This is a genomic window from Sporosarcina beigongshangi (assembly GCF_033485195.1).
GTDB lineage: Bacteria > Bacillota > Bacilli > Bacillales_A > Planococcaceae > Sporosarcina > Sporosarcina beigongshangi.
This window is the reverse complement of record NZ_JAWLIR010000016.1, coordinates 1-115,343: the sequence shown is the minus strand read 5'-3', so window position 1 is coordinate 115,343 and position 115,343 is coordinate 1. Positions and strand designations below refer to the sequence as shown.

Below are 115,343 nucleotides of genomic sequence, written 5' to 3'. Positions count from 1 at the left end.
ATTGGAATTGGCTTAACTAATCTTATCCATATTATTAATCCGGAAAAAATTGTACTTGGCGGTGGGGTTACGAAATCGGGGCCGCTTATTTTACCCGAAATAATTAAAACGATTGAAGAACGTGCCTTGACGCCGCAAGCGAAGCGAACTGAAGTAGTCATCACGAAACTTGGCGATGATGCAACCTTAATGGGAGCCGTGTCCTTGCAGTTAACTGATTTATTTGAACCGATGTGAAAATGAGTTGTCGAAAAACAGCTTATTTTTTACCTATCTTTTAAGGAGGTCATTCATATGACTTGGCAAGTAGAAGCCGAAAAATGGCTAAATCAAGAGAATTTAGAAGCTACTCTTAAGCAACAATTATTGAAAGAAGAACATAATCAAGCTTTATTGGAAGATAGTTTTTATAAAAACCTATCATTTGGCACGGCAGGTCTTCGTGGTGAACTTGGATTCGGTACGAATCGAATGAATATTTACACAGTAAGAAAGGCAGCGCAAGGGCTTGCTTTATATATTGAGAATTTTGGTGAAGCAGCAAAAAGTAGGGGAGTCGTCATTGCATATGATTCAAGACATCAGTCAGCAGAATTTGGCCTTGAAGTAGCAAAAGTTCTTGGATGGCACGGTATTCGTTCTTTTTTGTTCGATGAACTGCAATCAACACCATTGTTATCCTTCGCAATACGAGAGCTGAGCACATTCTCAGGAGTTGTTATTACGGCAAGTCATAACCCTGCGGAATATAATGGACTGAAAGTGTATGGAGAAGATGGTGGACAAGTTACATTAGAGGCGGCAACTGCCATTACAGCTTATACGGAGGGTATTGAAGATCTCTTTTCAGTAGAGGTCATGGAAGAAGCTAGTCTTTTAGCAGAAGGATTATTGATATATTTGGATCAGGACATGAGCAATAGATATCTAAAGAAATTAGATGAAATTTTATTAGATGGCGAGCTGGATAAGCGCTTATCAATTGTTTTCTCACCACTACATGGGGCAGGCGGGAAATTGGTTTCTAAAGGGCTAGAGGTAGCTGGGTTTTCCAATGTAACGCTGGTGAATGAGCAATCCATTCCCGATCCCGATTTTGCAACCGTTAAGTTTCCGAACCCAGAAGAGGCACAGGCCTTTGACTTAGCGTTGGAATATGGTCAGAAGGTGACAGCAGATTTACTGATTGCTACAGATCCAGATGCAGACCGTATGGGTGTGGCCGTTCGGGATGAAGAAAATAATTATGTGTTTCTAACAGGCAATCAAATTGGTGCACTGCTTGTACATACATTGCTGGAGGATAAATCGAACCGTGGTAAACTCCCTGTCAACGGTGTTGTATTAAAAACGATTGTAACTTCTGAACTTGGTCGGGCCATTGCAGATAACTATGGCATTCAAACAATTGATGTGCTTACAGGGTTTAAATTTATTAGTGAAAAAGTGTTGGAGTTTGAAAGAAGTGCAGCGTCAACTTTCCTAATTGGTTACGAAGAAAGCTATGGCTACTTGATTGGTGATTTCGTGCGGGATAAAGATGCAGTACAAGCTTCAGTTTTAATAGCTTCAGTTGCTGCTCGGTATAAAGCAGACGGTCAAACTCTACTGGAAGGGCTACACGCTATATATAAGCAGTATGGTTTTTACCAGGAAGGATTGGAGTCGATTCAGCTAAAAGGTAAAACTGGAATGGGGAAAATTGACACAATCATGAACCATTTCCGTTCTGCATCATTTGGGGGGGAGTTTGCTCAACCACTGGATCTTATTGAAGATTACTCAAACGGTTATGCTATCTATATAAAGACAGGAATACAGCAAACACTCGATTTACCTATAGCAAATGTGTTAAAATTCAAACTAGCGGATGGGACATGGTTTGCCATTCGTCCATCTGGAACTGAACCCAAAATCAAATTTTATTTTGGTGTAAAGGCAAACACACAAGCAGAAAGTGACAAACGTCTATTGGCAATAAAAACGGATGTCATGACGATTGTAGAAAAAATTTTAGCTGGATCATTATGAAAAGAAATGAGGAATGTTGAAATGGTATCACCAGTAACACTCAACCAGTCGCTAATGGCGATAAGTGAGTTGGAAAAAGTATTTGGAGAACGAGTGAAAAATATTCATGATGCAATGGCAAATGGGACATCTCAAGGTGCTGACTTTTTGGGGTGGCGTAATCTTCCAGATGAGGCACTAGCAAATGATTTGGAGAGTGTGCTAGCAGTAGCAGAGAAGTTACGAAAAGCTGCTGAAGTAGTAGTTGTCATTGGTGTGGGTGGTTCGTATTTAGGTGCAAAAGCGGTACAAGATGCACTTTCGTCTTATTTTGAAAAAAGTACAGATGATCCTGAAGTCATTTTCGCTGGTCAGAATTTAAGTGGTACGTATATGAAACAATTGCTACAGTACATCAGCGACAAAGAAGTTGCGGTAATCGTTATTTCAAAATCAGGAACAACGACAGAACCAGCAATTGCTTTCCGTATCCTATTGGAGTATATGGAAGGTCGTTACGGGGCTTCCTCTAGTGAAAGAATCGTTGCGATTACGGATAAATCAGTGGGAGCATTGAGAGAATTGACGAATCGTTCAGGATTTGCATCTTTCGTTGTACCAGATGATGTAGGCGGCCGTTTTTCAGTGTTTACTCCTGTAGGACTGCTTCCACTAGCAGTCGCTGGAATCGATATTAAGCAATTGTTAAGCGGTGCAAAAGATGCGGTGCAAGAGTTTTCGAGTTCAGATATTGCATCGAATAGTGCCTATCAGTACGCAGCATTACGCAATAATTTGTTAAATGAAGGCTATAATATCGAAATTTTAGCAAGCTTTGTACCACGTTTTGCAACATTCCATGAATGGTGGAAACAGTTATTTGGTGAAAGTGAAGGGAAGGATGGAAAGGGAATTTACCCAGCGTCCGTAGCGTACCCAACTGATTTACATTCAATGGGACAGTATGTGCAGGATGGAAGACGTGAAATTTTTGAAACGTTTGTCCAGTTTGTGGAGTCTATGGAGGACAGTGCAATCCCAACTTCTGCTGAAAATTTAGATGGACTAAACTATCTTGCTGATAAAACAATGAATGAAATTAATGAAGTGACACTAAAAGCGACGATGCAAGCACATGAAGTGGGCGGCGTACCCCTTATTTTACTGAACGTTGGTAAGCATGATGCTTATCATATCGGTTATCTAATTTATTTCTTTGAAACGGCATGTGCAATGAGTGCATATTTACTAGGCGTCAATCCTTTTGATCAGCCAGGAGTAGAAGAGTATAAGAAAAATATCTTTAGAATGTTGAAGAAACCAGGTTTTGTTGATGAGCAACAATAATAAGTAATAGAGAACGCCTGTATACAAACGTATACAAGCGTTCTTTTTTTGTATATCGAAAAATGAAAATATGATTGACAACTATAAAATCATCGTCTATACTACAATGTAAGCGTAACCAAAATGCACCTATTATTTTTTAACCCAAAACTAAAACGTTTTCGTAATTAATTTTGAAAATTTTTACAAGTAAAATAGATTTTTTTGCTCCGAAACTAAAACGTTTTCGGAAAATGGAGGTAGCTATATCATGATGGATTATTCAAGGGGGAAAGAAGAATTCAAAAACTGGATTGTTTCTGAAATAGCCTTTTCTCCAGACACGCTTGGCAAAAATGAAGCAGTCATGTATCTTGGCAATGGCTATATGGGGCTAAGATCTGCAATGGAAGAATCCTATAATAAAGAACATAGAAATTTGTTTGTTAGTGGTACATTCAATAAAGCTCAGGTGAATGAAGTAACCGAGTTACCTAACTTAGCAGATGTCACAGCCATTGACCTACGAGTAGATGGTGAACGATTCAGCCTTGAATTCGGAGAAACAAAGAAATACATACGCCAACTAAATTTAAAAATGGCCGAGTTGTCCAGAAGCTTTGAATGGACATCGCCAGCAGGAAAAAAATTACGTTTTCTTTTCAAACGCTTTGTCTCACTGGATCATTTGCATGTAATCGGAATGACAATGGAGATTGAAAGCCTAACACACCCAGTTCATATTGCCTTCGACTCAGGCATCAATGCACAAATGGCTAATTCTGGCTCACAGCATTGTCTTGAAGGTGAGCGAAGAATTTTTGACAATCGATTTATACAGTTAATCCAAACGACGAGTGAGTCGAACATTGATATTGTCATGAATACGGCACATAACATCCGTATTAACGGTGTAGGAAGCTCCGATATTCCTGCTGATATGAACATGAGCCGGCGTAAAGTGTGGCTAACGTATGATTTTAATCTTCAGCCTACTGATACGCTTAACGTGGAAAAGATAACGACAGTCTATACAAGTAGGGATAAGGAAATTGACAATACACAGTACAATCTTCAGCAACTACGGGAGCTTTCTTTACAAGAATTAAAAAAATGTGTTGATAAAGGCTATGATTCACTGTTCCTTTCGCATCAGAGGACATGGCGGAACAAAATCTGGAACGCTTATAATATCGAAATTATGAGTGACGATGGGTTTGATGAACTAGCTATGCGTTTTTCACTTTATCATTTAACGATTATGACCCCCGCACATGATGACCGTATGGGCATCGCTGCGAAAGCATTGAGTGGCGAAGGCTATAAAGGGCATTCGTTTTGGGATACAGAATTATTCATCCTACCGTTTTTTACTTTTTCAAATCCAGAAGTGGCAAAATCTCTCTTACTCTATCGCTATCATGGCCTCGTGGGGGCCCGAAAAAAAGCTGCTGACAATGGGTATGCGGGTGCGATGTATCCGTGGGAAATGGCTTGGCCAACAGATGGGGAAGTAACGCCTATCTGGGGGGATATTGATATTGTAACAGGGGAACAAACGAAAATTTGGTCGGGCTTTATAGAACAGCATATTTCAGCAGATATCGCTTTTGCCGTCTATCAATACGCTAGTGTGACAGGTGATCAGGCATTTATGGAACGCTATGGTTATGAAATGGTGTTTGACACGGCAAGGTTTTGGGCGAGTCGTCTTGAATGGAACGAAGAAAAAAGGCACTACGAGATTACGAATGTCATCGGTCCTGATGAGTACAAGGAGCATGTTAATAATAACGCGTTTACGAATTATATGGCGTATTTTAATATGAAACTTGCCATTCGCTACTATGAGGAGATAGAACGTGAAAATCCAGCGTTCCTTCAACAATTAGTCGAATCAATGGATATAACGAATGCCTACGAACAGTGGCAATCAAAAACAGAAAAAATTTACTTGCCAAATCCACGTGTAGAGGACTTAGTCATACCGCAGGATGACACGTATTTGCAGTTAAAGGAAATTGATCTTACGAAATATAAAAATCAACAACAGGTGAGAACCATCTATCGAGATTATAACCCTGAGCAAATAAATACGTTACAAGTAACTAAACAGGCGGATACATTAATTCTATTCTATTTATTGCAACAAACATTTTTACATGATGATAAACGTCTTTCAAAGGCTGTAAAACAGGCCAATTTCGATTACTATGAACCACGAACATTGCATGATTCATCACTTAGCTTAGTAACACATGCCATACTCGCAAACGATCTTGGCAAGACAGATCTGGCTTACGAACTATTTAAAAAATCTTGCGAAATTGATCTCGGCCCACTGATGGATACATCAGATGATGGTATTCATGCAGCCTCAATCGGCGGGATTTGGAAATCGGCTATTTTTGGTTTTGCAGGCATCAGGCTTGTTGATGGGAAATTGCATATAAACCCAAGAATACCAAAATATTGGCAGAAGATGGTGTTTACGATTCAGTGGTATGGTCAACCCGTCACAATAGTCATCACACCTTCTTTATTAACTGTCACCGTAAGGAATAACGAACAAATCGGGTTTGAAACAGATGGAACAGCGTATATATGTAATGACTCTGTTGAAATACCTATACAAAGCTAGATATTTGGTAGTTATAAAATGACTTGCTCATTTTATTCACTATAGCAGTACAAAATAGAAGGGGAGGAATTGACATGAAATTACAAAAAAGAACATTTGGTAGTCTGTTACTCATCGCATTACTACTTCTTTTAGCTGCATGTGGTGGCGCGAAAGATGGTGGGACGACACCGGACAAAGAAAGTACTGGAGGCGCTGATAAGGTTGATGAAGTAACTGATCAAAAAATTACAATTTTCCAAAGTAAAGTTGAAATTTCTGATCAGCTAGAGGCGCTTGCAAAGGAATACACAGCAGAAACAGGTGTTGAAGTAGAGGTTTGGGGAACGACAGGTGATGACTACTTCCAACAGCTACAAATTCGTTTGAACAGTAATCAAGGACCATCTATTTTTAGCCTTCAACATGTATTGGAAGCTGAAAAATTGAAGTCTTATGTACATGATTTATCGTCTGAAGAATATGTGGGCTACATTGCTCCTGGTATGGAATTAAAGCTTGACGATAAAATTGTGGGAGTTCCATATGGCGTTGAAGGATTTGGCTTAGTATACAACAAAGATTTAGTGAAACCAGAAGATGTTGCTGACTATGCATCATTTGTGAAAACAATGGAAAAATTTAATGCTGAAGGTATTAATGGACTTGGTCTTGCAAAAGACGCTTATTTCTTAATTGGTCATATTAGTAACTATCCGTTCTCTATCCAACCTGATCACTACGCGTTTATCGACAAATTGACGAGTGGTGAAGTAACAATGGCAGATACAAAGGAATTCCAAGAGTTTGGAGATTTCATGGAAACAATTAAAAACAATACACCTAGTCCACTAGATGTAACGTATGATAAAGAAATCGGTGATTTTGCGGCAGGTAAAACGGCAATGATTCACCAAGGAAACTGGGCTTACGGAATGCTTTCAGAATTCGATTTCGATTTTGAAGTTGGAATGCTACCATTCCCATTATTGGGCAATGACAAAATGGCTGTAGGTGTAGGGAATAACTGGGCAATCAATGGTACAAAAGATGAGGCAGAAGTAAAAGCAGCCAATGACTTCTTAAATTGGATGTCAACAAGTGAAATTGGTCACCGTTATATTGTAGAAGAGTTCGGGTTTGTACCGGCTCTAACGAATATTGATGCTGGCGACCTAGATCCACTATCACAAGATGTGTTAGATGCTTCGAATAATGGTCAAACGATTCCTTGGGCACAAAACTACTTCCCAGCGAATATTGTGCCAAATGATTTTACACCTGTTGCACAAGAATTTTTCTTATCTAAAGATATGACAGGGAAAGAATTGATCGACAAGTTAGATGATGCTTGGAAAAATGCAGTAAAATAATGATAAAAATACGGTGAATAGCTGGGCATACTTGGAGAAGTATGCCCAGTAATTCTTTACAGATGAAGTTGATCTTCCCTGTAAAGCACCTTCGTTTGAATAGAATTTCCACTCACAAGCTCAACTAGTATATCTACGAGAAAGCGGTGATTTTCGTGATGAAAAAAGGAAATACAGGCTGGTATTTATTATTTACTGCTCCATTAGTAATCATTTTTACGACAGTAGTCATTATTCCTTTTATAATAGGGATCTATTATTCTTTTTTCCAATGGGATGGAATTGCGGCAAATCCGAAAGTCTTTGTAGGGCTAGATAATTTCCTACGGTTATTCGATGATGCACGTTTTCTTAAATCTACATGGATAACAATCGTTTTTACAGTATTGGCTGTTATTTCGGTGAATATCGTAGGCCTTACAGCGGCAGTCCTCGTTACATCTAAACTTCGAGTAGCGAACGCAGCGCGAACGATGATATTCATGCCTTATTTAATCGGCGGGTTAATACTTGGGTATATTTGGCAATTTATCTTTTTAGATGTCTTTACGCTAATCGGTACTGTCACAGGGTTAGACGGACTATTTTTCAACTGGTTGATGGACATGGATTATGCGTTATACGCAATGGTATTTGTCTTTACATGGCAGATGGCGGGATATGTCATGATCATCTACATTGCAGGGATTCAAGGCATTCCGAATGATGTCATTGAAGCAGCAAAAATTGACGGGGCAACTGGCTGGCAACGTTTCAAAAAAATTACGGTACCTTTGCTAATGCCTGCGTTTACAATTAGTCTATTTTTAACACTATCCTCTGCTTTTAAAATTTACGATGTCAACTTGTCATTAACAGGTGGCGGTCCAGCTAACGCTACAGAAATGTTCGCGATGAATATTTATAATGAAATTTTCGGCTATGGTAATTATGGATTTGGTCAAGCGAAAGCAATTATTTTCTTCTTTGTTGTTGCAGCTATTACGTTGACTCAAGTATATATTACGAAGAAGAGGGAGGTAGAAATGTGATGAAAATATTTAGTAAGTACTCAAGGGAAGTATTACTTTTTCTTGCAGCTCTTGTCTTCTTATCTCCTATTTATATCATCATTGTGAACTCCTTTAAAAACCGTCAAGAACTCTACGACAATGCGCTAGCGTTGCCTGAAAAATTTAGTTTTCAGTATTATACAGAAGCGATGGAGAAGATGGGTTTTTTAAGCGCACTCGGGAACTCTTTGTATATTACTATACTTTCAGTTCTTATTATCGTTGTGCTTTCTTCCATGACAGCATGGATGTTAGCTAGAACGGATAATAAGCTGAGTAAAATTATTTTTATGACGTTTATCGCTACAATGCTCATTCCGTTTCAAACACTAATGATGCCTTTAATGCAATTAATGGGGACAATTACGAATGAACTACATATTCCGATGTTTAATACGCGTGAAGGATTAATTTTCATGCATGTGGGATTCAGTTCAAGTATTTCTGTCTTTTTATATCACGGTTTCATTAAGTCGATTCCGATTACGCTAGAGGAAGCGGCAACGATAGACGGCGCTTCAAAGTTCGGTGTATTTTGGCGAATTATTTTCCCGATGTTAAAGCCGATCACAGTAACTGTGATGATCTTAAACGTGATTAACATTTGGAATGATTATCTATTACCATCGTTAACGTTGACTGATAAAGGCTTACGAACGATTCCGCTATCTACTTTTTACTTCTTTGGTGAGTTTACGATTAAGTGGAATTTAGCAATGGCAGGTTTGATGTTAACGATTATTCCCGTTGTTATTTTCTATGTGCTGGCACAAAAGCATATTATTAAAGGAATTGGAGAAGGGGCGGTCAAGTGACGACGATAAAAGATGTTGCGAAGCAAGCAGGCGTATCCATTGGTGTTGTGTCAAAAGCATTTAATAATTACCCAGATGTCAGTGAGAAAACGAAAAAACGGATTTTTGAAATTGCAAAAGAATTAAATTATACACCAAATGTCATCGCTAAAAATCTATCGTCAAAAAAACAAATGACCATTGGACTAATCTCATCGGGTGTTTTTAATGATAATGAGAAGGATAATAATGCATTTGATATATTCAAAGGAGTTTATTCTGCGGTTTCTGCGGGTCCGTTTGAACTGTCAATTTACTTAATTGATTCACAAGAGCAAAAGCAAAAAAGCTATGTCCAATATTGCCGAGAACGTAATATTGGGGGAGCATTGTTGCAGGGCATTCGGATAGATGATTCTTATTATAAGGAATTGATCACTACGAATATACCGTGTGTTGTGCTGGATATTATGACCGAAACGAATAATGGCTTGATTGGTAGTGTGTCGATTGATAATGCGGTGGCTGGCAAGGAAATAGCTGCTCATTTATTGGCAAATAATCATCGTGACATTGTCGTTATGGCTGGAACAAAGGAAACGTATGTCAATGCAGAGCGTATGAAAGGTGTACAACAGGCCTTTGAAACAAATGGTTTAGAGTTAAGTGAGGATAAAGTGCTGTACGCACAATTTTCTGAGCAGGATGCGTATGAATTGGCGAAGGAATATTTGCGAACGAAAGAGCCAACAGCCTTTTTATGCTTTAGCGATTTGATGGCATTCGGTGTCATGAAAGCAGTCAATGAAGCTGGTTTAAGGATTCCGGAAGATATTTCGGTGACGGGGTTTGATGATTTGGTCATTAGCGCGTACACGCAACCGCAGTTAACAACTATTCGACAGAACTTTATGGAGGTTGGCAAGGTGGCCGCCTTATTACTGCAAGATTTGATGGAAAATAAGCTGGAACGACAGCATGTCTACGTGGAACATCAGTTAATGGAACGACAAAGCGTTCGAATGATCTGATTGGAAAGGAAGAGAATAATGTCACAATACCCAAAGGCCTTTATTTATGATTTGGATGGAGTCATTACAGATACGGCAGAGTTTCACTTTTTAGCCTGGCAGAAGTTGGCGGATGAACTTGGGATAGCGATTGACCGTCAGTTTAATGAACAGCTGAAAGGAATTAGCCGCATGGAGTCTTTGGAGAAAATCTTAGCTTTGAAGCCAGCTCTGTTGGCGCTGGAAAATGATGAAAAGAACAGGCTAGCTAATCAAAAAAATAGTCATTATTTAGAGCTGGTAGAAACCGTTAATACGGATGATATTTTACCAGGCATTGAGCAGTTATTACAGAAAAATAAAGAACATCACATAAAAATCGCGCTTGGTTCAGCAAGTAACAATGCGAAAAATATAGTAGATAAGCTAGGACTTGCACATTATTTTGACTATATCGTCGACGCATCACAGGTGAAAAAAGGGAAACCAGATCCTGAAACCTTTACAACGGCTGCAGATTTCTTAGGGATATCCTATGAAGAATGCATTGGAATTGAAGATGCAGAGGCAGGAGTAGCGGCGATTAACGGTGCCAAGATGTTTTCAGTAGGTGTTGGATCTGTTGAACAACTGGGACAAGCAGATTATTTAGTAGCAGACACTTCACAATTGATTTTTGAAGAAATTATTAACTGTTATTTAGAAAAAAAGAGTAAGTAAGCAGGGAGAGAGAAACATGAGCTGGACATTAAAAAAGTCAGGGCTAGATAATGACAACCTTTTGCAAAATGAAAGCCTATTATCTTTAGGAAATGGCTATTTGGGTGTAAGAGGGAATTTTGAAGAAGGCTATCCACAGACATATAAATCGATTCGAGGGACATACATAAATGCCTTTCACGATGAAATAGAGTTGCAATACGGGGAAAAGTTATTTGGATTCCCTGATATTCAGCAAAAAATAGTCAATATTATTGATGGGCAAACGGTTCAAATTTGGCTAGATGATGAAGCCTTTTCTTTGTTTGAAGGGGAGGTTATTCACTTCGAACGGAATTTGCATATGGATAAAGGATTTGCAGAACGTATCATTCATTGGAGGTCGCCGAAAGGGCGTGAAGTTCAGCTCCATTTCAAACGGCTCGTTTCTTTTATCACCAAAGAATTACTTGCGATTGATATTAAAATTGTTCCTGTAAGTCCGATTCAACAAATTAAAGTGATTTCAACTGTGAATGGTGACGTATCTAATTTTGTCGATAAAACGGACCCGCGAATTGCTTCAGGTCATGCAAAGCGGCTTCACGTAATAGAAGCTCATCAGCAGGAACAATGGAGTATTGTTAAAAATCGAACATACGCAACGGAACTGGAAGTAGCTTGTGTTGCTTCATCGCAGGTGACACAAGGGAACTATCAGTATGAATGTAATTCAACGGATAATAGCGTGGAGCAGACTTATCTATTTGAAGGCAATGAGGCGATTCATTTTACCAAGTATAGTGTGTACACCGATACACTACGACATGGCGAGGCAGTTGTCGAAAAAGCGATTGCCGTTCAACAGCAGCTTTCAGCAACAACCTTTGAGGATCTTCTGCTAGAGCAAAAAGACTATTTAGATCATTTTTGGAGCAAATCCGATGTAGCAATAGATGGAGACACACGATTGCAAGAAGGTATTCGCTTTAACCTGTACCAATTATTACAATCTGTTGGGAAAGACCCTGTCAGCAATATCGCGGCAAAAGGCTTATCGGGTGAAGGCTATGAAGGTCATTATTTCTGGGATACCGAGATTTATATGTTCCCCGTATTTTTAATGACCAATCCAGAAATTGCAAAAAATCTATTGCTACATCGTTATTCTATTTTAGATAGTGCAAGAGCAAGGGCCAAGGAGCTCGGCCATACAAAAGGAGCACTATTCCCATGGCGGACGATCACAGGACCAGAAAGCTCGGCATTTTTCCCAGCTGGAACAGCCCAGTATCATATTAGTGCAGATGTGGCGTATAGCTATATTCAATATTATTTAGTCACACAGGACGAAGCCTTCTTAAAGGATTATATGGCAGAGGTTCTTTTTGAAACAGCACGCTTATGGGCAGATGCAGGTCATATGCATGAAGAACAATTTAGAATTGATAGCGTAACAGGTCCGGATGAATATACATGTATCGTGAATAATAATTACTATACAAATGTCATGGCCAAGCATAATTTACTGTGGGCAGCGAAGGTGTATCGTCTTCTGAAAGAAAAGGATAGCAAACATCTTCAACAATTAATTAACCAGTTAGAACTAACCGAACAAGAAGTTCAGGAATGGGTAGATGCAGGAGAAAAGATGTATCTTCCCTATGATGAAACATACAAAATAAACGCACAAGATGATAGCTTTTTACAAAAGGCTCGTTGGGATTTAGAAAATACGCCGAAAGATAAATTCCCACTCCTGTTGAATTATCATCCACTAACACTCTATAGGTATCAAGTATGTAAACAAGCAGATACTGTATTGGGGCATTTCCTATTAGAGGACGAACAAGATTTTGAAACGATGAAAAATTCCTATGATTACTATGAGGAAATTACAACCCATGATTCATCATTATCTAGCTGCGTATATAGTATAATGGCTTCTAAATTGGGCTATAAAGAAAAAGCTTATAATTACTTTATTGAAACGGCTCGATTGGATTTGGACAATACACATGGCAATACAAAAGATGGTTTGCATATGGCTAATATGGGCGGTACATGGCTAGCCATTGTCTATGGATTTGCCGGGTTACGAGTGAAAGAAAGTGGGCTATCCTTCGCACCTACATTGCCTGATGGGTGGAATTCCCTCGAATTTCATGTGCAGTACCAGGGCAGATTGCTAAAGGTTCACCTAGAAAGTAATGCGGTCAGTTATGCAGTTGTAGAGGGAGAAGCACTGAGTATTTTGCATAATGGAACTGCGGTTTATCTTGAAAAAGGGCAGAAAGTTAGGCTTAATAGTGCAAAATTAAGTTTTTGAAAAGCCATATAAAAAAACGCTGAGTGGAGAAATCCCTTGGCGTTTTTTTACTTCTCATAATGATTGAAATCCGACGTTTTTTTTGAATTAATAGGTTCCATTACAATAAGTACACTTTGTTATCTTGAAAGTGCTTGAGGAAAATAAGAAAGTGAAAAAGAAAAAATTCCATACGCCATTGTAAAGAATTTCGAACGAATAGATTTTTGAAAACCGACGATTCCTATGTTCATTTGAGCCCTACTTGAAAAGAAATTATATCGAGTATCCTGTAAAGGAGTACATGGAATTGGGGGACAAACTTTCCATTATATGTTAAACAAAGAAAGACCGGGCGATGTTTACCCGGTCTTTCATAATTAGATTCGTTTTTTTGTTGAGTTTCGAATAACCAGTTTGGGTTCATATATGATTTGATCTTGTTTTCCGCTATCATTTTTTTCGATGGAATCAATAATCCATTTAGCAGCATCAACCCCCATTTGCGCTTTTGGGTGTGTTAAAGTTGTCAATTTCACATCGGATGCCTCAGATAAATTCGAATCATCATAACCTACTACAGAAATATCGTCAGGTACATTATAGCCGCTTGTACGCAAAATATTGATAACAGCTAAAGCGTTAGCATCGTTATAGCAAACAATACCGGTAGGTTCATTATTTGACTGTGTAAATAATTTTTTTAACTGATTAGCTAAACGTTCATGCATATTTTCTGTTGTGTAAGAAAGGATTGTATCATTTAAAAAAGGAATATTATTTTCACGGAATGCTCGGATAAATCCTTTCATTCGGTATACACCTTGCATATCATCAGTTTTAAAAACCCCAATAATTTTTTCATGCCCTAGATCAATTAGATGTTGTGTAGCCAAAAAACCACCTTTTTCATCATCAATAACAATATGAGGGGAATTTAGTTGTGAGTAGTATTGATTAATCATTAGGTATGGTATACCCTTCCTCTCAAGTTCCATATAGTAATGAATATTTGGATTGTAGCTACTACTTTTTGTAGGTTCAACAATTAGCCCATCAATATTTCGACTTAGCATGGCTTCAAGACATTGTTTTTCTTTTTCTTGATCATTATCTGTGGATGTAATGATAAGTGAATAACCTTTCGAAGTCAGGTATGATTCCATCCCCCTAATAATTGTTGGGAAAATGTAATCGGATATATAGGTTGTAATTAAACCGATATTTTTACCTGAAATCTGTGTAGGTGGCTCACTTGTCAAAAAGTTATCCGATTGTGCAGGTAGTGATGTTGAGCAAAATGTGCCAGATCCCTGTTCCCTGTAAAGAAGTCCCTCATGAACAAGCTGGCCAATCGCTTGACGAATTGTATGCCGGCTAACGTTAAACATTTTTGCTAATTCATTTTCAGAGTAAATTTTATCGCCTGGATTTATTTTTCCAAGGGTGATCCATTCTTTGATTGCATCGATTACAACCATGTATTTTGCGGGTTTATCCATAAAATCCCTGCTTTCGACATATTCATTGTGAGAGTTGTAAGTACAACTTTATTTTTATTATACATGAAATTTGGTACAAGTGTATAAAATTTTATGTTTGTTCTTAAATAGGATGGGGGAAATCAACAGCTTTATAAGAACAGACTCTTGAAAATAGAACTTATTTTAAGTGTAGAAGATTTTATCTTTCGTAAAGTTCGCAAGTTTAATATAAATCAAATATCTGTAAAACCGCAATGAAATAACCTTTTTCTAGTGACGATTGTCATAATTCAGGCTAGAAGGTATTACGTCTTCATTGAGGAAATCTATCTGAATGTCATCCGATTTGCTGGTCGTTTTTATTTGAATTGGATCAAAATAAAATCGAGAAAGAAGCGCCTATTACATAATAGGGTTGTCGCATCAACCATTCATGCATTCAAAATCTTTACAGGACTATAAATGAAAGCGCTATTAAAATAGCTTGCCAAAATATAGTCTCGTAGTATATAATCAAAATAATTCGACTTATACGTACAAGTTGGAGCTGAGGGGTGATAAGTTGTAAGTAAGTTGTTGCGAAGCGAGGAGAACGAAGGAAATTAAAAAATGATGCGAAGGAGACAATACCATGTTAAGAAAAAAAATAACAATCTATCTGTCACTGATTACGCTTGCATTATCTATATTCCTGATTGGTTGTTCTAGTAAAGATGAAAGCACTGGGAAAGAAAATAATGGAGAAAAAGTTACAATTCGATTTAGTATGTGGGATACATTAAAAGAAAGTGAAACTGAATTTATTCGAGCTTTTGAGAAGAAATATCCAAATATAAAAATTGAATTAGTAAATATTCCAGATGATTACTCACAAAAGATTAATTCAATGATTATCGGTGGAACTGCTCCGGACGTTATTTTAGCGTGGGAAGCTGATATTCCAAGGTTCTCGGAAAATGGAGCAATTGAAGCGTTAGACCAATACCTTGAAAATACTGATGAATTCACAATGGATGATTTTATTCCGGCCATGGGTGAGTTAAATAAAACAGGAGATAAAGTATTTGGATTACCGTGGGTGTATGCGACAGAGTTTTTATATTACAACAAAGATATGTTTGATGCAGCCGCTATTGGATACCCAAATGCTGATTGGACATGGGATGATTACGCAGATGCAGCAAAGAAATTAACGATTAAAGATGGAAACAAAACAACTCAATGGGGGACGGATGCGATTTCATTTCCGGGTATCTGGTATTCGATGATTGGTGCTGCTGGTGATGACGTTGTAGATGCCGATGGGAACTTTTCTTTAGGTGAAGGTTTGCGAAAAACACTTGAATTTCAAAACAAGCTAACAAATATTGATAAGGTTTCGCCAGAACCATCTGGTTCAGGTGAAGTAGCTGATTTATTTAGTGCTGGAAAAGCGGCAATGACTCGCCAAGGTAACTGGTATATAAGGAGTTATCAAGATGCTGAATTCAATTGGGATATTGCACCTCTTCCTAAAGAGGAAAGATCTTACGCTTCTCTTCATACAGGTTTCTTCTCAATCAATAGTAAGAGTAAGCATAAAGACGAGGCTTGGAAATTTATTGAGTTTATGATGGGTGATGAAGGACAACCACTTTTAAGCAAGATGTCGAATAACCCGTCGGCACGTCCAAGTATTGCAGCAAATGAAGATTACCGTGTTGAAGGAAAAAATGGTCCAACGAGTTGGGAAGTGTTTAATCAATCAGCGGAGTTCTCGAGGTTTGGTTATGTTTTACTCAATCCAACAATTACAGATGATCTTGTAAAACAATTTAATGCTGTTTTATTGGGACAAAAAACAATTGATGACGTAATTAATATTGAAGTTCCAAATGCCCAAAAGCAATTAGAGGCACAGTGAAAGCAATAAGAAATATTTAAGGTGCCACTTTGCTTTTTGGTCCAGTCGGAATAGTGTGGAAATTTTAGAGAAACAAACTTTTAAACATTAATCGGTAGGGGGGATGCTCCCCCCGCTGATTGAAAGTTTACTTATGTCTAGTCTTTAGACACCATTCGAATTTGTTCTTGTAAGTACTTGAAGAGAAAGTTTCATGATTGTTTTTGTTGCTAAGACGAAACTTTTATGGTTTTTTATTTAGCTAAAGATGAATGGATTGCAATTATTTCTTTGAAAAACCTACCTATCAAGGAGATAGAATGGACGTGAGCATATGAAAAAGAAAGTAAACGGATTTAAGGAAAGCTTGTCTGCGTATGGATTTTTGTCGCCATGGTTTATTGGTTTGATCGTTTTTACTGGGGGACCAATCATTGCTTCTTTTGTTTTAAGTTTAATGAAATGGAATTTGATTAGCTCACCGGAATTTGTTGGCCTTGATAACTTCAAGGCACTATTTGATGGAAGTACAGATTTTCTAAATTCGTTAAGAGTAACGTTGATATTCACAGTTATTAGTGTAGTAGTCACTTTGTTTTCATCGTTGTTTTTAGCAACATTATTGAACTTTAAAATAAGGTTTATGGGAATATTTCAGTTTTTTTACTTTATTCCCGCTGTTATGCCCAGCGTTGTTATGGCCTTTGTTTTTAAATTAATGTTTAACAAAGAGTTAGGGATTGTGAACTATGTGCTTTCATTTTTCGGAATTGATAGCCCACCTAACTGGTTAAATGATACATTTTATGTTTGGCCAACATTAGCAATAACATGCATATTCACTTATGCAACAGGTCAAATGATGTTAATTTTTAGTTCTGCATTAAAAGAGGTCCCTCAAGAGTTATATGAAGCATCAGATATTGATGGAGCTAGTTTTTCTCAGAGATTTTTCCATGTGACGCTGCCGGCGATTTCTCCAATTATTCTGTTTAACCTAGTCGTGGCAACGGTTAACTCATTCAATAGTTCTTTTACGCTTCTTTATCCACTTACAAATGGAGGACCTGGTGCTGAAACTGAAGTGCTTAGTTTAAATATTTATAAATATGCATTTAAGCTCTTTGATATGGGGTATGCTTCGGCACTAGCCATTGTATTATTTGCTATTGTCGGTGTAATTGCATTCCTGCAGTTTTATCTGTCAAGGAAATCGGTTCACTATAATTAAAAGGGGGCGGGAGTACAATGAAAAAACAACACAAGGTAAGCAAGATGAAGAAAAGTACGAAAATAAAAATAATTCAATACGCAGTTTTAGTTACAACCGCTCTTTTTATGGCATTTCCGATTTACTGGATATTTTCAAACTCTTTAAAAACACTAAATGGTATCAGTCAATATCCACCAGAACTTTTTCCAAGCAATCCGCAGTTCCAAAACTATTTAACAGTATTAAAGGATAGCAATACGCTAATTTATTTCCGAAACACAATTATTTTAATTATTGGGAATACGGTCGGAACGCTCGTTTCTAGTTCATTGGTAGCCTATCCATTATCAAGAATGAATTTTAAGGGTAAAAAATTAATATTCGCCATTATTCTTGCTACTATGATGGTCCCAACTGTAACTACAGTTATCCCTCAATTCATTATCTTTCGCCAATTAGGTTGGTTGGATAGCTTTTTGCCATTGATTGTACCAAGTTTTTTCGCATTTCCATATAACGTCTTTTTGTTTAGACAATTCTTTATGACGATACCGAAAAGCATTGATGAATCAGCAATGATTGATGGTTGTAACCGTTGGCAAATATTTATTAAAGTGTTAGTGCCAATCGCTAAACCAATCTTCATTACTGTGGGTGTATTATCAGCAGTGTATTGGTGGAATGAACTCTTTACACCATTAATCTTTATTGACTCAGATAACTTAAAGCCGTTAACAATAGGTGCATTGTCATCGTTTAAAGTAGCGGGTGCGACAAACGTTACGGCTTGGAATTTGCAAATGGCTATGGCGATGATTATGGCTATTCCTCCGATGATTTTATATCTATTTGCCTCACGTTATTTAGTAGAAGGAATTAAAACATCCGGATTAAAAGACTAAAATATCTATATAAATTATGGAGGGTAACTATGAGCAATCTTACAAGTATTTCTTTAGATAATATTAAAATTAATGATGATTTTTGGAATAACTATCGATCATTACTAAAGTCTACAGTCATTCCATATCAATATGAGGCATTGAATGATCAGATTCCTGATGCAGAGCCAAGTTATTCAATTCAAAACTTTAGAGTGGCAGCAGGAGAAATTAGTGGAAAATTCCAAGGAGCAATTTTTCAAGATAGTGATGTTGCTAAATGGCTGGAAGCTGTCGGCTATTTATTGGCAAATCAAAGGGATTTGGAACTTGAGAAAAAGGCTGACGACTTAATCGATTTAGTTGCACGTGCACAAGCTCCAGATGGATATTTACATACGTATTATATCATCGAAGCACCTGATCAGCGCTGGACAAATCTGTATGATTGTCATGAATTATATTGTGCTGGTCATATGATTGAAGCCGGTGTTTCTTATTATAAGGCTACTGGGAAAAGTCAGTTGCTCGATGTTGTATGCAAGTTAGCTGATCACATCGATTCAGTGTTTGGTGTAACAGAAGGGAAATTAAAAGGCTATGATAGTCATCCAGAAATTGAATTAGCTTTAGTAAAACTATATGAAGTAACTAATAATGACAAGTACCTCTGTTTAAGCAAATATTTTATTGACCAACGCGGACAGGAGCCTAATTTTTTCTATGAAGAATGGGAGAAACGCGGTAGAACGCTTCATGAAAGTAGTGTATTTAAAGAACCAAATTTGTATTATAATCAGAGTTTTTCTCCAGTAAGAGAGCAGGAACATGCAACAGGTCATGCCGTCAGAGCGGTCTATTTATATACAGCAATGGCAGATTTAGCACGTTTAACGAATGACTCGGAGTTACATGTAGCGTGTCAAAAGTTATGGAATAATATCACACAAAAACAGATGTACATTACCGGTGGTATCGGTTCAACTGAAATTGGAGAGGCATTTACTTTTGATTATGATTTGCCTAATGACTCAATGTATGCTGAAACGTGTGCCTCGATTGGCTTAATATTTTTTGCGAAACGAATGTTGCTGATGGAGACGGATTCCAAGTATGCAGATATTATTGAGAAGGCACTTTATAACATTGTATTAGAAAGCATGGCACTTGATGGAAAGCATTATTTCTATGTAAATCCGTTGGAGGTATCACCTGATGCAAGTGAAAAGAATCCTGGTAAAACACATGTAAAGAGTACGCGTCAAAAGTGGTTCGGTGTTTCATGTTGCCCGCCAAATGTCGCGAGATTGTTAGGTTCACTTGGAGATTATTTATATACAGTGACGGAAGATGAAGTTTATAGCCATTTATATATTGGTAGTCACGCGAATTTAACAATGAAACAGACTGATGTGGAATTAATCCAAGTATCTAATTTACCATGGGATGGAAATGTGAGTCTTGAGGTAAGGGTCGAAAAACCTATTAACTTTACAATCGGTTTGAGAATTCCACGTTGGACAAAAGGTGAATTTGAATTAATGGTCAATGGAACTGCGGGAAGTTACACGATGAAGAATGGTTATGCAATGATTAGAAATGATTGGGAAACCGGAGATATAATTGAAATTATTTTCCCAATGGGAGTCAAGCTGATGCAAGCCCATGCAAGTGTTAAAGCTAATTCAGGTAAAATTACAATTGAACGTGGTCCATTGATTTATTGCTTGGAAGAAGAGGATAATGGAAAAAACTTAAACACAATTATCGTAAATCCGGATCGGAACTGGAATGTTATTGAAGAATATATGGATGGGATTGGAAAGATTATCGCTTTAGAAACAGATGCGGATATAGATGCACCAGTTCAAGTGAAAGAACTTTATAGTGAATTCCAACATCATCGGACGAATAAAAGAATAAAAGCGATTCCTTATTTAGTTTGGGGAAATCGAGGAGCAGGAGAAATGTGTATTTGGTGTCGACATCATTGAAATTTACCTTTGATTGATAGAAGTTTTTAATATCTTTTGGTGCTAAAAAGAAGTTTAATCCCTTAGTCCAGATGAATACAAAAGGTATCTTAAGTAATCTTGATGGAAATCTGACCAACACGCTAGGGTGTGTTTGGTCAGAGATTGATAAAAGCAAGCTTTATATCGAGGATGAGGTGAGTTTTGTGGCGAAATATACAATTGGTGTGGATTATGGAAGTTTATCTGGTAGAGCGGTGCTTGTTGAAATTGCCACTGGAAAAGAAGTAGCGACAGCGGTGAAAGAATATACCCACAAGGTGATGGATGAATATTTACCTGATCAGACAACTAAGTTAGCGCCGGACTGGGCATTACAGCATCCGAGTGATTATTTAGAAGTACTAGAACTGACAATCCCGCAAGTATTAAAGCAATCAGGTGTGTCTGCCGATGATGTCGTTGGTATTGGGATAGATTTTACTGCTTGTACGGTCATGCCGATTAAAACAGATGGTACACCATTGTGTATGACTAATGAATGGAGTAAGAACCCACATAGTTATGTGAAGCTCTGGAAACATCATGCTGCACAAAATGAAGCAAATCGCTTAAATGAAATTGCTGAAGCGCGAGGCGAGGAATTCCTACAGCGTTATGGTGGGAAGATTTCTTCGGAGTGGATGATCCCGAAGATATGGCAAATTTTAAATGAAGCACCAGAGATTTACGAAGCAGCAGATCAAATACTTGAAGCAACAGATTGGATTGTTTCGCAATTGACTGGTGAAATTAGTAGAAATAGTTGTACAGCTGGGTATAAGGCCATTTGGCATAAACAAGATGGTTATCCCACAAAAGAATTCTTCAAAGCATTAGATCCACGATTGGAGAATGTCGTAGAAGAGAAGTTATCAAATGAAATCTTTTCAATTGGCTCAAAAGCGGGTGAGATTACGATTGAAGCGGCTAAACTAACAGGTCTAAACCCAGGTACAGCCGTTGCTGTGGCGAATGTGGATGCACATGTGTCAATCCCGGCAGTGGGAATTACTGAACCTGGGAAATTACTAATGATTATGGGAACATCTACTTGTCACATTCTACTAGGCGCGGAGGAAAAGATTGTCCCTGGCATGTGTGGTGTTGTTGAAGATGGTGTCATTCCAGGTCTTATGGGTTATGAAGCAGGTCAGTCTTGTGTCGGTGATCATTTTGAGTGGTTTATCGAAAACTGTGTGCCGGAAAGTTATGAACAAGAAGCAGTAGATAAGGGAATGAATATTCACGAACTTTTAACCGAAAAGGCAAATGCGCTTCAAGTAGGTGAAAGTGGTCTTTTGGCACTAGACTGGTGGAATGGTAACAGATCAACACTTGTCGACGCCGACCTTACCGGGGTGTTGATCGGGGCGACATTATTAACCAAGCCGGAGGAAATATATCGGGCACTTATAGAAGCCACAGCCTTTGGAACAAGGATGATCGTTGAAGCGTTTCGCAATAATGGTGTTCCTGTTGACGAAGTATATGCATGTGGGGGAATTGCAGAAAAAAATAAGCTGATGATGCAAATTTATTCGGATGTTTTAAATATGGAAGTTAAAATTTCTGCGTCGTCCCAAACACCGGCACTTGGTTCGGCGATGTTTGGTGCGGTAGCAGCTGGTGCTGAGCGGGGAGGGTATACAACCATTACTGAAGCGGCGAAAGTGATGGGAAGGGTAAAAGCTGAAACATACAAACCGATTGTGAAAAACACGAGTATCTATGAAAAGTTATTCGCGGAATATGGAAAGTTATATGATTATTTCGGTCGTGGCGAAAATAATATAATGAAAATATTGAAGGAAATTAAAATGAATAGTCTCTAATTTTGGTGAGGAGGAATCATCATGCTTGAATCGCTAAAGTACGAAGTATTACAAGCGAATTTGCAATTGCCTAAGCATGGGCTTGTCACTTTCACTTGGGGAAATGTAAGTGGAATTGATCGTGAGAAAGGTCTTGTTGTCATTAAGCCTAGTGGAGTTATCTATGAGGAATTACAACTTGAAGATCTTGTCGTGATTGACATGGAAGGGAATATTGTCGAAGGTGATTTACGTCCATCTTCTGATACAGCAACGCATCTTGCGCTTTATAAAGCATTTACTGAAATAGGTGGGATTGTGCATACTCATTCGCCTTGGGCGACAAGTTGGTCGCAGGCTGGTAAAGCGATTCCAGCGCTTGGTACGACACATGCGGATTATTACTACGGTGAAATACCAGTTACTCGCCCACTGACACATAAAGAAATTGACGGTGCTTACGAATTGGAAACAGGCAATGTCATTATTGAAACGTTCCATCAACAAGCGCTTAATCCTATGGTAATGCCAGGTGTACTAGTCGCAGGTCATGCACCATTTTGTTGGGGGGAAAGCCCTAATGAAGCTGTTCACAACGCAGTCGTTTTGGATGAAGTCGCAAAAATGGCATTCTATACGCTTCAGCTAAATCCACAGATAGATGAAATCGATCACTTCCTTTTAGACAAGCATTATCTGCGTAAACATGGAGCGAAGGCCTATTATGGGCAAAATAACGTAGTAGGGAATGATTGATAAAAATCAGCTAGGGGGAATTTCTTTGTTAAAAATAAAAGCATACGAATTTTGGTTTATAACGGGCAGTCAAATGCTGTATGGAGAAGATGTACTTAGTCAAGTAGAAAAACATTCGAAGGATATAGTTGCTGGAATAAATAGCGCAGGTTCTGTTTCTTACAAGCTTGTTTTCAAGTCGGTAGTCAAAGATTCTGATTCGATTCGTAAGTTAATGCTTGAAGCGAATGCAGACGGAAATTGCGCAGGGGTCATCACATGGATGCATACATTTTCCCCATCTAAAATGTGGATTTTAGGTTTAAAAGCTTTAACGAAACCGATGTTGCATTTACATACTCAGTATAATCGTGATATTCCTTGGGGAAATATTGATATGGATTTCATGAACTTAAATCAATCCGCACATGGTGATCGAGAATTTGGATTTATAAATAGCAGAATGAATATTACTCGAAAAGTCATTGCAGGTCATTGGCAAAGTGATGAAGTGAGAGAACGAATCGGCGGCTGGATGAGAACTTCGGTTGCATTCAATGAAAGTCAAAACCTGAAAGTAGCTAGATTTGGTGATAATATGCGTCATGTTGCGGTTACGGAAGGTGATAAAGTAGAAGCGCAAATTCAATTAGGTTGGACTGTGAACGGTTATGGTATAGGGGATCTTGTTGAACGGCTGAATCTCATCTCTGATCAAGAAGTAGATAACCTCATGGATGAGTATCATGAAAGGTATAACATAACCGGTGGAGAGGAAACAATTCAATCGATTCGTTACCAAGCGAAGATTGAAATTGGCCTAAAATCCTTTTTAGAAGAGGGTAACTACACTGCTTTTACCACTACGTTTGAAGATTTGCATGGGATGAGACAACTTCCTGGGCTGGCTGTTCAGCGATTGATGGAGCAAGGTTATGGTTTTGCAGGTGAGGGTGACTGGAAAACGGCCGCGCTTGTTCGATTGATGAAAGTTGTTGCTGATGGTAAGGGTACTTCGTTTATGGAAGATTATACGTACCACTTTGAACCTGGTAATGAGCTCGTTCTTGGTTCGCATATGCTTGAAGTTTGTCCGACAATTGCTACCTCGAAGCCTACAATCGAGGTACATCCGCTAGGAATCGGTGATAAGGAGGATCCGGCGAGAATGGTATTTAACGGGGCAAGTGGGCATGCACTAAATGCAACAATTATTGATATGGGCCACAGATTCCGCCTCGTTATTAATGAAGTAGAAGCGGTGGAAGTAGAGAAGGATCTGCCGAATTTACCAGTTGCGCGAGTACTTTGGAAACCGCAACCATCATTGAATAAGGCGGCTGAAAATTGGATTATCGCTGGTGGTGCGCATCATTCCTGCTTCTCTTATGTTGTAACGCCAGAACAGCTTATGGATTTTGCAGAGCTTGTTGGAATAGAGTCTGTCCTCATTAATAATGATACGAACTCAAAGGAATTCAAAAATGAATTACGTTGGAATAGTCTTCTATATAGGTAAGAGTCTCATAATAAGTATTGTATATATGAAGTATATTCTCTACCGGGGTTTCTTACTTTTAGGCAACCTTTAATTATAAGGGGGCGTAATCTCGAAAGGATGGATTACATGAGTAGCAAAACAGCAACGATGATTGTTGAAAAGGATTTTAAGGTAGCGGATATTGATGATCGGATTTACGGTTCATTTGTGGAACATCTTGGTCGTGCTGTATACGGTGGGATTTATGAACCAAGTCATCCGAATGCTACTGAAAATGGTTTCCGGAAAGATGTAATTGAGCTTGTTCGAGAATTAAATGTCCCGCTCATTCGTTATCCAGGAGGAAACTTTGTTTCGGGATATAACTGGGAAGATGGTGTGGGACCTAAGGAGGGGCGTCCCTGTCGACTTGACCTTGCTTGGCGTGCAGTTGAGACCAATGAATTGGGTACGAATGAATTTATGGATTGGGCTAAACTTGTGAATGCCAAAGTAAATATGGCAGTCAATCTTGGAACTCGAGGTGTTGATGCCGCCAGAAATCTCGTCGAATACTGTAATCATCCATCAGGTACGTATTACAGCGATTTACGTGTGTCTCATGGTTACAAAGAACCTCATAAAATTAAAACATGGTGTTTAGGAAATGAGATGGACGGGCCATGGCAAATTGGTCAGAAAACCGCTGTTGAATATGGTCGAATTGCTAATGAGGCAGCTAAGGTGATGAAGTTGGTCGATCCGACGATTGAACTGGTTGCCTGTGGAAGTTCATATCGTGATATGCCGACGTTTGCAGAGTGGGAAGCGACAGTATTAGATCATACTTATGAGAATGTCGAGTTTATTTCGCTACACCAATATTATGGAAACCCCGATAATGATCTTGCAAACTATTTAGCAAGATCATTAGAAATGGATGACTTTATAAAATCAGTTATTTCGATTGCAGATTATATAAAATCGAAGAAACGTAGTAAGAAAACTATAAATTTGGCTTTTGATGAATGGAATGTTTGGTATCATACACTTGATACTGATAAAAATATTGAGCCATGGGGTATTGCACCTCAGCAACTGGAGGATATCTACAATTTTGAAGATGCACTACTTGTCGGTTCAATGTTGATTACATTGTTAAGAAATGCTGATCGTGTAAAAATTGCTTGTCTTGCCCAATTAGTCAATGTGATTGCTCCAATCATGACAGAAAAAAATGGAGCAGCGTGGAAGCAAACGATATTCTATCCTTTTATGCATGCATCAGCATACGGGAGAGGCGCAGTGTTAAATCCAATTGTATCAAGTCCAAAATATGATAGCAAAGATTTTACTGATGTACCGGTGCTTGATACAACAGCCGTATATAATGAGGAAAAAGAAGAATTGACGATTTTCGCAGTTAACCGTGATCTTGAAGATAAATTATTACTAACATGTGATATTCGAAACTTTGATGGTTATAGGGTAGTTGAGCATATTGTACTAGAAAATAATGATATGAAAAAAGTTAATACTGTTCATGTACAAGAGGTGGTACCTAATCAGAATGGAGATGCGGTGAATAAAGAAGGTCTTGTGACAGCAACATTACCAAGGCTATCATGGAATGTTATTCGTTTAAAGAAATAATTTATGTGTAGCTTCCACTAGAGTTGTGTGAAGTGAAAAAAATTATAGGGTCCCCAATTCTTCAAAATTTAATGATTACAAAAGAAAAAGTCCTTTATAATGGTTTGTACAGGAAGTACCTGTCAAAATCCAATTACAGAAGAAATGAAAAGGTTAGTACTGTTTTATACGAATGAAGTCCACCAGGAGATTAATTGGGTTATCAAGTAGCAATTTATCATAAAGATACCAAAGGGGAAAATCCTCTTCGGTATCTTTTTACATTCTATCATTAATGACCAAAGGAATTAGTGTGGTAAAATTATTATAGAAACAATAATCCAGATAAATTGAACAGTTGAATATCTAAATTAACTGAGCGAAGGTGCCTTAACGGGTTTAGCCGAAGCTTTAAGGCTGACGGGAAAATCTGGCTTGTGGTGGGAGGCGTCCCTTAGCGCTGCGGCGGATTCAGTGATATTCTTTAATCAATTACAAGAGTTCTTTTTAAAGAAAGAGGTATTTCAATGATCAATCAACTGCGTAAAATCTATCCTTCCCTCATTGTGTATACCGAAGGTCAGGATTATGTAAATCTTACATATAAGTGGTTTGTTATGAATGATGACATTATTGGCATTCATGAAGATGAGCTGACTGCAAAAGATGCATCCTTATTAGCCACTTTTATAGTCCCTTACAACATCAATTTCCCAATACCTACGGATGAAGAACAAAAGTGGAGTGCGGTCATCCATGCGACTAATGCAAGTGCTAGCGCTAGCCTGAAATGGCTAAACCCTTATCGTTTTGTTTACTTTTCAATAAAGAAAAATGAAGTTGATCCGATTGTCTTTAAAAGTGCGGTACAGGAACTTTTTACTAAACCGGTCCCTATTTTATGGGCTAATGGCTATGAAGGCATTATTATTGAGGAACAAGTAACAACTGAGGAAAGTACTTCCTATGAACAAATCATAGATTTATTAATGAGTGATTTATATGTCAAAATCAACTTCTTTGTGGGCCCTTATCGACAAGGGGAAGAGGGGATTGCACAACATTATCAATCTTTATTCAATGCTGCTAAAAGCGTATTTGTCTATTCGAATAAGGCAGTTGTTACCTATATAGATGCTGTCCCTTATTTACTGCTCCATCAAACAGATCAAAACTTCCGGTCCGATATGAGTCAAACCATTTTACAAGTATATAGGGATGACGAAGAAACGCTAAAAATGATTGAAACGTTTGTACATTGTAATTTGAATCTATCGGAAACGGCAAAAGCCTTACATATGCATCGCAACAGTTTACAATATCGATTGGATCGTTTTTTGGAGAAGACGGGCATAGATATTCGCCAATTTCACCAAGCAATGACCGTATATTTGGCCTTATTAGCGAGAAAGTAACCTTAAAACATATCCATTTACTTGTATAAATCGCAAGTAAGCAAAGACTTGAAACTAGCTTGTTAACTGAATCATTTCCGGTTCGCTTTCGGCTAACTATTCAAGACATAATTACCAAGGAGGAATGGAGGTTCATTCCTCCTTTAGGAGCAAGCGTGGCTAGAAACGCCTTCGTCATTTCTAGCCACATCTTTTTCGGTCATCTTGCTATGAATAGTTGTCTGTCGCAAACCTACAATGTTTAAGTGATAAATGTAACTGCTTGGAAAGAAAAGAATAAATGTCTTTCTTTAAAGAGTGTAAGTGCCCGAAGATGCAATTTCGGGCACGCTTGCACTTTGTACAAGGTGTTTCTACTTTACTTTTAGCAAGCTTTATAGAAAGCGACACTTCCTAAAATAAAAATGGAAAAGACCATGGGCAAGGCTTCGGCCGCCAAAATTTCATCTTTGGCGGCCCTCTCCAGTTAAGAAGCCCTCTATTTGCTCGTCCCCAAAAGCATTAGTACTTCATGTATCTGCGTTTTTGGAGAGCGACGGATGAACGACTACCATATGATTACCGAACAGAATGTATAGGGATGCGGCGAAGTCGCATCCCTATACATGAAAATAGTACGGTTATTGTATAGAAGTCGTTCAATCTAAAGCGAATCCAAAGTGATTGAACATAGAGTAGATCTAGTATTTTATTAGGTTGTTTTTTTTGTTAATCAACAGACGTAACCCTATATGTAAATATGCACGAAGATGATACAAATCTTTGTGCATATTCACCATTACTCAAATAGTTAAACTATTGTATGCTGTTAATAGTTAATGAAAGCACTTACATATTGAGGGGGAAAGAAAATGGCAGATTTACAATTAAAGAATATACGAAAAGTTTATGACAAAGATGTTGTCTCTGTAAAAGATTTCAGTTTGGAAATTAGGGATAAAGAATTTCTAGTATTGGTAGGTCCATCGGGTTGTGGGAAATCAACGACACTTCGAATGATTGCTGGTTTGGAGGAAATAACAGATGGAGATCTTTTCATCGGCGGCAAACGCGTAAACGATGTACCACCAAAAGATCGTGATATCGCGATGGTGTTCCAAAACTATGCACTTTACCCGCATATGAACGTTTACGATAATATGGCATTTGGTCTAAAGCTTCGTAAATTGAAAAAAGATGAAATTAAAAAACGCGTAGACAATGCGGCTAAAATTTTAGGATTAGAAGATATGTTAACACGTAAACCGAAAGCGTTATCAGGTGGACAACGTCAGCGTGTAGCTTTAGGACGTGCGATTGTTCGGGATGCTGAAGTATTCCTAATGGATGAGCCATTATCGAACTTGGATGCGAAATTACGTGTACAAATGCGTGCAGAGATTCAAAAATTGCACAAGCGTTTACAAACAACAACTGTCTATGTAACGCATGACCAAACGGAAGCGATGACAATGGCAACGCGCCTTGTAGTTATGAAAGATGGTATTATTCAACAAGTAGGGGCTCCTAAAGAAGTGTATGATGAGCCGAATAATGTGTTTGTTGGTGGGTTTATCGGTTCACCAGCTATGAACTTCTTAAATGGTAAGCTGGAAGGCGAACATTTTGTTATGGGAGAAGTAAAAGTTCAAGTCCCTGGTGGGAAATTGAAAGTGCTTCGTGAGCAAGGCTATGTTGGAAAAGAAGTTATTCTTGGGATTCGTCCAGAGGATATTCATGATGAGCCACTATTCATAGAATCTTCTCCTGAAACAAAATTCCGAGCATCCATAGAAGTTGCGGAATTGATGGGGGCAGAAATTATTCTTTATTCTAAAGTTGACGGGCAGGATTTTGTTGCGCGCGTCGATGCTCGTTTCAACGTTAAAGCTGGAGAATCAGTGGACTTAGCATTTAACTTAAGCAACGCACACTTCTTCGATTGCGATACAGAAGAACGTATTAAATAAGGGTTGGGTAAAACCGCTAGGGGAATGGACTTTCCTTTGGCGGTTTTATATGTGAAACGTTTGTATGATAGAATGTAAGACAATTGAATGGATGAAATAAGGGTGGAGATTGTGTGGAAGAATTAAAGCGACAGTTAACGAAAGAGCTACAACAGGATTTGAATGTGAAGATTTTGGACTCCTTATCATGGGGCTTGCCTGTCCATTCTATTGAGATTGCATTTCAAACGGTAAAGCGTACACAAATGGATATTTTAATGAAGATGATGTTGATGGCTTTCCAAACGGAAGCCATTGCTGATGCAGAAGAATTAAGTGACATATTGCTAGTTGAACAGTTGTTTATCAATGATTTGATTGACAAGATGTCAAGAACTGGTGTCCTAGCCAACAAGGGAAGTTCTTTTGCATTGACCGAGGCGGGGATTCAGCAACTGGAAAGCGGTATTTTTGTCCATGAACCGGAGGATGATTCTAAAAAAGCGCTGTATAGTCCGTGTCATGAAGCTTTTCTGACAGGAAATGTTGAGGAGCTTTCATCAGATGAAGAACAAGAAACATACCGTCATCATAAGGAATTTGTTGATTGGACGGTTAAGTCTCTCGCAAAAATAGATGCAATTACTGCGTTACAATCACTTGGGGTAGAGTCGAGCGAAGGAAATGTTCAAATTGTGATTTCTAAAATAGTATCGGCTACGAATGTTCAAACAGATGCAGTGCCTTGTCTTGAATTTCGACTGTACAATAAGAATGAGGACGTGCTGTATACAAGGGTTTGGAATACGCTGTTAGGGCATTGGGATAAAGTGCTCGAAGCACAGTTAAATGAACGAGAACGGATGGAATGGCGTGAGAAATATTTATCTGAATCCAGATAAAGCTTCCGGACGCAATCACGCCTCGGCGTGATTGATGAAAGTGAACAAGAGACTACTCGTTGTGAGAAGTCTCTTGTTTATTCATCCACCTGCTGGTCATAATATGCGTCAATTGGTACAAAAAGCCCAACTTTCCCGTATGTTTCATGCTCTAACGTAGCAAACACAACTCCGATTACTTGACCATCATGATTGAGGACAGGACTCCCGCTATTTCCACGGTAGACGGGTGCTTTCATCATTATGACGGGCTCATCCCAATCGCTTAATTGATGATAATCAATAATGGTTCCTTCATTAGCAATGCCCGTAAATTTTAAAGGATTACCAATGAAGTAAATAGGCTCGTCAGTTGAAAACGTCGTTTGGCTAGCTAGCTCCAAATAGGGCAAGTTTTCTCCGTCTATTTCCAATACAGCCAGATCGATGGAAGGGTATGTATGGACAACATCGGCGGTGAACACACCTTCCCCTGGGAAAGAAACCGTCACCTTCTTATTGCCTTCAACTACATGATTATTCGTTAAAAGGGTGCCGTCACTGGAGATGGAGAATCCCGTACCTTTGCTATCAGCTGTTGTAATGACGACTACGGATTTTTTATAGCTAGCAATATCATCTTGTGCCGATAATCTCGCGGAAGTTTTGACGAATTCAATCGCCGGAATTGAAAAGACCTCAAAAATTACTGCAAATGTATTGAAGGTCATCATCACTGCAATTAGCCAAAACAACCATTTAGGGAACGGCTGTTTCGGCTTGTGCTGCTCTTGCCCAACGTTAGCGAGTGCCTGTCGCTGTGCCTCCAACACGAGCTCTTGCAGCTCATCATCATCTATTTCTTCCTGTTCGTTGTCGTTCAAGGAAATCACACCCCACATGTCAATGAAATCGATTGTACGATTTTATTATACATGAGGATACCTTAACTTTTTTGAAAAAGATTTAGCGTGATATAATGAGAGAAAGATTTTACTGAAATGGAGGCCTTCGAGATGAGTAGATGTACAGTGGATCATTCACTTGAGGATGTAAAAAACAAGTTAAATGAACAGAGCACATTTTTGCCACAAGAATTATACAAACACTGCAAGCTATTTTTAGAAAAATCACTGGATCAAGTGACATTAAATGAAGTTTTTCATTTGTTGAAGAAGTATGATTTAGCTTCTGATGAAGTAAAGGAACAAAAAAATGTAGGTTTGCGAAAGCTTATTTGAAAATTGTATATAGAAAAGAAGGCGTTTGAATGGCAACAAGCACTGCAAAAAAAGCTCCCGTAAAGCAGCTGAATTTATTTCATCTGACATGGCCGATTTTTTTTGAAGTTTTTCTTTTTATGTTAATGGGTATCGCGGATACATTCATGTTAAGCGCTGTATCTGATGATGCTGTATCAGGCGTTGGAGCGGCAAATCAGTATGTACATATTGCAATTCTCATTCTTGAAGTTGTCGGCAACGGGGCTGCCATTGTTGTATCACAGTATCTAGGTTCGAAAAGATATCTCGAGGCCTCTAAAATTTCAGCATTAGCTGTGACGTTGAATTTAGTAGTTGGCGTTATGATGAGTCTAATTTTCATCGTCTTTTCTAGACATATGATGGTTGCTATGAATTTGCAGGGTGAGGTACTAGAGCACGCTTCGAAATATTTAGTCATTGTGGGCGGAGCAATTTTCTTACAGGCTATTATCAATTCATTGTCAGCTATTATTCGTGTGCATGGTTTTACCAAGCAGACAATGTACGTGTCGCTTGGTATGAATATTATTCACGTAGTCGGCAATTATGCATTAATTTTTGGGAAATTTGGTTTCCCAGAACTAGGTGTGCAAGGGGCTGCGATTTCGTCAGTTGTCAGCCGTTTCTTGGCGTTACTTGTGTTCTTCTGGTTGCTGTACCGGGTGATGGAGTATCGTGTGGAGTGGCGCTATTATATTACTTTGTCGAAAGAATACATTCGTAAAATATTACAAATTGGTATTCCATCTGCGTTTGAGCAAGTGATGTACCAAGGCTGTCAAATTGTCTTTTTGTATTATGTGACGTATTTAGGCACAGAATCTTTAGCAGCCAGGCAATACGCCGTGAATATTTCGATGTTTACGTACTTATTTGCCATTGCGATTGGCATGGGGACAGCGATTATCGTTGGACGGTTTGTGGGGGGGAATGAAAAAGACAACGCCTATACAAGTGTTTGGTCCAGTGTAAAATGGGCTCTTCTATTTACGGTCACAATGGTAACACTCGTCATTCTATTCCGCTATCCATTAATGGGGTTATTTACGAATAATGAGGACGTTATTAAAATAGGTGCATCCGTATTAGTGCTCAGTATTTTACTGGAAACGGGACGGACGATTAATATTATCGTTATTTCCTCATTACGTGCAGCTGGAGATGCGAAGTATCCAGTCATTATCGGAGCCTTTTCAATGGTTGCGATGAGTTTGCCGTTAGGTTATTTCTTAGTGTTCGAATTAAATATGGGACTCGTTGGCGTCTGGCTAGCTATTGCAGCCGATGAGTGGGCACGTGCGGTTATCATGTATTTCCGCTGGAAAAGCAGAAGATGGGAAAGATATGCCCTGGTGTCTCCAAATAAAAATCGAGGGTAATACTTTTGTACTGAAAGGATAATCAATTTAACCGATATTGTATATAAGGATGTAAATGCGACTTTATATGCGAGAGGGTGAAAATATGAAAATCAATGGAAGTCCAGCTTATGTGAAAATGGTTAAAGGGTTAATTGATCATCAGAAAAAGTCTTTTGAAGGTACGTTAAAGCCTAACAATAAGTTCTTTAAAGAGTCATCTGTTGAACTACCTCCTGAAATCCAACAAATGCGCAGATTATTGGAGGATAAGAAAAAAGCACTAGAAAAGTTAGATGTCGATCAAACTGCTAAGAAAATTGCGCGTGGTGAAATGATAACTGAAGATGAACGGGAAAAATTGCGTGCAACTGATCCTGAAAAGCTAAGAAAGGCAGAAGAGGCAAATGAAAAGCGTGCATCTGTTAGTAGGCGACTGGCAAATGCTAAAACTAAAACGGAAGTACAGTCGATTCTTGCCGGTGAAAAATCAATGGCGCTTATGATTTATGATAAAGGTGATCAGGTACTCGGTGAATTATATTTAGAGGCAGTTGGAAAAGCAGAAATCGATTATTACCAGGGAAAAAAATCTAATTCCGCTGCATTTCGAACTGATAATGTTACTAAACGAGCCTATTTATTTGATATGCGCTTGTAACAGATGAACAACTTAGATGCCCTTTCCATATGTATAGAAAGGAAAGGGGCGGGTAAGATGATTACATCAGCATCCATCGATATTGAAGGTCACTCATTTACAGCGGTAACAGTGTATTTACCAAAAACGACCTTGTTAACAGTATCTAATGACAACGGCTATATTATGTGTGGCGCATTAGATGTTGGGCTTCTCAACACGCAGTTACAGGATCGGAAAATAATTGCGGGGCGTGCAGTTGGCGTCAAGACGATTGAGCAATTGCTGCAAGCACCACTGGAGTCAGTTACACTGGAAGCAGAGCGACTTGGTATTCATGCAGGAATGACTGGGGAGAAGGCTTTGCTGAAAATGGCATAAACAATGAAGAAGATACTTTCCCGAAAAATTAGTATTTGGGAAGATATCTTCTTTATTTTGATAAATATCCATATATTCAGTATAATTAGTATTTAACGTCAGTAATTTATTGTTAATTAGGTTCACGGGAGGTTTCTTATGTTTTTCATCGAGGCAAAACGGATTATTGTTGTTATTTTTGGTTCATTATTAGTGGCTATCTCATTGAACTTTTTTTTGATCAATGCCAATGTGTACGCAAGTGGCTTTGCAGGTGCGGCACAGTTGACATCCAGCGTATTTATGGATTTTCTAAACATCAATGTCAGCACGGGAATTCTATTGCTGTTATTCAATATTCCAGTTTTTATATTGGGATGGTTTAAAGTAGGGAAAGGCTTCACCATTTATAGTATCGTTTCTGTTATTTTTGCTACATTGTTTATGGAAATCTTGCCCGTACTGTCTGTGTCGAATGATATTATTTTAAATGCAGTATTTGGTGGTGTGATTGCTGGAGTTGGTGTTGGAGTATCCTTGAAATTAGGTGCCTCAACTGGTGGGATGGATATTGTTGCGATGGTTTTATCGCGTTTACAGGATAAGCCGATTGGCACGTATTTTTTACTTCTAAATGGTGTGATTATCGTGTTAGCTGGCATTGTTTATGAGCCAGAAAATGCTTTATATACGATGCTTGCTTTATACGTAACGACAGCAGTCATCGATATGATCCACACCCGCCATGAAAAAGTAACAGCCATGATTGTGACAGGTAAAGTTGATGAATTGCAGCTGGCCATTCATCAAAAAATGGTACGTGGTATAACAATTCTTCCGGCAAAAGGTGCTTATTCAAAGGAAGATAAAAGTATGCTGTACCTTGTGATTACACGCTATGAGTTATATGATTTGGAGACAATTATAAAGGACGTTGATCCGAATGCTTTTACAAACATTGTTCAAACAGTAGGGATTTTTGGCTTCTTTCGTCGCGAAGGAGAAGTCGTCGTCAAGTAACAAACCCGAGTCACAATAAAGTATCATTCTCTCCGAATTTGCTCATCCTATCTACAAGGAGGTGTGATACGATGGCTCAAGAAATCCTTTGCGAAGTGAATAATTGTAAGTTTTGGAGTGCTGGGGACAAATGCAGTGCAAAATCTATTTATGTCGTCAGCCAAAAAGGTAAAAAGGCAACAAGTAGTGAAGAAACGGATTGTAAAACATTTGTACCGAGGGACTAAGGGTCACCATTCATGCCCCAACAATGCTCCTTCTACGAAAGCTAGTCGTAGAAGGAGTTTTTTGTTGAATTATTTTTTAATAAAGTAGAATGATGAATATTGTGACTGTTTAAGATGACTTAAAAATATGTCTAACCCCTTATGAATCATGTATAATCATAAAGAATGTACTAATTAAAGGACGTGTTTTTGTGGTAGGACGTAACGAGCCATGCCCGTGTGGCAGTGGCAAGAAGTATAAAAAATGCTGTGAATCGAAAGCGGCATTGTCAATAGAAGAAGTGAAGGTAGAAGAGTTGGAGCGTATTTTGCAAGTTTTCTATGAAGAGTATCCTGAAAGACGTGACGTAGGAGAGTACTTGCAAGTAGCGAACAAGTGGAAAGAGTCGCTACAGACCTATTTATTAGAAGAAATGATTGAAGCGATTGCAGTAGATGAATTCTTTTTCCATCATAGACCAGAGATTTGGACGGGCTATTTAGAAAAGCAACGTAAAAAAGCACTTCGTCCCTCAGTTGTAAATATTTTAGAAACTTGGAGCCATCCACGTGCTTTCATCGGAGAAGTCGTTGCAGTAGATGAGGTCTATCTAACTGTAAAAAGTATTTTCGAGGATGAAACTATCCAGTTAAGACGTGAAAGTGAGAAACCAGTCCCAGTAGGGGTGCATCTCTATTGCTTCATCTTGCCAGATGGAACGGCAAAGGAAAATCATTATTTAGCAATATCGAGTTTACTATTCTTCCCAACAGACCATCAACAAGTATTTAAACAGTTTGCGAAGCAGTTTGAAGTACAACAAAACCCCGTTTCAATATTTTTAAAAGAAAACGGTATTGCATTTTGGCAACTGCTTGGTGAAGATGGCTATGGTGGAGGAGAATTTACCAATTTTGAGGCAGGTGTCCTACTCGAAGTCATCGATTTTTTAGAGAAGAATGAGCGGAAGTCTGAAAAGTTAGTAGAAGTATTGGAAGATTATTTGGTGGAGCAACAGCCGAGTGCTCGTAAAGAAGTAGCGATTGCAGCTGGAGCGATTCGTTTTGGTCAGGAAAATGGATTATTTGAGCCGCTACCATTGACTATTAAAGAAATTGCAGAGTGGTTTGAAGTTTCTACCTCTACTTTGAATAAATACTATAATGATCTAAATGGGTATTACGCAAGCAAGGAATAAATAGAAAACATCTCACTTACTGGAGCAATTCAGTTGAGTGGGATTTTTATTATATCGAAAAGGAACTTCGAAATCCTTTTTTTATAAATGTATTTCAAGATTAATCCGATAATTGCTGATATAATAATATGAAAAACCTTTTGAAAGGATAAAAGGATATGAAACTACATTTTTATCAGCCAGAGTTTGATAAACATATCGAAACATATCTATTAACGGATGAACAGCTTCAGTTCACAGGCATACCGAAGGAATCAATTGAGTTTTCAAAGGCGGAAGATAATCACTACCCCATCTTAGTACTAGAAAACGACCAGCTAGTTACATTTTTTGCTTTACATACATGCGAGGGCGTAGAGCCTTACTCAGAGAATGCGAATGCAATACTAATCAGAACTTTTTCAACCGATTTTCATCACCAGCGTAAGGGGTATGCGCAGCAAGCATTATCGCTTGTGCCGGAATTTGTCACTGAACATTTTGCAGGGATTAATGAAATTATTCTAGCTGTCAATGTAAGAAATAAGCCAGCGCAAGCTTTGTATGCGAAATGTGGGTTTGTCGACAAAGGTGTTCGAGCGATGGGGCGAAGAGGAGAATTAATTGTATTGAGCTATTATTTGTAGGGTTCATATAGTGTTTTTAATTCATAGGAGGTAAATAAAATGATGTTAGAAATTATTGCAACGAGTGTAGCAGATGCGATTGCTGCGGAGCGAAGTGGTGCAGATCGGTTGGAGCTTTGCGCAGCCTTGTCTGAAGGCGGGCTAACGCCGAGTTTAGGTTTGGTGGAAGCTGTTGTGGAAGCGGTTAGTATTCCGGTCCATGTTATTGTTCGACCACATAGCAGAACTTTTCAATATGACGAAAGTGATTTAACTGTCATGCTCGCAGATATTAGGTATATTAAGCAGGCGGGAGCTGCGGGTATTGTAATTGGTGTATTGAATGAGGATAACGAAGTCAATACGAGAGCTTTATCACGTTTATTGACAGAGGCAGGGGGAATGAAAGTCACCTTCCATCGCGCATTTGACGATATCGCTAATCAGCTGGAGGCGTTAGAAGTTATTGCTAGTTTCCCGCAAATTCAACGGATTTTAACTTCTGGTGGGCAAGCGCCCGCGCCAGAAGCAGCTGAACAGTTGAAAAAATTGGTGGATAAGTCCCGTAATACTTCAGTTCGTATTTTGGCGGGTAATGGCATGAGCCCTGAAACGTTATCTACATTGGTGAGGGTAACAGGGTTGGAAGAGGTTCATTTTGGCTCGGCTGTTCGCGTGAATCGAAGCTTCATGTATCCGATTGATGAGGCGGTTATTGCTGGGGTGAAAAGTGAGCTTATGCAGTTGGGTGAATCGTAAGGAAAAGACACATAGGCGGTTTAACAATACCAGATCATAGCAAATTGCTGTTGATCTGGTATTTTTGTGTTGTAAAGGATGTGCGGTAAGAAATGTCCTCCACTATTGTCATGTTATTTTGATGCTGCATATTGTAATAAGTGTGGCAAAAATTCGAAGGGAATCCTCTTGTGTTCTTTTTTTCTTGTTATTTATTGACAAGGAAATAACAAGTTCAGTAAGATAATAAAGTTGATCCGTAACTGCTTTGAATGAAAAGCCTAATGATCACCGCGTGGAAGGGAGTGAACAATACGCGTTACACATAAATCGGAAAACAGTTAAAGCGCCAGTGCTGAAAAAATCGGAAGCTATCTATTTTCAGCAGACGAGGTGGAGGAGTATCGAATCTTCGGCGGAAGCCTCCCGATCGCAATTGCCCGGTTGTAATTTTTGCTAGCAAATCGTTTGAGTAATCGAACGGACAAAGAAGCAAAAAGGCAAAGTTCTTAAGTAATATGCAAGTACACTTCGCTCATGTAGCTGGGGTGTAGTTAAGTGTTGCTAATTTTGCAAACATCGGAGGAAACGACATGTGTGGAATTGTTGGTTATATTGGATCAGTAGATGCAAAGGAAATCTTGTTAAAGGGACTTGAAAAATTAGAGTACCGTGGCTATGATTCAGCTGGCATCGCGCTTCGCAATGAACAAGGCATCACGGTTATAAAGGAAAAGGGACGCATTGCAGACCTACGTGCAGCCGTAGATACAGCTATTTTAGCGTCAACGGGCATTGGTCACACACGTTGGGCAACCCACGGCGTTCCCAATCAAACAAATGCACATCCTCATCAAAGTGCATCAAGCCGATTTACCCTTGTGCATAATGGTGTGATTGAGAATTATAGTTCTTTACAAAAGCAATATTTGCAAGATGTTTCAATGAGCTCTGATACAGATACAGAAGTTATCGTGCAGCTGATAGAAACATTCGTCGCAGGCGGAATGACAACGGAAGTGGCTTTCCGCCATACGTTAGCCTTACTGCATGGTTCCTATGCGATTGCCATGTTGGATGCTGAAGCAGCAAACACTATATTTGTTGCAAAAAATAGAAGTCCGTTGCTAATTGGCCTGGGCGAAAACTTCAATGTTGTGGCCTCTGACGCAATGGCGATGCTGCAAGTGACAGACCGCTATGTAGAACTACATGATCAGGAAGTCGTCATTGTTCGCCAAGACACGATTGATATTATGACATTGGATGGTGCGAAAATAGCACGCGATCCATATGTAGCCGAGCTTGATATGAGCGACATTGAAAAGGGGACCTATCCTCATTTCATGCTGAAGGAAATAGACGAACAGCCAGGTGTTATTCGGAAGATTATTCAAATGTATGAAAATGAGCAAGGCGAACTGTCAGTGGACGCCGCTATTGTCAATGCGTGTAAGGAAGCAGACCGTTTATATATTATTGCGGCAGGTACTAGCTATCATGCGGGTTTGATTGGCAAGCATTATTTTGAAAAAATAGCTGGCATTCCAGTAGAAGTGCATATTTCAAGCGAGTTTGGCTATAACATGCCTTTGCTGTCGGAAAAACCTTTGTTTTTATTCATTACTCAATCAGGCGAAACTGCAGACAGCCGCCAAGTATTAGTGAAAATGAAAGCACTAGGCCATCCGACAATCACGCTAACTAACGTTCCAGGGTCGACACTTTCTCGTGAAGCAGACCATACATTACTGCTACACGCAGGTCCAGAAATTGCGGTAGCGTCGACAAAAGCCTATACTGCCCAAGTAGCTGTTCTAGCGATAGTCGCTGATGTGGTTGCACAAGGACGTGGAAAAGCGGTAGATTTTGAGTTGAAAAAAGAGCTAGCCATTGTCGCAAATGCCATTCAAACACTTGTAGATTCAAAAGAAGAGCTGGCACAAATCGCACATGAATTTTTAGCTGTGTCACGAAATGCGTTCTTCATCGGCAGAAGTCTCGATTTCTACGTAAGCTTGGAAGGCGCACTAAAGGTCAAAGAAATTTCCTATATTCAAGCAGAAGGCTTTGCTGGTGGAGAATTAAAGCATGGGACGATTGCCCTGATCGAACAAGGCACCCCTGTTGTTGCATTAGCTACACAACAAGCCGTAAGCCCCAATATCCGTGGAAATGTCAAAGAAGTCGTTGCCAGAGGAGCTATTCCATGCATTCTATCAATGGAAGGGCTGGAAGAGGAGGGCGATCGCTTTGTACTACCAAGAGTCCATGAGTTGCTTGCACCACTTGTAGCAGTAATTCCTATGCAACTTATTAGTTACTACGCAGCACTTCAAAAGGGCTGTGACGTTGATAAGCCGAGGAATTTGGCGAAGTCAGTTACGGTGGAATGAGGTTTGGTGCAGGAGGACTATAGCTGTTAAGTTACAAAAAAGATGTATACTGGACAAAAAAGATGTATACCGGACAAAAAAGATGTATACTGGACAAAAAAGATGTATACTGGGCGAAAAAGATATATAGTAACTAAAAAAAGTGTAAAATCGTATTTAAAAGGGTATCCTTTTAAATACGATTTTTTTATATGGGGTAAAGGGGGGATTTTGTTATGGCAAAACGGAGGAACAGTTGGACAGAGGAAAAAATTGCACGGTATATAAAAGAAGGAAGAGGAAAAGGAGAGTTGTCAGAATATATCCCGTGGCTGAAAATACAAGATTTTTCAACGAATGGAAATGCGTCACGTTTTGTAGGATGGAAAACGAAAAGGCAACATGAATTTCTCTCGAATTTGGAAAGGGATCTTTTCCTCTTATTAGAATGGGAACCCAGTGTAATCGATATTAGGGAACAATTTCCCTTAAATCGGGAAGAAACAATTTCTATTGCCGAAGCGAAAGGGATCAAACATTCAATAAATAATATTACGGATACTTTTATCGTAATGACGACAGATTTTTTTGTTACGGTAAACCAAGGTGATCATATAGAATATATTGCGCGAACTGTGAAACCTAGTGAATCTTTGGAAGATAAAAGGGTCGTTGAAAAATTTGAAATTGAAAGAGAGTATTGGATGTCAAAAGGTATAAATTGGGGGATTGTAACCGAAAAAGAGTTACCTAAAAATTTTTCGAGAAATATCTTATGGGCCCATAAGTACTTTTATTTAGATGATAAAGAGGATGAAAAATACGCGTTGATTTTTCTGAATATATTGACAAATAAACGCGGGAATGATGAAAATTTATTAGATGTTTGTAATCAATTTGATGCAGATTATAACATAGAAATTGGTTCAGCATTATCCTATATAAGACACTTTGTAGCTAGGAAATTGATTTCAGTCGATATGGAAGAAATAATTACTGCAAGTAATTTAACTATTAAAGAACTGAAGATGAATGTTAGTGGGGTGGATTATTTTGATTATATTGGCAGTTAATGAACTAATTAAGGATATGGATTCTGATAAAACCTTTAGATTACTTTGGATTGATGAAAATAATTTTTTTTCATATGCAATTGATATAGAGGATAAAAAAGCGTTACCCTTTGTACTTGGTGTAAAAGAAATTAGTCAGGGATTGATAGATAAAACATATACCAAACTAGATTACGATAATTCTGCTACCGCGTTATACAATTTAGATTTAACTGATAAGGAGTTAATGTATAGGGATAATTCATGGAACATTATTAAAGATTTGGTACAAGATGAACCATCTATATATAGACAAAAGGAGCGTGGGCAATATATTAAAAAACTTGTTGAGGAGAATGTTTGTACCAAAAGTACTGCATATAAGTATTTAAGAAGATATTGGCAAAAAGGAAAGACTATTAATTGTCTTATACCAGACTACAGTAACTCCGGAGGTAGGAATATAAATAAAAAAAGTAGTGATTTAAAGAGGGGGGTCCCACGAAAAAGTAATAGTATTGGAATTAATGTTACAGAAGAGACCAGGGAAATCTTCAAAAAGGCAATAAAAAAATATTACTTTAGTGATAAAAAAAACTCCATGGCATACGCATATAAAATGATGATTAAAGAATTTTATGCTTACCAAGTTCGTTATGAAAATGGTGTAAAACATGTTGTAATAGAAGATGAAAACAAAATACCTACAATTCGCCAATTTAGATATTGGTATAACAAGGAATTTGGTATTAAGCAAACAATAGTTAATCGCCAGGGGAAAAAGAAGTTTGAACGTGATCACAGACAAGTGCTCGGTTCATCTACATACGAGACCATTGGACCGGGATCAAGATACCAAATTGATGCAACAATTGGTAATCTGTATCTTATTTCTAGCTATAAATCGGATTGGATAATTGGTAGACCCATTATTTACTTTGTTGTTGATGTTTTTACGCATATGATCACTGGAACATATATTGGACTAGAAGGACCCTCATGGGCGGGGATGATGATGGCAATTGAAAACGCAACAACCGATAAGGTCGAGTTTTGTAGTAAATATGGTATCGAAATAACTAATGAATGGTGGCCATCAGCACATTTGCCGGAAATTATAGTAGGTGATAGGGGTGAATTAGAGGGCTATCAGGTTAACAATATAATAAATGGACTGAATGTTTCAATTGAAAACAACCCATCATTTCGTCCCGATTGGAAAGGTATAGTCGAAAAGTTATTTGATACCTCACAAGAAAAGATTAAACCATTTTTGCCTGGATATATACAAACTGATTTTGGGGAAAGGGGTGCCGAAGATTATAGGTTACAAGCAAAATTAACACTGGAGCAATATACAAAAATTATCATCAATTTCATTCTGCATTACAACAAAAATTACTATATGAAAGATTATCCAAGGGATGTATCCATGATTGAAGCTGACGTTAAACCAACACCAAATGAGATTTGGAAATGGGGAATTAGAAATAGGGCTGGAAAGTTAAGAAAAGCGGATACCGATACGGTTAGATTTTACCTGATGCCAAGGGATAAGGCAACCGTCACCCCTAAAGGGATTAGATTTAAAGGAATGCTATATAGTTGCGAGACTGCCATAAAAGAATCATGGTTTATAGTTGCTAGAAATAAGAGGAGTTGGAAAGTCGATATATCTTATGATCCGCGGAATGTGAATAATATCTATATTCATACCCAAAATGAGAATCTGTTTGAACTGTGTTCGCTTTTAGAACACCAAGATAGATATAAAGACAAGATAATCGAAGAAGTTGAACAACTAATAGATACTGAAGGAAATAATTTTAAAAACGAGGCACATAATCTGCTTCAAGAGGAAATTAACTTATATAGCAGCATTGAATCAATAGTTGAGAATTCAATAAAAAGTGCGAATGAAACCCAAACTAGAATGTTAACTAAAGCGCAAAAAACCAAAAGTATTCGCGAGAATAGACAAATTGAAAAAACACTTCAACGGAGTAAAGAAGCCTTTCATCTGACAATGGCCAATGAAAATTACGAAGAAGAAACAATTGAATTTAATGATGTTAGTGAAAATAATAGTGAACTCAAAAATCAGTCGATTATGGATTTATTTAATAAAAAAAGAGGGGAAAAAAATGAATAAATCTAAAACCGTGGTATTAGACAGTGGAATAGAAGTTCCAGTAGCTATGTATCAGGAACAAGGGTTAATTGACTATAAAGGAAATCCGCTTATAGAAGCATTACCATTCATTTTATCCAGGGAAGAGGCATTTGACCAACTAAGTTTTTTACCCCCGTATCATAAGAATGAAAGAAATTTATCTATACAACATCGTTATCACGCTTTATTGCGTTTGACCCAATTTTTTCAGCCAATAGGGCAAACTTTGGAGTTAGAGCAGAGGTTTTCCCGACTTATTCGATATGGCTATGTGAATAGGAATCCATTACAAAAGCAGCATATTCAAGTTCTGAATGAACTACACGATAAATTGATAAATAAGGATGAACTTGTATTATCTCCAGATATTCGTACATCGGCTTCAAGTTTTACACTAATAGGATTTCCAGGAATCGGTAAAACGTCTGCAATTGAAAGGATAGTCTCTCTGTATCCTCAAGTGATATTACATCAGCATCCAATAAATATTATTCAAATTGTTTGGCTTAAGTTAAATTGTCCTCATGATGGTTCGTTGAAAACACTATGCATGAACTTCTTTCAAAAAATAGATATGTTGATTGGGACAAATTATTATGAGCGGTACGGTAGGAAAATTAACTCAATAAGTTCTATGGTAATAAGAATGGGGCAAATTGCACGTTTACATTCAATTGGAGTCTTAATTATCGATGAAATTCAGCATTTATTATCTGCAAAAGGGAGTGCATCTGAGCCGATGATGAACTTCTTTGTAACGTTGGTTAATGAAATTGGTATTCCAGTTATGTTTATAGGAACAATGAAGGCAAAGGCTTTATTGCAAAAGGATTTTAGGCAAGCCCGCAGAAGTAGTGGACAAGGTGATATGGTTTGGCAACAAATGAATAAAGATGACAATTGGAATGTTCTTATCACTAGTATGTGGGACTATCTATGGACTAAGGAATCAGTGGAGCTTAACGAAGAAATGAACGAAATCATATACAAAGAAAGTCAGGCAATTATAGATGTCGCAATTAAACTATTTATACTGGCACAATCAAGGGCTATTGAAAGTGGTATGGAAAAAGTAACACCTCAATTAATTAGAAAGGTTGCAAAAGAGGATTTAATGATTATGCGACCCTTGTTGGATGCCCTTGAATCGGGGAATGTAAGTGAAATCGCTAAATATGAAGATATTATTCCCATGGATATCGAAGAATATATAGAAAATCGAATTCCGATTATAGATATTAAACAACAAGCACAAATCAAGAAAGAAAAAATTAAACAAACTGGGTTAATGAAAGAAGTTACAAATCAAGAAAAACTAATTATATCTTTAGTTAGTATGGGGATAGATGCGGAAATTGCGGAAAATGCAACTAAGTATGTAATGAAAAAATCTCCCGATTTAACAATCAAGGAATTAATGATAGAAGTAATTCAGTATATAGATAGGATGGACGAAAAAAAACAAAGTAAAAGAAATATCAAAAACAAACCAGCAAATAATAAATTACAAATAATAATTGAAAATGGGAAAAAGAATAAAAAGTCCGCTTATGAGGCATTAATGGATAAGGGGTATATAAAGAATCCTTTCAATGACTTTATAAGTTAGGAGCGATTTAAAATATGTTAGCTTATTTTCCAACTATATATAAAGATGAACTCATATATAGCATGCTGAGTAGATATCACCATCGTTCGGGGAACGGAACCCTTAAGGAATCTACAATGGATTTATTTGGAGAAAGTAATGCGTATATTATTCCCGACTTAACAACTAAGTTAAGGGCGTTAGTATGCAGGGTTGGTCAATTTCATAAAGTAAACATCGACGATTGGATTAATAATCACACTTTATATAATTATTATACAAATTTTAACACTAAAAATATTAAACAGGCTGTTAGGTTTTATATGGTAAATGGTGATGGAGAAAATAAATTACATTATTTAACTGGTCAAATGGCGACTACTATAAAAGAACCCCTATTTTTTCGATATTGTCCTGAATGTCTAAAAATAGATATACAAAAAAATGGGGAAACTTATTGGCGAACATATCATCAATTACCCAGTGTATTTGTTTGTCTTGAACATGAAGTTCCATTAGCGGATAGTAAAGTAAAGATTAGACCAGATAATTCAATACTTTCCCATCCTAGTATTGAAAATTGCCAAACTAAGTATGAACATGATTTCATAAAGCTCAAAAGTTTATGGTTTTACATAATTGGTGAGGAAAGTTATAAAGTAACAATCAAAAATTATGACTTCGACCAGATAAAATTATTTGGAATTTACCATTATCTTTTGCGGAAAAAGGGATATATGAAATCTAAAGGAACAACTAATCAAATTAAATTAAGAGAAGATTTTATTAACTTTTTTGGAATAGAATTTTTAGAAATGATGCAATCATTACCATGCGGTGTTGATGGAAAGTGTTGGTTGAAAGCTATAACCAGAAAACACAGAAAATCATTTCATCCAGTAAGGCACTTATTATTAATCCACTTTTTAGGTGAATCAGTAGATACAATTTATCAAAATGCAAATAAGTTATATCATCCATTTGGTGAAGGTCCATATTTATGTTTAAATCCCGCGGCAAATCACTATCTTATGCCTGTTCTATTAAATTTAAAGGTGACATGGTGCAAAGATACTAAAAGACCAGTTGGCACCTTTTCCTGTACATGTGGCTTTGTTTATTCCCGTAGAGGACCTGATGAAATGCCAGGTGACAAAACAAAAATAGGACGTATTAAAGAATTCGGCGAAATATGGTTGGAAGAACTACAACAATTAGTTGAAAAAGAAAAGTTGAGTTATCGTGCATGTTCAAAAATACTAAAGGTTGATATCAACACAATCATTAAGTATTCTAAGCCTCGAAAAAATAAACCTATTGGTGTGAAAATTATCACGACATGTAATTCAAAGCAACAATGGCTAGACTTAATAAAACATTATCCATCATTATCAAAAACTGAACTCAGAAAAAAGAATCCAGCAATTTACATGCGGATTTATAGGAATGATAAGGAATGGTTGAAAAATAATTCGCCAGTTACTAATGTAAATGTTATTACTACCAACAGAGGAGATTGGATAAATAGGGATCTCCAAGTACTGGATGAAGTAAAAAAAGCATTAAAAGATTTATACTCTAAAGAAAAGCCTGTTAGAATAACTGTAAGTAGTATTGGAAAAGCGATTAATCAGAAATCCCTTTTGGAGAAAAAAGCAGATAGGCTGCCATTGACAATGGAATTCATTGATACCGTCAAAGAAACCGTAGAGGATTTTCAAAAAAGACGAATTAAATGGGCGGTGAACCAGTTAGCGGATGAGAAACTTGAAGTATGGAAAATAATGCGTAGAGCCGGTCTGAAGAGTGAATTTTATCCCAGTTTGGCAGATGAAATATTACATTACTTAAAATAATGCAATGTCTAATCCGTAAAGTTGCATACACTGTAGATTCAATTAAGGACAGTACTGTTGTAATCATATTTACTTTAACCCAAAAGGGAATTTTTCAGTGTTGGGCTCCCTATTCAGTATCGTAGATTTGCACTGTACAAGGCAAGGAAGGAGCGCGAAAATCATATTTGCTGTATTCAATAAGTTCCAGTTCTAAATTTGGGTAACAGCGTTTAGATCTTTAACTGCTGTCTAGTTACATTATAATTGGTAATTTGACATTATAGTTGGTCCCAATTGCACCTTCAAAAGGAGTAAAAAAATTTTAAAAGCCTAACAAAATCAGTTAGATGGTTAGTAAATCACAAATTTAAGCTAGAAACTGACTACCGATATTATTGTCGGTTATTTTACTATAAAGCTGCGTATAAAAAAATCGTTTTCAAGGGGTTCATTTCTCCTGAAAACGATTTTTTTATTTCTAACTGTTTTGAAAATCGAGAAATAAAGAAAATAAATCCCCTTTTGTTATTATTTACTAGTCTTTAACTGACAATACCGAAATAAAGGTAGTTAACCGGGTTTAATCTGCTCCATATAACCTTTAATATCGTTTTCCGACATTTCCCCTGTTATTATTTTTTCAATCTTACCTTCCGGGTTGATAAGTAAGGTGGTAGGCAAAGGTTTGACATTATACGCCTGCATTACACTTTTTGTTGTATCAATTAAGGTCGGAAACGTCATGCCATATTGTTCGACGAATGCCTGGACTTTCAAATCAGATTCAGCAATATTTACAGCTAATATTTGAACTCCTTGATCTTTATATACCTCATACTGACGCCCCATGGCAGGCATTTCCTTTTTACAAGGAGCACACCAAGTACCCCAAAAGTTTAAAAAGACCCCTTGTCCCTTATACTCTGATAACTGATGTTCTATCCCATCCAAATCAACAAGCGCAAAGTCTGGAGCATAATCACCGACCTCTAAAACATCATATTTCTCTTTTGTCACACTTGTGTATATTGTAAAGACAATGGCTGCCGCCAGAACGGACAATATTATGATACGGGTAATAAAACGGTTCCTTTTTTTGTCATTCATTATTATATGCCCCTTTCGAGACCCTTCAGGACACCAATCGCACGCCTGGGATGTCTTCGTTATGATTATAACCACTACTATACCGAAGATTTATGAAAAAAGTATGCAGACACAAAGAAGTCATGAATTCAAGTGAACTCCTTGATTTGACTTACGTCTGCATACATTTTCCACAATTTTTTTCTATACTAATTGCATGAGGAGAGGAGTACGAACTGGTATGAATAAGATTTCGAAAAAACTGGCTGCTTACTTTATCGTTTCTTTCCTCGTACTGGAAACAGTGCTGATGATGTATTTACACCAAAATATCATTCATACAAGAGTGGATGAAGAATATGCCCGCTTATTAGCGAGTGGTTCGAACCACCGAAATGTTCTAATAGACCATTATTCAGCTGAAACAATCACGCACATTGTTTTAATGGAAGCTGAAGGGGACAGAGGCGTTATCATTACTGGAAAGAACGGTGAGGTTATCCAGAGTTCGGATAAAAAATTAGAAAATCTAATGCCTTCCTTGTCTTTCCTACAAAACTCCACTATTCAAAATGATCGAGTTGTCATGACGGATTGGGAAGATTCGCCATATATCGTAAGCGCCCATCCATATGAGATAGATGAGGATAGAACAGGATTTGTTTTGATGTTCCAAAGCAGCGCCCCAATTGAACGGTTGGTTGGGAAACTGAACTTTCACTTCAGTTTGGCGGGGGGAGCAATTATCATCATCCTTTTTGTCATCTATTCGATTCTATCCAAATTTCTTACACGACCATTGATACGCATGAAAGAAGCGACGGAGAAATTAAGTGAAGGGAAATTCAATGTAAGCCTTCCGGCAGGGGGGAATGACGAGCTTGGCGAATTATCAGTCGCAATTCGGAAGTTGGCAACCGATTTGGAAAGGATGAAAAAGGAGCGTAATGAGTTTCTTGCATCCATCTCCCATGAATTAAGTACTCCGATCACTTATTTAATAGGGTATTTAAAAGTCGCGATGAGACCTGAGCTGACTGAAAAGGAAAGAAATAGTTATCTAACGATTATTGAAGAAGAATCAAATCGGATGAAAGATCTCGTGAAAAACTTAATGGACTTGGCGAAAATGGATGAAATGACGTTCACTGTATCTAAGATGCATTTCTCAGCCCAACAATTTATTGAAGATATTTATCGTCTTGTCGTTCCTTCTTTTGATTTGAAAAATGTAAAGTTGAATGTGATATGTACAGAGAATTTTCAAATCGATGCAGATCCACTACGACTGGAACAGATTGTACTGAATCTATTGGATAATGCTTTAAAGTATTCAGAGCAAAATACAACGGTAAAGGTGGAAATTTCCATGGAAAACCAACGAACTCTCATTTCTGTCAAAGATGAAGGGATTGGAATTCCAGCAGAACAAATCGATCTGATTTTTGAAAAGCTTTTTAGAGTTGAAAAATCCCGTTCCAGAACCTATGGCGGATCTGGTCTTGGTCTAGCGATTGTAAAAGAATTGGTGGAAGCACATGGAGGAACGATAAAAGTAAAAAGTGAGTCGGGAAAAGGGAGCCTATTCACGATAAAGATATAAATCGGTAAGGAGTTGAGAAAATGCGAACGATTTTGCTTGTAGATGACGAACACAGGATGCTCGATTTGCTGGAGCTGTTTTTGGAGCCTCATGGATTCAATTGTACAAAAGCGGATAACGGAAAAAAAGGACTAGAAATAGTAGAACAAGAAAAGGTCAATCTCGTTTTATTAGATGTGATGATGCCGGATATGGATGGTTGGGAAGTGTGTAAGAAAATACGTGAAATTTCGACTATCCCGGTGATTATGCTAACTGCGAGGTCGGACAAGGCAGACCTAGTAAAAGGGCTTGAATTTGGGGCGGATGATTATATCACGAAACCGTTTGATGAGAGGGAACTTGTGGCGCGGGTAAACGCATTGCTACGCCGCACTACAAGTAATAAAGAAGATACTAGCAACCCAGTGTATGGCGACTTCTTATTGAATCGGGATTCTTATTCGTTGCATTACAAAACCCTAGATGTGCAACTTACTTTGAAAGAATTTTATATTATAGAGGCGTTAATTACCAGTCCGAAAAGGACATTTACACGGGAACAGCTATTACGCACAGCATGGGATTTTAACACATTCACAGATATTCGAACAGTGGACTCACATATACGAAATTTAAGGGAGAAGTTGAAAAATGCGGGATTCCCGATGGATGACTTTTTAAAGACAGTGTGGGGAATCGGCTATAAATGGAGCTAAAGGAGATATGAATAGGATGAAGAAGTTCAAAGTTATTGTGGGATTGCTATCACTGGTCGCCATCATGTCGGCCTGTAATAAAGAAAGTGAACCGTATGCGTTTGACAAAGTGAAGAATGGTACTTTTGAGCACTTACATGGTTTGGGATATATCAATGGAGGCCCAGAAATTGTGATTTCAACGCATGATGGGCTTTATGAATATGGCAAAGACGGTTGGAAAGAAGCAAACAGTGAAAAGCATGATTATATGGGTTTTCAAGCCATACGTGACGGTTTTTTCTCAAGTGGTCACCCAGAACCGGGATCCGACTATAAAAATCCACTCGGTTTAGTTAAAAGTACGAATCGGGGAGCTAGTTTGAATAAATTGGCGTTCTATGGAGAAATTGATTTTCATTACCTAGCCGCAGGATATGATTCAAACGCGATTTATGTACTCAATGAAATGCCGACCAAAGAGATGTCAGATGGTTTCCATTATACGCTAGATGAAGGGACGACTTGGGAAAAGGCTTCGATGTCTGGATTCAAATCTGATTTTATTTCGAACTTGGCTGCACATCCTTCCGCTAAGGAGCTGATTGCCATCGGGAGTAAAGATGGGATATTCCTTTCGAAAGATTACGGTGAAAGTTTCAATTTGTTTAGTAATGCAAAAATGGTCATTTATGTGACGTTGACTGAAATCGGAGGATACTATTCGAGTTATGAAAATGAAATAGCTCAGCTCAAGTCATTTACATTTAGTGACGATGAAGAAACGACTATTCAACTACCTAATGAAAATATAAGTCCTATCGTTTTTATCGCGGTTAATCCGGATGATGAGAAAGAAATTGTTATCGGAACCTATACGAACGATATTTATGTGACGAAAGATGAAGGAGTCAATTGGGATATGCTCGCGGTAAATGGTGAATTAGCGAAATAAGATAATGGATGGTGCTTCATAGATGTATGGATTGATGTCGAAAATCAGTCAAACGATAAGTGAACCGCTTACGATACTTGTACATTCTTTTGCAGATGTTCCACTAATTTATGCACTTCTATTGGGATTAATAGGTGCAGTTGCGCCTTGTCAGTTGACTGGAAATATGAGTGCGATCACTTTTTATGGGAATCGTACGGTTCAAATAAAGGCAGATTGGGTAGAAATTCTTTTCTTTATTGCCGGGAAAGTTGCAGTCTTTAGCTCTCTTGGACTTCTGGCATGGCTATTTGGCCAATCGTTTGAAACAAAAATGACAGAGTACTTTCCAATGTTCCGAAAAGCGATTGGTCCACTTATTATTATGACAGGACTTGTTTTGATAGGGGTTCTAAAACTAGGATTTCTTCAACGCATAACAATGCGGATCCCGATGAAGTTGCGTGAGGGAAAGTTTGGTTCCTTTTTGTTGGGAGCTAGTTTTTCGCTTGCCTTCTGTCCGACTATGTTTGTCATATTTTTTCTTTGGCTTATGCCCGTCGTTGTAACGACATCGTATGGTTTAGTTCTGCCAGCCGTTTTTGGTATTGCAACTTCACTCCCTCTCCTATTACTGTTCTTTTTAATATGGTTTTTTGATGCGAAGCGCTTAATTATGAAGCGAAGCATGAAAATAGGAAGAGTTATACAACGTTCTGCTGGCTTTGTATTAATCGTAATTGGAGTTTTGGATACAATTACTTATTGGGCGATTTGATTCGCCAGATTAGTGCACCAATCGTGCGTAAAATAGTCTACGCTGTTCTTTGGTATTTTGAAAAAAGGAGCCTAAATAGATGTTTGCGGATTTGAACCTATTTCTTGCGTTTGGTGCAGGATTTTTGAATTTTATATCTCCTTGCACATTACCGTTATATCCAGCTTTTATATCTTACATAACGGGAATGTCGCTTGATGAACTTAAATCAGATAAAAAGAGATTTAGGAAAAGCGGGATCTTACATACAATTTTTTTTCTAATCGGATTTTCAGTAATTTTCATCTTTCTCGGTTATAGCTCATCACTTGTCGGTACATTCTTTTATCAGTACCAGGACCTTTTACGACAGATAGGTGCGATTTTCATTGTTATCTTCGGTTTGATGATTTTAGGTTTCTTCACACCTAAGTTTCTTATGCAGGAGAAAAAATTACAATTTAAAAATCGTCCAGCCGGTTATTTTGGTACGTTCCTCATAGGACTTGCATTTGCAGCGGGATGGACCCCATGTACAGGGCCTATCACGGGGGCTGTTTTCATGATGGCGTCTCAAAACCCAGGCTCGGGTGTATGGTATATGGGTGCGTACGTTCTTGGATTCGCAATTCCATTTTTCCTTATGTCCCTATTTATAACCCGAGTTTCATGGATACAAAAACACAACCGGGTAATTACGAAAGTTGGGGGATATATCATGATTGCGATGGGCGTACTGCTCTTCTTTGATGGTTTGACGTATATTATTATTTGGCTAAGTCCTTTTTTTGGCGGTTTTATGGGGTTTTGATGTTATTGGAGAAATATAGTGCGAAGTTTTGAAAGGGAAATATCTCGTGGATACTTTTTAGGTGGCTAATCAAACGATAGATTTGTAATCGTGTGGGATATGGAAAGGGGATAGATCTATGTTTAATATTCTTGCAATAAATCCGTTTGCATTTTCGCTTGGGTCATTCGGAGTCCGTTGGTACGGGATTTTGATAGCACTCGGCATCGTTCTAGCATTTATTGTCGTTCAGAAGGAAATGAAGAAACGTGGCATGCATCCGGATTTTTTGACGGATTTACTTGTGTGGGCGATTCCAATTTCCATCATCAGTGCACGGATCTATTACGTCATTTTCTCTTGGGATTACTATAAAGAAAATCCAGGGCAAATCATTCAAATTTGGGAGGGTGGCATCGCCATCCACGGTGCGTTGTTTGGTGCTTTTATTACGACATATATTTACACGAAGCGTCGCGGTGTTTCGTTTTGGAAAACGGCGGACATAGCAGCTGCTGGACTTCTGATAGGTCAAATAATTGGACGATGGGGCAATTTCATGAACCAAGAAGCGCATGGCGGTCCTGTATCGGAAAAGTTTCTTGAAACGACAATCATTCCGGATTGGATCATGAAACAAATGACGATTGAAGGCGTGACATATCATCCTACATTTCTTTACGAATCGCTGTGGAACATTGTGGGGCTTATCATCATAATTTTGCTGCGCAGAGGAAACTTGAAGCGTGGCGAAATGTTCTTGTTTTACCTCGTTTGGTATTCCACTGGACGGCTCTTCATCGAAGGGATGCGGACGGATAGTTTGTATATCATTGGTGAACTTCGGGCGGCACAACTTGTATCCGTTACGGCTATTGTCGCTTCAATCGTTCTATTTATTATCAGACGTTATGTTCGGAAAGTGAATGTGAATTATCGGGATGAATACTAGGGGACTATTGCCAGGTAAATAGAATTTGGAGGCAGATATTTATGTTTCGCTTATTAGATAATTGGTCGATAAGGCTGAAGCTTTTTATCAGCACGACAATCATTTTAATAGTTTCATTCGCTATATTAGGTTATCAACAAGCGAATAATGTGATATCCATTATCGAGGGAGAAGCGCTGGAAAAGGCTCAATCTGATTTGCAAATGGGATTAGCAGTTATTGATTATAAATATCCTGGTGAGTGGAAATTGGAAGGAGAGAATTTATTTAAGGGATCAGTAGTAATGAATAATAATTTCGAGATTGTTGATTTAATTGAAGAATTAACGAACGGAGATACAGCGACATTATTCGCAGGTAATACGAGTATCACATCTAGCGAGATGTCCGCGGGCGAACGAGGAATTGGGACTAAAGCTATAAAAAAAGTTGCAGATCAAGTATTGACTAAAGGCGAAATATTCCACATAAAGGCCGAAGTACTTGGTCATACTCACCAAACGGTATATGCACCATTAAAAAATGGAAGTGGTGAAATTGTTGGAATTTGGGCTGTTGGTGCCCCTGATGCATCAATCCGTATTCAAGAAATAAAGAATGCAACTGCTTTAAGTGTCTTCATTTCAACAGTGCTTATTTTAATTGTTTCACTCATTATTTATTATTTATTGACGAGGCCAATTATAAATCGAATTAAGCTTGCGTCTACTTCACTTGTAAGAGTGGCAGATGGGGATTTATCTTATAAATTACAGGAATCTACGAGCAATGATGAGACTGCTGTTTTATTGAACGCGGTGAATCGAATGATTGCTCAATTAAAGTTTTTGCTGGATCAAACAAAAAAGGTGTCTATGCAAGTGGCTAGTTCTTCAGAACAATTAACGGCCAGTACATATGAAAATACGAGGGCTGTGGAACAAATAACCGCAACTTCAGAAGCAGTAGTGAAAGGAGAGCAAGAGCAACTGAGGAATGTTGAAGAAGCCATTTCCATTGTCGCGACTATGTCGGATGGGATTGACCAATCGATTACGAAGAGTGAAGAAGTGGCGACATTGGCTCAAGAAGTTTCAGTTGCTTCATCAAAGGGGATGGAGGCAATCGGAATTGTGCTCAATCATATGGAGGGAATCGACAGCAACGTTGCAGAAACATCTATTATTATTAAAAACTTGAACGAGCGATCCCAAGAAATCAACGATATTATTTCAATTATTACAGGTATTGCGAGCCAAACGAATTTGCTTGCACTAAATGCAGCTATCGAGTCAGCACGCGCGGGCGAAATGGGGAAAGGTTTTGCAGTCGTGGCTGATGAAGTGCGTAAACTTGCTGAACAATCATCGCAATCATCAGAGAGGATTGCCCATCTAATTATTGAGATTCAAAGGGAAACAGAAGAGGCAGTGAACTCAATGGCAATCGGAACGAACAAGACAAAAGCCGGAATGATTGAAACCGAGCAGGCGAATAACATGTTTATCCAGGTGAATGCATCCATTGCAGATGTAACACCGAAAACAGCGGAAGTTTCACGCTATATTCAAGAGATGGCTAGGCAAAGTAAACAATTGGTGCAGTTAATCGAAATGATTGGTGCCAAGGCGAATGATGGAATTATAATCAGTCAACAAAACAACACTGCGACAGAAGAACAATTTGCTGTGATGAAAGAAATTGCTTCCTCTGCAACAAACTTATCTCAGCTGTCAGAAATGATGACGCAAACGTTTGAGAATTTTAAGACAGAGTAGGTAAGAGCGACAGACACATTTGTAATCACGGAATTTTTACCCAACATTATTGTTGCAGTGTTGGTATTAAATATGAATTGAATCCATTTATGCAACACAATTGTTTATAAAGCATACAAAAACTCCATGGAGAATTTTCCTTGGAGTTTTTGTGCCTGAAAAAGTTATTCAATTATCATCACTACATCAAAGTTTCAATAACCGTGCATTAATCGCAAAATAACGTTTAAAATAACTCCTTAAGTGACAATGGATGTATGGACACAAGTAGAATTAGTTTGTAATTTATTAATACTTAGAACGCATTAATCGAAGAGAATTCAGTACAACAATGACAGTAGCACCCATATCCGCAAAAATCGCCATCCATAACGTTAACCAACCTGGAATAATCAGCAGTAGGGCTATTAATTTAAGACCTAATGCGAATGAAACATTCTGCAAAATAATGTTTAGCGTTTTGCGGCTTAGACTGATGGTATAAGGCAACTTTTCTAAGTCGTCAGCCATTAGAGCAATGTCAGCGGTTTCCAGTGCAGTATCAGTACCAGCGCCACCCATCGCAATCCCTACAGTTGCACTGGCTAAGGCAGGTGCATCATTGACACCGTCACCGACCATGGCAACATTTCCGTATTGGTTGCGGAGAGACTTGATTGTATCCAATTTATCTTGTGGCATCAATTCAGCTTTAACTTCAGAAAGGCTAAGTTGGCTACCAATGGCAGTTGCCGTAGCCAGATTATCTCCAGTGAGCATAATCGTTTTTTGTATACCTAATTGATATAACTTCTGTATAATCGTCAAGCTACTTTGTCGAACCTGATCTGCGACTGCGATCAAGCCTTTCACATCATTACCGATGCCTAACAACATCACTGTTTTACCTTCTTTTTGAAGTGTTTCAATCTGGTGTTCGTATTGTTCGGGCAGGGATAACAATTCCCTGAACATATTAGGGCTCCCGATATGGACAAGATCATTGTTAATAGTTGCTTTTGCACCTTTACCCGTTATTGATTGAAAATCATCAATAGGAACTAATTTCAAATTTTGTTTTTCGGCATCTCTGATGATAGCAGAAGCTAATGGATGCTGCGAGAATTTTTCAATAGATGCTGAGATACGAAGAATTTCATCGGTACTCATATCTGTCAATTGAACGATATCCGTTACTTCTGGCGTACCTTGTGTCAATGTTCCTGTCTTATCAAACGCCACCACTTTTAAACGTCCCGTTTCTTCCAAATGGATACCGCCTTTTATGAGAACGCCATTTCGTGCAGCATTTCCAATTGCCGTCACAATTGCAACAGGGGTTGAAATTACTAACGCACAAGGACAACCGACAACCAGAACCGCAAGACCTCTATAAATCCATTCGTTCCAGACACCACCGAAAAATAGAGGTGGCACTACAACAATCAAGAGGGAAATGATCAATATGGCAGGTGTATAGTACTTCGCAAATTTATCCACAAATTGTTGGGAAGGTGCCTTTTCTGCTTGAGCTTCTTCGACTAAGTGGATAATCTTGGCGATTGTAGTATCTTCTACTCGTTTTGTTACTCGTACTTCTAGGGAACCTTCTTCGTTAATTGTTCCCGCAAATACCTCGTTACCGAGAGTTTTATGGACGGGAACAGATTCACCTGTAATGGCTGCCTGGTTGATGGAAGAATCACCTTTTACAACCTCTCCATCCATCGCAATCTTTTGACCAGGCTTAATGATCATAATGTCATTAATTAGAATATCATTTACGTCAATTTCGAACTCATTGTTACCGCGTCGAATGGTAGCTGTGCTTGGGGCGATATCCATTAGAGAACGAATTGAATTACGCGCTTTGTCCATCGAATAACCTTCGAGAGCTTCACTTATAGCAAAAAGGAAGACAACAAGGGCACCTTCGCCCCACTCGCCGATAATAGCAGCTCCAATAACAGCAATTGTCATAAGGGTATTCATATCGAACTGCAATTTAGTTAGATTTACCAATCCAACCTTGAATAGACTATACCCTCCAACGAGAATGGCTGAAGCAAAGAGAACGATAGCTAGTATACTTTCTTCTCCCTTATAAAATGAAGCTATATAGCCAAGAATTAGCAGGAATAGGGATACAACGGTCGTCTGATTCTCCCGTTTTTTCCAGAATGGCTCTTTCACTTCAACAATTCGTTGCTTTTCAGGATAAACCTTGATTCCATCAAAGGCTCCAGCCTTTTCTAATTGTTCTACGGATGCATCTCCTAACACAGTTATTTTTGACGCACCGAAATTCAATTGTACATCGTCAACTGTCTTTATCTCACGAATGTTTTTTTCAAACTTTGCAGCACAATTGGTACAAGATAGGCCTTGCAGTCTATAAACATTTTTGTCTGAACTCATTTGTGCCATCCTTCTTTCGAATGCGCGAGCGCAATATTCACCAATTGATGGACGTGTTCGTCAACCAAGGAATAAAAGACAAGCTTTCCTTTTTTCTTGGAAGCAGCAATTCCCATATCGCGTAAATAACGCAAATGGTGGGAGGCGTTTGCATTGGATGTCTTCAAGACATTGGCAACATCACAGACACACATTTCCTCTTCTAGTGTAAGCGCATAGGCGACTTTCAAGCGATTGGCATCTGCAAGGGCTTTAAATAGTAATTCGACACCACTGATTTCGTCTATCCGCTCGTTGACGCGTTTAACGACTGCTTCGTTGTAACAAAATGTTTCACATGTATCTGTTGCAGTAGAGCCAATTATTTCTTTGATTTTTTCCATTATCCCTTCACCTCATTCAAATATTCATTTGATTATACTTATCATATTCAACAGTTGAAAAATTGTCAATTATAATATTCAAATGGCTGTTTTAATGAGTGGCTTTTCTGTTACAATAAATTTGAATTAAAAAGTATCGCCATCGCTTTAGAGAGGAAGAGAAGAAATGAAGAGGATTATTAGTGCAACACTTATTTTGTTGTTCGCATATACAAGCACTGTCTCTGCACATACCGGTTTAACGAGTTCATCACCGGCTAATGGGGAAGAAGTGGCTGAAGAAGTCTATGAAATTGTAATGGAATTTAATTCGAAAATCGAATCGACAAGTACAGTGAAAGTCTTTAATGAAATCAAAGAGGAAATCATCATCGGTAATACGCAAGTGACTGATAACGTGATGACAGGTGGTTTCATGTCGCCGTTAGAGAATGGTACATACACAGTGGAATGGAAGATTATTGGTGCGGATGGCCACCCAATCGAGGGAACTTATTCATTCATAGTAAATCAAGAAGAATTAGAGGATCCGTCAAAATCCGAAGAATCTCGAGAAACACCTGCTGAGCCTATTGAAGACCCAGTAGAGCAGCTAGTTGAAGTTCCATCAAAAGTAGCTTCAAATGATGTCCTTGTTGTCATCCTTGTCGCTTTGTTTACGATAGCTGGCGGATTTTTTGGCTGGATCATAGGAAGAAGGCACAAGTAAATGATTTGGGTTTATATTTCTGAAAGTTTATTGTATCTATGTTTTTCACTATTGATGGGCGCATTCATCATTCAATTCATTCCGGAACGGTTGAAACCTGAAATTCGTATTTCTAAACGGTTAATTCAGTTGGCGGTGTTAGGTGTTGTGTTCTTTTCGGTTGCACCTGTGATCAGGATTATCCTATTTCTTTATGAAGATATCGGTCTGATGTTGACTATACAAAATGTTTTAACGGGCTTTGAAGTAGGAAAGGCATGGAATTTCACGGTCATACTTGCAATTTTCTTTTACTTGTTTGTATCGTTGTTCCCGGTATTGAAAAGCAAAGTACTTTCTGGCATTTCATTGGCTTTCACCATCGTTCTGCTCCTTGCTTTAGGATGGGCGAGTCACGCAGCATCGCTTACCGAATGGAGTGGATTCATCTATCACTCATTGCACTTTTTAGCTGTTACCATATGGATCGGTATACTCCTTGTCGTCGGTTGGTGTTCAAAAAACCAAGAGAATTGGCTTTCTTATTTAAGATGGTTTACCCCTCTGGCAATCATGTGTTTTCTTACGATTGCGGGAACTGGATTATTTCTTATGACATTGGTAATTGATGTAAACGAATATGCGGACGCATGGATGATACCCTATGGCCAAGCCTTATTAGTGAAGCATCTGACCATCATACCTGTTTTATTTTTTGCTTTTATAAATGGGTTCTGGATTAAACACAAATTGAAAAAACAAGAGCAAATCAATCCATTACCGTGGCTGAAGTTCGAAAGCGTTCTTCTATTCTTTACGTTCGTTTCGACAGGGGTACTGGGACAACAGGAACCTCCTCATAGTATCGAGATAACTCTCGCAGGCAACGGTCCTTCAGCTATATTTGATTACTTTTATTCAGGGGTCATTGAACCTTCAATGAGTTTGCAATTTGGATTCAATACAATAAATACATTATTTTTCGTAGTGGCGATCATCTTCATGTGGCTGATCGTGTACAGCTTTAGGAAAAAGACGCCCGCAGTTGTTCCATTTTTCATGGGGATGTTCAGTTTCCTTTCGCTCTATTTTGGATTAATGGCTAGCATTTAATAATAAATATTAGAGAAGAGGTATTTTATGAAGCAGAATAAGAATTCAAAGATGAAAATGGCGGTAGTTTTGACACTCGTGGTCGTAGTTATATTGGCAGCAGTCGTCGTATTTAGCAATAAACAGGAAGCCTTACCAACTGACATAAAGCAAATCGATATCACTGGGCAGCCCTTACTTGGGGAGAAAGATGCACCTGTCACAGTAGTTGAATTCGGTGATTTTAAATGTCCTGCATGTAAAGCGTGGGGTGAAATGATTTATCCGAAATTAGTTAATGATTATATCGAAACAGGTACAGTTAAATTTGCATTTGTAAACGTATTATTCCACGGTAAAGAATCTACGTTAGGATCGATTGCCGCTGAATCGGTCTTTAAGCGGAATCCAGGTGTGTATTGGGATTTTCATCAAGCATTGTTTGATGCACAGCCAACTGAAAATCATGATGCACAATGGATAACTCCAGAAAGAATTCTTGAAATTGCAGTCGGATTGCCTGAGATTGATCAAACACATTTAAAAGAAGACATGGAACAAGAAGCGACTATGGATAGCGTTAAGCTTGACGAAGATTTAGTAAGAGAAGTTGGCGTATCTTTGACTCCGACCATTGTTATAAACGGAAAAATGATGGAGGACCCATTTGATTATGAAGCCATTAAGACGGCAATAGAGCAAGCGACGAAGGATGCAGAATGATGGAGAATAAAGAAAATAAATCCAAGCCGCAGGGATTCTTATTATATATTGCATGGGTTGTCTCTTTAATCGCCATGTTCGGAAGCCTGTACTTCAGTGAAATCAAAGGATATATTCCATGTGAATTATGTTGGTATCAACGTATTCTTATGTACCCACTTACTTTGATATTGGGGATTGGGACTTTCCAGAATGACATTTCCGTTAAAAAGTTCGTACTCCCGTTATCCATAATTGGGGGAAGCATATCGTTCTTGCATTATTTAGAGCAGAAGATACCCGGTTTTGGGGGCATCAAGCCATGCGTAAGCGGTGTGCCTTGTAGTGCACAGTATATTAATTGGTTCGGGTTCGTTACGATACCATTTTTGGCATTAGTGGCATTTGTGATTATTGCTACCTGTATGTTTTTTATAAAATCGAAAAAGTCAGTTGAGTAAAGAATAGTATTAAAGAAGCCAAAAGAAGCCGCAGTTGTCACTCCTCTGGCTTCTTTGCGTTTGAAAATACTCTTGTTAGGGGGATAAATTTATGCAGTATGAGGCAATTGTTATAGGGGCTGGTCAAGCTGGACTGGCGATGGGTTATTATTTAAAACAAAGTAATAAGAGGTTTTTAATTATTGATAAAGGGCAGGCTTTGGGTGAGGTGTGGAAAAACAGGTATGACTCCTTAAAGTTATTTACACCTAGGATGTATAGTTCATTGCCTGGTCTTATCCTAGATGGAGAACAACAGGGGTTTCCCTCAAAAGATGAAATCGCAAATTACATAAAGCACTATACGGAAATATTTGCATTACCTGTTGAATTGAATACTGAGGTTATTTCCGTAACAAAAAATGAAGAAGGTTTTTGTGTAGAAACAACAAAAGGAATATTTAACACATCGAATGTTGTGGTTGCCACAGGTCCATTTCAAAAGAAGCTGATTCCCGCATTTTCGGATTCCTTTAGTAAAAATATCTTACAGCTACATTCATCTGAGTATAAGAATCCTAGTCAACTTAAACAGGGAAATGTGCTTATTGTTGGAGGTGGTAATAGTGGCGCTCAAATAGCGGTTGAGTTGTCGGAAGATAAAGATACATATTTGGCTATAAGTAAAAGGCCAAGCTATTTCCCATTAACGATTGGTGGAATGAGTGTGTTTTGGTGGTTAGATAAATTGGGAATACTAAAAGTGACGAACAAGTCATTCATCGGGAATTTATTGCAAAAAAAGGGCGATCCTATCTTCGGTAGTGAATTAAAAAAAGCCATAAAAGATTGGGAAGTTACGTTAAAAGGGAGGGTCGTAAATGGGGGGTACGATCATGTTGTATTTGAAGATTCAACTACCCTTGAAGTGAAAAATATTATTTGGGCAACTGGATTCCAACAAGATTATGAATGGCTAAATGTGGATGGTGTAGTTGGTCAGCAGAAAAAGATTAATCACAACAGGGGGATAAGCCCGGTAAAAGGCTTATACTTTTTAGGTTTACCATGGCAATCACGTAGAGGATCTTCATTGCTTCAGGGAGTAGGGTTTGATGCTAGGTATATAATGAAACATATGAAAAATACAACTACATGAAGGGGGCCCTTGAATGGGGAGCCATGAGCATAATCATTTTGCGGAAAAACGAGAAGGGAATAAGCGGGGGCTCATCATTGCCTTATCCATTACAACACTCATTATGCTATTGGAGTTTTTCGGGGGGCTGTTCACAAATAGTTTAGCACTGTTATCAGATAGTGGTCATATGCTATCGGATGCAAGCTCGATGGCTCTAAGCCTCGTGGCAATTTGGTTTGCAAGTAGACCGCCATCTCCGAATAAGACGTATGGGTATTATCGATTTGAAATCCTCGCCGCTTTATTTAATGGCGTTACGTTATTTGTAGTTGCCGGGTTTATCGTCAATGAAGCAATACAACGGTTAAATGAACCGCCAACAGTCGCAAGTGGAACGATGATGATCATTGCATTCATCGGATTAGCGGCAAATCTTCTTAGTGCTATGGCTCTTCTAAAAAAAGCAGATGTAAAAGGGAATATTAACTTAAAGAGCGCGTATATACACATAATCGGTGACGCTTTAGGTTCGGTTGGTGCAATATTAGCTGGTCTGCTCATGCTCCTATTTGACTGGTATATTGCAGATCCGATCATTTCAGTGATAGTCGCTTTATTGATATTGAAAAGTGCATGGGGAGTGCTTAAGCAGAGTATTCATGTCTTAATGGAAGGCTCACCCTTGATGATTAATAAAGCAGAAGTTTTAGCTGAATTTGAAAATATTGAAGGTGTGAAAAATGTCCATGATCTTCATATTTGGACGATTACATCGGGGCTGGATATGTTAAGCTGTCACATTCTAATTGAAGAGGAGAAGGATGAACAAGAAGTACTTCAACAGGCAATCAATCTGATACGTGAAACTTACAAAATTGAACACACTACGATTCAAATTGAAAAATCGGATCTTCAGCATCAAGAATTAAATATATAGGAAATGAAATTCAATGTAGATTGAACTTACATTGAACTTACATACAAAATTCAATATCATAATTGATAGTCAACGACCATATAAACATATAGACAAACAACTGAAGGATGGTTTATTGACGCATGTCTGGTTTATCGGTTTTTTATCAACTTTTGCTGGAATTGGCGTAGGTGGAGTTATTGCAAGTTTTATAAATGGTTTTAAGAAGAGTATTGGTACCATCTATGCTGTATGTACTGGGCTAATCTTAGGGTTAATAAGTTTTGAAATCGTACCCGAAGCCATACAACTAGGTAATTGGGTTGTTTTTTTCTTAGGTTTCTTTGCAGGAGTTATTTTATTCAAGCTTATTCATTCAGGGTTTCGTAATACCCCTGAAGGTTCAACATCACGTAAACAACAGAATGTAAGAATAGGTTTATTCTTAGCTGTAATTATTTCTATTCACAATTTTCCTGTAGGGGTGGTTCTAGGAACTAGTGAACACTCTCAATTTAGCACTGCCTTATTACAAGCGTTAATATTGCACAATATTCCCGAGGGAATGATATTATTTACTCCATTATTTATTGCAGGAATTAGATTTCATATATTGTTTCTCCTTTCTATAATCGTTGCTATTCCCGTTGCACTTGGGGCATTAATTGGAGAGATGATAGGTCAGCAAAACAATCTAATATGGGCATTCCTAATAAGTTTGACAGTCGGAACAATTTATATGGTTACGATAAAGGAAATCCTAATTGAATCAATTAGGCAATCATCCAATAATTATAGCTTACTGGTTGCTTTAATTGGTTTTTGTCTTATGGGTGTGTATCTAATTTATTTATAAAGGGATTCAAAGTTGTTATTATCTTTGTAACAGCGTTTCTGTGTAGTGTAATTTTCGGTAGTAATCTTCGGATTGCTCATAAAAGTCGTCCTTTCTTTGATGGTAGTTTCGTCATCTCCATCTTACTAGATTGGGCTATTTTTTTGTACTCGGATCATCTCAGTTATTGGAGTGGAAGAAGAGGTGAATCCCGTCGCCCCGCGGAAAGCAACGGATAGAAGAAGGAACCTCTAGATGAGTTCTAAACAAGAAAAGAGCTGTCGCAGAAAAACAATTTTCATGGATTTGTTATTATGTAAAAGTAAAGTAAAACCGTTAAATTATTTCTTATAATAAGTAAATACTAATACCATCTTAAGAAGTGGGTATTAGTATTTACTTTGCTTAAGTTAGAATGAGATATGCCTATTCATTTCTACAGAATTGCATGAAATACCTTTAGTCATCATAATTTCAGAAGTTTTGCATTGATTGCTACAATTACGGTACTTAAAGACATTAATATTGCTCCAACGGCTGGACTTAGAACAATGCCGATTGGATATAGAACACCAGCTGCCAATGGAATTGCGGCGATATTATATCCAGCAGCCCACCACAAGTTTTGTGTCATTTTTCGATAGGTAGCTTTCGAAAGCTTAATAATATTTACAACATCAAGCGGATTGCTTTTGACAAGAACGACATCAGCTGTTTCAATGGCTACATCAGTTCCAGCACCTATAGCAATGCCGAGATCTGCTTTTGCAAGGGCAGGAGCATCGTTTACACCATCTCCAGTCATCGCAGTTCGAAGACGATCAACTTTTTGGATATGCTCAATCTTTTCGGACTTCTCGTGTGGAAGGACTTCAGCAAAAATTTCTTCCATTCCGAGTTGCACACCTACATAATGTGCCACTTTTACATTATCGCCCGTCAGCATGATTGATTTGACATTCATTTCTTTTAGCTCGTTAATGGCATCTACAGCTGTTTCACGGACGATATCGGCTAGAGCAATCATTCCGGCAAGTTTTTTGTCGATTAATGTGAATACTACTGTTTTCCCTTCCGATGACCACTTATCGAATTGAACGTTATCATATTTAAGATTCAGCTCTTTCACATAGCCTGGACTGACGACCAATACCTGCTTTCCATCTACTGTTCCTTCGAGACCTTTACCGGTCAGTGATTGGAAATTCTCCGTCCGTTGAAGAGGGATACCCATCTCTTTCGCTTTCATCGTTACACCTTTCGCAAGAGGGTGTTGGGATTGAGCTTCGACTGCGGCTGCATAGGAAATGACTTCTTCCTCACTGAAATCTTCTGATGTTGCAATGTTTGTTACACCGAACTCCCCTTTTGTAAGTGTACCGGTTTTATCGAAAACGACTGCTTCAATATTTCGCGCCCCTTCAAATGCTGCCCGATTTCGTATGAGAAGCCCATTTTTTGCCGCGATGGATGTAGAAACGGCTACAACCAATGGAGCTGCCAATCCTAAAGCATGTGGACATGCAATGATTAGAACTGTCACCATTCTTTCCATGGCGAATGAAACTGGATAACCAAGCGAAATCCAGATTATGAACGTTATCAAACCTGCTGCCAACGCACCATAAAACAACCACTTTGCAGCTCTGTTGGCAAGATCTTGGGCACGTGATTTGGATTCTTGTGCTTCTTTAACCAAGGTGATGACTTGCGATAGATATGTTTCACTACCAGTCTTCATAACAGAAATGACAAGAGATCCTTCCCCGTTTATCGAGCCACCAATAGCTTCTAAGCCGACATCTTTTTCTACCGGAACCGATTCACCTGTCAGCATCGATTCGTCAATTGTCGATTTCCCTTCAAGTATTTGACCATCCACTGGTACTTTCTCACCAGGCTTGACGAGTACATGATCTCCTTGTTTCAACTCCGTTACGTCCACTTCTGTAATATTTCCACCATCGTCGATGAGATGAGCTTCAGAAGGCATCAACTTGGCTAGTTCTTCTAAAGCTTTTGACGCACCCATTACAGAACGCATTTCAATCCAGTGACCAAGTAGCATGATATCAACTAGTGTGGCCAATTCCCAATAGAAATCATTTTCTGCAAAACCGAATACTGCGGCTGTGCTGTACACATATGCAACGGTAATTGCCAATGAAATCAGCGTCATCATGCCGGGGGCTTTATCTTTCAGCTCATCCTTAGTCCCTGCAAGGAAAGGCCAACCCCCGTAAAAGAATACAAAGGTAGAAAGTGCAAATAGGATATATATATCCCCGTTAAAACGCCAATCAACGCTAAGAAACATTTGAATCATCGGTGATAGGATCAAAATGGGAATTGTGATAAGTAACGAAATGTAAAATCGTTTTTTGAAATCCTCTACCATGTGCGTATGATGATCATGATGTCCGCCATGAGAATCATGTGCTTTCTGATGTTGGTGCTCATCTGTTGTCATATGTTTTTCCGGTTCGGGGTGATGATGTGAATGATTTGACATAAAAATAACTCCTTTCTCTCATTTATCCAATATTAGTACATCTCAAGTATACCCGTTAAATATGCAGAATTAATGCAAAATATCCATCAAAGGAACACATGATTATTTTCGCGTATCAGTCATTTAGACTGTTCATAGTACATACCCTTATAAGGTATATAGCCTATTGTTACAATATCGAAACATAAGTATTTTCAGTTAAAGAAGGACGGGGATTAATGGGGAACTATCAATTATTTGTGTTAGGTTCACTTGGTTTGATAGCATTTGTAATTGTTATTTTGTCGGTATTTTGGAGAAAAAAGTTTCGAACGATGCAAGGAATGATGATTTCAATGTTCTTTGGGATGAATGTGGGATTGACTGCCGGCGTTCTATTAGGTGCAACTTATCAAGGTAACCTATTTCTCTCAACGACCCTTTCGATGGTTATTGGCGTGGTTGCGGGCACATTATGTGGAGTATGTTTTGGGATTCTTCCAGTATTAGAAGGAGTAATGGCTGGGTTAATGGGCGGTATGATGGGGGCAATGCTTGGCGAGATGATTCGTGTAGAACAGTCGCTTCAATTGATACGGCTATTTTTATTTCTATCCATTGGTACAATTTTTATCATGGTTATTTTGAAAACATCTAAAAATTCGAAAATACCTAGTAAAAAGTGGTTATTAAAACCTATATTACTCTCGAGTGTTATTGCTGTTTATCTGATTGGGGGTAATACATTTGTCGAAAGTTCTGAAAACCTAATGGAATTAGAGTCGTTAAATCGTCATCATTCAGTGACAACTACGCCAACTGAAAATCCTGATCGTGAAAGCCAACTGATTGTTCTAGAAACCGCAGATATGAAGTACTCTGCAAATGAAATTATCGTTGAGAAAGATAGGGAAGTCAGTTTGACTCTTACGAATCTAGATCAGTTCGAGCATGACATTGAAATCAAGGTTCCATCCCTTTCACTTGACAATAGATCCCAACATAATCATGGGAAAGAAAATAATGTGATACATCTCCATGCCGCGGCCAAAAGTACGGAGACATTAACATTTACTCCGGTTGAATCAGGAATTTATGAATTCATTTGCACAGTACCTGGACATAAGGAATCTGGTATGGTAGGTAAATTTATAGTAGATTAAATGAGATAGAAATTTGCAAGTTCCAGGACACTAGAGCATAGAAGAAGTCGCTTAGATTATGAATCTAGGCGATTTCTTCTGTTTTCCAAGTCAAAATATAAGATGCATTACAAAACTTCGCACCAATTCTCCATAATTAATCCTTAGTTTTGTCATACGAATGTATTGGAATTGTAAAGCGATAATCATGGTTATTATGCTAAGGTTATACATGAATTGATAAATAATGATGTTGCACAAAGAAAAAATAAAAATAAATATAGTTGGGGTGGAGAATGAAAAATCGGTTTATGCAAATAATAATGGCTGTTTTTTTGATTAGTGCGCTACCACTTTTGTCGTCAACAAAGGTAAGTGCGGCAACTTCGAATGATATTGCAAACTATGCGGAAAAGTTTTATGGAACGTCATATAAGTTCGGTGGGACAACTCCTGCTGGATTTGACTGTTCAGGGTATATTAGATATGTATTTAATAAATTTAATATTAGCTTACCTAGAACTTCAGCGGATCAGTTCAAAGTGGGAACTAAGGTAAGTAAAGACAATTTGCAACCTGGAGACCTTGTATTTTTTGCGAATACATATAAAAAAGGTATTTCACATACTGGAATCTATCTTGGGAACAACGAGTTCATCTCAGCTAAGAGCCGTGGTGTTTTAAAGGCAAACCTTAAGACTGACCCTTATTGGGCTCCTAAATATGCTGGAGCAAAACGTATGACAAACGTCCAGGTCTCTATTGAACCTATACAGATAAAACCCGCAGAGCCGATGAGTGAAGCATTTAAAGATCTAACAATAAAACATCCTGCTTTTGAGGCAATCATTGCACTAAACGAGATTGGTGTTATAACTGGCTACGAAGACTCCACATTCAGACCGGAGAAATCAATTACCCGTGGACAAGCAGCTGCAATGATAAATCGAGAGCTTAAATTAGAAGCATCAACTGGAGTAACATTTAAGGATGTCGCGCCAAATCACAAATTTGCAGCTGATATTGCAGCTTTGACTGAAGCGGGGATCATTCAAGGTTTTGCAACGGGTGAATTTGGTATTAACGACAAACTTACACTTGCACAACTTGCAGCCATCGTCGATCGGGCCTTTGACCTTCAAGGACAAATGGATGGAAAAGTACAAATCGCATCAAGTTATAATGATATCCCAACTAGTCACTGGGCCTATGATGCGATTCACGCATTGAAAACACTTGACCAAACAGAAATATTCAAAACATCAAACTTTAATCTTGGAAAAGAAGCATCACGTGCAGAATTTTCCGCAGCTCTGTTCACTGCGATTTCGGAAAACTAAATTTGCTAACTTAAAGTGATGGTATTTAGTTCGGTATCGGTAGCGTTGAATGAATAATGTTTACAAAAAGTGAATCTAAAGAATCGACAAGAGATAAGTAAAAAAAGTCAATGCCAACATTTAATGTTGACATTGACTTTTTTATATGGATATTTGTTAGAACACTTCATGGCATCTCAAAATTATCTTGATTGTCATCTAAACTACATACTATTCCTTTATTCTTCGCAATCGATTGTGTTCAAGTTCTGTTCATAAAAAGATGCTACTATATGAATTGAACCAAAGAATAGCTTTATGGACTGAGCGAAGACGCCTTACAAGGGGATGTCCCTCGCTGGATCGGATTCAATGGAATTATTTATTTTATATATATCAGACGTAAAAGAATGGGGAGGCCAATGAATGAACAAGCAAATTAAAGTTCTCGTCATTGAAGATGATCCTTACATTTGTGATTTGATCATTTTATACGCTGAAAAAAGTGGCTATTTAGTTAGTATTGCAAACGATGGAATGGAGGGGTTAGAGATGTTTTATGATAGTCCCCCTGATCTTGTCATTCTGGATATTATGATGCCCGAAATGGACGGTTGGGAAGTTTGTAAGGAAATAAGGAGACATGATAAAACACCCATTATCATGTTGACTGGGAAAGGTGAAAGTTACGACAAACTAAAAGGTTTCGACCTAGGAGCTGATGATTATCTAGTGAAACCTTTTGATCCGAATGAATTGATGGCACGGATAAAAGCGGTACTGCGACGAACCAATCCGATATTAGGAACAAATGAGATTATTGAACTTCCCTTGTTAAAGATTAATCTGCAGCAATACAAGGTAATCTATGATGAAAATGAGATTGTGTTACCACCTAAAGAAATGGAATTGCTACATTTTCTCGCTATACACCCGAATCAAGTATTTACACGTCAGCAGCTGTTGGAACAAATATGGGGGTTAGATTTTGAGGGGGATCAGAGAACGGTCGATGTGCATATTAAAAGGATACGAGACAAAATGGGAGATTCCAACTCTTATTGGAGGGTGAAAACCATAAGAGGAGTTGGCTATAAATTTGAGGTGGGCATCTAATGATTCGAATAAAAAGCATTTTTTTGAAGCTGTTTCTCACATATATCGTCATATTAATTGTGTCACATTTCGTTTTTGCTGTTGCTTCCTATTTGTTATTTCAGAACAATCTAACTGATATGCACTTAAATCCTGAAGGTTTTATCCAATTGAAATATTTGTTTATATCATCCTCTATTATTTCGATAACCATTACAGGCTTATTTACCTATTACCTTACTAAAAGAATTACCGCTCCACTTCGGGAAATGAATCGGGTTGCTCTTCTTATCGCAAAGGGACAATTTAATCAGAAAGTCAACATCAGGACCCATGACGAGCTTGAAGAATTGGGTGAGACGTTCAATTATATGACGCATGAGTTGGCCAGCCTAGACCAGATGAGAAAGGATTTTGTTGCTAATGTTTCCCATGATTTACGCTCCCCTCTTACTTCGATTCACGGGTTTACCAGGGCGTTTTTGGATGATAAAATCCCCAGTGACCGAAAGCGCCATTATTTTACTATCATGAAAGAACAAACTGAGCGAATGATTAAGCTAGTCAATGATCTTCTCGATATGTCCCAAATCGAATCTGGACAGTTGGAAATTCGCGCAGTGCTCTTTAATCTGTCAGAGCTGGTTCGTCAAGTTATGGCACGTATGGAACCTGAGTTTGTAAATAAAAAACTAAATGTGGAATTGATAACTGAAGAAGTACAAGACATCCACGTATATGCTGATTCGGATCGGATTGATCAGGTGATCGTTAATTTGATTCAAAATGCAGCCCAAATTTCCTCAAATGGTAGTTCCATAGAAGTTATTTTGAAAAAAGAACAACAAGCGGTGGTTTCTATTCGGGATTATGGGCAGGGAATCAGTCAAGAGGATATTCAATCCATTTGGAAAAGATTTTATAAAACAGATAGATCGCGTACTAAAATGGTGGGCACAGGCATCGGACTGTCCATTGTTAAGCATTTATTAGTCCTTCATCAAACCGATATCCAAGTGGAAAGCGAAGTAGGAAGAGGAACTACTTTTACTTTTACGCTCCCAATCACTCAAAGCAAATCGTAAACACATGAATAAAGGAAACGCTCTGTTCATCATCCGTTCATAATACATTGCTATACTGATTTTGGATACTAAGAGATTTTGAAAAAAGGGAGGATCTCTCAATGGGAAAATTAAAATCAGGACGCGATACGGATAAGGATATGGACAAGTCAGGCAGCGAATCGACCAGCAACACACCAAGTTGGGTGAAAATGTTCGGACTCATCGCAATCGTCCTGATTGTGCTCGTTGTCATCATAATGTTCTTTAGTGATGGTGAACATGGTCCAGGTCGCCATCTAAATTCTAATGGCACCGGTATTCAGACACCGCCTATAGAACAAGGGATGCGACAGTTATGATTATGACACCCGGTCTACGCAAGTTTGCACTTACCGCACATATCACTTCCTCTGTTGGCTGGCTGGGTGCGGTCGTTGGCTTCCTAGTTCTCGTTGTTTCAGCTTTGACGATGCAAGATGCTCAGACTGTGCATTCTGTTTGGATTGCGATGGAGTTGATTGGCTGGTTCGCCATCGTCCCCTTAGCCTTTGCCTCACTGCTAACTGGGCTTGTTTTGTCACTGGGTACCAAGTGGGGCTTGTTTCGGCATTATTGGGTCCTTTTTAAACTTCTGCTAACCAGCATTGCTACCCTCGTCTTATTGCTGAACATGCAGACAGTGAGCTACCTAGTAGGTGTAGCGGCAGAGGATGGAAGTGTCGATCTTGTCGGGATGCGGGGTGAACTTCTTCACGCCGGAGTTGGCCTGCTGGTGTTAATTATGATAATAATACTGTCGGTGTACAAGCCACGGGGCATGACTCGATATGGGATGCGTAAGCAAGAACAAGAGCGTAAGGCCTTGCGACCATAGATACAGCGACGCGCCCAGTTTAGTATCTGTGGTGTTGAATGCATTGCGTCTATAAGAAAGCAAATTTAATAAATTGAAAAGAAAAGAACACCAAATAGAGCCAATTCTAACTCCTTCAAGAGTAGGAATTGGCTTTCTTATATTAATGGCCCGGTCATCGCAAGTACCTCAATAATTTCTTCCTTTCAGAATTCCCATAAAGTATGCGAACTCTATGGGTTTATTATGTCGATTTTCATACACACCGTGGTGATGAGGGTTCTTGCTGTTACATTGATGGCACCACCTCTCCCGTTTGCTTTGAGTTTTTCGGTAGGAGCGATGATTTCTGTAGTAGTGGAGAAGGTTATTCCGGGTTCTCAGGAAAATGGAAACAAAGATTTGCTTCAGTGTACTTGGTGATTGGATTTGCAGCAATGATGATATTGGATATGGCATTCGGATAAAAAGTATGTAAAAGATAAAATGGTTGTATTCAAAAAAAAAAAACAAGGTGAAGGATTTTACGCTTCCCCCTTGTAGAAAAATACACTTCGATGACTTATTCTCTTATTGTCTGCTTTTCATATAAGTTAGTGAAATTATTTAATAGGAATCTGTAGTTTATTTATCGGCTATCAGTTTATGTGACAATCAGTGTTGACTTCATATCGGCATGTCCCGTCCCACATGGAATATTACAATAGATTGTATATTCTCCTAGCTTTGTAGGTGTGAAAGTAGCCTCTCCATCACCTTTAATGTCGACATCATGGCCATCGATAGCAATCCCGTGCATTCCTTCTTCGTTTGCAAAAGATATTTTCACCTTTTCGCCAGCTTTTACAGTGTATTCTTCCAGATCGAATTCAAAGTTGATTGCTGAAATATTTATGTCATTGTTTACAATTGCTTCATCCGAAGAACTTGTATTTTTGACCTGCCCAGTATCATTACTTGTATCCTTCCCGCCACACGCGGCAAGAACAAACAAAACACTTAAGAAAACCGCTGACAATAACCATTTTTTCAAAATGAATACCTCCTGTATGTTTGGGGATTGATTTCTTTTGTATCCCTCTTACACATAATGATATCTTTCATATATCCATTTTCCATGGAGAAGATAAGACAAAATTATGAACGATTATTATCGGGCAGTAAATCCCGCCTTCATTCAATGTTACATCAGATGAAACAAAGTGCCCATAATGCCCCACGAGAAGTATTTAAGGAGTTGATCTGCCTTTTAGTGTTCCTATAAAGTATGCAAATATTATGCATTTATTATGACGATTTTTATACACTCCATTCGTATGCATATTTTTTTCATATTATTTTGATACACTGCAAAGGAAATGAACAATAGGAGAGGAGTAATCAGTAATGGAAATAAAAATGAAGATTACCGCATTGGCGATAAGTATATTGGTTATCAGCGGTTGTAGTAATTCTAATTCACAACCAGATGAGGAAATGGATCATTCCATGATGACTGATGAAGAGATGGATCATTCAGCTATGGATATGAATGACGACATGATGGAAGGACATATGAGTCATGACGAGGTTGTCAGTTTAAACGACTCAACCGGGGAAAATGAATTGAAAATCCCTTCCATGCTTGAACGCGATGATGAAGAAGGAGTCTACATCGTTAGAGCACAAAAAGGGAAAACTGAGATATTCGATGGGATTGAAACAACTACCTATGGCTACAACGGAGCGTTTCTAGGACCGATGCTTCGTCTTGAAAAAGGCGAAACTGTAAAAATTAAAACGATCAATGAGCTTGACGAGGATACTACTTTCCATTGGCATGGACTGGAAGTGCCAGCGGATGCAGATGGTGGACCGCATGATGTGATTAAACCGGGAGAAGAAAAGATCATTGAATTTAAAGTAGTGCAAGAAGCGGCAACATTATGGTTCCATCCTCATCCTAAGGGCAAAACGGCTGAACAGGTATATAATGGACTTGCAGGACTGCTTTATATCGAGGATGATAATTCGACAAGTCTTGGATTGCCAACTGATTATGGGAAGAATGATATTCCTCTAATTTTTCAAGATAAAATATTTGACGATAAAAAACAATTGAATTTTAGTTCTGCAAAAAATGAAGACGGGACAATCGGTGATACTTTACTAATCAACGGGACGTTGAATCCCAAGTTGACTGTAAATAAGGAGAAAATACGTCTTCGTCTATTAAATGGATCGAATGCGAGGAATTTCACATTTAAATTGAATACAGGGAATTTTTTCATTCAAATCGCAACGGATGGCGGTTACTTGAATGAACCGGTTAATTTAAAAGAGGTTACGTTGACGCCTTCTGAGAGGGCAGAAATTGTTATTGATTTTTCACAGCTTAATACAGAAAATGACCTGGCGTTAATAAATGAGGATGGATCTGTCCTGTTACCATTTGAGGTTTCTGAACAAAGCGGAGCGATTAGCAGAATTCCGGGAGAAATGAATGATTTTTCATTGACAGAAAAAGAGAAAGGTTTGCCAGTCACAAAGAAGATAGAACTCTTTGGGATGATGGATATGGTAGCGATAAATGGAAAGAAGTTTGATCCGGAAAGAATTGACTTCACACAACAGCAAGGGGTCACAGAAGTGTGGGAAATTTACAATAAACCCGACATGATGGGTGGTATGATCCATCCATTCCACATTCATGGTACGCAATTTAAAATAATCTCCAGAGACGGAGAAGAGCCACCAGAAAATGAACGGGGCTGGAAGGACACTATCTCCATAAAACCAGATGAGCGAGTAAAAATAGCGATACAATTTAAGCATAAGGGTGTTTATATGTTCCATTGCCATATTCTTGAACATGAAGACAATGGCATGATGGGACAAATATTGGTAGAATAAATTTCAATCCAATTCTGTACAAAAATCGGGGAAATTAAAACCTAAGGTATAATAGTGATGTGCAAACCATTTGTAAAGCAGCCAATGTGTATTATTTCGCATTGGCTGTTTTAAAAGTTACAATGATAATTATATGAGAAAATATTTTATTTTATCTAAAGGTAGGCCACATAATGTCACCAAAAATCAAAAATTACTCAAAGAAAAGGAATAGACCTCTATTAATCATTCTTTTATATTTGGCAATTTTTCTATTTATCATTTGGTTAGTAGTTGTTTTATGGCTGGAATTCTACTTCTGGCGTAATGAAATTGAAGAAAACTCTTTACTGGGAAGAGTAAGTTCTTTTTACAGTAACGACTTGGAGAAGTTGAAGGCTTCCCCTTATTATTTCGGTTCTTTAGGTAAACCAAACGAATCTATTAACGGGATTTCCAACGAAAAAGAAAAGATGAAGATTCAGTTGAAACAGCCAGATAGGGATGAATTTGAACCCGAAATGAAGGAACTTTTAAAAGATAGAGATCTTACTTTCAAGAATATTGATGCTATCTTTGAAAATATGAAATCACCTAAAAGAATTACAAATGATCCAATCCATTCGACATTTGGAAAAGATGTTGTTTATATTTATCATACCCATAACAGGGAATCATTTTTACCGTATTTAAAGGGCATTGATAAACCGGAAGATGCCTATCACTCAAAAGCAAATATTACGTTGGTCGGTGAAATGCTGGGTAGGGCATTGGAGCGAAGAGGGGTGGGAACGAAAGTAGATTCAACTGATATCGTTCAAGAATTAAGTTTGAGAGGGGTGGACTATGGCGGTTCTTATAAGCTATCGGGAGATATAGTACGGTCTGCACTTGTTGAAAATAAAAATTTGGAGATTTTCCTGGACTTACATCGTGATTCATTGCGCAAAGATTCTACCACACTAGAAATGAATGGGGAAAATTATGCGCGTCTGTTATTTGTTATTGGAACTGGACATGAAGATTTTGCAAGGAATCTTTCGTTTGCTGAAGGAGTGGATAATCTCCTCGCTATCCAGTATCCCGGTTTGTCAAAAGGTATCCTGAAAAAAGACAGTAGCCAGGGCAATGGAGTCTATAATCAAGATATTTCCCCAAACTCGGTTATTGTAGAAATTGGTGGCGTCGATAATACGGTAGAAGAGCTATATCGGACTACCGAGGTGCTGGCGGATGTACTAAGCGATTATTACTGGCACGGAGAAAAGTAATTAGTTTGTCTCGATTTGAATGGGTGGTGATGGTTAAAGACTATCTAACTCCTAATTCCAGACATATAGTAAACACTTTCTGAAGCAAGGTGAAAGGTGAAATAGTAAACCTGAAATTTCAACGTCTATACATCGTGGATTTCCCCTCCAAATACAATTCTATTCCGTTGATTAGATACATAGAATTGTATTCGGAGGGGAATAAAATGCGGAGAGAAGCACAAAAATATTTATTTTTCATATTTTTATTATTTTTGGTTCCAATTATTGTCGCGAATTATCCGTCTATCCCTGAACAAGTAACCAAGGCGGAGCCACAAAGAAAAAGTCTAATGGTATATGCGGAGAATTTGGGAGAATCTGAGTTTCCCCATTTACAACCAAAGTCTACAAAAGCCTTAGTTTATTTCACGCATTCACATGAAGCCTTCCAACCTATCGTACAAAGTAAGGAAAATTTGACAGCTGTTTATCATCCTAATTCAAATATTATGGCGTTCGAAGATACGATAAAAAGTCATTTTGAATTAAACGGCATTCAAACGGAATTTCTTGCTGTTGATACAATGGACGAAATGAAAAAGAAGAATAAAGTTTTCCGCGAGGCTTATAATGTGGTACGTCCTTTTATTGATCAACAAATTAAGGAAAATGAGTATGATATAATCATTGACCTACACAGAGATTCTGCTAAAAGAAAGACCTCGACACTTACTTACGAAAATCTAACGTATGGAAAAATTTATTTTGTTTTAGGAGAAAATAACCCGAATTATCCCGAAAATAAAGAATACGCTGAGCGTTTGTCTATTCAGCTAAATAATTTGGTGCCAGGTATTTCACGGGGCATATTTGGGAAAAAGGGGGAACATGTAGACGGAGTCTATAATCAAGACTTGGCTCAAAATATGGTTCTTATTGAACTTGGGGGTATAGATAATACAGAAGAAGAAATTAATCGCACGATTTCTGTATTGGCGAAGGCAATTTCTACCGCACTACAAGATCAATCATCTATATGACAATTTGGTGTTTTGTTGGATGTTATTCCTTAAACCACCTTCAGAATTTATCTGAAGGTGGTTTAATATGTTTATGGAATAAAAATATGTATAGCTCGACAAAGTAACTATTCCGAAATCTAAAAAGGGAATTTAGGACTTTTTAAGGAGATTCACTCTTTCAGTTTAAATTTGAACCTGGAGGGAAAAATAACACCGAATGCAAAATAGCAGGAGGTGAGTCCATGAATACAAAATACGAAGAATGTCTAAAAGTATGTTTAGAATGTCTAGAGGCATGCAATACCTGCTTCGATGCATGCTTGAGAGAAGATGATGTTAAAATGATGGCAGAGTGCATTCGATTGGACCGTGAATGTGCTGACTTATGTGCATACACAGCACAAGCGATAACTCGTAATAGTCTTTTTACTAATCAGATTTTAGAACTTTGTGCAACAGTTTGCGAACATTGCGGCGAAGAGTGCGCTAAACATGACCACAATCATTGCCAGCACTGTGCTGAATCTTGCCGGAAATGTGCTGAAGCATGCCGACAAATGGTAGCTTAAGCTCTTTGTAGAAGATGCAATCATCAATGAAGTTATTCCGAGAAATGAAAACTATTTCTTGGAGTAACTTCATTGCTATCTATGATTTACAAAGGTCAGAATTCTAATTTTTTCCTGTTCGATCAATAAAATTTTCGAAATCAGAGGTGTGTTATTGAAATGAAGAAACAACTATTTTTTCTAGGTCTTGCTATGATGATTGGTTTAAGTGGATGTGGAAGTAAAACGAGCACTGAGAAAACTCCAAACGTCAATAATGAACCGGAACAGGAAGATGTGGAACACAAAGACATGGAAATGGAGATGAATCATTCCGGGTCAGGTGAAGTCCCTGCAAACTTAAAAGTGGCAGAAAATCCAACCTTCAAAGCCGGAAGTAAAGCAATTATTAAAACAGACCACATGAAGGGGATGGAAGGTGCAGTGGCAACAATTGTGGGTGCTTATGACACAACTGCTTATGCTATCTCTTATACGCCGGTAACCGGTGGAGAAAGAGTGGAAAATCATAAATGGGTTATCCAAGAAGAGATTAAAGATGCTGATGACAAAACTTTGGAACAAGGAACTGAAGCCACTATAGAGGCAGAACATATGGAAGGGATGAAGGGGGCATTAGCTGAAATTGATTCAGCTGAACAAACTACAGTGTATATGATTGATTACACACCTACTACAGGCGGAGAAAAAGTTACAAACCATAAATGGGTAACGGAAAGTGAACTTTCTACTCAGTAAGATTGAACAAGGATGCAATAGTGAATTGAGAAATCTTTTTCGATTACCTTGTCGCTATTGTGGTAGATCCTTTTGGTGATGTCAAATCTGTAATTGTGTAAATTAATAATGACCTTCCATTATCAGTAACACATTATCTTCAGATGTATTAAACTCGAATTAACAAGCCGAATAATGTCAAAATAAAATTCGATTTAGCATCACCGATAGGTGGTGCTAATTTTATTAGAAAGCTAAATATTTTGACCCTGTACTTAGGTACAGGGTTTATACTACATATGAGGTGAAGCAAATGGAGTTTCATATAGGAGAACTGGCCGAGAAATGTAATGTTAATAAAGAAACCATTCGATATTATGAACGATTAGGATTAATTCCGAAACCATCTCGTACAGAATCGGGATATCGAATATACACGGAACAAACAGTTGACAGATTAAATTTTATTAAGCGCGTTCAGGAATTAGATTTTTCTTTAAACGAAATTGATAAGCTTTTAGGCGTGGTAGATCGAGATGAAGAAAAGTGCCGTGATATGTATGATTTCACTGTTCATAAGATAGAGGATGTTCAACGAAAAATTCAAAATCTCAAGAGAATCGAACAAATGCTTATCGACCTAAAAGGAAGATGTCCCGAAAACAAAGACATTTATGAATGTCCCATTATTGAAACATTACTAGAAATTTAAGGACGGAGGAATAGTATTGAAAAGATATCGAATTAACATTCAAGGAATGACTTGTACAGGTTGTGAACACCATGTTTCAGTTGCCTTGGAAAATACAGGTGCAAAATGTATCGAAGTTGATTTTCGTCGTGGAGAAGCAGTATTTCAGCTACCGAATGACCTAAAGGTTGAAATAGCGAAAAAAGCGATTGCTGAAGCGAAATATCTACCAGGAAACGCAGAAGAAGTACAATCGCAAGAAATGGTGCAATTAGGTGATAAAAGTGATTACGATTACATCATCATCGGTTCGGGTGGGGCTGCTTTTTCATCTGCCATCGAAGCCGTGAAATACGGAGCAAAAAAAGTGGCAATCATCGAACGTGGTGCGGTGGGTGGAACATGCGTAAACATTGGCTGTATCCCTTCAAAGACTTTGCTGCGGGCTGGAGAAATCAATCATCTGGCAAAAAATAATCCATTCATCGGATTGCACACATCAGCCGGGGACGTTGATTTGTCATCATTGGTTCAGCAGAAAAATGAGTTAGTGACGGACCTTCGAAACTCAAAATATGTGGATTTACTTGATGACTATGGCTTTGAATTAATCAAAGGAGAAGCGAAATTCGTGGACGAAAAAACAATTGAAGTGAATGGCATGAAGTTATCAGCAAAACGATTCTTAATCGCGACAGGAGCTTCACTATCAGTGCCAAATATTCCTGGACTAGATGAGGTTGATTATTTAACAAGCACGACGTTGCTTGAACTAAAGAAGGTGCCTAAACGTCTTACGGTTATCGGTTCGGGGTATATAGGTATGGAATTAGGACAACTTTTTCATAACCTGGGCTCAGAAGTTACACTGATGCAAAGAAGCCCACATCTGTTAAAGGAATACGAACCTGATATTTCAGAAGCGATCACACAAGCTTTGACAGAACAAGGCGTCAACTTAGTGACGGGAGCATACTTCGAACGAATCGAACAAGATGGAGACATTAAAAAGGTCTATGTTGAGGTTAATGGCAAGAAGCGAATCATTGAGGCAGAACAATTGCTGGTCGCTACAGGAAGAACAGCAAATACGACATCTTTGAATTTACAGGCAGCAGGAGTCGAAGTAGGCTCCCGTGGTGAAATTATTATCGATGATTATTCGAAAACAGCGAATTCACTCATCTATGCAGCAGGAGATGTCACGCTTGGTCCACAATTTGTGTATGTAGCTGCTTATCAAGGTGGAATTGCGGCAGGAAATGCTATCGGGGGACTGAACAAAAAACTGAATTTCGAAGTAGTTCCTGGGGTAACGTTCACAGCCCCGGCGATTGCAACGGTTGGTTTAACAGAGCAACAGGCAAAAGAGAAAGGCTATGAAGTGAAAACATCCGTATTACCATTAGATGCTGTTCCAAGAGCCTTGGTGAATCGGGAAAAGACAGGTGTGTTTAAACTGGTGGCGGACGCGAATACACTGAAAATTCTAGGGGCTCATGTGGTGGCAGAAAACGCAGGAGACGTAATTTATGCGGCGACATTGGCTGTCAAATTCGGTTTAACCGTAGAGGATCTCCGTGAAACCCTTGCTCCTTATTTAACAATGTCAGAAGGGTTAAAATTAGCTGCCCTTACGTTTGATAAAGATGTATCAAAATTATCTTGTTGTGCAGGATAATGATTTTTTTTAATCTGAGCTTTAACTGGACTGAAAGTAAAAAATAATGATACTGGCGAAAAAGAGATAGTTGAGGCAGATGTGATTTTTGTCGCAATCGGACATACACCAAATACGGCTTATCTCTTGATTGGCCGCGGGAGACAGATTCTGTTTCTACGATCAATGATATCTAAGTTGCGGTTTCCATGATAGCTTTAAGGTTTTTGAGCGATTTAACTTTGGACTTTGAATCTAAAGGTGAACAATCCGGTTTAGTCATGATTGGTTCGCCAAATAATTGTAAAACAAAAAGTCTGTGTTGTTTTATATACAAACAGACGAGGACTCCCTTTAAAGAGACCTCGTCTGTTTTCGTGATTTATAAAATAAACGAGCTACAAATTATGTACTCAGTAATTAAAATACTTACAACTACTTACTTAACAGGTTTTGATGTCGTATAACGGGTATAGGTATAGGTATAGGTATAGGTATAGGTATAGGTATAGGTATATCACTCCGATATCTTTCATTGTTGAAAAGTCTTGGCCAAATGGATTCGTGATTCTGTAATTGATTTCAATCTATTGTGATTTTCCAAGTACAACACTTTGATATAACTAGTGAGGTGGACATAATTTGTTAGCTTATTTTCCTCGACCATATGAAAATGAAACTATGTACAGTATAGCAGCAAGGTATGCTAGTCATATGAGTATTTTATCCAAAAATGCTGTTTTAGAAGACCTGTTTGACATTAAAAAATCATTTGCAAATGAGGACTACATATCGCAAATAGATATACTTGTACCTAAAATCAAGAACTTTTCAAATGAGTATACAGTGGAATACTTTTTAAATAAACACACTGTCTTCCCGCTTTTTTCTCCATTTACTAATACAAATCACTATAGCCTGAGTTCTATAGATAATTTAATAAAAGGAAGGAAACGGTTTTTAAATGACATTCCAATAAAAGAAAGTTTGTTTTATTGTAGCGAGTGTGTAAAAGAAGATATAGAAAAATACGGGGAATGTTATTGGAATAGGATTTTTCAATTACCTGGTGTAATGATTTGCGGTAAGCATGGAAAACTATTAAGCAAGTCGCAGTTGAATATTCTGAAAAACCCTTTGAATAAATTTATTATGCCAGATAAAGAGTATGACATATCGGAAAAAAATAAATTTGACAATGGCACTTTTGAACAATTGTTAGAAATCCAAATAAATGCTGAATATTTCTTTGTTAATAAAGTAAACACATTTACTTACCAGGGACTTTATGAAAAGTATTTTGAGTTTATTAAGGTAGCAGGCATCGCAATTCCATTGGCACGTTTTAAGATAGAATTGGGAGAATTAATATTATCAAAATTTAATGAGAAAACTTTAGAATTTCTTAACTCCAATCCGCTTCAGAATGATTGGTTATCATATTTAAGTGTGGAAAGGATGAAACATATACATCCAATTAGACATGTTTTATTAATGATGGCCTTAGCCCAATCTGTTGAAGGATTTATGAATACCATCCCCCAATACCAACCTTTTGGCAGTGGTCCGTGGATATGTATGAATCCTCTTGCTGAACATTACTTAGAAAAAGTTATAACAAATGTTAATATTACTTTCTATAAGGACAAAGGTGATTTTCAAGGAGAATTTAAGTGTTGTTGTGGGTTTACTTATGTATTATATGCCGGGGAGACTAATCCACGTGAAATAAATATGTTCAGTTTTAGAATAAAAGAAAAAGGAGATGTTTGGAAAAAGGAATTTGATGATTTAGTCAGCAGTGGAGTATCTATTAAAGAGATAGCTTTAAAAACAAATCACAGTAGAAGTACTGTTAGCAAGATTATAAAGGGAGGGCATAACTATATTGAAATTGCAAAGGGGCGAAGAGGGCAAAAATTGGAAGATGAAAGACTTATTAAGGAAATGAAGGTTAAAAAGGATTGGATTGAAATAAGAGAAAAACATCCTAACTACTCACGTACGGAATTAATAGATGAATACAAGAAAATTTACAGTAGAATACTTCGATACGACAGGGAGTGGTTAGTAGAAAATTCCCCACCATCCCAAAGGGGGATGGTGAAAACAGGTGATCATATTAATCACAAAAGGGATTTATTATATTTAAGGGATGCCCAAGACATGTTGAATAGTTGGGCAGTATATGAGAAACAGGCAGGGAAAATTATTAAAAGAACACAATTTACCCTTTATACAAGGCTGGGAATGACGCCACGTAATAATGATAACTACCCATTAACGACTAACTATATTTCATCAGTTATAGAGTCACATGAAGATTATCAAATTCGATTAATTAATCAATGTATTGAGAACTATTTTAAATATGAAGTAATAAAAAAGTATAAACTACTTGCCCTTAGTGGATTAAGAAATTTGCATCCTAAAGCAGAGAAATATTTGGAAAGTATAATAAATGAACATAATAATGGTCATAATTAAAAATTTGATTTCATTAGATACTTTGGAATAAAGTAGCGGTTAGTGGGACAGGTAGGGTATTATTAGCGTATAAGCCATTTTATTCTGTATGTTCAAGATCTGAAATACAGAATTTGTTTCTATAAGAAAGTTATTAATTTTGTGGTCGTATTAGAGGGTAATGACAAAAGTGGAAATAATGCAACATAAATGAAATTTATTTTAATTGCAGTATACATCTTTTTTGTCACCTTTGTTCTAAAATTCTATACAATTTGCGAAAGTGAGTATACATCTTTTTTGTAAAATTTATTTTGATTAACTATTAAGAATGCGTCTTTGAACGTCTTAGAGTATACATCTTTTTTGTCACTTAACAATAGCTTTAAAAAGAGCTCAATCCTCAATTTAGTGTTATAGTTAAAGTACTATATTAAAGTGAGTAGGCGAATGAACATGATAGAGGTAAAAGTATCTCCATTAAGTGATGGAGAATTCAATAGAGGCGTATTTGCTACATGTGATTACAAAAAAGGGGAGCTTTTACATGAAGCGCCTGTTATTTCTTATCCAAACGAAGAGCATCAGCACATTGAGAAAACGCTTCTCGCTGACTATGCGTTTGAGTATGGGATAGGTCAATCTGCTATTCTTCTGGGTTATGGCATGTTGTTTAATCATTCGTATGAACCGAATGCGACGTATGATATTAATTTTAAAAATCGTACATTTGATTTCTTTGCTTATACGGATATAAAAGCAGGCGATGAAATTCTAATCAATTACAATGGCGATGTAGATGACAAAGATGAATTGTGGTTTAATAAGGATTAACAGGATATGGATGCAATTCGCTTTCCATAATAAATAGGTATCCGACTATGTCCGTTGATTAATTATTTCTTTTTATGTAAAATGCTCCTTCATTTATAGAGACTGAACTGATTGGATTGTCAGTATCTCTCCCTACAGAAGGAGCATTTTTTTATTATTACGTAAAATTATTGGGGACTTATAAAGCAGGTACTTTGGCGAAACGTTCAAAGCGCAATGGATCGATTGGAATAATCGTGTCCGTCTCTTCGCGGATCAATTGTTCAATCAGCTTACCTGTTACAGTGGCAAGACTGATCCCATCGCCTTCATGACCGGCGGCAATGAAAAAACCAGGTATTTCATTAACCTCTGAAACGATTGGCAAATGATCAGATGTCCACGGTCTAAAACCGGTGTACGTCCGAATCATCGTGAAATCATTCAATTTTGGATAGAATCGCGTCGCTCTTCTCGCCATTGTTTCCACCACATTGATATCAATTCTTCCATCGTATCCTACAAATTGACGACTGCTTCCAAGTAAGAAATTCTGACTTTCCGTTGGCTCAAATACTAACGCAACGCCGTGTTCCTTTGTTCTGTCGTCCACAATCCGCTCCCGGCCAAATTTATTCATCAAATAACCGAATTCCATAACATTACGCATCATCACCGGTTTTTGTCTGGCGCCAACCATGATATGACCTTTTCTCGGGATAATAGGAATATCGAGATCGAGCATTTTTCCGATGAAAGGTGCCCAAACGCCCGCCGCATTGACGACTTTCTTCGCAGTAAAGGTTCCGTTTGTCGTTTCAATTGTAAAGTCTTCTTTTTTTGTAATGGCTGTTACTTCTGTTTGTATTTGCAATTTCAGGCCAAATTGCTTGGCCTTTTCAATGAGTGAATAACAAAATAGATAGGGATTGATTAGTGAATCCGTTTCACACTCCAACCCACCTGGAATATCATCTGCAAAATAGGGGGATTCTTGACGAAGATCCTCTCGGTCAAGTAAGTTAAACTTCAATCCAGCGGCAGTCTGAATATCCACCCATTCCTTCGCCGCTTGCATTTCTGTATCATTCTCACAGACAAGCAAACTACCGAGTGCTCGGTATTCGAATGGTAAATCTAATTCTTTGTTCAATTCTATTGTAAGTTCTTGGCTTTTCCAAGACATCAAACTATCGAATCCGGGGTCTTTATCTACAATGGTCACATTGCCATCGCAGCGTGAAGATGTGCCGCTTGCAATATCATTTTTTTCGATTAACACACAGTCAATGCCAGATTTCGCAACATAGTAAGCGATTGCACAACCGACAATTCCACCACCGATAATTGCCACTTCTGCATGATTGTTCTTTGCCATCTTCAAATCCTCCTTTGACATCTGAATGCCATTTGGTCTATTCTACATGATAGAATGAAGTTTTGCAGTTTTTTCGGAAATTTGAATATACTATTCTTACTCTATGGTAAAATAGGGATGGATATTGTGTCAAATTTAACTTGATTCAGCAGAAATCCCCCACTTCTATAAGTGGGGGTTGAATGCCAAAATATTCTTCAATCAGGGGAGAGCCATACTCCCTGCCGATTCAAGTTAAGCCTCCGGCGGATGCCACGGATTTTGAAAGGAGTTAATCGCGCAAGCGCAATTCAAAATCCGGACGCAATTACGCCGAGGCGTAATTGATTTAGTAATAGATTATAAGGAGGAAGTTGCCCCGTGGATCGAACGATTATTTGTAGATGTGAAGAAGTTTCGTTAGAAGATATCCAACAGATCGCAAGCCGTTTTAACTGTTCTGCCCGTGAAGTAAAATTACGGACAAGGGCTGGAATGGGGTATTGCGGGGGACGCACATGCAGACCTGCTGTCGACGCAGTTTTGGAAGCGGTAACAGGAGAAAGAGCTAGCCATGATATTCCGTTGAAAGTCCAACCCCCTGTTCGACCTGTATCATTATCCATTTTAGGAGGGAAATCGAGATGACGAACCGTATTGTAAATCATCCAGTCTTAGGAGAATTGACCAATCAAACACCTGTCACTTTTACCTTTGACGGTAAAATGTACGAAGGACTTGAAGGGGATACGATTGCATCTGCTCTCCTTGCAAATGGGATTCGACAACTACGCGTGCATGAGGGAACAGGGGCACCGCGTGCGATTTATTGCAATATCGGGCATTGTTTTGAATGTCGTGTAACGGTGAACGACACGCAAATCGTTCGTGCATGTATGACGCCTATTCAACATCAAATGGTGATAGAAAGTGGAAAAATGCAACCTGCACCATTTAAAGCGTCACCTGAAGAATGGCCGCGTACATATGCTGATTTTGAAAAAATGAATGAACATCATAAGGAGGGGGCACCACATGGTTGATGTCGTTATCATTGGTGCAGGGCCAGCCGGTTTATCCGCCGCAATTGCCTGCCGTGAATCCAATTTAGATGTATTGGTCATTGATGAGTTTCCGAAACCGGGTGGCCGACTTCTTGGACAACTTCATCAAGAACCAAATGGTGAGTGGTGGAACGGGATTGAAGAGACTAAAGCTTTATTGGAAAAAGCAGAGAAATTGAACACGACGATTCAATGTGAGGTTTCTTGCCATCATCTTGAAAAAATAGATGCTGGCTATAGAGTACACACCAATCGAGGTCTTTTTGAAACGAAAAATATACTTCTTGCAACGGGTGCAGCAGAAACACCTGCGCCTATACCCGGCTGGACATTACCTGGCGTTATGTCCATTGGGGCAGCGCAAGTGATGACAAATGTTCATCGTGTCCGGGTTGGAAATAAAGGGATTGTCGTTGGCGTCAACGTTTTGTCAGCCGCCATCGCTAGGGAGCTGCAGCTTGCTGGCATTGAATTACATAGCATGGCGTTACCTGTCAGCAATCCCGTCACGAAAGATCATGCACATCCTGGTAAGGTCATGGAAGGTTTAGTGCGCATCGCTCATTTAGCGCCTTCTGTATTCCTCCGTTTTGGTAGCAAATTTGCCAAAGCCGATTGGGTACGCGATTTGGCTGTGAAATTCTATCCTAAGGGCGGTGTGAAAATGTGGGGGATGCCGATTCACATTCGAAAAGCCGTTGTTCAAATCAATGGTGCCGACCAAGTGGAATCCGTGACGGTGTGTGATATCACACCTGAAGGAGAAGTGATTCGAGGCAGTGAAAAAACGATTGCTGTCGATTTCGTTTGTATCGCGGGCGGACTTTATCCGCTAACAGAACTTGCCTCAGTCATCGGTTGTCCGTTCCAATATGTAGAGGAACTAGGTGGGCACGTACCCATCCATAACGAACAAATGGAAACGCCGCTTGAAGGGGTGTATGTCGCCGGAAATATCACCGGCATTGAAAGTGCAAAAGTGGCGCGTGCACAAGGAACACTTGCTGGTTACTCAATCGCCAAACAAAACGATAAAATTCAGCAAGCAATGAAAGAAGTTAAATCTATTCGCGAAGCTGCAACAATCCAATTCCATCCGGAAATCGCCGCAGGACGAAGTAAAGTTGAAAAAGCATTTCATGAATATGTGGTGTCCTGATAAATATAGTTACAGTCGTAAAAAGCTGAATCTTTGATTGAATAGCAACATAAATCATTTATGGCGGTTGACCTTCCCAGAAGGATTGACCGTCATGTTTGCTTATGCATAGGCATTAATTTTCGAAAGGGAGTACGTTAATGAAAAAAGAATTTCCTATAATTGAAACCGAAAGATTAAGGTTAAGACAAGTCACAACAGAGGATGCCTCAAATATGTTTGCTTATCTATCTGACCAAGATGTTGTGAAACCAATGGGGCTAGATCCCTTCGAAACAGTAAAAGACGTATTGGATGAAATTAGCTGGTATACATCTATATACGAAGAAGGCACTGGAATTAGATGGGGAATCACTCTAAAAGATTCTGGTAAGGTGATCGGAAGCTGTGGCTTTCTGAATAGGATTCCAAAACATTATCGAGCAGAAGTGGGGTATGAATTAAGCAAAGATCACTGGGGACAAGGGATTGCTAGTGAGGCATTGGAAGCTGTTGTGAAGTATGGTTATCATCACTTACAGTTAGAAAGAATAGAGGCTTTAATTGAACCGGCGAATGTTCTATCGCAAAAATTGGTAGAGAAGCAAGGATTTTTAAGAGAGGGCTTGCTGCGACATTACGAATTTGCACGTGGTAAATTTGATGATTTATATATGTATTCGATTATAAAGGAAGATTTCGATTCAATGTATTAATGAACAGAAATATTTGAATATGACGTATCATATATTTCATTTTGGAAATCCTAAACAACAAGATTGTTAGGAGGTTCAATAATGAAAAAAATGTATGCGAGCTTCGGCATGATTATCTTCCTTTTTCAATCTTATTTATTTAACGTGTGCTTTGCACTAACAAATGACGAAGCAATAATGACCGAGTATGATGAAATTGCTAAGTTAGATGAAGAGGATATTATCCTTTATGCTACAAAGATGAATGGGAATGATATTTATACAGATTTTAAAATTGGTTTTAAAGGTGTTATTCTTTCAAGGCCACACTGGATAAATACAACAAGTTCTACCTGGCTTCCTGAAATTAACTATGAGGACATCAATGGAGATAGTAAGAAAGAGTTGATCATACAATTAACTAAAGGTACTGGTACTGGAGTTTTAGAACGAGAAGTTCATGTTTTCCATATACAAAATTAACGAATGGGTAATAAGTTTTTTGAAATACCCGTTGAGGTGCTTGTTGATGATCCCATTGCTATTGTGTTGAAAAATGTGAAGACCGCACTATCTCTCAACAAAGCGATTGTAAGTATTGGTGACAAGAACTATACAATTGATATAAAATCTTTAGGTATTCAACCTGAAGTCTTATTTAGCGATATATACTTTGGGAATAGTGTGGACTTTGAAATCAAAGATAATCAGCTTGTTGGAAAAGTAGGGGGAATCATTTCTTCATCTGGTTATATAGGGAGTATTCAAATTACGTATACGTTCAAAGACAAAATGTATCAAGCAAAATCAATTGAATTTAAACCAAACGAATAATGCGATGTTGACTAATAGGTGCTTTAAGTGAAATAGCCATTCAGCGTGATTATAAAAAACCATCCGAAATACAACTTTCGGATGGTTTTTCACAGTGAATCAAAACATTTTCGTCGTCCAATTTTCTCCGTTCCAAACACCTGTCACAAGGCCTTCATAAAAATCAGGTTCGTGGGAAATAAGTAGAACACTACCTTTATATTCCTGCAAAGCACGTTTCAATTCATCTTTTGCATCTTTATCCAAGTGATTGGTTGGCTCATCGAGGACAAGCAGATTCGTTTCGCGATTGATTAATTTACATAAACGGACTTTCGCTCGTTCTCCACCACTCAACACTTTCACTTTGCTTTCAATATGCTTCGTTGTCAAACCACATCTGGCTAACGCGGCGCGCACTTCATATTGTGTGAAATGAGGAAATTCCTCCCACACTTCTTCCAAACATGTATTGTTGTTATCTGATTTCGTTTCCTGCTCGAAATAGCCGATTTCTAAATGCTCGCCAAGTTCAACGGAGCCGGAAAGTGCGGGGATTTCTCCAAGAATACTTTTCAATAGCGTTGTTTTACCAATACCATTGGCACCAGATAAGGCGATTTTTTGTCCGCGTTCCATCGTCAATTCCAGCTCTCTAGACAATGGCTCGTCATAGCCAATGACAAGGTCTTTTGTTTGGAAAAGATACCTGCCCGGTGTCCGCGCAAGTTTAAAGTTGAATTGTGGCTTCGGCTTTTCAGCATCTAACTCAATGACATCCATTTTATCCAACTTTTTCTGACGTGACATGGCCATTCGACTCGTCGCTGCATTTGCTTTATTACGTGCGACGAAATCCTTAAGATTTGCGATTTCCTTCTGTTGCTTTTTGAAGGCAGCTTCAACTTGTTGCTTTTTCATCTCATGAACGCGCACAAATTCTTCATAATCTCCAACGTAGCGAGTGATTTCTTGATTTTCCATATGATAAATCAACTGAATCACGCTATTCAAGAATGGAATATCATGCGATATTAAAATGAATGCATTTTCGTAGTTCTGTAAATAATTACGTAGCCAGTTGATATGCTCGACATCTAAATAGTTTGTCGGCTCATCGAGTAGAAGGATATCCGGTTTCTCTAACAATAACTTGGCGAGCAGTACTTTTGTACGCTGACCACCACTTAAATCATGAACATCACGATCCAGACCAAATTCATTCAATCCAAGGCCGTTCGCTACTTCTTCAACTTTTGAATCAATGATGTAAAAATCGTTATGCGATAACTCTTCTTGTATTTGGCCTGTCTCCTCAAGGAGTGCCTCCAGCTCATCCGGCTCTACTGCCGCCATTTTTTCAAAAAGTGCGTTCATTTCTGCCTCTTGGTCATAGAGGTATTGGAAAGCAGTTCGCAACACATCCCGAATGGTCATCCCTTGTTTTAACACAACATGCTGATCTAAATAGCCAACGCGCACACGCTTCGACCAGTTCACCGTTCCTGCATCGGGTTCTAGCTTGCGCGTAATAATATTCATAAACGTCGATTTACCTTCACCATTGGCACCAATTAGCCCGATATGCTCTCCCTGTAATAAGCGGAAGGAGACATCCTCAAAAATCGCGCGATCTCCAAAGCCATGGCTTAAATTTTCTACTGTCAATAAACTCATCTAATAAACACCTTTTCCTTCACTAAGAATAGTTCTCGCTGCCCTAAATTAGGTGACGTCGAATCTTTTTTTATTATATAGTTATTTTGTGGTTGGGGATAGGAATTGTTTCTTTTTGTACTCAAGCTATCTTACTCTACACCAAATCTTTTGGCAGAACGGGCCCGAGCGCGTTCCGCTTCAATTTCTCGATTGCGGGGCTCTGCATTGGTGACAGCTGTCTTAAGCAGATGTTGTGTAGCAATTGCTACTTGCTCTACAGCCAAATTAAAAGCGTCCTCGTTTACCTTGGATACTTTGTTGAAACCTGTGATTTTACGTACATATTGTAAGGAAGCAGCGTAAATTTCATCATCAGTAGCAGGGGGTTCAAAGTTAAATAAGGTTTTAATGTTGCGACACATAGCATTCACCTCTGTTGTTATTTTCTTGATTGTAGCATATTCTTTTATTTTAAATGTAATTGAAGTCGAGTGAAATAAGAAGGTTGTATTCTCTTGGGGGGAATTTGGGCAAGAAAGAGTTGTTACAATTACATTAACAGAGCTAGACAGTGTGAATACAAATATTGATATAAACGAATCGGGTTTGAAAGAGGAGGAATTGACATATCAAGGGAAACCAGTTACTATCATGGTAGATTGAAAGGAGCGATAGACATGGCATTTTTACAACTATACTGATCCATACGCATATATTTTGAGTAAACCACTCTTTGGAGGGGTTATTTGCTATGCGTACTAGGTCGGATATGTTGTAGAAGGTTTTGTCGCTCTACGGGATATCTATGCCGATATTTAAGTACGCAGATTGCTCTGCGTACTTTTTTAATTGGAGGGATATTATATGGGGATGTTATTGTTCTTTTGATACGAGCTTGAAATAGAAGCTCGTATCGATCCTAGCTATCGATACGAAATCACAAATTTCGGAGGTAGCAAATATGGAACAAATCTGTATTGAATTAGAAAATGTTGAGATGACTTATTTTGATAGAGTGATTGTAAAGATTGAACGACTAGCTGTTCATCGATTTGACCGTATCGGCATTGTTGGAAAAAATGGTGCGGGAAAGAGTACATTATTAAAAGTACTTGCTGGTAGCATTCAACCGACTAGTGGAAAAGTGAAACGTCACGTCGAGTGTGGTTATTTTGAGCAACTGGAACCGCCAACTGTTGCCGAAGCAGATGCAGCATTACTCGGAAGGTTAGCCGTTCCGCAAACGTCCGAGCAGTTAAGTGGCGGCGAGCAAACAAGGCTGAAGCTTGCACAATTGTTTACGCATTATTACGAAGCATTATTAATTGATGAGCCGACAACTCATTTGGATCAAGAGGGTATTTCATTTTTACTAGATGAACTCCGCTATTACTATGGAGCACTTGTGTTAATTAGTCATGATCGGGCTGTGTTAGATGCACTTGTTACCACCATTTGGGAAGTAAGTGACGGTGAAGTGCAAGTTTACGCAGGAAATTATAGTGAATACCTGGAACAGAAGCGGGTAGAGCGTGAACAACAGCGTCACGCTCATGAACAATTCATAAAAGAAAAGAGTCGCCTTGAACAAGCAGCACATGAAAAAATGAAAAAGGCTGAAAAAATTGCTCAAGCAGGAAGTATGTCGAAAAAAGAATCGAATGCAAAAGCCAATCGAATGTTTGAAACGAAATCGAAAGGTACGAGTCAAAAAGCAGTGCATCGTGCAGCAAAAGCGATTGAACAGCGAATGGAGAAACTGCAGGAAGTCGATGCTGTACAAGAAAAAAGGCCGATCGTCTTCCGCCAATCGAAAGCATTGGAATTGCACAACAAGTTTCCGATTATGGCAGACCGGCTAACCCTTAAAATTGAAGATAATGTACTAGTAGGTGAAGTGAGTTTCCAATTGCCACTCGGTAAAAAAATCGCAATTACGGGGGCAAATGGTGCTGGTAAGAGTACATTGCTTCACCATATTGCAAAGAGGGGTGCAGGTTTAATCATTTCACCGAAAGCAAAAATTGGTTATTTTCATCAAATGAGCTACCAATTTACAACGGATGAAACAGTGTTGCAATTCCTGAAAAACCGTTCAGGCTATGATGATGGATTGTTACGCAGTGTATTACATGCCATGCAATTTGTTGGTACAGATATCGAAAAAAGTGTGGGGTCACTAAGTGGCGGGGAAGCAATCCGCTTACAGCTATGTCAGCTATTCCTTGGGGAATATAACATTTTACTGCTGGATGAGCCGACCAATTTTTTAGATATCCATGCGCTTGGAGCATTAGAGAAATTTATGGCTGCATATGAAGGCACGGTTATATTTGTATCTCATGATCAAACATTCATAAATCATGTGGCAGACTTGCAGTATCATATTCATGCAGGAAAATTAAATCAAGTATGATAGTAAGCCGTCGAGATAACCTCGACGGTTTTATTGTGATTGGGGTTTCTTCGCTTGTCTGGTACTATAAACAAGTAACTCATTAAAACTAGAGTCTAAAGGAGCGTGAATAGGGAATGAAGCAACAAAATGCCGCTGAAGTAGAGCATTATCTCCATTCAGCTGAAGCTCAACAAAAGTTGTATAAGCGCTCACTCATTGTGGTCATCATGTCGCAAATTTTCGGTGGTGCAGGGCTTGCTGCTGGGATTACAGTCGGCGCACTCCTTGCGAAGGACATGTTAGGGAGTGCAAGTTATGCTGGACTGCCGACTGCTTTATTTACACTTGGTTCGGCGTTAGCCGCTTTTTTAGTGGGGCGGATTTCACAGCGCTTCGGTCGTCGATATGGGCTTTCTTTTGGGTTTATCGCCGGAGGAATCGGAGCCCTTGCGGTTGTGCTTGCTGCGACGATCAACAATGTCTTGTTATTATTTTTAGCGTTATTTGTGTATGGTGCGGGTACTTCGACGAATTTACAAGCACGGTATGCTGGAACTGATTTAGCCAGTGAGAAACAACGGGCAACAGCCATTAGTATCGCGCTGGTTTCTACGACATTGGGTGCAGTGGCAGGACCGAATTTGGTCACACCGATGGGGAAATTCGCGTTGACACTTGGTATACCAGCTTTAGCGGGTCCATTTATCTTAGCGGCTGTTGCTTATCTTATTGCAGGTCTAATTTTTTTAATATACTTACGCCCTGATCCATTTTTAGTGGCAAGAGCAATTGCGACAGAGAAGGATACGCAAAGGCAGAACAAGGTGAATAATGGACATCAGGTGTTACAAAGTAAGCTGAATCGTGTCGGTGTTGTCGTTGGGGCACTAGTTCTTATTCTCTCACATGCGGTGATGGTCGGTATTATGACGATGACACCCGTTCAAATGCAAAATTATGGTGCGCAATTGAGTGCGGTTGGTCTCGTCATCGGTCTCCATATTGCCGCCATGTATTTGCCATCGCTGGTGACAGGCATCTTGGTCGATAAAATCGGTCGTATGTTTATGGTCATTGCTTCGGGTGTTACATTAGCCGCGGCAGGTGTTGTTGCAGCCTTGGCACCAGGTGGCTCTCTGTTTTGGCTAGCCTTTGCACTCATATTGCTTGGACTTGGGTGGAACTTTGGTTTAATTAGCGGGACGGCTATTATTATTGATTCGACGGATATGAAAACACGTGCAAAAACACAAGGAACTGTTGATGTGTGGGTGGCATTAGCTGGGACAGCGGGTGGCTTATTATCAGGACTCATCGTTGCGTATTCAAGCTATGCGATTTTAGGATTTGTAGGCATGTATTTAGCCTTATTGCTAATACCTCTTATGATATGGATCCGTGTGAAGCAGAAGCGTAGCTAAGCTTTTGCGCTTCAAGAAATGACACGTCTTTTATGTTATAATATACACGAATGAATGGAGGAATTGAAATTATGTCAAATTTACCAAATTGCCCAAAGTGTAATTCAGAATATACATACGAGGATGGCAACCTTTTTGTGTGCCCAGAATGTGCGCATGAGTGGACGTTAGAATCAGCAGCAGAAGAGGTAGAAGAGAAAAAGGTCTACAAAGATGCCAATGGCAATATTTTGAACGATGGTGATTCTGTTACAGTCATCAAGGATCTTAAAGTAAAAGGTAGCTCAAACGTTGTAAAGGCGGGTACAAAAGTGAAAAGTATCCGTTTGATTGATGGCGACCATGATATTGATTGTAAAATCGATGGTTTTGGGGCTATGCAGTTGAAGACGGAGTTTGTTAAGAAGCTATAAATGTAGTTTTCATGCAATAGAGGTCAAATCGCGCATGAAAGTGAAGATTGAAGAGAAAGGGCGTTCATTTAGGTAGTTTTATTTCTGAATGAGCGCCTTTTCTCTTCAAATAATTTGATTACCAGCAGTTTCTTCAATAGTGGGTTGGGTATTTTTTTTATTGTTTAGTTGAGCAAATCATTGATGAAAAATCTAGTGTTCTGCTTATATTATCTATTTAATCGCTATATTAAATCAGAGAAGAAGAGAGGACACAATATGAAGAACAATATAATCGCTTTATCGATTTTCAGTTTAGCATTGGCCATTGTGTTAGGAAGTTGGTTGATAGCAGGGGGATTAAGTGAAAATGCAATAAATAAAAAAGAGTTATTGATATCGACTACACCAACAAACGAAATCGTGCAACCACAAATGTTTACCAAGGCGGAGTTAGCTAGCTATTTAGGTTTGAGTGAAGAAGAGATTGAAATGTTGGGACCGGTACCGACGGGACCTAATACAACAACCAGTGTACTGCCGTATTTGAAAATAGGAAAGACTATCTATCATCCAAAGGAAGCGGTGGATAGATGGTTGGAAAATATGGAAGTTGATATTGTTTTTTGATTGTTAGAGAGACCTTATTATTGGGCCTTGTTAGTAGTATGGAGTTCCATTTAGATGCGCAAGGGGAGACTATATGTAAGATGAAGGACTGTTCCATAAGTCGAAGAAACTTCGGCGTATGGGACAGTCATTTTTTGATTATAGAGTAAAGAAGCTTGATCAATCCAAAGCACGAACCAAAGGCCACATACGAGCCTCTATCTTTTTGGAAAAGTGTAAGAGGGGTTGGTCGCTTTTAACAAGAATGCCCTGCTTGGACAGCATCGTATTTTGGCTAAACTCCGCCTTTGCATGCTGTAGCAGCCAGGGGCGATGCAAAATATCACAGCGGAATGGCACACCTTTATTATTTAGCGTATATAAGCAATAGCGTTCGGACATCCATTCATCAAAGGACCCTTTAGCTGCGTAATATGGCTCAGAGATGGGTCGATAGCTGCACACAAAATTGGCATCATTCCCGCTTCTTCTCCTGCTTTCATAATCAATGGTTGACCCGTTCTTTCTCACCATCATGTCAGCATTCATATAGGGCAAGTGATAGAACAGTTTGGCCACCTCGACAGCAAGCCGGTTGTCAGCGTCCAGGCTAAAGAAATAAACCCCGGGTTTGCCATCGAGTGTTACATACGTCCGAACGTTGAGCTCAGGGAATCGGGCAACTCCAGGAATAGGGGGGAGACCTCGCAGTCGAATATCCGTTATATGAAATGGAACAATACCAATCCAGCCCATGCCGTTAAAAGAATCCAAGGGAAGAATAGCAGGTACGAGCGTTTGTAAGACCTCAAGTTTAACAGGATAATGCGCAAACAAAAGATCGTTCCAAGTCTGCTGCATCGTCCAAGGTAAATGTGGTAATGGCCATAAACGATGACTGTCGTTCCAGCCGGCTTGTTTTAAGTCCATGTGTTCTTCCATAGCTTGAATACCTCTTTCTACGATCGAATGTTGAACGTCTTAGAAATGATACTGCTTTTTAATGATTTCCTCACAAGATAGTTTTGCTAAGATTGCTACTAATTATAATGAAAATAATTCATTAACTCAAGTTGGAGTAATAATCTGTCATATTAGATATTTATAATAAATAAGGTAGGTCTTGCATATGCTATAGCTAGTACTATGGGATCCGACAATTTTGGATTCATAAAAGACCATTAGAGGGCATCAGGTTTATTGGTTGAAAAAGCTCTTTTACTGATAATTATATTGCGAATTTTTTCAGGAAGCATAGATATCACAGCTGCGATGCTGATGTATAAATTTAACGATTTAGAAAAGGCCTTTTATATCAACACACTGCTTGCATTAGTGGGTCCTGTTGTTTTAATTGTAACGACAGGAGTAGCATTATTTGGCCTCGCTGAAAAGATCTCATTGACTCGAATGATTTGCTTGTTTGCAGGAATCGTGCTTATTCTATTTAGTCTGAAAGCTAAATGAGGACTAGCTGAAGTTAAGGGAAATGATGTTAAAAATACCCGAATATGAAAGAAGCCAAGTTCTGAAATCACTCAGAATTTGGCTTCTTTCTATTTAAAATAGGAAAGTTTTATTCACAGTATGCTATTAATTAGAACCTTCTGATATATTAATCGTCTACCTAAAGTATCAGAAGTAATGGGGGAGAACATAATGAATAAACTACCGATTGATGTCAAAATCATTTTAGACGAATACATTGTTTTGTTTCATACGAGTTTACCTAATACGCTTGAAGGCTTCTATTTACAAGGCTCGATTGCACTGGATGCTTATGTGAAAGATTCAAGTGATATTGATTTTATTGCCATTATCAATCGTCGTTTGTCAGGGGGAGAAGCCGAGATATTAGCTGAAATCCATAGGGAAATAGCAAGTACTTACCCAAAGTCGGAAATGGATGGCGTCTATTTGATGTGGGAGGATATTGGTATACTAGATGCTGCAGAGATGAATTATCCTTATTATAATGAGGGTAGGTTGAGCTATGGAGCTTATTTTAACGCTATTACTTGGTGGATTTTGAAAAAGCATGGGATTAATATTATTGGACCACAACCAACTGCGCTCAATTTTGAAATTGGCCCACAGCATCTGGTTGAATATGTAGTGGAAAATATGAAGACATATTGGGCAGGGCGGATTGAAAAAATCGAACAAGCTATGGAGAACATGTATCAATTTACAACCGAGGAAATTGATGTTGAAATCGAATGGTCCGTTCTTGGCCTATTAAGACAATATTATACGTTAAAGGAACATGCCATCATTTCAAAGCTTGGTGCTGGTGAGTACGCCATGATGCATATGCCGGCGGAATGGCATCCGGTTATTCAGGAGGCTATAGATATTCGGAAAGGTCTGGATGGAGAAAGATTTGTTTCTGATAGGGAACGAATAGACGAAGCTTTAAAATTTTCGAAGTTCCTGATTGATTACTGTGACAGGCATCTTTCTTTTAATAAAATAGGTCATCCCAATAGTTAGCGACTTTGGGATGACCTATTTCTAATTCGGATAATATAACACCATACTCAACCTCGTCGCGTTATCTCCGGAATTCTCATAACTATGCGGCCTGTCAGCCTTAAAGCGAATGGAATCACCGCTTCTTACGGTATACGCTTCTTCATTGACGCGGATCGTTAGCTCGCCGTCAAAAACCGTTAACAACTCCTCGGTTCCTTCCATATGTGCATCTGCACTTAGTAATCCACCTGGGTCGATTTCGACCGAATAGATCTCAAATCGTTTGTCTTCTTCAAATGGAAAATGGGGGTAAACACGATATTTTCCATCGTCCTCGGATAAGACTTGAATATTACTTTTAGACACAACAATTGTATCTGGCTGCGGCTGATTAATGAGAGCAGTGAAAGAAATCTTCAGTCCATTAGCTATTTTCCAGATAGTTGTAATGGTCGGGGCTGATTCGCCACGTTCAATTTGGCCAATCATCGTTTTGCTGACCCCGGTTAGTTCGGCCACCTTTTCAAGGCTTAATTTTTTACTAACTCTTAATTTTTTTAAGTTATTTGCAATAATAAGATGAATTTCCTGCATACAGACACCTCAATTTCTTCTGTACAATATAACGTCCAAATTGTACAATAAAAAGAAAACGTTATACTGTCCGTTTTAGACAGTATAACATATTGAAGAGGGGAAGGTCTATTATGCCAGTCGTCTCATTTTTGGTATATGTCTTTGTTATGAGTTTTACACCAGGTCCGAATAATATTATGGCGATGTTATTTGCAAATCAGTATGGATTTAAGAAGACACTTCGCTTTTGTCTAGGTGTAGGTGCAGGCTTCTTTGTCATCATGATTTTATCGAGCTACTTTAACCTTCTTCTACATAATGTCATCCCAAAAGTTGAATTGCCGATGATGATTTTAGGTGCCGGATATATGCTTTATCTGGCTTACAAAATTATAACAAGTACTACTAGTGGTAATAGTAATGATGGAGGCAAATATAATAGTTTCCCGGCTGGAATGCTACTACAATTCGTCAATCCGAAGGGTGTTTTATATGGTATTACGGTTGTTTCGACGTTTATTTTACCGTACCATACCTCACATAGTAGCTTATGGCTGTTGTCCTTATTTTTAGGTTTCGTCGGTATTTTGAGTACGGCTAGTTGGAGCCTGTTTGGTTCTGTCTTTCAAAAGTTTTTGTCAAAATATAGACAGCAATTTAATATCGTGATGGCGTTGTTATTGGTATATAGTGCAATGTCAATTTTTATCTGAATTCAACCGGAGGTTGAATTCAGATAAAGCCTCCGGCGGATGTCACGGATTTTTAGGGGTACTTTTCGAGCAGGCTCGAAAAAATCCGGACGCAATTACGCCTCGGCGTAATTGATTTGAGAAAGCTAATCCTCCACGATTTCCCTCGTCGCTGTAATCGAGATGCCATGCAGTGCCTGTGTTGCTAATCGATCTGCTTCTGCGTTTCGTTTTCGTCCGACTAATTCGTATGTTGCTTGGATCTTGAGGTCTTTTAGTTTTGCTTCAATCCGGTCTGCCCACCTCGATAGATTATTTTCTAGTGTCGGCCATTCCTCACTTAATTGGTTGATAACGACCTGTGCATCGCCAATAAATCGGACGGGCAAATGATGCACATTCAACAGCTCGAGCTCCTGCAGGCATAGATAGAGGGCTGCATATTCAGCTTCGTTATTTGACGTGAGTTCGACAGAGGGGGCATTGCGCCGTAGCCTGTAAGACTTTCCGTTCTGGTCATAATAAATAACACAGCCCATACCTGATTTCTTCGTCTCACGGTCGAATCCACCGTCGAAATAGACTGTAATGTTATGTGGCTCTGTTTCAATTTCTTTCAAATAATGTTTCATCTCTTTAACCGTCCATATGGTGTCGAGCTGGTCCATAAATACTATGTTTTTAGCACGTCCAGTTCGCTCAATATCTTCAGCAAATAGCAAAGCCTTTGCTGCTCGCATTTCTTCGGAGCGAAAAACGGTTTCAGTACCTCTCGGTGTTTTGTAAGTCCATTCAATTAGAACATGCATAGCAATTCCTCCTCTACAAGTAAATCTATGAATCCATCTTCTTATATACACTGTAAGTTTACCCAATGCCAACCGTTTCTAAAACAATTTGGCTTCCCATAAATGTTAGTTTCAACACTGTCTTCAAAGGGGTGAGATTTCTAGACGCTAAGGTTCATAAAGTCCGGAAGTCTAATTGCTAGATTTCAAGGTAATGAACATGCTAGAATAACTTTTGTTGTGCCATGGTAAGCGCATGGACACATAAAAGAAAACAACTTGGAGGAAAGTCACAATGAATATTTTAGTTGTAAAAGCAAATAACCGCCCAGCTTCAGAGGCAATCTCAAGCAAAATGTATGAAACATTTATGGAAAACGTACAGGATGCAAAAGATCTTAACATCACAACTTTTGATGTATTTGCAGAAGATATGCCTTACTTCGGTCAAGACTTGTTCAACGCATTTGGAAAAATGCAAAACGGTGAACAACTATCTGACCTTGAGCAACGCCTTGTTACGGCTAAACAAAAAGCAATGGACGCTTTAACAGCTGCTGATGTAGTTGTTTTCGCATTCCCATTATGGAACCTAACAATTCCAGCACCACTTCAAACATTTGTGGACTATGTATATCAAGCAGGCTATGCCTTTAAATACAGCGCAGAGGGTCAAATGATTAGCTTAATGACAGAGAAAAAAGCAATTCTTCTTAATGCGCGTGGTGGGGTATACTCAACACCTGAAATGGCACCGATGGAAATGTCAGCGACGTATATGCGTAACGTATTTGGCGGCGTGTTCGGTATGTCAGTTGAAGAAGTCATCATTGAAGGCCATAATGCTATGCCAGATCAAGCAGAGCAGATCGTTGCACAGGGCCTTGAAAAAGTAGCCGAAGTTGCTAAAGCATTGGTTACACAACCAGCTACTGTATAAAATATAAATAAATAAGTTCAGTTAATCCCTTCGTGAAACTTCAGCGAGGGGATTTTTTGGATGTGTTCATTAAAGAATCGAAAAAAGGGAATTTACTGACTGAGAATAAATAAGACTAAACGTTTTACTTTTAGATTTCGATAAGTTAAACTAACATGGATAATGAATATCCGAGTTAGTCGAGAATAAGTACTACCAAAAAATATTTTTAAAAAAGGGGTTAGGTATCATGCAGATGAAAACCGGTGTTGAACAATCTGTCTACGCCATTCTGATTCTGAATATGTTGCCAGATCGAGCGGTATTACCAGGAGAAGCAATAAGCCAACAGTTGGGAACATCACCGACTTACTTTCAAAAACTGTTGAGGAAGCTGGTCAGTGCGAACTTAATTACCTCTGTGGCAGGCGTAAAGGGTGGCTTTAAGTTAAAGAAAAAACCTGAAGAGATTCGCGTGTACGATGTGTATCTTGCTATAGAAGGTCAACAATCACTTTATTCTCCAAGTGGGATTCTAGATGACATGCTTGAACTGGGAAAAGAGGAAGAATGCTGTTTGTTGACGGATTTAATGGATGAAGCTGAATCGACTTGGAAATCGGTTTTGAAGCGTGAGACGATGGCATCGCTATCTTCTGAAACAATGAATCGTTTTCCTGAAAAAATGGATGGTTTGAAAGAATGGATAAAAGAAAGAATGGTTTTATAAGAAAATAGGAGAATCACTTTATGGATAAATTTCAATCACATCATGGTTTTGCACAAACCTTTCAAGATAAAACATTAACGCTAGGGCTATTCTTTCCTTTGGAGTCGTATAAAGGAAGCTTCCCGAGGATGGATTTGGATGAGCAAATGGTACTGGCAAAAAAGGCAGAAAGTCTAGGGTTCGCCTCCTTATTTGTTAGAGATTCACCACTTTACGATTCGAGTTTTGGTGATGTGGGAACACTATACGATCCATGGGTGTTTCTTGCTTACGTAGCAGCACATACGGAGCGGATTGCACTTGGTACTTCGAGTATTGTGACGACATTACGTCATCCGCTGCACGTAGCAAAGTCAGCTGCCTCACTGGACACAATATCTAGTCAGCGATTATTATTAGGTGTTGCAACTGGTGATAGACCTATTGAATTCCCGGTATTTAAAGTGGATGTTAACGAAAAAGCGGCGTTATTTAGAGAATCAATAGACGTAATGAAAAAAGTCTGGCAAGAATCATTTCCGCAAATTCAGACTGAGCGCGTTGATATGCTTCAAGGTGATATTGTTCCCAAACCAATGTTATCGGACATTCCGATTTTAGGTACAGGGTATTCTGGCCAAACGATTGAATGGCTAGCGAAGCATACAGATGGTTGGTTATTTTATTCCCAAGGGGTCAATGAGCAGCGCGAGCTTGTAAAAAAATGGCGAGAGGCAGCTGGCGGATTCAAGCCATTTGCGCAAGCTTTGGCAATTGACTTATCAGAGAATCCAAATGAAGCACCGAAACCGATAACGGGTGGATTTAGATCGGGTTATAAGTTTTTAATCGATTATTTACAAGCTTATCAGGATGCTGGCGTTAATCACGTCATGTTTGGCTTAAAAAACGGTACGCGCCCGGCAGCAGAAGTGATTCAAGAATTAGGAGAATATGTGGTTCCTCATTTCCCTACAAATACAAGATGAAAGAAGTGGCATATAGATGATTAAAGGTCTAGATCGCATTAATGAATTGGCAAAAAAACAGCGAGAAGAAGGTCTAACAAATGCTGAAATGGTTGAACAAACAGTGTTACAACAGGATTACTTACGTGAAATTCGTGGACAGGTACTCAATACTGTCTCGGGCATAACTGTACTGGACCCACTCGGCAATGACGTGACTCCTGACAAAGTACAGCGGGAAAGGAAGTGAACGACGTGAGGTTAAGTGTTCTGGATCAGGCACCAATAACAAAGGGCAATAACGCAGCGGGTGCTTTGAAAAAAGCAGAAGAACTCGCTGTTTTGGCAGATGAATTAGGCTACCGACGAATGTGGATGGCAGAGCATCATGGAACAGACACTTTTGCAAGTTCAGCTCCAGAGGTGACAGCGGCACATCTAGCCGCCAAAACGAAACAAATTCATATCGGTACTGGTGGCACAATGATGATGCACTATTCTCCGCTAAAACTGGCTGAAGTATTTAAAACACTGAGCGCATTTTCACCAGGCCGAATTGATTTTGGGGTAGGGCGAGCACCAGGAGGAGATAGTGATTCCATCTATGCTTTATCAGAAGGACGTCCTCCGATGGTTAACAATATGTATGAAAAATTCAGCATAGCGCTGCAATTGATCAACGATGAAGTGCCAGACGATCGTCTATACAATAAAACAATCGCGACACCATCTCAAGTTGTTTTACCTGAAGCTTGGCTTTTAGGTTCGAGTGGTAATAGTGCCATTCAAGCAGGGCGTATGGGCGTTGGCTATTCTTTTGCACAATTTTTTAATGGCCAGCTCTCCGAGTCGATTTTGGAGGCTTATAAGAAGAACTTTCAACCTTCAGCGTTTATGGAGAAACCGGAAATTAATGTGTCTTATATGGTGACAACAGCCGAAACAACAGAAGAAGCTGAATTTGAGGCTATGCCTCAAGATATTTGGCGTTTACTGTTTATGAAAGGTAGAATTGGCCAAATATTGACTCCTGAAGAGGCTCGCGATTTTCCGCTGTCAGAAATGGATCGCATGACGATTCAAGAAAATCGTAAAATCCACTTAGTTGGATCTGCAAAAGAAATTGCAACGCGATTACAGGAAGAGCAAAAGTCTTATGGATTTGATGAGGCAATGATTTGTAGTATTCCTCATTCGCAAGAGAAACGTTTGAATGTCTATCGCTTATTAGCACAGGAATTGCTGTAGGAAAGAAAGGAAGTATGGAAATGAAGGATTATTTAGTCAAAGCAACTGCTTATAACAATCAAGTACGTGCCTATGCAGCTACAACAACAGAAACTGTTGGAGAAGCTCAACGTCGTCATCAAACATGGCCAACTGCGTCCGCAGCGCTAGGACGCTCAATGACAGCAGGCGTAATATTGGGCGCGCTGTTAAAAGGCGAAGAGAAAATATCGATAAAAATTAATGGTGGCGGTCCAATTGGCACGATTTTAGTCGATGCAAACACTGAAGGAGAAGTCAGGGGTTACGTGACAAATCCCCAAACTCATTTTGATTTAAACGATCAAGGTAAACTGGATGTGAAAAGGGCAGTTGGAACAGATGGACTACTTACGGTTTCAAAAGATATTGGCTTACAACAGCCCTTTGTCGGATTTGTCCCTCTTGTATCAGGTGAGTTAGGTGAGGATTTTACATCGTATATTGTCAATTCAGAGCAAGTGCCTTCTTCTGTTGGAGTTGGGGTTTTAGTCAATCCGGATCAGACGATTCAGGCAGCTGGTGGCTTCATCATTCAACTGATGCCTGGAACAAATGAGGAGACCATCCAGATGATTGAAGAACGCTTGAAAGACATCACGCCTATTTCTTCAATGGTGGAGCAGGGAATGACGCCTGAACAAATACTCGAACAAGTATTAGGGGCTGGAAATGTAAAGTTTCTAGAGACAAGACCCGTTCAGTTTCAATGCCAATGCTCTGAGGAGAGGATTACCAATGCCATCATTAGTTTAGGTAGCGCTGAGATTCAAGATATGATTCAGACTGACGGGCAAGCCGATGCGAACTGTCATTTTTGTAATGAAAACTACCATTTTTCTAAACAAGATTTAGAGGCATTACTGGAATCAGCGGTTTCATAAAGTTTATGCTATGCACACCATTAAGAGCCATCTTTTGAATTATAGAAAAGATGGCCTTTTTCTTTGAAGTGAAAATAGGGAATACGTTCAAATCTCCTTGGCTAACATTTGTAGACGTTCCTCGTCTCTTATGATATAGCCTTGTGATTGTTTTTCAATGACGTTGGTTTCGCATAACTCTGCGAGTACGTAAAGTAAATGGCGATAGGAGACACCTAAGTATTCGCATACTTCGGTGTGTTTTTCTTTGTAAAAATTCTGATCAGCCGACATAAGAATGAAGGCCGCAAGACGATTTTCAAGTGGATAAGCTTGATTTTTTGTATACTTAGTTGAAATCATCGTCATCTTTTTGCTTAAAAAGATACATAAATATCGTAGAAAAGTAGCATCTGTTAAAAGTTTATCTTTGCAGGCGTGAATTGGAATGGCAAGACATACTACTTGCCTGGTAGTTTGGATACTTTTGGAACAAACTTCTGCATTTAACAGTTCAACTTCACCCATGAAGGTTGGGGCTTGCAAAAAATTGACGAGTGATACTTTTCCGTTTTGATGTGTAGCATATAGCTTCGCTTTTCCTTCGATGAGATAGTATATGTACTCTGTATGAGAACCTTCTTTATAAATAAATTCGCCTCCCTCGAATTGAACAACTTGCAGAAATGGTGTGATAGGAAAAGAGAAAAGTGACTGAATTGGATACTTCTCGATATAGAAGCTACGCATAGGTTCGGTTAGAAATTGCATTCATTTTTCCTCCTAAGTATGAGATATCTCATATTATTGTATGTATAGGCGTGATATGATGCAACAAATAGGAGGAATGGAGATTGAACAATCAACGTTGGCTTTCACAGAATTTTTTTGTGTTTTTTATAACATGGGGAGTCTTTTTGCCTTATTGGACAGGATGGCTTGTGCAGGCAAAAGGATTGAGTGTTGCAGAAGCTAGTTTAATCATGGGGGTTGGCTTGTTGGCCCGTGGTGCATCGACGCTGTTTGCCTTCCCATATGTATCCAAGTATTGGAGTAGTCAAACGGTTATTCTTGTTTTGACAGCCTGTTCACTTGTGGCGACGCTGCTTTATATTCCTATTTCTTCATTTAGTACACTTTTCGTTGTAACCATTCTATTTAGTGCGGTGTATCCAGCTTTACTTCCTGCCGTAGAAAGTACGGCAAGTGCGTTGGTACAGCAAGGTGATGTGAATTACGGAAAAAGTCGTTCATACGGTTCACTAGGATTTGTGATTTCCGTACTTATCGTAAGTGTCGTAACGGGTTATTTTGGGGAACAGGCGATTTTATGGAGTATGATGGCAGGACTTTGTTTCATACTTTTCATACACTTTTTACCGACACCAGCTGTACTGTTAGTGAAACCGACAAAGGGAGAACGTAAAGAGTCACTAACGATGCGTAGTCTATGGCAAGTTAAAAGCTTTCCAATCGTATTGCTTGTCGTTGTGTTACTGCAAGGTGCACATGCATCTTATTATAATTATGGTTATATTTATTTGCAGAATTTACATGTCAAAAACTATTACATTGGGCTGATTATTAATATTGCCATTATTTTTGAAATCCTTTACTTTGCGAAGGCTGATCATCTGTTTAAGAAATGGAAGCCCTCATCGTTATTATTGCTTGCGGCAGCGGGATCGACTCTACGTTGGGTACTTGTATTTTTATTCCCAAATGTGTGGATGTTTATGTTCTCGCAAAGCTTGCATGCATTATCGTTCGGCATTGCACATTATGCTTTTATTCTTTATATAACTAAAAATTTGCCCAAGCAGCAAATTCCAAATGCACAAGGCATTTATTCGGCTTTTGCATTGAGTTTGAGCACTGCTGTTTTAACGTTAATAGGAGGATTTTTATACGAAATTTCTCCGGGCCTCGCATTTTTAGGGATGATTGCGTGTACAGTGCCAGCACTGTTGCTAATTGCAGTGACAAGAAAGCGATATGATTACTAATGAATGCTCTATTGTATAAAACGTAAGAAGCTAGGTTCTGCATAATCTGAGAACCTAGCTTCTTTCATTTCATTTTTCATTAATACATTTTCATATAATGTTCAACTTCCCAAGGGTGGACAGTGATTCGATAACTTTCCCATTCTACTTGCTTTTCCGCCATAAAGTTTTCAAAGATGTGTTTGCCGAGTGCCTCTTGAATGACGTCATCTTTGCTAAGTGCGATGAGTGCGTGGTCAAGATCCGTTGGCAAAGTACCGATGCCAAGTTCTTTTAGCTCGGAAGGTTTCATCTCGTAAATATTACGGTCAATCGGTTTTGGTGGTGTTAGTTTACGTTTGATGCCGTCTAGTCCTGCTTTTAGGATTGCCGCCATTGCAAGATAAGGATTCGCAGCGGAGTCAACGGAACGAACTTCAATACGTGTGCTAATCCCTCGAGATGCTGGAATTCGAATGAGTGGGCTACGGTTTTGAGCGGACCAAGCGATATAGCAGGGTGCCTCGTAGCCCGGGACGAGGCGTTTGTATGAGTTGACGGTTGGATTTGTCACAGCTGTAAAACCAGGAACATGTTCGAGAATGCCAGCCATGAATTGATAAGCGGTTTGACTCAGCTTCAGTTCACCTGATTCATCAACAAAAGCATTTTCACCATCTGTAAACAGGGATACGTTGCAATGCATACCTGAGCCATTGACACCGAAAATTGGTTTTGGCATGAATGTTGCGTGCAAGCCGTGTTTACGTGCTATGGTTTTGACGACGAGCTTGAACGTTTGGATATTATCACAGGCCGTCAGTACATCTGCATATTTAAAGTCAATTTCATGCTGTCCAGGTGCGCATTCATGATGAGAGGCTTCCACCTCAAAGCCCATTTCCTCAAGCTCCAGGACGATATCACGTCGACAGTTTTCTCCAAGATCCATCGGTGACAGATCAAAATAGCCTCCGTTGTCGTTCAATTCCATTGTAGGTTGCTTATTGTCATCGAGCTTGAAAAGGAAGAACTCTGGTTCTGGTCCGAGATTGAAGTCTGTGAATCCAAGCTCCTTCATTTCCTTCAATACACGTTTTAAATTACCACGAGGATCGCCCGCAAATGGTAACCCGTTGGCAAGTGAGACATCACAGATGAGCCGTGCAACTTTGCCTTTACCTGATGGCCAAGGAAATACCATCCATGTGTTAAGATCAGGTATAAGGTACATATCCGATTCTTCGATTCGAACAAATCCTTCAATAGAAGATCCATCAAACATCATCTTATTATCTAGCGCCTTTTCGAGCTGGCTGATGGGAATCTCTACGTTTTTTATCATTCCTAAAATATCCGTAAATTGTAGGCGAACAAAATTGACGTTGTCGTCCTCTACAAATTTCCGAATGTCTTCTTTGGTGTAATTCCTCATCCTGCCACTCTCCTTAATTATCATTTAGTATGAAAGCTTACATACTATTTTTTAATAATAAAGCAAAGTATATTCCATTAACAAGAATTTTTTTGCATTTTATTGAAATTTTTTTGAATTACAGATGCTCTATTGCCAAACAAATTTTCATTGTTTGTCAATAAAGCATCTTTTTATTTACTTCGAATGTTTGTTTTTCAAAGTTTCGGGGCAATACTTGTTCAAACAAATGAGTGATAGCAGATAGCTTGATTCAGCAGAAGCCCAAAATACCAGCTGAATCTATCGAAGTCTCCTGCGGATATCACAGATTTTGAAGGGAGTTAATTGTGCAGGCACAATTGATTTGTTGTCATTAAGACTGTAAAGGAGAGATTTTATGTTGAGGAAAATAAAGATTTTTTTGCTAGCTCTATTTTTTGTAGGCTTCACTTATTCTGTCGCACAGGCATCCGTACTTTCAACTTCTTTTGAAGGAGAAGAATACACATTTTCACACTATTTCCCGGATGGAATTGATTCACAGGAAAGTGAAGTTCCTTTTCAGGACTACCTGCTGGCAGATGCACCAGTGAAATTGCAACCAGATCCAGAAGTATACACAGTTAACGAGGGGGATAATTTGTACAGAATTGCCCTTAATCACGATATCTCATTGACATCTCTTATGACCTTGAATGGTTTGACGGGGTCTTTGATTCACCCTGGTGATGAATTGATTGTCAGTGGGGGGGAGGGAGGGACAGTTGAACTAGCAAAGGATGTTGTGCCCAGTTCTACTCCGCAAGTAGCTGTTTCGGCACCACCTCCATCTGTTAGTGAGGGGGAAGAGTTATTGGTAACTGCCACAGCCTATACGGCTTATTGTGAAGGATGTTCAGGTACAACAGCCTATGGTATTGACCTACGTGCGAATCCTAACCGTAGGGTGATTGCAGTTGATCCGAGGGTGATTCCACTCGGGACAAAGGTCTGGGTAGAGGGGTACGGGGAAGCGATTGCTGGTGATACGGGTGGAGCTATTAAAGGACATAAAATTGATGTATTCATCCCATCTTATGATCAAGCAATGGAGTGGGGCGTTAAGAAAGTGAAAATGAGAGTACTCAATTAGAAAAACAGGCCTGTCCAACAATCAAATAAGATTGTTTGGACAGGCCTACCTATTGTCTAGGCTGCATCGCTAGTGGCACGGCTCATAAGCACTTGAACAGGCACTTGCATAATTCATCTTAAGACAAACGGCTTTTAAAATCTTCGTAACCAAATTGTTTAACGACCTTAGCGCCATCTTTTACTGTGTTTAATACAATAGCAGGTAAGTTGACGCCGTTAAATGTATTATTTTTCACCATGGAATAGTGAGCCATATCGCAAAATACGAGCTTGTCACCAGGCTGTAAGGGCTGATCGAAAGAATAATCGCCAATGACGTCACCTGCGAGGCAAGTAGGTCCGCCAAATCGATACGTATGAGCCTTTTCGTTAGGCATGCCTGCACCGATAATTTCAGGGCGATAAGGCATTTCTAAGACATCAGGCATATGACACGCTGCTGAAGTATCTAAAATGGCAATCGGCATACCATTATCGAGTGTATCCAAAACGGTTGCCACAAGATAGCCTGTATTCAAGGCAACAGCTTCACCAGGCTCTAAATAGACATCAATATTGTATTTATCTTTTATAAATAGAATGGAACGAATCAGTGTTTCAATATCATAATCATCCCGCGTAATATGATGTCCACCGCCAAAATTGATCCACTTCATATTTTTAATATAGTCCCCAAATTTCTCATCAACGACTTGAATCGTCCGCCAAAGGGTATCCGAATTTTGTTCACACATCGTGTGGAAGTGTAATCCATCAATGCCTTCAAGCTGATCGGGTCTGAAATTGTCCAATGTGACTCCAAAACGTGAGTGTGCAAAGCATGGATTGTACATATCGACTTCAATTTCCGAGTACTCCGGATTAATGCGAAGTCCAACGCTAATTTGTTTTGAATGGTTGTTAACTCTATCTTTAAATTGATCCAATTGCTGAAATGAATTAAAGACAATATGATCTGAGTACGACAGAATTTCATCAAACTCAGCTTCTGAAAAAGCGGGGGCGTAAGTATGAACTTCCTTGCCCATCTCCTCAAAGCCCAGTCTTGCTTCGTGTACAGAACTAGACGTTACACCGTTCAAGTATTGTCCCATTAATGGATAGACGGAAAACATCGAAAACCCTTTTTGTGCAAGCAAAATTTTGCAGCCAGTGCGATCTATGACGGATTTCATTTTTTCCATATTTTTAATAAGTAATGCCTCATCTACTACATAGCAAGGAGAGGGAAGTGCATTTAAGTCGATATTCACTTGCCAGTCCTCCTCAGTCAATCAATTCAGGATTGAAGCTTTCCTGCCATGGTAATCCATATTTATTCAATGCATCCATAAATGGATCTGGATCGAACTCTTCGATATTATGCACGCCTGGCTTTTTCCATTTCCCAGTCAAAATCATCATAGCACCAATCATAGCAGGAACGCCTGTTGTGTATGAAATGGCTTGTGAGCCGACCTCTGCATAGCATTCTTGGTGATCGCAAATATTATAAATATAATACGTTTTCTCTTTGCCATCTTTGATACCTTGGAAAATACAGCCGATATTTGTTTTCCCTTTTGTGCGAGGTCCAAGAGAAGCTGGATCTGGTAGCACAGCTTTTAAGAATTGAAGTGGAGCGATTTCTTTCCCTTCAAATAGAATCGGTTCGATAGATGTCATGCCAACGTTTTCAAGGACTTTTAAGTGGTTCAAATAGTTTTCCGAGAAGGTCATCCAGAAACGAATCTTTTTAATGCCCGTCATATTGAGCGCCAAAGATTCTAATTCTTCATGATAAAGCAAGTAGACATCTTTCGGGCCGATTTCCGGTAGGTTATAGACGCGTTTGACGGAAAGCGGTTCTGTTTCGATAAATTCGCCGTTTTCCCAGTAACGGCCGTTTGCCGTGATTTCACGAATGTTGATTTCTGGGTTAAAGTTTGTTGCGAACGGATAGCCGTGATCGCCAGCGTTTGCATCGACAATATCAATCGTGTGAATTTCATCGAAATGGTGTTTGAGTGCATGGGCAGAAAAGACGCCTGTAACACCTGGGTCGAAGCCACTGCCAAGTAGTGCTGTAATGCCTGCTTGTTCAAACTTCTCCCGGTATGCCCATTGCCAGCTATATTCAAATTTAGCGGTATCGAGTGGCTCGTAGTTTGCTGTGTCCATGTAGTCAACACCAGTTGCCAAACATGCATCCATGATTGTTAAGTCTTGGTACGGTAATGCTACGTTAATGACAATATCAGGTTGGAAACGGTTGATCAGTTCGACGAGTTCTTCTACGTTGTCTGCATCAACTTGAGCCGTTTGGATTTTAGTACGACCGCCATCTAATTTTTCTTTTAATGCATCACATTTGGATACTGTACGACTTGCGATACAAATTTCTTCGAATACGTCAGGAACCTGACAACATTTATGCACGACAACGCCAGCTACTCCGCCAGCACCAATAATTAAAGCTTTACCCATAGGTAAACACCACCATTTTCATGTATTTTTTAGTAATAAAAGTTGAACATATGATACTTATTCAAACTGAGTGAAGGCGCTTTACAAGAAGGCATCTCCTAGCGCCGTAGCGGATTTAAAAGAATTCACTTAGTTAGTTTTAATCGCCAACAACAATTCCCGTAATACTTTACATGCAACCGCCGTTGATACGCCGCTTTGATCGTAAATAGGGGACAGCTCGTTAATATCGCAACCAACGACATTCAACTCAGTCACTTGTAGCATCGCTTGTAACAGCTCCATAAAGGTAACACCGCCAGCTTCAGGTGTACCAGTTCCAGGGAACACAGAAGGGTCTAGTACGTCTAAATCAATCGTTAAATAAACGGGCTTACCTTGTAATTGTTCAATGACTTGCTCTAGTCCGTTGAAGTTAAACTTGTTCGTATAAACATGATCTTGTCCCCATTGGAATTCGCTACGGTCTCCAGAACGAATGCCGAACTGGAAAATCTTGTTGTCTCCGAGCAGGTCCCACACTCTATGAATCACCGTGGCATGAGATAAGGATTCACCGAGATAATCATCGCGTAAATCGGCATGTGCATCGAATTGAATAACATGCAAATCGGGATGCTTTTTAGCAACAGCACGAATGGCGCCTAATGTTACTAAATGTTCGCCACCAATCATACAAGGAAGCTTATCATCCTCAAGTACTTTAGCTGCAAATTCTTCAATTTGTGCTAGTGCTTTGACGGTATTACCAAAGCTTAATTCTAAATCTCCACCGTCAAAGACGGCGATATCTTCTAAGTCCTTATCTTGATAGGGGCTGTATGTCTCGATTCCGAATGACTCACTACGCATCGTTTTACTGGCAAAGCGTGTTCCAGGACGAAAGGAAGTTGTCGAGTCAAAGGGAGCCCCAAAAATAACAAGGCTAGATTCTTCGTAATCATTGTCACAACCTATAAAGGTTTCTATGTTTTTATTCAACATCTTTTAATTGCTCCTTTACATAGTTAGGTAATGCAAATGAGCCAACGTGGATGTCTGTATTGTAATACTTTGTTGTTAAGCCAAGTGCGTTCCATGCCGCCGCATCTAAATCCTGAATCGGATCGAATTTTTTAGATGCAAATCCAAATAGCCAGTGTCCAGAAGGGTAGGTAGGAATATGCGCTTGGTACACGTCACAAATTGGGAAAAAGCCTACAATCCGTTGATGTGCTCTTTGCATGCCGAGTGCATCCTCACTGTAAAATGGACTTTCATGCTGATTGACTAGAATGCCATCCTCATGTAATGCCTTGTAACAATTGCCGTAAAATTCTTTTGTAAATAATCCTTCACCTGGTCCAAATGGATCCGTTGAGTCCACAATAATTAAATCATAGGCATTTTCCTTATTGCGAACAAATTTAAGACCATCCTCAAAAAACAAATTGACGCGTGGATCAGTTAATTTTGAAGCCGTCTGTGGTATATATTCCATGCAGACATCGACGACCATTTTATCAATTTCGACCATATCGATTTGCTCGATGGAATCATATTTTGACAGTTCTCGAACCGTACCTCCGTCGCCTGCACCGATGACTAATACTTTTTTAATCTTTGGATTAGTGGCCATCGGGACGTGAACAATCATGTCATGATAGATGAATTCATCCTTTTCAGTGACCATGACCAATCCGTCGAGAGTAAGTAGCTTGCCGAATTCAGTCGTTTGCAAAATATCAATTTTTTGAAACTCACTTTGCCCAGAATAAAGATGTTGTTCCACTTTTATCGAGAAACGAACCCCCGGCGAATGATCCTCTGTATACCATACGTTCATTGTCACCGCTCCTTCACAACATTAATCGTGTCAATTTTACTATCCTCAGTTCCAGTTAAGAAACAGCCTTTTTCCTTGGAGTAGCGAATATAATCTAGTATTTCTTCAGTAATTCGTTCACCTGGCGCTAAAATTGGAATACCGGGTGGGTAACACATAACGAATTCACTCGAAATCTGACCTGCGCTATCCTCAATCGGCATCTTTTCTTTCGGTGCATAAAAGGCAAATTGAGGCGTTAACACGACTTGTGGCGTAATATATTCATGATCAAATAGCCCAGTCTTATCCTTTGCATATCTTCGTTTTATTTCCGCGAGAGCAGCGACCAATCGCTCGATATCGAGCTGTCGATCACCAACGGAAATATAAGCTAATAAATTACCAATATCGCCAAACTCAATTTGGATATCGTATTCATCCCGAAGAATGTCATACACTTCAATGCCGGCAAGTCCGATATCGAGTGTGTGTACTGATAGCTTTGTCACATCGAAGTCAAAGACGGTATCGCCATTCAATAACTCCTTTGAAAAAGCATAATAGCCTTCAATTTTATTGATTTCATCTCTTGTATATTGCGCCATCTCGGTTACTTTTCGAAAGATTTCTTTGCCGTTAAGGGCTAGATTCCTACGTGAAATGTCTAAAGAGGAAAGCAATAAGTAAGACCCACTCGTCGTTTGTGTCAAATTGATAATTTGGCGAGTATAACCTTCACTGACATCGTTATTGATCAAGAGAAAAGAGCTCTGTGTCAATGAACCACCAGATTTATGCATACTAACAGATGCCATATCAGCGCCAACTGACATAGCAGATGCGGGTAGATCTTCACCAAAATAAAAGTGAGTACCATGTGCTTCGTCGACAAGGACGAGCATATGATGTTGATGGGCAAGGTCAGTAATGGCTTGTAAGTTTGAACAAATTCCATAATAGGTAGGGTTATTAATAAGAATTGCTTTGGCATCTGGATTATCTAAAATAGCTTGTTTAACCTCATTTACTGACATGCCTAAAGGAATTCCTAATTCATTGTTAACGCCTGGATTGACATAAACCGGAACAGCACCACTTAAAATAAGTGCATTAATGGCACTGCGATGAACATTGCGTGGCATAATAATTTTGTCTCCAGCTTTGCAGGCTGTCATTACCATCGCTTGGACAGCAGAGGTCGTACCGTTGACCATGAAAAAGGCATGCACGGCACCGAAGGCTTCAGCCGCCAATTCCTCGGCCTCTCGAATGATTGACACAGGATGGCAAAGATTATCCAGAGGCTTCATCGAGTTAACATCCATGCTCAAGGCTTGTTCGCCTAAAAATGCAGCTAATGCATCGTTCCCTCGTCCGCGTTTATGACCGGGTACGTCGAAAGGGACGACTCGCATTGTTTTGTACCGATTCAGGGCTTCCATGATCGGGGCTTTGTTTTGTGAGTATTCCGTCATTTCGACAGCTCCACATCTTCATATATATTTGTACCGCTAAAGATTTCAATCATTTCTTTACGGAGGTTATTTGTAATATGAAGTCTTTCTTTTGGCGGTATTTCATAGACAT

Annotated in this window: 105 protein-coding genes and 1 pseudogene (1 of these 106 running past the window's edge); 86 read left to right on the top strand and 20 right to left on the bottom strand. The window is 38.8% G+C overall.

What is annotated here, in order from left to right; all coding sequences use genetic code 11:
• From R2B77_RS09685 to R2B77_RS09640, 10 genes are all read left to right on the top strand, one after another.
• Positions 1 to 237: the end of an ROK family transcriptional regulator gene (locus R2B77_RS09685; protein WP_203247628.1), read on the top strand. 939 nt of this gene lie to the left of the window's left edge; the window shows 237 of its 1,176 coding nt (coding positions 940–1,176); its start codon lies beyond the left edge, outside the window; its stop codon occupies positions 235 to 237.
• Between the two features lie 57 nt (positions 238 to 294).
• Positions 295 to 2,031 carry a phospho-sugar mutase gene (locus tag R2B77_RS09680; protein ID WP_203247629.1) on the top strand — a complete coding sequence of 579 codons (1,737 nt, stop codon included), beginning with the start codon at positions 295 to 297 and terminating at the stop codon, positions 2,029 to 2,031.
• 21 nt (positions 2,032 to 2,052) lie between these two features.
• Positions 2,053 to 3,357 (top strand): glucose-6-phosphate isomerase, encoded by a 1,305-nt coding sequence (locus R2B77_RS09675; RefSeq protein ID WP_203247630.1) that lies wholly within the window; start codon positions 2,053 to 2,055, stop codon positions 3,355 to 3,357.
• Positions 3,358 to 3,607: 250 nt separating this feature from the next.
• Positions 3,608 to 5,977 carry a glycoside hydrolase family 65 protein gene (locus tag R2B77_RS09670; protein WP_203247631.1) on the top strand — a complete coding sequence of 790 codons (2,370 nt, stop codon included), beginning with the start codon at positions 3,608 to 3,610 and terminating at the stop codon, positions 5,975 to 5,977.
• Between the two features lie 74 nt (positions 5,978 to 6,051).
• The gene (locus R2B77_RS09665; protein WP_203247632.1) at positions 6,052 to 7,329 is read left to right on the top strand and encodes a sugar ABC transporter substrate-binding protein; all 1,278 of its coding nucleotides are present in this window, start codon (positions 6,052 to 6,054) and stop codon (positions 7,327 to 7,329) included.
• 158 nt (positions 7,330 to 7,487) lie between these two features.
• Positions 7,488 to 8,360 carry a carbohydrate ABC transporter permease gene (locus R2B77_RS09660; protein ID WP_203247633.1) on the top strand — a complete coding sequence of 291 codons (873 nt, stop codon included), beginning with the start codon at positions 7,488 to 7,490 and terminating at the stop codon, positions 8,358 to 8,360.
• Complete coding sequence (locus R2B77_RS09655; RefSeq protein WP_212391541.1) at positions 8,360 to 9,196, top strand: carbohydrate ABC transporter permease; 837 nt, start codon at positions 8,360 to 8,362, stop codon at positions 9,194 to 9,196. The genes R2B77_RS09660 and R2B77_RS09655 overlap by 1 nt, the downstream gene beginning before the upstream one ends.
• Positions 9,193 to 10,206 (top strand): LacI family DNA-binding transcriptional regulator, encoded by a 1,014-nt coding sequence (locus R2B77_RS09650; RefSeq protein WP_203247635.1) that lies wholly within the window; start codon positions 9,193 to 9,195, stop codon positions 10,204 to 10,206. Before R2B77_RS09655 ends, R2B77_RS09650 begins: the two co-directional genes overlap by 4 nt.
• Positions 10,207 to 10,224: 18 nt before the next feature.
• The gene (gene pgmB, locus R2B77_RS09645) at positions 10,225 to 10,905 is read left to right on the top strand and encodes a beta-phosphoglucomutase (protein ID WP_203247636.1); all 681 of its coding nucleotides are present in this window, start codon (positions 10,225 to 10,227) and stop codon (positions 10,903 to 10,905) included.
• Between the two features lie 16 nt (positions 10,906 to 10,921).
• Positions 10,922 to 13,213, top strand: a complete 2,292-nt coding sequence (locus R2B77_RS09640) for a glycoside hydrolase family 65 protein (protein WP_203247637.1) — start codon at positions 10,922 to 10,924, stop codon at positions 13,211 to 13,213.
• Between the two features lie 359 nt (positions 13,214 to 13,572).
• On the opposite strand, the gene R2B77_RS09635 is transcribed toward R2B77_RS09640, so the two are convergent.
• The gene (locus R2B77_RS09635; protein WP_212391523.1) at positions 13,573 to 14,694 is read right to left on the bottom strand and encodes a GntR family transcriptional regulator; all 1,122 of its coding nucleotides are present in this window, start codon (positions 14,692 to 14,694) and stop codon (positions 13,573 to 13,575) included.
• A gap of 613 nt (positions 14,695 to 15,307) precedes the next feature.
• On the opposite strand from R2B77_RS09635, the gene R2B77_RS09630 reads away from it, so the two are divergent.
• The 11 genes from R2B77_RS09630 to R2B77_RS09580 all read left to right on the top strand — a co-directional run bounded on the left by R2B77_RS09630 (position 15,308) and on the right by R2B77_RS09580 (position 30,570).
• Positions 15,308 to 16,579 carry an ABC transporter substrate-binding protein gene (locus R2B77_RS09630; RefSeq protein ID WP_203247638.1) on the top strand — a complete coding sequence of 424 codons (1,272 nt, stop codon included), beginning with the start codon at positions 15,308 to 15,310 and terminating at the stop codon, positions 16,577 to 16,579.
• 313 nt (positions 16,580 to 16,892) lie between these two features.
• Positions 16,893 to 17,789, top strand: coding sequence for a carbohydrate ABC transporter permease (locus R2B77_RS09625; RefSeq protein WP_203247639.1), 897 nt, complete (start codon positions 16,893 to 16,895; stop codon positions 17,787 to 17,789).
• 17 nt (positions 17,790 to 17,806) lie between these two features.
• A complete protein-coding gene (locus R2B77_RS09620) occupies positions 17,807 to 18,673 on the top strand; it encodes a carbohydrate ABC transporter permease (RefSeq protein WP_203247640.1) in 867 nt (288 codons plus the stop codon).
• Between the two features lie 29 nt (positions 18,674 to 18,702).
• Positions 18,703 to 20,646, top strand: a complete 1,944-nt coding sequence (locus R2B77_RS09615) for a glycoside hydrolase family 127 protein (protein ID WP_203247641.1) — start codon at positions 18,703 to 18,705, stop codon at positions 20,644 to 20,646.
• A 185-nt stretch (positions 20,647 to 20,831) separates the two neighbouring features.
• Positions 20,832 to 22,499, top strand: a complete 1,668-nt coding sequence (araB, locus tag R2B77_RS09610; protein ID WP_322555683.1) for a ribulokinase — start codon at positions 20,832 to 20,834, stop codon at positions 22,497 to 22,499.
• 21 nt (positions 22,500 to 22,520) lie between these two features.
• A complete protein-coding gene (gene araD / locus R2B77_RS09605; protein ID WP_203247643.1) occupies positions 22,521 to 23,234 on the top strand; it encodes an L-ribulose-5-phosphate 4-epimerase in 714 nt (237 codons plus the stop codon).
• 25 nt (positions 23,235 to 23,259) lie between these two features.
• Positions 23,260 to 24,732, top strand: a complete 1,473-nt coding sequence (gene araA / locus R2B77_RS09600) for an L-arabinose isomerase (protein WP_212391525.1) — start codon at positions 23,260 to 23,262, stop codon at positions 24,730 to 24,732.
• Positions 24,733 to 24,840: 108 nt separating this feature from the next.
• The gene (gene arfA, locus R2B77_RS09595) at positions 24,841 to 26,346 is read left to right on the top strand and encodes an arabinosylfuranosidase ArfA (protein ID WP_203247645.1); all 1,506 of its coding nucleotides are present in this window, start codon (positions 24,841 to 24,843) and stop codon (positions 26,344 to 26,346) included.
• A gap of 506 nt (positions 26,347 to 26,852) precedes the next feature.
• Complete coding sequence (locus R2B77_RS09590; RefSeq protein ID WP_203247646.1) at positions 26,853 to 27,740, top strand: PucR family transcriptional regulator; 888 nt, start codon at positions 26,853 to 26,855, stop codon at positions 27,738 to 27,740.
• A gap of 851 nt (positions 27,741 to 28,591) precedes the next feature.
• Positions 28,592 to 29,689, top strand: a complete 1,098-nt coding sequence (locus tag R2B77_RS09585; protein WP_203247647.1) for an ABC transporter ATP-binding protein — start codon at positions 28,592 to 28,594, stop codon at positions 29,687 to 29,689.
• 113 nt (positions 29,690 to 29,802) lie between these two features.
• Positions 29,803 to 30,570, top strand: coding sequence for a hypothetical protein (locus R2B77_RS09580; RefSeq protein ID WP_203247648.1), 768 nt, complete (start codon positions 29,803 to 29,805; stop codon positions 30,568 to 30,570).
• 77 nt (positions 30,571 to 30,647) lie between these two features.
• Here the strand turns inward: R2B77_RS09580 and R2B77_RS09575 are convergent, their stop codons facing one another.
• Entirely contained in the window at positions 30,648 to 31,442 is a 795-nt protein-coding gene (locus tag R2B77_RS09575; protein ID WP_322555685.1) for a S1C family serine protease, read from the bottom strand.
• Positions 31,443 to 31,565: 123 nt separating this feature from the next.
• On the opposite strand from R2B77_RS09575, the gene R2B77_RS09570 reads away from it, so the two are divergent.
• The 14 genes from R2B77_RS09570 (at position 31,566) to R2B77_RS09505 (ending at position 46,984) form a co-directional block, all read left to right on the top strand.
• The gene (locus R2B77_RS09570; RefSeq protein ID WP_203247650.1) at positions 31,566 to 31,790 is read left to right on the top strand and encodes a hypothetical protein; all 225 of its coding nucleotides are present in this window, start codon (positions 31,566 to 31,568) and stop codon (positions 31,788 to 31,790) included.
• Positions 31,791 to 31,819: 29 nt separating this feature from the next.
• Positions 31,820 to 33,193: an MATE family efflux transporter gene (locus R2B77_RS09565; protein ID WP_203247651.1), complete on the top strand. Its 1,374-nt coding sequence runs from the start codon at positions 31,820 to 31,822 to the stop codon at positions 33,191 to 33,193.
• 85 nt (positions 33,194 to 33,278) lie between these two features.
• Positions 33,279 to 33,833: a hypothetical protein gene (locus tag R2B77_RS09560; RefSeq protein WP_203247652.1), complete on the top strand. Its 555-nt coding sequence runs from the start codon at positions 33,279 to 33,281 to the stop codon at positions 33,831 to 33,833.
• 57 nt (positions 33,834 to 33,890) lie between these two features.
• The gene (locus R2B77_RS09555; protein WP_203247653.1) at positions 33,891 to 34,193 is read left to right on the top strand and encodes a YunC family protein; all 303 of its coding nucleotides are present in this window, start codon (positions 33,891 to 33,893) and stop codon (positions 34,191 to 34,193) included.
• A gap of 138 nt (positions 34,194 to 34,331) precedes the next feature.
• Positions 34,332 to 35,192 carry a YitT family protein gene (locus R2B77_RS09550; RefSeq protein ID WP_203247654.1) on the top strand — a complete coding sequence of 287 codons (861 nt, stop codon included), beginning with the start codon at positions 34,332 to 34,334 and terminating at the stop codon, positions 35,190 to 35,192.
• Positions 35,193 to 35,263: 71 nt separating this feature from the next.
• Positions 35,264 to 35,419, top strand: coding sequence for a DUF1540 domain-containing protein (locus tag R2B77_RS09545; protein ID WP_203247655.1), 156 nt, complete (start codon positions 35,264 to 35,266; stop codon positions 35,417 to 35,419).
• Positions 35,420 to 35,610: 191 nt separating this feature from the next.
• Complete coding sequence (locus R2B77_RS09540) at positions 35,611 to 36,597, top strand: YecA family protein (protein WP_203247656.1); 987 nt, start codon at positions 35,611 to 35,613, stop codon at positions 36,595 to 36,597.
• Positions 36,598 to 36,755: 158 nt separating this feature from the next.
• Positions 36,756 to 37,223 carry a GNAT family N-acetyltransferase gene (locus tag R2B77_RS09535; protein WP_203247657.1) on the top strand — a complete coding sequence of 156 codons (468 nt, stop codon included), beginning with the start codon at positions 36,756 to 36,758 and terminating at the stop codon, positions 37,221 to 37,223.
• Between the two features lie 39 nt (positions 37,224 to 37,262).
• The gene (locus tag R2B77_RS09530) at positions 37,263 to 37,961 is read left to right on the top strand and encodes a copper homeostasis protein CutC (RefSeq protein ID WP_203247658.1); all 699 of its coding nucleotides are present in this window, start codon (positions 37,263 to 37,265) and stop codon (positions 37,959 to 37,961) included.
• A 572-nt stretch (positions 37,962 to 38,533) separates the two neighbouring features.
• Positions 38,534 to 40,336: a glutamine--fructose-6-phosphate transaminase (isomerizing) gene (gene glmS / locus R2B77_RS09525; RefSeq protein ID WP_203247659.1), complete on the top strand. Its 1,803-nt coding sequence runs from the start codon at positions 38,534 to 38,536 to the stop codon at positions 40,334 to 40,336.
• Positions 40,337 to 40,551: 215 nt separating this feature from the next.
• Positions 40,552 to 41,388 carry a TnsA endonuclease N-terminal domain-containing protein gene (locus tag R2B77_RS09520; RefSeq protein WP_203247660.1) on the top strand — a complete coding sequence of 279 codons (837 nt, stop codon included), beginning with the start codon at positions 40,552 to 40,554 and terminating at the stop codon, positions 41,386 to 41,388.
• Positions 41,369 to 43,519: a Mu transposase C-terminal domain-containing protein gene (locus R2B77_RS09515; RefSeq protein WP_203247661.1), complete on the top strand. Its 2,151-nt coding sequence runs from the start codon at positions 41,369 to 41,371 to the stop codon at positions 43,517 to 43,519. Before R2B77_RS09520 ends, R2B77_RS09515 begins: the two co-directional genes overlap by 20 nt.
• Entirely contained in the window at positions 43,512 to 45,149 is a 1,638-nt protein-coding gene (locus tag R2B77_RS09510; RefSeq protein WP_203247662.1) for an ATP-binding protein, read from the top strand. Before R2B77_RS09515 ends, R2B77_RS09510 begins: the two co-directional genes overlap by 8 nt.
• A gap of 14 nt (positions 45,150 to 45,163) precedes the next feature.
• Complete coding sequence (locus tag R2B77_RS09505; protein WP_203247663.1) at positions 45,164 to 46,984, top strand: TnsD family Tn7-like transposition protein; 1,821 nt, start codon at positions 45,164 to 45,166, stop codon at positions 46,982 to 46,984.
• A gap of 552 nt (positions 46,985 to 47,536) precedes the next feature.
• On the opposite strand, the gene resA is transcribed toward R2B77_RS09505, so the two are convergent.
• The gene (resA, locus tag R2B77_RS09500) at positions 47,537 to 48,073 is read right to left on the bottom strand and encodes a thiol-disulfide oxidoreductase ResA (protein ID WP_203247664.1); all 537 of its coding nucleotides are present in this window, start codon (positions 48,071 to 48,073) and stop codon (positions 47,537 to 47,539) included.
• 220 nt (positions 48,074 to 48,293) lie between these two features.
• On the opposite strand from resA, the gene R2B77_RS09495 reads away from it, so the two are divergent.
• The 7 genes from R2B77_RS09495 to R2B77_RS09465 all read left to right on the top strand — a co-directional run bounded on the left by R2B77_RS09495 (position 48,294) and on the right by R2B77_RS09465 (position 55,522).
• A complete protein-coding gene (locus R2B77_RS09495) occupies positions 48,294 to 49,655 on the top strand; it encodes a sensor histidine kinase (protein WP_203247665.1) in 1,362 nt (453 codons plus the stop codon).
• A 20-nt stretch (positions 49,656 to 49,675) separates the two neighbouring features.
• Positions 49,676 to 50,353, top strand: coding sequence for a response regulator transcription factor (locus tag R2B77_RS09490; RefSeq protein ID WP_203247666.1), 678 nt, complete (start codon positions 49,676 to 49,678; stop codon positions 50,351 to 50,353).
• Between the two features lie 16 nt (positions 50,354 to 50,369).
• Complete coding sequence (locus tag R2B77_RS09485; protein WP_203247667.1) at positions 50,370 to 51,287, top strand: F510_1955 family glycosylhydrolase; 918 nt, start codon at positions 50,370 to 50,372, stop codon at positions 51,285 to 51,287.
• Between the two features lie 22 nt (positions 51,288 to 51,309).
• On the top strand, positions 51,310 to 52,044 hold the full coding sequence (locus R2B77_RS09480; protein ID WP_203247668.1) for a cytochrome c biogenesis CcdA family protein: 735 nt from the start codon (positions 51,310 to 51,312) through the stop codon (positions 52,042 to 52,044).
• Positions 52,045 to 52,123: 79 nt separating this feature from the next.
• Positions 52,124 to 52,834 carry a cytochrome c biogenesis CcdA family protein gene (locus R2B77_RS09475; RefSeq protein WP_203247669.1) on the top strand — a complete coding sequence of 237 codons (711 nt, stop codon included), beginning with the start codon at positions 52,124 to 52,126 and terminating at the stop codon, positions 52,832 to 52,834.
• Between the two features lie 118 nt (positions 52,835 to 52,952).
• Entirely contained in the window at positions 52,953 to 53,765 is an 813-nt protein-coding gene (gene lgt, locus R2B77_RS09470; RefSeq protein ID WP_203247670.1) for a prolipoprotein diacylglyceryl transferase, read from the top strand.
• Between the two features lie 41 nt (positions 53,766 to 53,806).
• On the top strand, positions 53,807 to 55,522 hold the full coding sequence (locus tag R2B77_RS09465) for a methyl-accepting chemotaxis protein (protein ID WP_203247671.1): 1,716 nt from the start codon (positions 53,807 to 53,809) through the stop codon (positions 55,520 to 55,522).
• Between the two features lie 288 nt (positions 55,523 to 55,810).
• Here the strand turns inward: R2B77_RS09465 and R2B77_RS09460 are convergent, their stop codons facing one another.
• Both R2B77_RS09460 and R2B77_RS09455 read right to left on the bottom strand, forming a co-directional pair.
• Positions 55,811 to 57,919, bottom strand: a complete 2,109-nt coding sequence (locus tag R2B77_RS09460; protein ID WP_212391529.1) for a heavy metal translocating P-type ATPase — start codon at positions 57,917 to 57,919, stop codon at positions 55,811 to 55,813.
• Positions 57,916 to 58,302: an ArsR/SmtB family transcription factor gene (locus R2B77_RS09455; protein WP_203247673.1), complete on the bottom strand. Its 387-nt coding sequence runs from the start codon at positions 58,300 to 58,302 to the stop codon at positions 57,916 to 57,918. Before R2B77_RS09455 ends, R2B77_RS09460 begins: the two co-directional genes overlap by 4 nt.
• A 166-nt stretch (positions 58,303 to 58,468) precedes the next feature.
• Between R2B77_RS09455 and R2B77_RS09450 the strand changes: the two genes are divergently transcribed.
• The 7 genes from R2B77_RS09450 (at position 58,469) to R2B77_RS09420 (ending at position 64,137) form a co-directional block, all read left to right on the top strand.
• A complete protein-coding gene (locus R2B77_RS09450; protein ID WP_203247674.1) occupies positions 58,469 to 59,011 on the top strand; it encodes a copper resistance CopC family protein in 543 nt (180 codons plus the stop codon).
• Positions 59,012 to 60,103 (top strand): copper resistance D family protein, encoded by a 1,092-nt coding sequence (locus tag R2B77_RS09445; RefSeq protein ID WP_203247675.1) that lies wholly within the window; start codon positions 59,012 to 59,014, stop codon positions 60,101 to 60,103.
• A gap of 27 nt (positions 60,104 to 60,130) precedes the next feature.
• Complete coding sequence (locus R2B77_RS09440; RefSeq protein WP_203247676.1) at positions 60,131 to 60,805, top strand: DsbA family protein; 675 nt, start codon at positions 60,131 to 60,133, stop codon at positions 60,803 to 60,805.
• On the top strand, positions 60,805 to 61,245 hold the full coding sequence (locus tag R2B77_RS09435; RefSeq protein WP_212391543.1) for a disulfide oxidoreductase: 441 nt from the start codon (positions 60,805 to 60,807) through the stop codon (positions 61,243 to 61,245). Before R2B77_RS09440 ends, R2B77_RS09435 begins: the two co-directional genes overlap by 1 nt.
• A gap of 91 nt (positions 61,246 to 61,336) precedes the next feature.
• The gene (locus R2B77_RS09430; protein ID WP_203247678.1) at positions 61,337 to 62,383 is read left to right on the top strand and encodes a flavin-containing monooxygenase; all 1,047 of its coding nucleotides are present in this window, start codon (positions 61,337 to 61,339) and stop codon (positions 62,381 to 62,383) included.
• Between the two features lie 13 nt (positions 62,384 to 62,396).
• Positions 62,397 to 63,302 (top strand): cation diffusion facilitator family transporter, encoded by a 906-nt coding sequence (locus R2B77_RS09425; RefSeq protein WP_203247679.1) that lies wholly within the window; start codon positions 62,397 to 62,399, stop codon positions 63,300 to 63,302.
• Positions 63,303 to 63,417: 115 nt separating this feature from the next.
• A complete protein-coding gene (locus R2B77_RS09420; protein WP_203247680.1) occupies positions 63,418 to 64,137 on the top strand; it encodes a ZIP family metal transporter in 720 nt (239 codons plus the stop codon).
• 445 nt (positions 64,138 to 64,582) lie between these two features.
• Here R2B77_RS09420 and R2B77_RS09415 read toward each other — a convergent pair whose 3' ends face one another.
• Positions 64,583 to 66,628 carry a copper-translocating P-type ATPase gene (locus tag R2B77_RS09415; RefSeq protein ID WP_203247681.1) on the bottom strand — a complete coding sequence of 682 codons (2,046 nt, stop codon included), beginning with the start codon at positions 66,626 to 66,628 and terminating at the stop codon, positions 64,583 to 64,585.
• A gap of 218 nt (positions 66,629 to 66,846) precedes the next feature.
• Between R2B77_RS09415 and R2B77_RS09410 the strand changes: the two genes are divergently transcribed.
• The 6 genes from R2B77_RS09410 (at position 66,847) to R2B77_RS09385 (ending at position 72,104) form a co-directional block, all read left to right on the top strand.
• Positions 66,847 to 67,770, top strand: a complete 924-nt coding sequence (locus R2B77_RS09410) for a plastocyanin/azurin family copper-binding protein (protein ID WP_203247682.1) — start codon at positions 66,847 to 66,849, stop codon at positions 67,768 to 67,770.
• A gap of 275 nt (positions 67,771 to 68,045) precedes the next feature.
• Positions 68,046 to 69,089: a C40 family peptidase gene (locus R2B77_RS09405; protein ID WP_203247683.1), complete on the top strand. Its 1,044-nt coding sequence runs from the start codon at positions 68,046 to 68,048 to the stop codon at positions 69,087 to 69,089.
• A 405-nt stretch (positions 69,090 to 69,494) separates the two neighbouring features.
• On the top strand, positions 69,495 to 70,184 hold the full coding sequence (locus R2B77_RS09400; protein ID WP_203247684.1) for a response regulator transcription factor: 690 nt from the start codon (positions 69,495 to 69,497) through the stop codon (positions 70,182 to 70,184).
• Positions 70,184 to 71,248, top strand: a complete 1,065-nt coding sequence (locus R2B77_RS09395) for a sensor histidine kinase (RefSeq protein WP_203247685.1) — start codon at positions 70,184 to 70,186, stop codon at positions 71,246 to 71,248. Before R2B77_RS09400 ends, R2B77_RS09395 begins: the two co-directional genes overlap by 1 nt.
• 101 nt (positions 71,249 to 71,349) lie before the next feature.
• A complete protein-coding gene (locus tag R2B77_RS09390; protein WP_203247686.1) occupies positions 71,350 to 71,589 on the top strand; it encodes a hypothetical protein in 240 nt (79 codons plus the stop codon).
• Positions 71,586 to 72,104 (top strand): DUF2269 domain-containing protein, encoded by a 519-nt coding sequence (locus R2B77_RS09385; RefSeq protein WP_203247687.1) that lies wholly within the window; start codon positions 71,586 to 71,588, stop codon positions 72,102 to 72,104. Before R2B77_RS09390 ends, R2B77_RS09385 begins: the two co-directional genes overlap by 4 nt.
• 622 nt (positions 72,105 to 72,726) lie before the next feature.
• Here the strand turns inward: R2B77_RS09385 and R2B77_RS09380 are convergent.
• On the bottom strand, positions 72,727 to 73,116 hold the full coding sequence (locus R2B77_RS09380) for a cupredoxin domain-containing protein (protein WP_203247688.1): 390 nt from the start codon (positions 73,114 to 73,116) through the stop codon (positions 72,727 to 72,729).
• A gap of 353 nt (positions 73,117 to 73,469) precedes the next feature.
• Here R2B77_RS09380 and R2B77_RS09375 point away from each other — a divergent pair, with 353 nt between their 5' ends.
• From R2B77_RS09375 to R2B77_RS09330, 10 genes and pseudogenes are all read left to right on the top strand, one after another.
• A complete protein-coding gene (locus R2B77_RS09375) occupies positions 73,470 to 74,975 on the top strand; it encodes a multicopper oxidase family protein (protein ID WP_203247689.1) in 1,506 nt (501 codons plus the stop codon).
• Positions 74,976 to 75,148: 173 nt separating this feature from the next.
• Complete coding sequence (locus R2B77_RS09370; RefSeq protein WP_203247690.1) at positions 75,149 to 76,225, top strand: stage II sporulation protein P; 1,077 nt, start codon at positions 75,149 to 75,151, stop codon at positions 76,223 to 76,225.
• A 206-nt stretch (positions 76,226 to 76,431) separates the two neighbouring features.
• Positions 76,432 to 77,247, top strand: a complete 816-nt coding sequence (spoIIP, locus tag R2B77_RS09365) for a stage II sporulation protein P (protein ID WP_203247691.1) — start codon at positions 76,432 to 76,434, stop codon at positions 77,245 to 77,247.
• A gap of 224 nt (positions 77,248 to 77,471) precedes the next feature.
• The gene (locus tag R2B77_RS09360) at positions 77,472 to 77,798 is read left to right on the top strand and encodes a four-helix bundle copper-binding protein (RefSeq protein ID WP_203247763.1); all 327 of its coding nucleotides are present in this window, start codon (positions 77,472 to 77,474) and stop codon (positions 77,796 to 77,798) included.
• Between the two features lie 159 nt (positions 77,799 to 77,957).
• On the top strand, positions 77,958 to 78,536 hold the full coding sequence (locus R2B77_RS09355; RefSeq protein WP_203247692.1) for a YdhK family protein: 579 nt from the start codon (positions 77,958 to 77,960) through the stop codon (positions 78,534 to 78,536).
• A gap of 292 nt (positions 78,537 to 78,828) precedes the next feature.
• A complete protein-coding gene (merR, locus tag R2B77_RS09350; RefSeq protein ID WP_203247693.1) occupies positions 78,829 to 79,227 on the top strand; it encodes an Hg(II)-responsive transcriptional regulator in 399 nt (132 codons plus the stop codon).
• A 46-nt stretch (positions 79,228 to 79,273) separates the two neighbouring features.
• Positions 79,274 to 80,887: a mercury(II) reductase gene (merA, locus tag R2B77_RS09345; protein WP_404830750.1), complete on the top strand. Its 1,614-nt coding sequence runs from the start codon at positions 79,274 to 79,276 to the stop codon at positions 80,885 to 80,887.
• A gap of 21 nt (positions 80,888 to 80,908) precedes the next feature.
• A pseudogene (locus tag R2B77_RS09340) lies at positions 80,909 to 81,013 on the top strand (thioredoxin-disulfide reductase); the annotation flags it as partial.
• A 495-nt stretch (positions 81,014 to 81,508) separates the two neighbouring features.
• Positions 81,509 to 83,353 carry a TnsD family Tn7-like transposition protein gene (locus R2B77_RS09335; RefSeq protein ID WP_203247695.1) on the top strand — a complete coding sequence of 615 codons (1,845 nt, stop codon included), beginning with the start codon at positions 81,509 to 81,511 and terminating at the stop codon, positions 83,351 to 83,353.
• Between the two features lie 435 nt (positions 83,354 to 83,788).
• A complete protein-coding gene (locus R2B77_RS09330; RefSeq protein ID WP_212391545.1) occupies positions 83,789 to 84,166 on the top strand; it encodes an SET domain-containing protein in 378 nt (125 codons plus the stop codon).
• A gap of 178 nt (positions 84,167 to 84,344) precedes the next feature.
• Here the strand turns inward: R2B77_RS09330 and R2B77_RS09325 are convergent, their stop codons facing one another.
• A complete protein-coding gene (locus R2B77_RS09325) occupies positions 84,345 to 85,523 on the bottom strand; it encodes an NAD(P)/FAD-dependent oxidoreductase (protein ID WP_203247697.1) in 1,179 nt (392 codons plus the stop codon).
• A 360-nt stretch (positions 85,524 to 85,883) separates the two neighbouring features.
• Here R2B77_RS09325 and R2B77_RS09320 point away from each other — a divergent pair, with 360 nt between their 5' ends.
• The 6 genes from R2B77_RS09320 to R2B77_RS09295 all read left to right on the top strand — a co-directional run bounded on the left by R2B77_RS09320 (position 85,884) and on the right by R2B77_RS09295 (position 89,233).
• Positions 85,884 to 86,150 (top strand): (2Fe-2S)-binding protein, encoded by a 267-nt coding sequence (locus tag R2B77_RS09320; protein WP_203247698.1) that lies wholly within the window; start codon positions 85,884 to 85,886, stop codon positions 86,148 to 86,150.
• Positions 86,147 to 86,545, top strand: a complete 399-nt coding sequence (locus R2B77_RS09315) for a (2Fe-2S)-binding protein (RefSeq protein ID WP_203247699.1) — start codon at positions 86,147 to 86,149, stop codon at positions 86,543 to 86,545. Before R2B77_RS09320 ends, R2B77_RS09315 begins: the two co-directional genes overlap by 4 nt.
• The gene (locus R2B77_RS09310; RefSeq protein WP_203247700.1) at positions 86,538 to 87,725 is read left to right on the top strand and encodes an NAD(P)/FAD-dependent oxidoreductase; all 1,188 of its coding nucleotides are present in this window, start codon (positions 86,538 to 86,540) and stop codon (positions 87,723 to 87,725) included. Before R2B77_RS09315 ends, R2B77_RS09310 begins: the two co-directional genes overlap by 8 nt.
• Before the next feature lie 140 nt (positions 87,726 to 87,865).
• The gene (locus tag R2B77_RS09305; protein WP_203247701.1) at positions 87,866 to 88,420 is read left to right on the top strand and encodes a GNAT family N-acetyltransferase; all 555 of its coding nucleotides are present in this window, start codon (positions 87,866 to 87,868) and stop codon (positions 88,418 to 88,420) included.
• An 81-nt stretch (positions 88,421 to 88,501) separates the two neighbouring features.
• Positions 88,502 to 88,882 (top strand): hypothetical protein, encoded by a 381-nt coding sequence (locus R2B77_RS09300; RefSeq protein ID WP_203247702.1) that lies wholly within the window; start codon positions 88,502 to 88,504, stop codon positions 88,880 to 88,882.
• Positions 88,883 to 88,885: 3 nt separating this feature from the next.
• A complete protein-coding gene (locus tag R2B77_RS09295) occupies positions 88,886 to 89,233 on the top strand; it encodes a hypothetical protein (RefSeq protein WP_203247703.1) in 348 nt (115 codons plus the stop codon).
• Positions 89,234 to 89,332: 99 nt separating this feature from the next.
• Here R2B77_RS09295 and R2B77_RS09290 read toward each other — a convergent pair whose 3' ends face one another.
• Together R2B77_RS09290 and R2B77_RS09285 are read right to left on the bottom strand one after the other, a co-directional pair.
• Positions 89,333 to 90,889, bottom strand: a complete 1,557-nt coding sequence (locus R2B77_RS09290; protein ID WP_203247704.1) for an ABC-F family ATP-binding cassette domain-containing protein — start codon at positions 90,887 to 90,889, stop codon at positions 89,333 to 89,335.
• 131 nt (positions 90,890 to 91,020) lie between these two features.
• Positions 91,021 to 91,293 carry a DUF2277 domain-containing protein gene (locus R2B77_RS09285; protein WP_203247705.1) on the bottom strand — a complete coding sequence of 91 codons (273 nt, stop codon included), beginning with the start codon at positions 91,291 to 91,293 and terminating at the stop codon, positions 91,021 to 91,023.
• A 539-nt stretch (positions 91,294 to 91,832) separates the two neighbouring features.
• On the opposite strand from R2B77_RS09285, the gene R2B77_RS09280 reads away from it, so the two are divergent.
• From R2B77_RS09280 to R2B77_RS09265, 4 genes are all read left to right on the top strand, one after another.
• Positions 91,833 to 93,287: an Msr family ABC-F type ribosomal protection protein gene (locus R2B77_RS09280; protein ID WP_203247706.1), complete on the top strand. Its 1,455-nt coding sequence runs from the start codon at positions 91,833 to 91,835 to the stop codon at positions 93,285 to 93,287.
• A gap of 116 nt (positions 93,288 to 93,403) precedes the next feature.
• Positions 93,404 to 94,690: an MFS transporter gene (locus R2B77_RS09275; RefSeq protein WP_203247707.1), complete on the top strand. Its 1,287-nt coding sequence runs from the start codon at positions 93,404 to 93,406 to the stop codon at positions 94,688 to 94,690.
• A 71-nt stretch (positions 94,691 to 94,761) separates the two neighbouring features.
• Positions 94,762 to 95,103, top strand: a complete 342-nt coding sequence (locus R2B77_RS09270; protein ID WP_203247708.1) for a zinc ribbon domain-containing protein YjdM — start codon at positions 94,762 to 94,764, stop codon at positions 95,101 to 95,103.
• 258 nt (positions 95,104 to 95,361) lie between these two features.
• A complete protein-coding gene (locus tag R2B77_RS09265; RefSeq protein ID WP_203247709.1) occupies positions 95,362 to 95,712 on the top strand; it encodes a MerR family transcriptional regulator in 351 nt (116 codons plus the stop codon).
• 159 nt (positions 95,713 to 95,871) lie between these two features.
• Here the strand turns inward: R2B77_RS09265 and R2B77_RS09260 are convergent, their stop codons facing one another.
• Positions 95,872 to 96,633, bottom strand: a complete 762-nt coding sequence (locus R2B77_RS09260; RefSeq protein WP_203247710.1) for a YqjF family protein — start codon at positions 96,631 to 96,633, stop codon at positions 95,872 to 95,874.
• Positions 96,634 to 96,891: 258 nt separating this feature from the next.
• Here R2B77_RS09260 and R2B77_RS09255 point away from each other — a divergent pair, with 258 nt between their 5' ends.
• On the top strand, positions 96,892 to 97,158 hold the full coding sequence (locus tag R2B77_RS09255) for a YqhV family protein (protein WP_203247711.1): 267 nt from the start codon (positions 96,892 to 96,894) through the stop codon (positions 97,156 to 97,158).
• A gap of 192 nt (positions 97,159 to 97,350) precedes the next feature.
• Complete coding sequence (locus R2B77_RS09250; protein ID WP_203247712.1) at positions 97,351 to 98,184, top strand: aminoglycoside adenylyltransferase domain-containing protein; 834 nt, start codon at positions 97,351 to 97,353, stop codon at positions 98,182 to 98,184.
• A 21-nt stretch (positions 98,185 to 98,205) separates the two neighbouring features.
• Here the strand turns inward: R2B77_RS09250 and R2B77_RS09245 are convergent, their stop codons facing one another.
• Positions 98,206 to 98,760, bottom strand: a complete 555-nt coding sequence (locus tag R2B77_RS09245; protein ID WP_203247713.1) for a helix-turn-helix domain-containing protein — start codon at positions 98,758 to 98,760, stop codon at positions 98,206 to 98,208.
• Between the two features lie 113 nt (positions 98,761 to 98,873).
• On the opposite strand from R2B77_RS09245, the gene R2B77_RS09240 reads away from it, so the two are divergent.
• Positions 98,874 to 99,455: a LysE family transporter gene (locus R2B77_RS09240; RefSeq protein ID WP_203247714.1), complete on the top strand. Its 582-nt coding sequence runs from the start codon at positions 98,874 to 98,876 to the stop codon at positions 99,453 to 99,455.
• 125 nt (positions 99,456 to 99,580) lie between these two features.
• On the opposite strand, the gene R2B77_RS09235 is transcribed toward R2B77_RS09240, so the two are convergent.
• Positions 99,581 to 100,243 (bottom strand): ribonuclease H family protein, encoded by a 663-nt coding sequence (locus R2B77_RS09235; protein WP_203247715.1) that lies wholly within the window; start codon positions 100,241 to 100,243, stop codon positions 99,581 to 99,583.
• Between the two features lie 274 nt (positions 100,244 to 100,517).
• Here R2B77_RS09235 and R2B77_RS09230 point away from each other — a divergent pair, with 274 nt between their 5' ends.
• The 6 genes from R2B77_RS09230 (at position 100,518) to hslO (ending at position 104,968) form a co-directional block, all read left to right on the top strand.
• Complete coding sequence (locus tag R2B77_RS09230; RefSeq protein WP_203247716.1) at positions 100,518 to 101,162, top strand: FMN-dependent NADH-azoreductase; 645 nt, start codon at positions 100,518 to 100,520, stop codon at positions 101,160 to 101,162.
• 229 nt (positions 101,163 to 101,391) lie between these two features.
• A complete protein-coding gene (locus R2B77_RS09225; protein WP_203247717.1) occupies positions 101,392 to 101,871 on the top strand; it encodes an RrF2 family transcriptional regulator in 480 nt (159 codons plus the stop codon).
• A gap of 20 nt (positions 101,872 to 101,891) precedes the next feature.
• A complete protein-coding gene (locus R2B77_RS09220; protein WP_203247718.1) occupies positions 101,892 to 102,839 on the top strand; it encodes an LLM class oxidoreductase in 948 nt (315 codons plus the stop codon).
• A 16-nt stretch (positions 102,840 to 102,855) separates the two neighbouring features.
• Entirely contained in the window at positions 102,856 to 103,068 is a 213-nt protein-coding gene (locus R2B77_RS09215; protein ID WP_203247719.1) for a DUF896 domain-containing protein, read from the top strand.
• Between the two features lie 5 nt (positions 103,069 to 103,073).
• On the top strand, positions 103,074 to 104,066 hold the full coding sequence (locus tag R2B77_RS09210) for an MsnO8 family LLM class oxidoreductase (protein WP_203247720.1): 993 nt from the start codon (positions 103,074 to 103,076) through the stop codon (positions 104,064 to 104,066).
• A gap of 20 nt (positions 104,067 to 104,086) precedes the next feature.
• Positions 104,087 to 104,968 (top strand): Hsp33 family molecular chaperone HslO, encoded by an 882-nt coding sequence (gene hslO / locus R2B77_RS09205; RefSeq protein ID WP_203247721.1) that lies wholly within the window; start codon positions 104,087 to 104,089, stop codon positions 104,966 to 104,968.
• A gap of 87 nt (positions 104,969 to 105,055) precedes the next feature.
• Here hslO and yeiL read toward each other — a convergent pair whose 3' ends face one another.
• Positions 105,056 to 105,718 carry a transcriptional regulator YeiL gene (gene yeiL, locus R2B77_RS09200; RefSeq protein WP_203247722.1) on the bottom strand — a complete coding sequence of 221 codons (663 nt, stop codon included), beginning with the start codon at positions 105,716 to 105,718 and terminating at the stop codon, positions 105,056 to 105,058.
• Positions 105,719 to 105,801: 83 nt separating this feature from the next.
• Here yeiL and R2B77_RS09195 point away from each other — a divergent pair, with 83 nt between their 5' ends.
• Positions 105,802 to 106,953, top strand: a complete 1,152-nt coding sequence (locus R2B77_RS09195; protein WP_322555682.1) for an MFS transporter — start codon at positions 105,802 to 105,804, stop codon at positions 106,951 to 106,953.
• 79 nt (positions 106,954 to 107,032) lie between these two features.
• On the opposite strand, the gene glnA is transcribed toward R2B77_RS09195, so the two are convergent.
• Positions 107,033 to 108,367 (bottom strand): type I glutamate--ammonia ligase, encoded by a 1,335-nt coding sequence (glnA, locus tag R2B77_RS09190; RefSeq protein ID WP_203247724.1) that lies wholly within the window; start codon positions 108,365 to 108,367, stop codon positions 107,033 to 107,035.
• 379 nt (positions 108,368 to 108,746) lie between these two features.
• Here glnA and R2B77_RS09185 point away from each other — a divergent pair, with 379 nt between their 5' ends.
• Positions 108,747 to 109,481 carry a 3D domain-containing protein gene (locus tag R2B77_RS09185; RefSeq protein ID WP_212391531.1) on the top strand — a complete coding sequence of 245 codons (735 nt, stop codon included), beginning with the start codon at positions 108,747 to 108,749 and terminating at the stop codon, positions 109,479 to 109,481.
• A 118-nt stretch (positions 109,482 to 109,599) separates the two neighbouring features.
• Here R2B77_RS09185 and nspC read toward each other — a convergent pair whose 3' ends face one another.
• From nspC to R2B77_RS09160, 5 genes are all read right to left on the bottom strand, one after another.
• Entirely contained in the window at positions 109,600 to 110,736 is a 1,137-nt protein-coding gene (gene nspC, locus R2B77_RS09180) for a carboxynorspermidine decarboxylase (RefSeq protein WP_203247725.1), read from the bottom strand.
• 13 nt (positions 110,737 to 110,749) lie between these two features.
• A complete protein-coding gene (locus tag R2B77_RS09175; RefSeq protein ID WP_203247726.1) occupies positions 110,750 to 111,949 on the bottom strand; it encodes a saccharopine dehydrogenase family protein in 1,200 nt (399 codons plus the stop codon).
• 129 nt (positions 111,950 to 112,078) lie between these two features.
• The gene (gene speB / locus R2B77_RS09170; RefSeq protein WP_203247727.1) at positions 112,079 to 112,933 is read right to left on the bottom strand and encodes an agmatinase; all 855 of its coding nucleotides are present in this window, start codon (positions 112,931 to 112,933) and stop codon (positions 112,079 to 112,081) included.
• Positions 112,923 to 113,774, bottom strand: coding sequence for a polyamine aminopropyltransferase (gene speE / locus R2B77_RS09165; RefSeq protein WP_203247728.1), 852 nt, complete (start codon positions 113,772 to 113,774; stop codon positions 112,923 to 112,925). The genes speB and speE overlap by 11 nt, the downstream gene beginning before the upstream one ends.
• A gap of 2 nt (positions 113,775 to 113,776) precedes the next feature.
• Complete coding sequence (locus R2B77_RS09160) at positions 113,777 to 115,231, bottom strand: aminotransferase class I/II-fold pyridoxal phosphate-dependent enzyme (RefSeq protein WP_203247729.1); 1,455 nt, start codon at positions 115,229 to 115,231, stop codon at positions 113,777 to 113,779.
• Between the last annotated feature and the right edge of the window lie 112 nt (positions 115,232 to 115,343).

Coding starts and splice junctions, on each gene's coding strand:
- R2B77_RS09680 (WP_203247629.1), top strand. CDS start 295: ATGACTTGGCAAGTAGAAGCCGAAAAATGGCTAAATCAAGAGAATTTA.
- R2B77_RS09675 (WP_203247630.1), top strand. CDS start 2,053: ATGGTATCACCAGTAACACTCAACCAGTCGCTAATGGCGATAAGTGAG.
- R2B77_RS09670 (WP_203247631.1), top strand. CDS start 3,608: ATGATGGATTATTCAAGGGGGAAAGAAGAATTCAAAAACTGGATTGTT.
- R2B77_RS09665 (WP_203247632.1), top strand. CDS start 6,052: ATGAAATTACAAAAAAGAACATTTGGTAGTCTGTTACTCATCGCATTA.
- R2B77_RS09660 (WP_203247633.1), top strand. CDS start 7,488: ATGAAAAAAGGAAATACAGGCTGGTATTTATTATTTACTGCTCCATTA.
- R2B77_RS09655 (WP_212391541.1), top strand. CDS start 8,360: ATGAAAATATTTAGTAAGTACTCAAGGGAAGTATTACTTTTTCTTGCA.
- pgmB (WP_203247636.1), top strand. CDS start 10,225: ATGTCACAATACCCAAAGGCCTTTATTTATGATTTGGATGGAGTCATT.
- R2B77_RS09640 (WP_203247637.1), top strand. CDS start 10,922: ATGAGCTGGACATTAAAAAAGTCAGGGCTAGATAATGACAACCTTTTG.
- R2B77_RS09635 (WP_212391523.1), bottom strand. CDS start 14,694: ATGGATAAACCCGCAAAATACATGGTTGTAATCGATGCAATCAAAGAA.
- R2B77_RS09630 (WP_203247638.1), top strand. CDS start 15,308: ATGTTAAGAAAAAAAATAACAATCTATCTGTCACTGATTACGCTTGCA.
- R2B77_RS09625 (WP_203247639.1), top strand. CDS start 16,893: ATGAAAAAGAAAGTAAACGGATTTAAGGAAAGCTTGTCTGCGTATGGA.
- R2B77_RS09620 (WP_203247640.1), top strand. CDS start 17,807: ATGAAAAAACAACACAAGGTAAGCAAGATGAAGAAAAGTACGAAAATA.
- R2B77_RS09615 (WP_203247641.1), top strand. CDS start 18,703: ATGAGCAATCTTACAAGTATTTCTTTAGATAATATTAAAATTAATGAT.
- araD (WP_203247643.1), top strand. CDS start 22,521: ATGCTTGAATCGCTAAAGTACGAAGTATTACAAGCGAATTTGCAATTG.
- arfA (WP_203247645.1), top strand. CDS start 24,841: ATGAGTAGCAAAACAGCAACGATGATTGTTGAAAAGGATTTTAAGGTA.
- R2B77_RS09590 (WP_203247646.1), top strand. CDS start 26,853: ATGATCAATCAACTGCGTAAAATCTATCCTTCCCTCATTGTGTATACC.
- R2B77_RS09585 (WP_203247647.1), top strand. CDS start 28,592: ATGGCAGATTTACAATTAAAGAATATACGAAAAGTTTATGACAAAGAT.
- R2B77_RS09570 (WP_203247650.1), top strand. CDS start 31,566: ATGAGTAGATGTACAGTGGATCATTCACTTGAGGATGTAAAAAACAAG.
- R2B77_RS09565 (WP_203247651.1), top strand. CDS start 31,820: ATGGCAACAAGCACTGCAAAAAAAGCTCCCGTAAAGCAGCTGAATTTA.
- R2B77_RS09560 (WP_203247652.1), top strand. CDS start 33,279: ATGAAAATCAATGGAAGTCCAGCTTATGTGAAAATGGTTAAAGGGTTA.
- R2B77_RS09555 (WP_203247653.1), top strand. CDS start 33,891: ATGATTACATCAGCATCCATCGATATTGAAGGTCACTCATTTACAGCG.
- R2B77_RS09550 (WP_203247654.1), top strand. CDS start 34,332: ATGTTTTTCATCGAGGCAAAACGGATTATTGTTGTTATTTTTGGTTCA.
- R2B77_RS09545 (WP_203247655.1), top strand. CDS start 35,264: ATGGCTCAAGAAATCCTTTGCGAAGTGAATAATTGTAAGTTTTGGAGT.
- R2B77_RS09535 (WP_203247657.1), top strand. CDS start 36,756: ATGAAACTACATTTTTATCAGCCAGAGTTTGATAAACATATCGAAACA.
- R2B77_RS09530 (WP_203247658.1), top strand. CDS start 37,263: ATGATGTTAGAAATTATTGCAACGAGTGTAGCAGATGCGATTGCTGCG.
- glmS (WP_203247659.1), top strand. CDS start 38,534: ATGTGTGGAATTGTTGGTTATATTGGATCAGTAGATGCAAAGGAAATC.
- R2B77_RS09520 (WP_203247660.1), top strand. CDS start 40,552: ATGGCAAAACGGAGGAACAGTTGGACAGAGGAAAAAATTGCACGGTAT.
- R2B77_RS09510 (WP_203247662.1), top strand. CDS start 43,512: ATGAATAAATCTAAAACCGTGGTATTAGACAGTGGAATAGAAGTTCCA.
- R2B77_RS09505 (WP_203247663.1), top strand. CDS start 45,164: ATGTTAGCTTATTTTCCAACTATATATAAAGATGAACTCATATATAGC.
- resA (WP_203247664.1), bottom strand. CDS start 48,073: ATGAATGACAAAAAAAGGAACCGTTTTATTACCCGTATCATAATATTG.
- R2B77_RS09495 (WP_203247665.1), top strand. CDS start 48,294: ATGAATAAGATTTCGAAAAAACTGGCTGCTTACTTTATCGTTTCTTTC.
- R2B77_RS09490 (WP_203247666.1), top strand. CDS start 49,676: ATGCGAACGATTTTGCTTGTAGATGACGAACACAGGATGCTCGATTTG.
- R2B77_RS09485 (WP_203247667.1), top strand. CDS start 50,370: ATGAAGAAGTTCAAAGTTATTGTGGGATTGCTATCACTGGTCGCCATC.
- R2B77_RS09480 (WP_203247668.1), top strand. CDS start 51,310: ATGTATGGATTGATGTCGAAAATCAGTCAAACGATAAGTGAACCGCTT.
- R2B77_RS09475 (WP_203247669.1), top strand. CDS start 52,124: ATGTTTGCGGATTTGAACCTATTTCTTGCGTTTGGTGCAGGATTTTTG.
- lgt (WP_203247670.1), top strand. CDS start 52,953: ATGTTTAATATTCTTGCAATAAATCCGTTTGCATTTTCGCTTGGGTCA.
- R2B77_RS09465 (WP_203247671.1), top strand. CDS start 53,807: ATGTTTCGCTTATTAGATAATTGGTCGATAAGGCTGAAGCTTTTTATC.
- R2B77_RS09460 (WP_212391529.1), bottom strand. CDS start 57,919: ATGAGTTCAGACAAAAATGTTTATAGACTGCAAGGCCTATCTTGTACC.
- R2B77_RS09455 (WP_203247673.1), bottom strand. CDS start 58,302: ATGGAAAAAATCAAAGAAATAATTGGCTCTACTGCAACAGATACATGT.
- R2B77_RS09450 (WP_203247674.1), top strand. CDS start 58,469: ATGAAGAGGATTATTAGTGCAACACTTATTTTGTTGTTCGCATATACA.
- R2B77_RS09445 (WP_203247675.1), top strand. CDS start 59,012: ATGATTTGGGTTTATATTTCTGAAAGTTTATTGTATCTATGTTTTTCA.
- R2B77_RS09440 (WP_203247676.1), top strand. CDS start 60,131: ATGAAGCAGAATAAGAATTCAAAGATGAAAATGGCGGTAGTTTTGACA.
- R2B77_RS09435 (WP_212391543.1), top strand. CDS start 60,805: ATGGAGAATAAAGAAAATAAATCCAAGCCGCAGGGATTCTTATTATAT.
- R2B77_RS09430 (WP_203247678.1), top strand. CDS start 61,337: ATGCAGTATGAGGCAATTGTTATAGGGGCTGGTCAAGCTGGACTGGCG.
- R2B77_RS09425 (WP_203247679.1), top strand. CDS start 62,397: ATGGGGAGCCATGAGCATAATCATTTTGCGGAAAAACGAGAAGGGAAT.
- R2B77_RS09415 (WP_203247681.1), bottom strand. CDS start 66,628: ATGTCAAATCATTCACATCATCACCCCGAACCGGAAAAACATATGACA.
- R2B77_RS09410 (WP_203247682.1), top strand. CDS start 66,847: ATGGGGAACTATCAATTATTTGTGTTAGGTTCACTTGGTTTGATAGCA.
- R2B77_RS09405 (WP_203247683.1), top strand. CDS start 68,046: ATGAAAAATCGGTTTATGCAAATAATAATGGCTGTTTTTTTGATTAGT.
- R2B77_RS09400 (WP_203247684.1), top strand. CDS start 69,495: ATGAACAAGCAAATTAAAGTTCTCGTCATTGAAGATGATCCTTACATT.
- R2B77_RS09395 (WP_203247685.1), top strand. CDS start 70,184: ATGATTCGAATAAAAAGCATTTTTTTGAAGCTGTTTCTCACATATATC.
- R2B77_RS09390 (WP_203247686.1), top strand. CDS start 71,350: ATGGGAAAATTAAAATCAGGACGCGATACGGATAAGGATATGGACAAG.
- R2B77_RS09385 (WP_203247687.1), top strand. CDS start 71,586: ATGATTATGACACCCGGTCTACGCAAGTTTGCACTTACCGCACATATC.
- R2B77_RS09375 (WP_203247689.1), top strand. CDS start 73,470: ATGGAAATAAAAATGAAGATTACCGCATTGGCGATAAGTATATTGGTT.
- R2B77_RS09370 (WP_203247690.1), top strand. CDS start 75,149: ATGTCACCAAAAATCAAAAATTACTCAAAGAAAAGGAATAGACCTCTA.
- spoIIP (WP_203247691.1), top strand. CDS start 76,432: ATGCGGAGAGAAGCACAAAAATATTTATTTTTCATATTTTTATTATTT.
- R2B77_RS09360 (WP_203247763.1), top strand. CDS start 77,472: ATGAATACAAAATACGAAGAATGTCTAAAAGTATGTTTAGAATGTCTA.
- R2B77_RS09355 (WP_203247692.1), top strand. CDS start 77,958: ATGAAGAAACAACTATTTTTTCTAGGTCTTGCTATGATGATTGGTTTA.
- merR (WP_203247693.1), top strand. CDS start 78,829: ATGGAGTTTCATATAGGAGAACTGGCCGAGAAATGTAATGTTAATAAA.
- merA (WP_404830750.1), top strand. CDS start 79,274: ATGACTTGTACAGGTTGTGAACACCATGTTTCAGTTGCCTTGGAAAAT.
- R2B77_RS09330 (WP_212391545.1), top strand. CDS start 83,789: ATGATAGAGGTAAAAGTATCTCCATTAAGTGATGGAGAATTCAATAGA.
- R2B77_RS09325 (WP_203247697.1), bottom strand. CDS start 85,523: ATGGCAAAGAACAATCATGCAGAAGTGGCAATTATCGGTGGTGGAATT.
- R2B77_RS09315 (WP_203247699.1), top strand. CDS start 86,147: ATGACGAACCGTATTGTAAATCATCCAGTCTTAGGAGAATTGACCAAT.
- R2B77_RS09310 (WP_203247700.1), top strand. CDS start 86,538: ATGGTTGATGTCGTTATCATTGGTGCAGGGCCAGCCGGTTTATCCGCC.
- R2B77_RS09305 (WP_203247701.1), top strand. CDS start 87,866: ATGAAAAAAGAATTTCCTATAATTGAAACCGAAAGATTAAGGTTAAGA.
- R2B77_RS09300 (WP_203247702.1), top strand. CDS start 88,502: ATGAAAAAAATGTATGCGAGCTTCGGCATGATTATCTTCCTTTTTCAA.
- R2B77_RS09295 (WP_203247703.1), top strand. CDS start 88,886: ATGGGTAATAAGTTTTTTGAAATACCCGTTGAGGTGCTTGTTGATGAT.
- R2B77_RS09290 (WP_203247704.1), bottom strand. CDS start 90,889: ATGAGTTTATTGACAGTAGAAAATTTAAGCCATGGCTTTGGAGATCGC.
- R2B77_RS09285 (WP_203247705.1), bottom strand. CDS start 91,293: ATGTGTCGCAACATTAAAACCTTATTTAACTTTGAACCCCCTGCTACT.
- R2B77_RS09280 (WP_203247706.1), top strand. CDS start 91,833: ATGGAACAAATCTGTATTGAATTAGAAAATGTTGAGATGACTTATTTT.
- R2B77_RS09275 (WP_203247707.1), top strand. CDS start 93,404: ATGAAGCAACAAAATGCCGCTGAAGTAGAGCATTATCTCCATTCAGCT.
- R2B77_RS09270 (WP_203247708.1), top strand. CDS start 94,762: ATGTCAAATTTACCAAATTGCCCAAAGTGTAATTCAGAATATACATAC.
- R2B77_RS09265 (WP_203247709.1), top strand. CDS start 95,362: ATGAAGAACAATATAATCGCTTTATCGATTTTCAGTTTAGCATTGGCC.
- R2B77_RS09260 (WP_203247710.1), bottom strand. CDS start 96,633: ATGGAAGAACACATGGACTTAAAACAAGCCGGCTGGAACGACAGTCAT.
- R2B77_RS09250 (WP_203247712.1), top strand. CDS start 97,351: ATGAATAAACTACCGATTGATGTCAAAATCATTTTAGACGAATACATT.
- R2B77_RS09245 (WP_203247713.1), bottom strand. CDS start 98,760: ATGCAGGAAATTCATCTTATTATTGCAAATAACTTAAAAAAATTAAGA.
- R2B77_RS09240 (WP_203247714.1), top strand. CDS start 98,874: ATGCCAGTCGTCTCATTTTTGGTATATGTCTTTGTTATGAGTTTTACA.
- R2B77_RS09235 (WP_203247715.1), bottom strand. CDS start 100,243: ATGCATGTTCTAATTGAATGGACTTACAAAACACCGAGAGGTACTGAA.
- R2B77_RS09230 (WP_203247716.1), top strand. CDS start 100,518: ATGAATATTTTAGTTGTAAAAGCAAATAACCGCCCAGCTTCAGAGGCA.
- R2B77_RS09225 (WP_203247717.1), top strand. CDS start 101,392: ATGCAGATGAAAACCGGTGTTGAACAATCTGTCTACGCCATTCTGATT.
- R2B77_RS09220 (WP_203247718.1), top strand. CDS start 101,892: ATGGATAAATTTCAATCACATCATGGTTTTGCACAAACCTTTCAAGAT.
- R2B77_RS09215 (WP_203247719.1), top strand. CDS start 102,856: ATGATTAAAGGTCTAGATCGCATTAATGAATTGGCAAAAAAACAGCGA.
- hslO (WP_203247721.1), top strand. CDS start 104,087: ATGAAGGATTATTTAGTCAAAGCAACTGCTTATAACAATCAAGTACGT.
- yeiL (WP_203247722.1), bottom strand. CDS start 105,718: ATGCAATTTCTAACCGAACCTATGCGTAGCTTCTATATCGAGAAGTAT.
- glnA (WP_203247724.1), bottom strand. CDS start 108,367: ATGAGGAATTACACCAAAGAAGACATTCGGAAATTTGTAGAGGACGAC.
- R2B77_RS09185 (WP_212391531.1), top strand. CDS start 108,747: ATGTTGAGGAAAATAAAGATTTTTTTGCTAGCTCTATTTTTTGTAGGC.
- R2B77_RS09175 (WP_203247726.1), bottom strand. CDS start 111,949: ATGGGTAAAGCTTTAATTATTGGTGCTGGCGGAGTAGCTGGCGTTGTC.
- speB (WP_203247727.1), bottom strand. CDS start 112,933: ATGTTGAATAAAAACATAGAAACCTTTATAGGTTGTGACAATGATTAC.
- speE (WP_203247728.1), bottom strand. CDS start 113,774: ATGAACGTATGGTATACAGAGGATCATTCGCCGGGGGTTCGTTTCTCG.
- R2B77_RS09160 (WP_203247729.1), bottom strand. CDS start 115,231: ATGACGGAATACTCACAAAACAAAGCCCCGATCATGGAAGCCCTGAAT.